This is a genomic window from Lutimonas saemankumensis (genome assembly GCF_020171465.1).
Classification (GTDB): Bacteria; Bacteroidota; Bacteroidia; order Flavobacteriales; family Flavobacteriaceae; genus Lutimonas; species Lutimonas saemankumensis.
Genome location: NZ_JAIUZR010000006.1, coordinates 1 through 115,343, shown reverse-complemented (window position 1 = coordinate 115,343; position 115,343 = coordinate 1). Strand labels below are relative to the sequence as shown.

The window sequence follows — 115,343 nt, the reverse complement described above, 5'->3', positions numbered from 1 at the left end:
TCCAGTTAAATGTGGCCCCTACTTTATATTTGTCATCTCCTAAGGGCATAATGAAAACAGCAGATTTAACCACGTAATTCAATTCTAAATCAGGAGCGTGAATCGTGATCAACTCACCTTTGGTCCCTGTCAAAGGTAAATTGTTAAAAAAAGGGTTTTTCTTTATTCCGTTTCCTTCGCAAAAAACAATTCTTCCGGCTTTTACTTCCCCATACTCCAAATGATCCTCCCAGGTAATGATCCTTTCATATCGAAATTGTTCTAATCTCAGCAGATTTTTCGATGCTAATTTGTCTCTGTACGCATTTAATAATTCTTTTACCCTGATTCGGCCCGTATGCTTTAATCTCCCCGCCTTGAAAGGAGAAATAACATGTTTGGCTTCAACCTCTGCAAGTTCCGGATCCATGTACTCCTGCAGAACAGGCTTATCTGCAGCTATGAACCAGTTATTTTGCTCTTCAAAACTTTTGAAAGTTCTGTAAATCGGCAACTGTTCATCAAACAGGCCCGATAGCTTTTTTTCCAGAAACCCGTAAAACGGAATAGCGACCTCTAATTGTTCCTGTGCATTCCATACCGGAGTGAAGCGCTTCAGTATAACCGGATTATACATACCTCCGGCAACCTGTGACGAAGTCTGAGAATTATCCTCAAAAACCATATAGGTTTTACCTTGTGCCTCCAATTCTTCAGCAAAGGCCAAACCTGCCAATCCCAACCCTACAATGATATAATCTATCGGTTTATCCAAAAAAAATCAATTATTCTGTTTTTCAGGGATCAAAGATAATGCATTGATAAAGAAAGATGACAGAAAAAACCAAGGGCATTGAATCAATAAAAAAGCCCCTGCTTTTCAGCAGAGGCTTTTTCCTTATTAACTCAGTAATTAGTAATTCCACATATCGAGCTCCCTATCTCGAATGTCTTCTTTAAGTTTATCAGATTCTAAAACTTGAAAAAGTGAATTTCCCTTTATATATTCTGCTACATCTCTGTTGCCATAAATATTCTCTTCTCTGTAAATGATCGCGTTAAAGCGTCTCGCATTCAAAAGATGATCATATGATAACGGATAAGCTGAATTCTTTTGATTAAATACCTTCATATCATGTGTTGTGTATCGAGCTCCCGGATACCATACCCAGAACAATTCGATTAATTCATCTTGTGAACCTTCACTGTCAATGAAGTTTACATCCGGAGCAACTGGAGCAACACCAAGTAATCTGTATTTCAGCTCTCCTTGTCTTTTATCAAAATACCAGACTCCTTTGATCCTGAATCCTTCTATATCTCCCGCTGTAATATCTCTTCGGTCAACATATTCATCAGTTAACTCTTCACCTGCATTCAATCTTTCGATACCCGCGTCAGAGGTGTCAATTCTTGCCAATCGACCTGAAATATCCTTAAGAGTCAACTTATCTTCAAAATAGGAATCGTCATAGACATCAATGATTTCTCCGCTTTTGATCCCTCTCAACAAAGTATCATAAAGTGATCTTCTGGTAGAACTGATATTACTTGTATCTACAGGGTAATAGAAAGGCATGTTGATCTTCTCATTAAGGTCTACATATTCCCAGACCACCTTTGACCACAGGATGTCTCTATCATCAATATAACCGTATGGTAAGGGCCTGTCATTATCCGCAGCAAGCTGCTCTGGCGTTTTCATACCTACCTGTTCCGGGATCTGTGCGTTCAGCAAGTTAGCCTGAGCGCTCACTGATCCAACAGAAAGTAATCCTATTACTGCTATTATTAAACTTTTCAATTTCATAATTCTATATAGATTAGTTTGTAATTTCAACGTTTACCGGAGAAGCGTTCTTCAGGTAGTATCCCGAATTCCCCACTAATTTTTGCTTGATATCAAATATGATCACTACGTCACCTTTTCTGGCTTTGTTCAACACTCTTATCGCTGAAGAATCGAATTTGTTACCTTTAACAATTACGGTTGGTTGTCCTGGCACTTTGACACTAAACCCTGTTGTATTGATCTTAAGATCAAATACGAAATCTGGTAACATTGAACTTATTGTTGCCTTTTGTAATGTACTTTTAGGCATCTTGATCATACCGTACTCTCCTCTTACCGCAGCAACCGGAGCCGGAATATCTTTAATTCTAAACATCTGACTCGAAGAAATAGGTGTTCCGTCGGGTAATTTTGCACTAACGGTAATTTTCACCTCTCTACCTTTACCAGGAGCCATAACATATTTTCCAATACCTTTTACTTTTTTCAGACCCGGAGCTGTTGCTTTTACAGCGTTATCAGCTACACCAGGAACAGAAACTGTAATTGGATTCTGAACACCTCTGTATACTACGTTCATCTTATCTGCTGAAATTACGGCACTATTCGGCTTGGCAACAACGGCATAAGAGGTTTCAACCGGGATTTCAACGGGTTCCCCGTTTTCCATAAAGATGAATTTACCTTTGATCTCGTTTTCTCCTACGTTACCTGCAGGGAAGTCAAGGATCGCTCCACCATCTTTAATATTGGTGATTTCCTTTCCATTGATTACAACTTTTGTAGGTTTTAATGAACCATCATATCTTCCCAGAACGATCTTTCCTTGAAAATTCTCACCTTGTAACGTTGCAGGGTTATTTGGGATCAAAATCGCCTGATAATTATTCATTGACACATCACTGGCCATCTGACCTTGTAACATTGATCCTAATACCTCTGATTCAGTAGTTTTGATATCCGCCTGAATCTGAGTCATTTTAGTGATAGAAGCAACCAGAGGAAATCCTTTGTAGTTAAAGTCTAACCAAAATCTCTCTTTGCCTTCTCTGTTTGTTACTTTATCAGTAGAAAACCTTGCTTCCACATCCGTCTTCATTCCTTCTCCTCCCTCTCCGATTACGGCGGAAATCTCAGTTCTGTAGTTATTCATTCTGTCAAGGAACTCCTGTCCGGCTTCTCTGTATTCACCGTCGTTCCCTTTGAAGAACTTCTCATCCAGAAACTTCCCGGAATCCATTGTCTGATAATCAGTAGGATCATCAACCGTGGCCTTCATTTCTTCTTTAATACCTTCCAAGTAGGAGTAGTAACTTTCAGACAGCTCTTTTATCTTATCTGCTTTCTCCTTTTCATCGGCATACTTTTCAGATTGTTCTACCGCTTTAAGAGCGAGATCCTCGTAAGATCTTTTATTCCTGACTGTCGCTGCGTCATTTGCCGCAACCAGCTTGTTGTCCATTAGTCCAAAGGCTTGCAAAACTTCTTTTGACATATTCATTGCCAACATAGCGATGAAAATCAAATACATCAAATTAATCATTTTTTGCCTTGGAGATTGCTTTCCTGATGCCATTCTAATTAGTTTTTATAGGGTTAATAATTGAGTTTGTTAAATAATTATAACTCTATGAATTTCTATTTGACATGGCTGATAGCATACCTCCGTAAACACCATTTAATGATGAAAGGTTTGTAGCCAGAGATTCCATTTGTTCTTTTAAACGCTCTGCGTTATCTAAAGTTTCCTGGTTCAATGAAGCCTGACGTTCAGCATTTTCTTTCTGGATGATATACATACTATTCAAAGATTCTAATTCGATGGCAGCTACAGATAATTGCTCTGCATATCTGTTCGATGCCGCGATGGAATCCGTTGCCGGCTTAATACCTTCTGCCGCACCTGCAAAACTGCTGATACTGTCAGATAATCTTCCTATTTTTTCTGCATCAAGATTAGCTTCCTGCAATAAGTCGTCCAACTTTTGAGATAATAATCCCTGAGCATCATTTGCTTCTTCTTTATCTTTTGCGTCTCCTCCTGCCAATTCAGGATATACATTCGTCCAGTCTAAATCTTCTTCTACAGGTTCAAATGCAGATAATGCAAATACTGCTGCTTCAACGATCATCCCAATGGTCAACATTTCTGTTCCTCCCGGGAAGTGAGCAATTTTAAAAAGTGCTCCTAAAATTACTACTGCTGCTCCCAGGCCATAGGCCATGTTGAACATTTTCTTTTTTGCTTTAGATTGTGCCATAATTCTTGATTTTTAATTATTATTGATTAAGCTATTTTATTATTCGTTTTTATTAAATTCTTATTTATTTTTCTCGGTCATTTTTGTTCCCATGTAATCCTGAACAGTTCTGAATCCGATGTAACTTCTTGCTGAATCACCATATTCATAATCTCTGGTTCCAACTTCAAGGAAATAAGCCACGTCCTTCCAGGAACCTCCTCGTATCACTTTTCTTTGGTTTGTATCATCCACTACATTTGGGTTGATTGTAGATCCTAAGTAATAAGAAGATGGGTTATAAGCCGTATCGGTCCACTCCGAAACATTTCCTGCCATGTTGTAAAGACCGTAGTCATTGGCATTGTATGATCTTGCTTCAACTGTATACAAGGCTCCGTCGGCTGCATAATTACCTCTTTCAGGTTTAAAGTTTGCAAGGAAACATCCTCTGTCAGTAATTGTGTATGGTCCTCCCCAAGGGTATTTAGCATATTCCAATCCTCCTCGTGCCGCGTACTCCCATTCTGCTTCTGTAGGCAATCTGAAACTTGGCTCTCTGCCTGTTCCTTTTTTCTTACCAGCCAGGTAATCGTTTCTTTTTTGTGTTCTGAAGTTACAAAAAGCCTTCGCCTGACTCCAGCTTACTCCAACTACCGGATATTCATTATAGGCCTGGTGCCAGAAGTAATCCTGATGCATTGGATCATTATAAGAGTAGTTAAAATCTTTTACCCAAACTGCTGTATCCGGATAAACGGCTACTTCAATTTTCTTAAGAAAATCTTTTGAACTTCCATTTCTCTTTGCAGCACTTGCTCTGTCAAAAGTCTGGTAAACATATTTAAGTTTTCTCGTATCAATTTTTCTTTTTCTCTCAACAGATTCGTCTATAGGAAGATAAAGACTATCCATGGCCTCAGCATAGTATTGATCCGGGAACTCATTGGTGTTCCAAACCAGTTCCACGTCCCAGTTCAGGTAACGTCCTTCTGTTGGAGAGTTAATATCTCCCAAACTTCCATAGTTATCCATCATATACTGATAGTAGGCATTGTCCGTACTATCCTGCTCTTTAAATGCATACTTAGAAATTCCGCTCACATCACCTTTACGCTGCTCAACAGGAGCTCCGCCACCTATTGCAGCCTCCTCGGCCAAAATAGCAAGTTTTGTTCTCAGGATAGAATCTCTAACTCTGAAAACAAATTCACGGTATTCACTGTTGGTGATCTCTGTGTCGTCCATATAATATGGTCTGACGGTAACGGTTCTGGAAGGGGCGCTAAAAGCACCGGCTACATCCTCATCACCTTTACCCATGGTAAACGCACCACCGGGTATAAGCACCATTCCAAATGGCTTTTCTGGAAAAAATTTCTTATTTGCCGAAACGCCCACTAACTGACCTCTGTCATTACCAGATTTACAACTGATAAGGAAACCAAAGACACTTACTAGTAGGATTAGGGATAACTTTTTCATAATTTTTACTTTTCTAACAAGATGTTATTGTTACATTAAAACTTATTGATACAACTTTTAAATCGGTGTGTTGATTAAAAATAATCACAAAAATTCCACACAAAATCTATTCTTTTGTTCCCTAAGAACGTTAAAAAACCTAGTTTAGTGTGTACTAATTCAATTTTCTAAAGGTTTTTAACCATCTTTCCGGAATTATCTGATTATTCGCTGTTAAATAATCATGATAAGTACATGGTATTAACGTGGATTTATCCGAATTATTATGGCTGTAATGAATCTCCATCCACCATCTCTCACTTTTATCACTTTTGTAGAAATTGATCGTTTCGTTTTCAACCAAAACGATATATTTTTTATAGTTCTTTACTGACTCCAGGGGATATTCATTAATCCTGAGATTTACTCCCTCTATAAAGTACCAAACCATCTGGGCGATGAGATGTGCCGTATTTTCACGTTGGTCAAATTTGGGATTGAATTCGTAGATTCCAAAGGAAGACACCTTGTTACTTATACCTGCATATCTGCTAATAGCACAGATCTGATCTCCAAAAAATCCATTAGGTACCCCATTATTATTTGCCGGGGCATCACTAATCCTAACGGCTCCAAGATCAATACTTACGATATCAGCATCCCTGAGAACGGGTTCAACCGAAGTAATATCATTTGTTACCTGGCCCAATCTGTAGGCGTCAAAATACAACTTGTCCATCAGATCTATTTCTTCCTGAGAATTGAAAAAGGTCTGAAAACCGATATTGCTGAAATTAAACATATTGTTAGGCTTATCCATAACAATATAATGAAGGTAATTATGCGAATTCAGTTTAGGGGTCATTTCGCCAAGATCAAATCTGTTATCCACAGATACAATGTTAACAGGCTTATTCAACCTGTCATAGGCCCGATAACAGGCATACGTAATATCCTGGCTTCCTCCAATTATTACCGGAATAATATTTCTTTCAAGCAATTCGCCAATTATTTCCTGAATGACAAAATACGAATCGCCAATCTCCTTGCCTTTCGGAATATTTCCAAGGTCCGCAATTTTCATGTGCCAGTTTCCCGGAAACATCTGATAAATGAATTTTCGGATAATATCAAGTCCTTTTCCGGTTCCAATATTATCTACAGCGCCTCGTGCCTCAGTTACGCCAAGAATGGCTATATTGATATCTTCCAGCTCAGGGAGTCCGTCCTGCTTAGAATGTATTTTAATATTTTTTCCCAGCGACAGATCTGATTGAAGTGCAGTGTGGGCAACTGCTTTTTCTTCCACGGGTAAAAGAAGCTCCAGACTCATATGATATTGTTAAAGATGAAATCGCCGCAATGTAATTAAATTTCCATTTCCTTGCGATTAGTGTTTACAAAAAATAAAAAGTCCTTTCAATTATTCAATTAAAAGGACTTCGAATTATGAATCATTACTACTATTTCTTCTTTGCTGTTCTCTTTTTGCGAGCCGTTTTTTTGGGTGCCTGTTTCTCAATAATTTCCTTCACTTCATCCAAGGTAAGCGCTTGAGCATCAACTGTCTTTGGTAATTCAATTTTTATCTTACCTTTTAATACATTATGCCTTCCCCATCTCGCTTTTTCAACACGGATTCCTTCTTCTTCCCAGTTATGAACAACCTTCTCAATTTCCTTCTGCTTTTTGGCTTCAATGAGCTCAACGATATCTGAATAGGACAAATTTTCAAAATCATATTTCCTGTTCACATTGATAAACATGCCGTTCCACTTTATAAAAGGTCCAAATCTGCCAACTCCTTTCTGGACAGGCAGGCTTTCATATTCAGCGATCGGGGCATCTGCCTGACGTTTTTCTTCGATGAGTTCAATGGCTCTGTCAAGTGACACTGACAAAGGATTATCATCTTTGGCCAGTGACACAAATGATTTACCGAATCTAACATAAGGGCCAAACCGGCCATTGGCAACGACTACCTCTTCACCTTCATAATCACCTAAGGCCTTTGGCAACCTGAACAAATCCATCGCTTCCTCAAAAGTAATCGTACCTAATGTCTGCTCTCCCTGCAAACTTGCAAATTTGGGTTTTTCATCATCGGTGGCCTCCCCTATCTGTACCATGGCTCCAAATCTTCCCAGGCGAGCATAAACATTTTTACCTGACTCCGGATCCACTCCCAAAAGTCGTTCACCCTTGGCACGATCCGCATTTTCTGAAACATCTTCCACTGAATCGTGAAAAGTGGTGTAGAAATCCTTGATCATCTGGGTCCAGTTTTCTTTACCATCAGCGATCTCATCAAACTCCTTCTCAACATCAGCCGTAAAACTGAACTCCATAATCGAAGAAAAATTCTCGACCAAAAAATCATTAACAATCTTTCCAATATCCGTGGGAACCATTTTCCCTTTATCTGCTCCTACCTTTTCAATAAGCGTCTTTGCACTGATCTCTTCGTTTGAAAGCGTCAGCTCGGTATAGCTTCTGTCTTTTCCTTCTACCGTTCCTTTTATCACATATTCTCTTCTTTGAATCGTTGAGATGGTAGGGGCATAAGTAGATGGCCTCCCTATTCCCAATTCCTCCAGCTTTCTTACAAGAGATGCCTCCGTATACCTGTACGGAGCTTTCGTATATCTTTCGGTTGCATTAATATAGGTATTCTCCAAAATTTCATTAACAGCCAGTTTTGGCAACATTCCGGCCTGATCTTCCTCCTCTGAATCATTTCCTTCGAGATACACCTTGAGAAAACCTTCAAAGGTTATCACTTCACCATTTGCCGTAAAAACTTCCTCATTCTTGTCATTGGCAATTCGTACATTGGTTCGTTCAAGTCTGGCATCGCTCATCTGAGAGGCAAGGGTACGTTTCCAGATTAGTTCGTATAATCTTGCCTGATCACTTTCCACCGATACAGTTTTTGAACTCATATTGGTTGGCCTTATGGCTTCGTGCGCCTCTTGAGCGCCTTTTGATTTCGTTGTAAAATCACGAGGACTGCTGAATGATTCTCCATAGGATGCAACTATTTCTTCCTGAGCAGCCTTCTTGGCATCATCTGACAGGTTTACACTGTCTGTTCTCATATAAGTAATCAAACCGGCCTCATATAATCTTTGGGCCACAACCATTGTCTTGGCCACCGGAAAATATAATTTTCTGGAGGCTTCCTGTTGCAGGGTTGAGGTGGTAAACGGTGCCGCCGGAGATTTTTTTGCCGGCTTGGTTGAAAGGTCATCTATTATAAACAAAGCACCTTTACAAGACTCCAGGAACAATTCTGCTTTTTCTCTTGTTTTAAAATTCTTGGGAAGTTTTGCCTTAAACTTTTTACCATTCTTATTGATGAATTCTCCGACTACCCGATAAGAAGCTTCGGGGATAAAATTTTCAATTTCTCTTTCTCTTTCAACAATGAGCCTGACAGCAACAGACTGAACGCGTCCTGCAGAAAGACCTCCCTTTACTTTTTTCCATAAAACCGGTGAAAGCTCATATCCTACTAATCTGTCAAGAACTCTTCTGGCCTGCTGAGCATTCACAAGATTATAATTGATGCTTCTAGGATTCTCTATAGCCTTAAGAATCGCTTTTTTGGTTATCTCATGAAACACAATTCGCTTTGTATTTTCATCTTTTAGTTTCAGCTGCTCATACAAATGCCAGGCAATAGCTTCCCCTTCACGGTCCTCATCACTGGCCAACCAGACCGTATCAGCCTTTTTAGCTAAAGATTTCAATTTTTTGACAACTGCCTTTTTATCTGCAGAAACCGTATAATTCGGTTTAAAATCCCCGTCAACATTAACACCAAGCTCCTTGGATGGCAGATCCGCAATATGGCCAAAACTGGATTCTACCACATAATCCTTTCCTAAAAATCTTTCAATGGTTTTGGCTTTGGCAGGTGACTCTACTATGACTAAATTCTTCGACATTATTATCTTTTTTTATGATGGATTCAGGATAAATCGAAAGCTTAATGATTTCTCCTAAACCGCCCATTTCGAGATTGCAAAAGTATATAGAAAATTTTAAATCAGAATTTTTCTGTTCAAAAATCAGGTTTTTAAGGAGTCTTTTTGATTCAGGAGAAACGCATTTTTTCTGTCAAAATGTCATAAAAACAAAAATTGATTGTATCTTTGCAAACCCCAAAAAAAATGAAAATGGGAAGTGAAAAAATAATTGAGGAAAAAAAACAGGGACAGGCTCTGGTAACTGAAAATAAAGAGGGAAACAAGAAAAAACTCTTTATTGAAAGTTACGGATGCCAGATGAATTTGAACGACAGCGAGATCGTTGCTTCGATTCTTGCCGAAGAAGGTTTTAACACTACTCCATTACTTGAAGAAGCTGACCTGGTGCTCGTAAATACCTGTTCGATTAGAGAAAAAGCGGAGCAAACGATTCGCAAGAGGCTTCAGAAGTACAATCGGGTGCGACGCATTAATCCGGACATGAAGATCGGCGTGCTGGGCTGTATGGCAGAAAGACTTAAAACCAAATTCCTGGAGGAAGAAAAAATGGTTGATCTTGTGGTTGGGCCAGACGCTTACAGAGACCTTCCTAACCTCGTAAAAGAGATAGAAAGTGGCAAAGATGCCATCAATGTTATTTTATCAAAAGAAGAAACTTACGGGGATGTAACTCCTGTCCGGTTGAATTCCAATGGAGTTTCGGCCTTTATCTCAATTACAAGAGGATGTGACAATATGTGTACGTTCTGTGTGGTTCCGTTTACCAGGGGCCGGGAAAGGAGCCGGGATCCTAAGAGTATTTTGAGTGAGGCACGTGATCTATGGGAAAAAGGTTACAAAGAAATTACCTTATTGGGCCAGAATGTGGATTCCTACCTGTGGTACGGGGGAGGATTAAAAAAAGATTTTAAAAAAGCCTCGGAAATCGCTCAGGCCACAGCCATTGATTTTGCAAAACTTTTGGAAATGGTTGCCCTGGAAGTCCCTAAAATGAGAATTCGATTTGCCACCTCAAATCCTCAGGACATGAGTATCGATGTTTTGCACAGTATGGCAAAATATGACAACATCTGTAAATATATTCATTTACCGGTTCAGACCGGAAGTACAAGGATGCTTGAAAGGATGAACAGGCAGCATACCAGAGAAGAATATATCGAACTCATTGATAATATCAATCGGATCATTCCGGATTGTGCCATTTCCCAGGATATGATTGCCGGTTTTTCCGGCGAAACCGAAGAGGACCATAAGGATACCCTTTCCCTGATGGAATATGTCAAATATGACTTTGGATTCATGTTTGCTTATTCTGAACGCCCCGGCACGCCTGCTGCAAAAAAAATGGAAGATGATGTACCTTTAGAAGTTAAAAAAAGAAGATTATCCGAAATTATCAACCTGCAGCAAAAACACGGTCTTTACAGAATGGAACAGTTCGTCGGGAAGACCGTTGAAATTTTAATTGAAGGTGATTCGAAAAAGTCTTCAGCGCACTGGATGGGTAGAAATACTCAAAATGCAGTTGCTGTTTTTCCAAAAGGAGATGAAAAAATTGGAGACCTGGTAATGGTAAGAATCGATGACTGTACCTCTGCTACTTTGATTGGAACGAGGGTATCATAAGAATGAACAGGCTATTCTGACACTGTAAGTCTGGAGGAAATGCCTTTAAATAGATTGTTTTGGACTCATTACAAAGTATTAAACAACGTTTTGGAATCATTGGTAACAACAACCTGTTAAACCTGGCTTTGCAAAAAGCCATGCGTGTTGCACCAACCGATATTTCTGTTCTGGTAACGGGAGAAAGCGGGGTGGGTAAAGAAGTCATCCCTAAAATTATTCACAGCCTTTCGCATAGAAAGCATGCTAAATATATTGCCGTAAACTGTGGTGCCATCCCTGAAGGGACCATTGACAGCGAACTCTTTGGCCATGAAAAAGGGTCCTTTACAGGAGCTTCACAAACACGAAGCGGTTATTTTGAGGTCGCCGACGGAGGAACCATCTTTCTTGATGAGGTAGGTGAACTTCCGTTAACAACACAAGTGAGGTTACTCAGGGTTCTTGAAAACGGAGAATTTCTTAAGGTTGGTTCCTCAAAAGTTCAAAAGACCGATGTCAGGATCGTGGCCGCCACCAATCTCAATATGTCTGAAGCTATTCAAAAAGGAAAATTCAGAGAGGATTTGTATTATCGTTTGAGTACCGTTGAAATTTTTCTACCCCCATTGCGTAACAGACCTGATGATATTCATCTCTTGTTTCGAAAATTTGCGGCCGACTTCGCCCAAAAATACAAAATGCCGACCATTCGGCTGGATGATGAGGCTATTGAAGCTTTGGTATCCAATCAGTGGAAAGGTAATATCAGGCAACTAAGAAACCTTACGGAACAGATTTCTGTTATTGAACAGAACAGAAATATTACAGGGCCTATATTGCGATCCTACCTACCCGATTATAATCAGAACCTTCCCGCACTGGTATCAGATCGTAAACAGGAAAGTGATTTTGCCAATGAGAGAGAAATATTGTACAAGATACTTTTTGACATGAGAAATGATATTACAGATCTCAAAAAACTGACCAAGGAATTACTAAATGAAGATCCTTCTCGGCCGGAAAAAAGTACTCAGGTTCTGATTGATAAAATTTACGGTAAAAGTACGCCCGAAAATGAGGCTCCTACACTGGAAATTATCTCAGGTGAACAAAGAGATTCCTTTGAGCCCAATCCTGAAGTTGTTTCCTTTGATGATGCAGAAACCGTTGAAGAAACTGTATCTCTTCAGGAAAAGGAAGTTGAAATGATTAAACAGGCCCTGGAAAGAAACAAAGGAAAAAGAAAACTGGCTGCAAAGGAATTGGGAATTTCAGAGCGTACACTTTACAGAAAAATAAACCAATATAATTTGTGATTTCGGTGCTTAAATTGTTTATTTGCTATACAAGCAGTTTTTGTATCCTCAAGTCCGGTTTTTGGAACTCATTCTAATAGATCATGAAAAAAATTCTTTTGGTTTTCTCCTTTCTGTTTCTGTTTATTCCTGCGGGTTGCGGAAGCTATTCATTTACAGGTGGAAGTACAGGTGATGCCGAAACCATACAAATTGATTTTTTTCCAAATACTGCTGTTTTGGTTGAGCCTACATTGAGCCAGCGATTTACCGTTGCGCTTCAGGACCTGTTTTTAAGACAAACCAACCTTAAATTGACTGATTCAGGTGGTGATCTTCATTTTGAAGGAGAAATAACTCAATACAGAATCATTCCAATTGCGGCAACCGCAGAACAAACAGCCGCTCAAAACCGTTTGACCATTGCAGTGAGGGTCAGGTTCTATAATCGTTTAAACGAGGAGGATGATTTTGAACAGACATTTTCATTCTACAGTGACTATGACGGAAGTTTGCAACTTACAGGAGGTGTTTTGGATAATGCATATGAAGAGATCTTTGAAAGAATAACCCAGGACATTTTCAATGCGGCCGTTGCTAAATGGTAACTATATGAACCTGATTGAATTCAATAAAATATTAACTAACCCTCATGGAATCCGCAAAGATCAAATTGCTGGACTACAGCAGATTATTGATGAATATCCTTATTTCCAGGTTGCTCATTACCTTCATTTAAATGGTTTAAAAAACCGCCGTAGTTTTAAATACAATGATTTTCTCAAAAAAACGGCTGCTTACACAACCGACAGGGCGCTTCTTTTTGATAATATTACAAAAGACGACCTTGATATTCATGCCGCTCCGGCAGATCTGAAGGAGTCAATGGAGAGTGCTGTGGAAACTTCCCCTGAACCCAAAGCCGAACCCACTAAAGCAGAGGTGTTTACTGCTGAGTCTGAAAAGAGTCCCGAAGAAACACTTGGGGTTGGAAAACCATTGGAATTTAAGAAAGATGAGTCTTATTCATTTCGTGAGTGGCTTCAGTTAAGCAAGTTTGAACCCATTGACAGAGGAAATGAGAATCATCTTTTAAAAAGGGATGCTGTTTCATATGCTGAAAAGGATCTGAAAAATACGGATCAAAGGCAGTTAATAGATAAATTTATTGCAAGCAACCCTAAAATAAGTCCTTCATTATCTGATAGTTTCTCTGACGCTTCTTTAGATAGTGCCCAAGAGAATGAGCATCTGATGACAGAGACTCTGGCACATGTTTATGTGGAGCAGAAAAAGTATGAAAAAGCAATCACGGCTTTTACTGTTTTAAGTTTGAAATATCCGGAAAAAAGTAGTTTCTTTGCATCCCAAATTGAAGCAGTCAAAAAATTACAAGAAAAATAGCATAGATTATGTCGTACTTTTTATTTTTAATATTGATTATTATCGTTTCCGTGTTGCTGATTCTGGTGATCATGGTACAGAACCCTAAAGGAGGTGGTCTTTCTTCATCGTTTGGAGGAGGAGGTACTCAAAACCTTGGAGGCGTGCAGAATACAACGAATTTTTTAGATAAAAGCACCTGGGCTTTAGCGATTGCACTATTTGTTCTTATTCTTTTATCAAATTTTGCCATTCCACGCAGTGAGGTAGACCTTAGATCTGAAACTGAAGATATCATAAACAACCGTGAGGTTTTGGATGCTCCTGAGACATTAGATACTGACAAAGTAATTGACAGCAGCAACTAAAATCGAATAAAAAAAGATGAATAATGCCAGCGTAATGACACGTTGGCATTTTTTTTTCCTATTTGTCAGTTTTTCAACAATGGCAATGTTTTTGTATCTCTTGTGGAAAATATTAATAACCTAAATTTTTATATAATGAGTAAATTAACAATTAAACCTCTAGCAGATAGGGTTCTCGTTGAACCATTGGCCGCAGAAACCAAAACAGCTTCAGGTATTTATATTCCTGATTCAGCCAAGGAAAAACCACAGCAAGGAAAAGTAGTTGCAGTTGGTAACGGAACAAAAGATGAACCGCTGACGGTTAAAATTGGTGACACTGTCTTGTATGGTAAATTCGCTGGTACGGAATTGAAATTAGAAGGTACCGATTATCTTATTATGAGAGAAAGTGACATTTTCGCTATTCTATAATCCTAATTAAAAACCAATAACTAAACATATAAAAAATGGCAAAAGATATAATTTTTGATATTGAGTCTCGCGATGGATTGAAGCGCGGGGTTGACGCATTGGCCAATGCGGTGAAAGTAACTTTGGGTCCAAAAGGAAGAAACGTTGTAATTGGAAAAGCATTTGGAGGGCCTCAGATCACGAAAGACGGGGTTACCGTAGCCAAGGAGATCGAACTTGAAGATGCCCTGGAAAATATGGGTGCTCAAATGGTAAAAGAAGTAGCTTCAAAAACCAACGATCTTGCAGGTGATGGAACAACTACCGCAACTGTTTTGGCACAGGCCATTGTTAAGGAAGGTCTTAAAAATGTTGCTGCCGGTGCAAATCCTCTTGATTTAAAACACGGTATTGATAAAGCAGTAGAAACCATCATCGAGGAACTTCGCAACCAGTCACAATTAGTGGGTAGCAAACTTGATAAAATCAAACAGGTAGCTTCGATTTCTGCCAATAACGATGAATCTGTTGGAGAATTGATTTCTGAAGCCTTCAACAAGGTTGGAAAAGAAGGTGTGATCACTGTTGAAGAGGCAAAAGGAACTGAAACACATGTGGATATCGTGGAAGGTATGCAATTTGACAGAGGATATTTATCTCCTTATTTTGTTACGGATTCTGAAAAAATGATCTCAGATCTTGAATCTCCGTACATACTTTTATACGATAAAAAAATCTCAACAATGAAGGATCTTTTACCGGTTCTTGAACCCGTAGCTCAATCTGGGAAACCATTGTTGATCATCGCAGAAGATATCGACGGGGAAGCTTTAGCAACTTTAGTGGTGAACAAGTTAAGAGGATCTCTTAAAATTGCTGCGGTAAAAGCTCCAGGTTTTGGAGACAGAAGAAAAGCAATGCTTGAGGATATCGCTATTCTTACCGGAGGTACCGTTGTTGCGGAAGAAAGAGGATTTACTTTGGAAAATGCAACCATGGATATGTTGGGAACTGCAGAAAGAGTAACAATCGATAAAGACAATACTACTGTTGTTAATGGTGCAGGAGACTCTGAAACCATTAAAGGACGAGTAAGCCAGATCAAATCACAGATTGAAACAACTACCTCTGATTATGATAAGGAAAAACTTCAGGAGCGTCTTGCTAAGTTAGCTGGTGGAGTTGCTGTATTGTATGTGGGTGCGGCGAGCGAAGTTGAGATGAAAGAAAAGAAAGATCGCGTTGATGATGCACTTCATGCTACAAGAGCAGCCGTTGAAGAAGGAATCATTGCCGGTGGTGGTGTTGCTTTGGTAAGAGCAAAAAGCACTCTTGAAAGCCTTGATACTGAAAATCAGGATGAGGAAACAGGTGTTAAAATTGTGGCAAGAGCTATTGAGGAACCATTACGTCAGATTGCTGAAAATGCTGGAAACGAAGGCTCTGTAATTGTTTCTAAAGTTCTTGAAGGAAAAGACGATTTCGGATTCAATGCCAAAACTGAAGAATTTGTCCATATGCACAAAGCTGGAATCATTGATCCAACTAAAGTAACAAGAATCGCCTTGGAAAATGCAGCTTCTGTTGCCGGAATGATTCTGACTACGGAATGTGCATTAGTGGATATCAAAGAAGATGCTCCGGCTCCTGCAATGCCTCCAATGGGAGGTGGAATGCCTGGCATGATGTAATTTGAAACAAACTTTCCTACAGACTTTAGAAAAGTTTTTAATGATTACAAATTTTGACAAGTAAAAAACACCTGGTCCTATCGGACCAGGTGTTTTTTCATTTTCTGTTATTTCTTTTTTTAAAAAATTTATTTGTCAATTTTGACACCTTTGGTCCTCTCGTTTGGTGAATCATTTGATCCGTCAAAGGAAAGTTGCCCCGTCAGCAGCTCAAAAAACATTTTAAAATCAGATCGGAGGCTCCAAAGCGGATACTTAAAAGTAGCCGGTTTGTTCCTCTCGAAAAAGTAATGCCCTACCCACGCAAATCCGTATCCCGTAACAGGAACTAGAATCCAAAGCATTGGACTGTTGGAAAAAAGGGCCAAAAACACAAGAACAAAAACCAGAAATGTTCCAATAAAATGCAAAGTTCGACAGGTCTTATTGCTGTGCTCTTTTAAATAAAATTTATAAAATTCCTTGTAACTTTTTATTCTTTCCATAAATTAACAAATTGCTCTGATTAAAAAATCCTTAACGGGACCCGATTTAGCATCCAGATCCAGGATTGTTTCAAGTAGGTCTTCACTCAGAATGGTTTCTGGAGGCAAATATTTATAGTAATACCACTGCTTGTTCATTATTAATGGCTGAGAATCTGCCGCTTCCTGAAGATCCTTTGGGATTCGCTTACTTTTTTCTCCATGAATTTCCCCAAAATTATTCCTAAAGTTTTGCTCCGACAAAAGAGATTGAAGTTCCCTGGAGTGTTCTTTAAAAAAGGAGCGTACCTTCAGGGTCTGTTTGGGGTCCGGCATATAAATTCCTCCATAAAAAGCGAATCTTTCCGGTCCGAGTTCTAAATATATACCGGGATAATTCTTGTTCTTTCTACCTTCCTTAGAAATGATTGCCGAATTTTGAAGTTTATATGGGGTTTTGTCTTTAGAAAACCGGATATCTCTATTAATTCTGAATATGGCATCCTTAGCCAAAATATCTATAGACGAATCCCTTTTCGCCAGTTCATCAATCAATAACGTTATGAATTCTTTAAATGGGTCTCTGACCACAGTTTCATATCTTTTGCGGTTCGCGTCGAACCAATCTTTATGGTTATTCGCTGCCAGTTCTTTAAAGAATTCCAGATAATCCGAAGTGAAAAAAGGCATAATAAAAATTTTGACGCCTTTAAAATACAAAAAAAAAGAGGACTTAATTCCGTTGAACCACAAGACTTAAACTTTAAAATGATTTCGAAGTCATGTAAATGATTTTTTTTTATAAATTGAATACCCGAATCAATAATTTTTTTCAAAACCAATCCATACAGCATATCAATGAGATTTTTTATGACATTTTTCGTTCTGTTTTCCTTTACGATAACTCATGGCCAAAAAGCATGCACTGTAAAAAATATGAGTCCCGATAAGGAATTCAATTACGAGGCAAAGTATGGAAAACTGGATGTTTCATGGTATCCTGAATGGCTGGACCATACCGATGGAAAGAAAACTATACCAGGCCCTTTGAAGTTACAACCAAAATGGGAACATCCTTATATGAAGAAAGGATATACCGCAGCCATGCATGAAGGCCCCAGGTCTTCTGATGTATCAAACCGTCCTGGCCCAACACTAACAAACCCAAGAGTCCAGTATTTTCATGTCAAACAAAAAGGTGGCGATTTTTCCGGAATGTGCCCTACATTTGCCTTTATTAATGATAGCACTATGGCCACGCTTTCATTTGGAAGAGCCAATACGACTTTGCTGCTATTGGATATCAAGGATACCATTAAAGTACTTGACTATTTACCCGTTCCGGGACGAGGAAGCTCAGCTTTTGAACTCGCTGGCAAAAAAGGCAGAGGGAAAATTTTTAGCAATACCGCGGGTGGTGCCTATTCTTATATATCTAATAAGAACAGGATTTATATTCCAGGTGCCAACAACAATATTTTAAGGGTTACTGTAAAAGACCGCAGACTAGTCAAGGAAGTAGAATCAATCAATTTAAAACCTCAGATCGAGGCAGGTAACCTTGTAGAGCCTCATTTGTCTCAAAAAGACAGATTAAACCAGCTTACTGCATTAATGCCTGATGTGAATGGAAACATTTGGTTCACCTCCAGGCAAGGGGTCGTGGGACTGATTCACAGAAATGATAAAACAAAAGACGGATGCCCTAAGGTATATTCAACCTTTATTGGTTACTATCAACTGGCTGAAAAGATTAAAAAGCACTATCCTGAATCTTTAAGTGAGGTAGAAAAATTGATGCCCTATATGCATAAAGACAGCATTAGTCCAGAGGCCAGAGGAAAATTAAGAAAAGCCTTGAAAATAGACAAGGACACTCATGAAGAAATTCAAAATTCATTTTCGGTAGGCAAAGACGGCGTTTATATCGTTTCCAATATAGCCTTGTACAAATTAAGATTCAATGACCAGAAGAAGGAAATTGAACTGGACCCGGAATGGGCTGAATCTTATAAAGACGGAGATCTGGTATATGACAATGATATGATCAAAAGACCAGGACATCTCAATGCCGGTAGCGGAACAACACCTACCCTTATGGATGATCGGTTTGTCGGTATATGTGACAATGCGGAGGGAAAAATAAATTTACTGATATTTCGCCAGGATAACGGTAAACTAGTGAGCAAACTCCCTCTTTTCGGTGATGATGGAAGTGCCGTTGAAAATTCTGCCGTGGCCTATGAGGATACCTATATCGTTGCCAATACTTATGGATATTCCGATCCTTTCAAAGTCAATCCGACACCGGGTGGAATCATGCGTTTTGATCTGAACAGGGAAACCGGAAGGTTTGAACAAGTTGAAGGTTGGCCCGCAAGTGGAGTTTATGACTGTAAGACCGCAACTCCAAAACTTTCAACAAGAACGGGGATGCTTTATGTTTATAACAGAGAAGATGAAAAAAACAAAAAGGAACATCGTGACTGGCAGGTTACCGGAATTGACTTTAAAACAGGGTTGCGTGTCTTAAAATCAAAACTTTATTTTGAGAAAGGAACCTTTAAAGACAATATCAACTTGTTTATGAAAGCGGGGTCATTGGGAAACAAACATTATGATCGAAAGGTCTTCAATAATATTTGGGGTACATTTACTTTTGGCCCTCAAAATAGTTTTTACCTCGGTACATACAGAGGTTTTATAAGGGTATCTTCAGATTAACCCTTTATTGCTCTCTGATGGCTTTGCGAATTTCCTTCGCTTTTTCAGTGGCTTTCACGTTTCTTTCTATAACATGTCCCGGCCTGCTCCATTTATGTTCTTCTGCCTCCACCAATGATTTTCTGATCTTAAATTTACCCGTATTATCTTTTTTCTTCTCTGTTGGTGTTAAACCAAGTGTTTCGAACATTTGAGCATCCTTGTCTTCCCCGGGATTTGGAGTTGTCAGTAGCTTTTCACCGGCAAAAATTGATGAGGCTCCTGCCATAAAACACAGTGCCTGGCCTTCTGAACTCATTTCAGTTCTACCAGCCGACAATCTCACCGTCGTCTTTGGCATTACAATTCGGGTAGTTGCTATCATTCGCACCACATCATAAACGGGTACAACCTTTTGTTCCTCTAAAGGAGTCCCTTCTACTGCTACCAAAGCATTGATCGGAACTGATTCGGGCTGCGGATCGAGTTTTGAAAGGCTTAACAACATTCCGGCACGGTCCTCCACACTTTCACCCATACCAATAATTCCCCCGGAACAAACCTTTAAAGCACTTTTTCTGACATTGTCAAGGGTTTGTAAACGATCTTCATAGCCCCTCGTTGAGATTACTTCCTTGTAATATTCTTCTGAGGTATCCAGATTATGATTATAATAATGTAATCCGGCCTCAGCCAAACGCGTTGCCTGACTTTCTGTAACCATACCCAGAGTACAGCAAACCTCCATATTCAGGTCACTGATTCCTCTTACCATTTTCAGAACACTTTCAAAATCTTCTCCTTCTTTGACATTTCGCCAGGCTGCCCCCATACAAACTCTTGAAGATCCACTGTCCTTGGCCCTTTTTGCCAGATTTATAACAGTTTCATAAGGGAGAAGATCGTTTTTCTCAATCTGAGTATGATAACGAGCCGCCTGCGGGCAATATCCACAATCCTCAGGACAACCACCTGTTTTAATTGAGATAAGCGTGCTGACCTGAATTTTGGAAGGATCATGATTCTCTCTATGCACCGTAGCGGCATCATAGACCAGCTGCATAAGCGGCCTGTTATATATTTCTATAATCTCTTCTTTGGAATATGTCTTCATGGATAGATTTTTAAAAGCTCAAAAATAAGGAAACCTGATGTATTAATCTAAAGAAAGTAAAACACTAACCGCATTTCCCCCAAATCCCACTGCATTTATCAATACATTTCTGATCTGATTCGGCTTGGATTTAAAACTCTCAAAAGGCAATCCAACAAAATCCTGATTCTTCATCATAAGTATGGCCATTTCAAGGCTCATACCTCCAGAAGCTCCAAGGGAATGGCCAATTATCCATTTGTTGGAAGTCAGAGCAGGATGATCTGAACCAAAGACTTTGACGATAGCATTATACTCGGAACTATCTCCCTTAATGGTCCCGGGCGCATGCATAACGATTACATCCACCTCGGACAGGTCCTTATCTTTTAGCGCCATTTTCATCGAACGCTGGAAACAGTCAGCATCAGTGGAAATGGAAATATTGTGTTTAAGAGGTTCAGTGGCATATCCAATTCCTGAAATATAGGCAAGCCTGTTTGGGTTTTCGCCTTTTTCCAGGCAAAACACCGCGGCTGCCTCACCAAGGACCATGGTATTAGATTGCTTATCCATATCCAGGCTCCTGCAGGGAAATTCTTCCGAGGCTTTGGCATATATTTTAAGGGCCCTCATCTGAGCCAGTGTAAAAGCTGTGTTTGAGGCTTCACTTCCTCCTGCTATAAAGAACTCGCTCATACCGCTGTTGATCCAGGCGATCCCGTTCAAAACTCCGTGTAAGGCCGTAGAACAAGCTATCGAATGACTGATGACCGGCCCCTGGCTATGCAAGTCGTGCCCGACCCATGAGGAAATATTTCCCAAGGTTGTGGTTGGTGAGCTTAAGGTGTTTACCCTTCCTTTATCACTTTTTAAAAATTCCTCATGATACTTTTCAAAAAGACCAGTTGCACCTCTTGAAGAACCAATATTTACTCCAAATTCTTTATGGCCCCAGTTGACCTTTTCATAAGCCCTTCTCGAGCAATAAATGGCCATAAGTACGGAAGCATCAAGATCTTTATAATTCTTTATTTTCTTTAATTCATGAATCTCTTCCCACAGATCCTCTCTTATCCCGCTGACCAGAGCAGAAAACTTTTCAAAATTTACATTTCGGATTAATGAATTACCCTTTTTATAATGTTGCCATACTTGTTCTTCATCTCTTCCCAGGGCCGAAATCGAGGCCATGGATACAATAGATATCCTCTCTCTCATATCAGACTATTTCCAGGCATTTTTCCATTACCTCATATATTTTGTCAAGTTCCTGATCCGAAATAACATAGGGAGGCAAGGTATAAATAGTATTTCCCAAAGGCCTTAGAAAAACACCATTTCCCATAAAAAAATTATACAATTCATCTCTTAAAGCTCCGTATCGATCCATTTTCACATCGATATCCATTGCCAGTATTACCCCGGTTACCCTGGTAGCGGAAACCTTTTCATGTCCGTCAATCCTTCTTTCAAACTCCAGATGACGTTCATTAATCCTCTGAATGGATTCCTGTATTTGATCAGAGACAAGAAGATCTATTCCTGCCAAGGCTGCTGTACAGGCAAGTGGATTTGCAGAATAGGTATGCCCGTGAAAAAATCCTTTACTGATCTTATCATCGTAGAAGGCATTGTAAACCTTTTCCGAACAGACAGTAAGTGCCATGGGGGCCACTCCCGCGGTCAGCGATTTGGAAAGACACATAATATCCGGTTGAATGTCAAGAAAGTCTGAAGCAAAATTTCGTCCTGTTTTACCAAATCCAGTCATAACCTCATCAGCAATCATCAATACATCAGCTTTTACTGCCATATCCAGAAGTGCCTCCAGGTGCTCCTCATGATACATGTTCATGGAAGCCGCCCCCTGAACAAGAGGTTCATAAATAAATGCTGCTACCTCTCCGGTATCGAGTAAAGCCTGAAAATCATGCAAAACACTTGTGATGTTATGTGCATCCGGTACGGCAATTCTGTCCACACTCAATAAAAATTCCTCGAACGGGCCATTGTAAACAGAGAGCCCTGAAACCGACATGGCGCCAAAAGTATCTCCGTGAAAGGCATTATCAAGCGCAACCACTCGTTGCTTTTTCCTGCCTTTGTTAAAATGGTATTGTAAAGACATTTTTATGGCCACATCCACAGAAGTTGAACCGTTATCCGAAAAAAAGACCTTTGACATTTTTGAAGGTAAAATATTCATTAGTTTCTCCGATAAGGCTATGGCAGGCGGATGTGTAAAACCACTAAACACAACCTGATCCAAGATATCTAGCTGCTCCTTAACCCTGGAAATTATATCCGGATGACTATGACCGTACATACAGGTATACCAGCTTGATATTCCATCTATATATTTATTTCCTTCTTCGTCATATAGCCAAACTCCTTTCGCCTTGACGATAGGAAGGTGGTCCGGATGCAGCTTATGTTGGGTTAAAGGATGCCAAAGGTGCTTCCTGTCCCTCTGTCTAAAATTCATTATATGGTTTCAAGTCTTGACTTAAACAAATTTGCATATCTCTTTATCACAGTTTTATTGAGGACATTTTCCTCATTAATCCTGCCTATAACTTCTACTTTACCAATTTCCCGGATAATTTCCTCCGTAGTTGGATGCTCATTCCCATTGAAAATAATTCCCGATATCGTTAACCCCCTTCTTCTTAATTCATTAATACTCAGTAATGTGTGATTTATACTACCCAAATAATGACGGCTTACAAGAATGATCTTATATTCTTTTTTGATCAGATCCATGATAGTATCCTTATGGTTCAATGGTACCAGCAGCCCTCCGGCTCCTTCGATAACAAGGCGATTTGCTGTTTTAGGTTCTACTATCTTATCAACCTTGATCTCCACCTGATCAATTTCGGCTGCGGCATGAGGGCTCATAGGAGTTTTAAGGGCATAGGAATGATCATGGGCTTTGGATTTTGAATTTGAGATCAGATCCATTACGCTGTCCGTGTCGGTATGTTGCAGTTCCCCGGCCTGAACCGGTTTCCAGTAATCTGCCTCCAGTGCCTCTGTAACAACAGCAGATACAACTGTTTTACCTACATCAGTTCCAATTCCTGTGATAAAGTATTTATTCATGAGATACTCCAAAAATTCTACACAAAAGTACTCAATAAAAAAAGAACTTCCTGAATTTCATCGGTAGTATTGTAGCTGTGAATGCAGAACCTTATGCGTTCCTCTCCAAGAGGAACTGTAGGGTATAATATGGGTTTTGCATCATATCCCTTGTTGGCTAATCTGGAAGAAATTTCCTTCACTTTTTCGGGGGATCCGAATACAGCACTCTGTATAGGGCCCTCACTTTCTATAAAATAATCCTCAAGTTTAAAACGGATCATATTCTCTTTAAAACAGGATATATTCTTATGAAGCTTTGATCGAGCTTTACTTGTGGGCAGAAATAAAAGCGCATTTTTCACCGATAAGACAGTGTGTGGAGATGGTGCAGTGGTATAAATGAAGGAACGTGAAAAATTTATAAGATATTCCTTAAGCAAAGAAGATCCTGCTATCATCGCACCGTGACAGCCCAAAGCCTTTCCAAAGGTGTGTATCCGGGCAAAAACCAGGGATTCCAACTGTTTTTGAACTACGATACCTTCGCCATTTGGGCCAAAAACTCCTGTAGAATGCGCTTCATCCACAACGAGTTTAAAATTCAGTTCAACAGAGAGGTCTACCAGCTTTTCAATCGGGGCAAAATCACCATCCATGGAATAAACTGATTCTACTATGACATAATCTTCTCCCACACTTGGCGTAGCTTTCAATTTTTTTCTTAAATCCTCAATATCATTATGTTTAAACCTGAAAGATTTTGCATTTGATAAGGTAATGCCATCGCGAATAGAAGCATGTGAATATTCATCATAAAAAATCCGATCCCCACGCTGTGGTACCGAAGAGAGCAATCCCAAATTGGCGTCATAGCCCGAATTAAAAATCAAAACGGACTCGGCTTTAAAAAAGGATGCCAGATCCTTTTCAAGTAAAGTATGAATTTCGAAGTTTCCGGTCAATAATCGCGACCCCGTGCTTCCGTTGAGATGTTTAATCTGTTTTAAATCTGTTTCGGACTTCAAAGCGATGGATTTCTCCATGGAAAACCCGATATAATCATTTGAAGAAAAATCAATCAACCCCTTCGGTTCACCTAACTTCCTGAGCGTATTTCCAAGTTCTCGATCCTTTAATTTACTTTTAAGCTTTGAGGGAAAATTCATAGCGCTAAAATAAAAAAAACGGAGATAACTCCGTTTTTAATTCAATTTTTAAGCCTGTCCTGTTGGACCAAAATTCATTGGAATAGGTGGCTGCTCGTAATCTTTGATCTCTCCATTCTTTGACTCAAACCGCTTGACATTATCGGCAAGCGCTTTGGCAAGTCTTTTGGCATGCTGAGGCGTAAGAATGATCCTGGACTTCACTTTGGATTTGGGAGAGCCAGGCATCACGTTAATAAAGTCAATGACAAACTCGGAGATGGAATGGTTTATTATAGCAAGATTTGCATAAGTTCCATCAGCCGTCTTTTCATCAATTTCAATATTGAGCTGATTCTGATTCTGTTTCGCTTCCTGTGACATAATGCACTATTTAAAAAAAAAGGCACGAAACTTCGTGCCTTTTACTATTAATTTTCTTCTATTTCCTCTTTGGCACCAACGATAATATGATCGTATTCTCTCATTCCTGTTCCAGCAGGAATTCGCTTTCCGACAATCACATTTTCTTTTAATCCTTCAAGGTAATCTTCCTTACCACTAACAGCAGCTTCATTCAATACTTTCGTCGTTTCCTGGAAAGATGCGGCTGAAATAAATGATTTGGTTTGAAGTGACGCTCTTGTGATTCCCTGAAGAATTGGTTCCGCCGTAGCAGGAACTGCATCACGAGCAATCAGCAAGTTCTTGTCATTTCTTCTCAATATAGAATTCTCATCCCTTAAAGCTCTGGCAGATACAATCTGGCCTGCTTTCATATTGGTTGAGTCTCCTGCATCTTCAATGACCTTAAGTCCGTAAATATTATCATTCACTTCCATAAAATCATTTTTGTGCACCAATTGATTTTCAAGGAATATGGTATCACCAGAATCAATCACTTTTACTTTACGCATCATCTGTCTTACAACAACTTCAAAATGCTTGTCATTGATCTTTACTCCCTGAAGTCGGTACACTTCCTGAATTTCATTCACCAAATACTCCTGAACCTTGGCCGGCCCCATAATATTTAAAATGTCTGTTGGAGTTGTAGCACCGTCAGATAAAGGCATACCCGCCTTAACAAAATCATTTTCCTGAACCAGGATCTGATTTGACAATTTCACCAGGTATTTCTTAATATCTCCCAATTTGGATTCAACGATAATCTCTCTGTTACCTCTCTTGATTTTTCCAAATGAGATCACCCCGTCAATCTCTGAAACAACTGCAGGGTTAGATGGATTCCTCGCCTCGAACAATTCCGTAACTCGAGGAAGACCTCCTGTGATATCCCCGGCCTTTCCTGACTTACGAGGTATTTTGACCAAAATTTGCCCCGGCTCTATTTTTTGACCTTCTTCGATCAATAAATGTGCCCCGACAGGTAGTGAATAAGACCTTAAAGTCTCTCCTTTCGTGGTCTGAACGTGTAAGGTTGGAATAACTCTTTTCTTCTTGGAATCTGAAATTACTTTTTCCTTAAATCCAGTCTGTTCATCCATTTCAACCTGGTAGGTAACTCCTTCGATCAGATCTTCAAATACAGCTTTACCACCAAATTCAGAAACAATTACACCATTATATGGATCCCACTGGCAAATTACATCACCTTTTTTCACTTGTTTCTTACCGCTCACAAAAATATGAGAACCGTAAGGAATATTATTTGTACTCAATACAATTCCTGAGTTCTTATCTAAAATTTTGAATTCAGAAGTTCTTGAAATAACAATTTTAACAGCATTTCCTTCACTGTCCACACCATCTACAGTCTTCAGATCATCAATCACCAATTCTCCGGTGTGATTCGCTACCAAACGGCTATCTTCAGAAATGTTTCCGGCAATACCACCCACGTGGAAGGTTCTCAACGTTAACTGAGTACCCGGTTCACCAATCGACTGTGCTGCAACAACACCAACGGCTTCACCTCTTTGAACCATTTTATTACTTGAAAGACTCACTCCGTAACACTTGGTACAAATTCCTTTTTTCGCCTCACAGGTTAGTGCAGAACGAACCTCAATTGAATCCAATTCGGCATCTTCAACCTTTTTCACAGATTCTTCATCAAATAGTCCACCTGCCTCAATGATCAATTCGTCCGTTCTTGGATCGTATACATCATGCAAGGAAACCCTACCAAAGATGCGTTCAGAAAGTGTTTCAACAATTTCATCATTGTTCTTAAGCGGTTTTACTTCCAATCCTCTTAAGGTGCCACAATCTTCCTCATTGATAATCACATCCTGAGCAACATCCACAAGTCTTCTGGTCAAGTAACCCGCATCAGCAGTTTTTAAAGCCGTATCCGCAAGTCCCTTTCTCGCACCGTGTGTTGAGATAAAGTATTCAAGAATCGAAAGACCTTCTTTAAAGTTCGAAAGAATCGGGTTTTCAATAATTTCTCCACCACCTGCAGTAGATTTTTTCGGCTTAGCCATCAATCCACGCATACCGGTCAACTGTCTGATCTGCTCTTTGGATCCCCTTGCTCCGGAGTCAAGCATCATATATACCGAGTTAAATCCTTGCTGGTCTTCCCTTAACCTTTTCATTGAAAGCTCTGTCAACCTGTTGTTGGTAGAACCCCAGATATCAATTACCTGGTTGTATCTTTCCTTGTTGGTCAACATACCCATATTATAACTGGCCATGATAGAATCAACCTGCTTGTTTGCATCGTTGATCATCGTGTGTTTCTCTTCCGGAATAATAATATCCCCTAAACTGAAAGACAATCCTCCCTGGAAGGCAAATTTGTATCCCATGTTCTTGATATTATCAAGGAATTTACCCGTTGTAGGAACATCAGTTACTTTCAGTATGTCACCAATAATATCTCTTAAAGACCTTTTGGTCAGTACCTCATTGATAAACCCGGCCTCTTCAGGTACTACTTCATTAAACAAGACCCTACCCACTGTAGTTTTGATAATCTTGTTTACCAATTCACCATGCTCATCAAAATCCTTTTCTCTAACCTTGATACTGGCATTAAGATCTACTTTTTTCTCGTTGAAAGCAATTTTAACTTCCTCTAAAGAATAAAATGTAGTTCCTTCACCTTTTACTTTATGGTCAGGTGTAGATAATCTTTCTTTGGTCATATAGTAAAGACCCAATACCATATCCTGAGAAGGTACCGTAATCGGGGAACCATTCGCAGGGTTCAAAATATTGTGAGAAGCCAGCATTAACAACTGAGCTTCTAAGATTGCTTCCTGTCCCAGCGGAAGGTGCACCGCCATCTGGTCACCATCAAAATCCGCGTTAAATGCCGTACATACCAACGGGTGTAACTGAATTGCCTTACCTTCGATCAGTTTTGGCTGGAAGGCCTGAATACCCAGTCTGTGCAAAGTAGGGGCCCTGTTCAATAAAACGGGATGTCCTTTCAATACATTTTCCAGGATGTCCCAAACCACTGGTTCTCTTTTATCTATGATTTTCTTGGCAGATTTTACGGTCTTGACAATACCTCTTTCGATCAGTTTTCTGATGACAAAAGGCTTGTACAATTCCGCAGCCATATCTTTCGGCAATCCACATTCATATAATCTCAATTCCGGTCCAACGACAATTACAGAACGTGCAGAATAGTCAACACGTTTACCTAACAGGTTTTGTCTGAATCGACCTTGCTTCCCTTTAAGCGAATCTGAAAGAGACTTCAAAGGTCTGTTTGATTCTGTTTTAACAGCAGAAGATTTTCTGGTGTTATCGAATAATGAATCCACAGATTCCTGCAACATACGCTTCTCATTTCTCAAGATCACCTCTGGTGCCTTGATCTCCATCAATCGTTTCAATCGATTGTTACGAATGATTACCCTTCTGTACAGATCATTCAAATCAGAAGTTGCAAAACGCCCTCCATCCAAAGGAACCAAAGGCCTCAATTCTGGTGGGATAACGGGAACAACCTTCATGATCATCCATTCGGGCTTATTCTCTTTTCTTGAATTTGCATCTCTAAAAGCCTCAACAACATTCAATCTTTTCAAAGCTTCCATTTTACGTTGCTTTGAAGTTTCAGTGTTTGCCTTATGTCTCAATTCGTATGATAAACTGTCAAGGTCAATTCTTGCAAGAAGTTCGATCAAACACTCAGCACCCATTTTGGCGATGAATTTATCAGGATCGTTGTCATCAAGGTATTGATTTTCCTGAGGCAATGTTTCAAGAATATTCAAATATTCTTCCTCCGTAAGGAAATCCATTTTCTGCAATGGCTCTCCCTCTTCATTCTTGGCAATACCCGGCTGGATCACTACGTAACGCTCATAGTAGATGATCATGTCAAGCTTTTTCGATGGAAGACCCAACAGGTATCCCATTTTATTAGGCAATGATCTAAAGTACCAGATATGTGCTACCGGAACAACAAGATTAATATGTCCAACACGGTCCCTACGAACTTTCTTTTCAGTTACTTCAACACCACATCGATCACAAATGATCCCTTTATATCGAATTCTTTTATATTTCCCGCAGGCACATTCATAATCTTTGATAGGTCCAAAGATCCTCTCACAAAACAATCCGTCTCTTTCTGGTTTGTGCGTACGATAATTAATGGTCTCAGGTTTCAAAACCTCTCCTTTTGATTTCTCAAGGATGGTTTCCGGGGAAGCCAGACCAATGGTAATTTTATTGAATTTTTTTACAGTGTATTTTTCTCTTTGTCTTGCCATGGTAATGGATAGAATTAAATGTAAAAATTATATTGTAGTTCCACCTGAACGTAAAGTCAGGTGGAACCTGGATTGTTATTATTCTTCTAACTTAAGGTCAAGTCCCAGTCCTTTCAATTCATGCATCAATACATTGAAAGACTCTGGCAAGCCTGGTTCAGGCATTCTGTCTCCCTTAACAATCGCCTCATAAGTCTTGGCTCTACCAAGTACATCATCCGATTTAACAGTTAGGATTTCCCTTAAAGTAGATGAAGCTCCATAAGCTTCAAGTGCCCATACCTCCATTTCACCGAAACGCTGACCACCAAACTGAGCTTTACCACCCAATGGCTGTTGTGTAATCAATGAATAAGGTCCAATTGAACGAGCGTGCATTTTGTCTTCAATCATGTGGCCCAGTTTGATAATGTAAATTACCCCAACTGTAGCCGGCTGATCAAATCTTTCACCGGTTCCTCCGTCATACAGATAGGTATGTCCAAAATCAGGAATACCTGCTTTTCTGGTCAACTCTGTGATTTCATCAATATTGGCTCCGTCAAAAATAGGAGTAGCATACTTCTCACCAAGATTCTGACCGGCCCAACCTAAAACGGTCTCATAGATCTGTCCAATATTCATCCTTGATGGTACACCCAGCGGATTCAATACGATATCTACAGGAGTTCCGTCTTCCAAGAAAGGCATATCTTCCTGTCTGACAATTCTTGCTACAATACCTTTGTTACCATGACGACCCGCCATTTTATCACCCACCTTCAATTTACGTTTCTTAGCAACATAAATCTTGGCCAGCTTGATAATACCTTTTGGCAACTCATCTCCAACCGTTACAGCAAATTTCTTTCTTCTTAAGGATCCCTGAAGATCACTTAACTTGATCTTATAGTTGTGGATCAACCTGTTCACCAGGTCATTCAGATCTTTATCAGTCGTCCAGACACCTTTGGTCAAATGCTCAAAATCAGTTACTGAATTCAACATTTTTAAAGTGAATTTCTTCCCTTTTGGAAGAATTTCTTCCCCAAGGTCATTTTGAACTCCCTGAGAAGTTTTACCATTGATCAAACCAAACAGCTTGTCAAGTAAAATATTTCTAAGTTTGTCATATTCCACAGAGAACTCAACTTCAAGGCTGTTCACTTCCTCTTTGTCTTTTACTCTCTTGGCCTTATCCTTTATAGCTCTTTGGAATAATTTTTTATCGATGACTACTCCTCGAAGAGATGGTGAAGCTTTTAACGAAGCGTCTTTAACATCACCTGCATTATCTCCGAAAATAGCTCTTAATAATTTTTCTTCAGGAGTTGGATCAGATTCACCTTTTGGAGTAATCTTCCCGATAAGAATATCTCCAGGCTTGATCTCTGCACCGATACGGATCATACCGTTCTCGTCAAGATCTTTCGTAGCTTCTTCACTGACATTTGGAATATCGGCAGTCAATTCTTCAGCCCCCAATTTAGTGTCCCTTACATCCAGTGCATATTCATCAATATGGATCGATGTAAAAATATCTTCTCGAACTACTTTTTCTGAGATTACGATCGCATCCTCAAAGTTGTAACCTTTCCAAGGCATAAAGGCCACTTTCATATTTCTTCCAAGTGCAAGCTCTCCTTTTTCGGTGGCATATCCTTCACAAAGAACCTGTCCTTTAACAACCTTATCTCCTCGACTTACAATCGGGTGCAGGTTGATTGAAGTTCCCTGGTTTGTTTTACGGAACTTGATCAGCTCATAGGTTTTAACATCCGAATCAAAGCTCACGATTCGATCATTCTCAGTACGTTCGTATCTGATTTCTACTCTATCTGAATCAACATAAATTACTTCACCTGATCCTTCTGCATTGATAAGGATCCTTGAATCTTCAGCGACTCTTCTTTCAAGTCCCGTTCCCACAATTGGAGACTCAGGCCTCATAAGCGGCACTGCCTGACGCATCATGTTGGATCCCATCAAAGCCCTGTTCGCATCATCGTGTTCAAGGAATGGAATCAATGAAGCCGAAATCGAAGATATCTGGTTTGGTGAAACATCCATGTAGTTCACTTCGTTTACCGGGACTACCGGGAAATCACCATCCTCTCTGGCAACAACCTTCTCAAGAACAATCTCACCCTTATCATTTAGTTCAAGATTCGACTGGGCAATTTTTCTTCCTTCCTCTTCTTCGGCACTCAGATAGATTGGTTTTTCAGTAACGTCAACTTTACCTTCATTTACATTTCTGTAAGGAGTTTCAATGAATCCAAGATTGTTAACCTTCGCGTAAACAGCAAGTGAAGAGATCAAACCAATGTTTGGTCCTTCAGGCGTTTCAATCGGGCATAGCCTTCCGTAATGAGTAAAGTGAACGTCACGAACCTCAAAACCTGCTCTTTCCCGAGAAAGACCACCAGGTCCTAAAGCTGATAATCTTCTTTTATGGGTAATCTCCGCCAATGGATTGGTCTGATCCATAAACTGAGATAACTGGTTGGTTCCAAAGAAGGAATTGATAACGGATGACAAGGTTTTTGCATTGATCAGATCAATAGGCGTAAACACCTCGTTATCACGAACATTCATTCTTTCACGAATTGTTCTTGCCATCCTTGAAAGTCCCACACCAAACTGTCCTGCCAACTGCTCTCCAACAGTTCTTACACGACGATTCGATAAATGGTCGATATCATCTACCTCTGCCTTTGAATTGACCAAATTGATCAAATTCTTAACGATAGTAATAATATCTTCTTTTGTTAATACTTTTTCCTCTATGTCAACATCAAGCCCTAATTTCTTATTCATTCTGTAACGACCAACTTCTCCAAGATTGTATCGCTGTTCAGAAAAGAACAGTTTATTGATGATTCCTTTTGCCGTTTCATAATCTGGCGGTTCAGCATTACGCAACTGACGATAAATATGTTCAACAGCCTCTTTTTCAGAGTTTGTTGGATCTTTTTGCAAGGTGTTATGAATAATGGCATAATCACCAGCTTCATTGTCTAATTTATGTAACAAGATCGTTTTGGCACCTGATTCGATAATCTCCTCTACATGCTCTTTTTCAAGAATGGTATCCCTGTCCAGAATGATCTCGTTTCTTTCGATGGAAACTACCTCACCTGTATCTTCATCCACAAAATCTTCAAACCATGTTTTAAGCACCCTAGCGGCTAGTTTTCTGCCAAGTACTTTTTTCAGTCCGCTTTTTGAAACTTTGATTTCTTCTGCAAGATCAAAGATCTCCAGTATATCCTTATCACGTTCAAATCCAATAGCTCTGAATAAGGTAGTTACCGGTAATTTTTTCTTTCTGTCAATATAGGCGAACATCACCTGATTGATATCTGTTGCAAATTCTATCCAGGATCCTTTAAAAGGAATTACTCTGGCTGAATACAATTTGGTTCCATTCGCGTGGAAAGATTGTCCGAAGAAAACACCAGGTGAACGGTGCAACTGCGAAACGACAACTCTTTCTGCTCCGTTAATTACGAAGGTTCCACTATGTGTCATATACGGAATCACTCCCAGGTACACATCCTGAACAATAGTTTCAAAATCTTCGTGTTCCGGATCAGTACAATATAATTTTAAACGAGCTTTAAGAGGCACACTATAGGTCAAACCTCTCTCAATACATTCTTGAATGGAATATCTTGGCGGATCTACAAAGTAATCCAGGAATTCTAAAACAAAATTATTTCTTGTGTCGGTAATTGGGAAGTTTTCCATGAAGGTTTTGTATAAACCTTCGTCACTCCTTTCATCAGATTTGGTCTCTAATTGAAAAAAATCCTGGAAAGATTTAATCTGAATATCCAGGAAATCAGGATATTCGGTAATCAATTTAGCTGATGCAAAGTTTACTCTTTGGGTTTTTTGTTTCGTTGCCAATGGAGAAAAATTTAAATTTAAATTATAAGAACGAATATATATGCAAAATGGTTTAGGTCTAAGTGGTTTTACCCCAAAGACCTAAACCTCAAATGTTTAGCGGATGATCTGCTTACTTAAGCTCAACCTCAGCTCCAGCTTCTTCTAAAGACTTTTTAAGACCTTCTGCCTCATCTTTAGCGATACCTTCCTTGATAGGTGCTGGGGCACTATCAACGATTCCTTTAGCTTCTTTCAAGCCTAAACCAGTTAATTCTTTAACCAATTTAACTACAGCCAATTTAGATCCACCTGCAGCTTTAAGGATAACATCAAATTCTGATTTCTCCTCAGCAGCAGCTTCACCACCACCTGCAGGACCTGCTACTGCTACTGCAGCGGCTGCCGGCTCAATACCATATTCTTCTTTTAAAATATTTGCCAATTCATTAACTTCTTTTACTGTTAAGTTAACCAATTGTTCTGCGAAATCTTTTAACTCTGCCATTTTTCTACTGTTTAAATTTTATTATTTAGTTTATTAGTGTGTTATTCTTTTTCTGATAAAGTCTGAAGTATACCGTGAATTTTACCACCACCTGACTGAAGTGCCGAAACAACATTCTTAGCAGGCGATTGCAACAATCCGATAATATCTCCAATCAATTCTTCTTTAGACTTGATGTTAACAAGGTTTTCAAGTTGATCGTCACCAACATAGACAGCCTCTTCAACATAGGCTCCTTTCAAAATTGGTCGGTCCTTGCCTTTACGGAAAGCCTTGATCACCTTAGCCGGAGCATTTCCGGTCTCTGCCAACATTAAAGATGTATTACCTTTCAATACTTCAGGTAATTCTCCAAAATCTTTATCACTGGTCTCCATCGCTTTTGAAAGCAATGTGTTTTTCACTACAGCCAGCTTTACGTTCGCTTTAAAACATGCTCTACGTAAATCAGACGTATCTGAAGCATTCAATCCTGAGATATCAGCCAAATAGATTACTGGGTTATCAGCTAACTTGCCAGTTAAATCTTGTATTACTTGCGATTTTTCTTCTCTAGTCATAATTCAAAAATTTACGGCATTAAACTGTTTTAGTGTCTATTTCAACTCCAGGGCTCATCGTACTCGACAAGAAAATACTCTTGATATATGTACCCTTAACAGTTGATGGCTTCAATTTTACAAGGGTTCTGATCAATTCATTTGCATTTTCGGCAATTTTATCAGCTTCAAATGAAACCTTTCCGATTGATGCATGAACAATTCCAGTTTTATCCACTTTAAAATCAATTTTACCACCTTTTACGTCTTTGACTGCTTTTGCAACATCCATGGTAACGGTACCGGTCTTTGGGTTTGGCATTAAACCTCTCGGGCCTAATATTCTACCTAAAGGACCTAATTTACCCATTACACTAGGCATGGTCACAATAACATCAACATCTGTCCATCCTCCTTTAATTTTCTGAAGGTATTCATCCAATCCTACGTAATCTGCTCCTGCTTCCTTAGCTTCAGCCTCTTTATCAGGAGTTACCAATGCTAAAACTTTAACATCTTTACCTGTACCATTTGGAAGGGTTACGACACCTCTAACCATTTGGTTTGCTTTACGCGGATCCACACCCAAACGCACTGCAAGGTCAACACTTGCATTAAAATTTACGTTTGTAATTTCCTTAACCAGAGAGGAAGCCGCCAATACATCATGTGATACATTCGCGTCAACTTTAGCTCTAGCTTCTTTTTGCTTCTTTGTTAGTCTTGCCATTTTCTTACGCTGTTTTAACCGGAGCCGTTCCTTTTACACGAATTCCCATAGATCTAGCTGTTCCTGCAATCATCAACATAGCCGATTCAACCTGAAATGCATTCAAATCCTGCATTTTGTCTTCAGCGATTGTTCTTATTTGATCCCAGGTTACACTAGCTACTCTCTTACGGTTAGGTTCTCCAGAACCCTTTTTCACTTTAGCTGCCTCTAACAATTGAACTGCTGCTGGCGGAGTTTTAACAACAAAATCAAAAGATTTATCCTTGTAAACATTAATTACAACCGGTAAAACTTTTCCTGCTTTGTCCTGAGTTCTTGCATTAAACTGCTTACAGAACTCCATGATGTTAACTCCGGCGGCACCCAAGGCTGGTCCTACTGGTGGTGACGGATTAGCCGCACCTCCTCGAACCTGCAATTTTACTACCTTACTAACTTCTTTTGCCATCGTTTTAACTTTAATTAATAAAATACATCAAGTGGAAGCTAATGTATTTACATAATACCCGTAACATTTATGAAATTTTTTCAACTTGCATATAGTTAAGTTCCAGTGGTGTTTTACGACCAAAGATCTTTACCATAACTTCAAGTTTACGCTTTTCCTCATTTATTTTTTCGATGGTACCATCAAAACCATTGAATGGCCCGTCGATCACTTTTACTGTCTCGCCAATAATAAAAGGTATTGCAACATTTTCGTTCTGTACAGCAAGATCATCCACCGTACCTAACATCCTGTTGACTTCTGATTTTCTCAATGGAACCGGATCTCCTCCTTTGGTTTCTCCAAGGAAACCAATCACACCCGTTACAGATTTGATCACGTGTGGGACTTCTCCGCTTAAATTCGCCTCAACCATAATATATCCAGGAAAGTAAACCTTTTCTTTATGGTATTTCTTACCATTTCTGATCTGGATCACTTTTTCCGTAGGAACCAATACCTGGCTGACAAAATCAGATAGACCCAAACGAGCAATTTCATTCTCGATATAGGTTTTTACCTTATTTTCCTGCCCGCCGATAGCCCTAACAGCATACCATTTCATTACAGTAGAATCAGACATATTCATGTATTAATTAAAAATATTGAAAAAATTTTCCAAGCCCATTTGAAAGAACTTGTCTACCAGGAATACAGCAATGGCAAATATCACAGTGAACACTGCCACCAATACGGTATTCTTTTGAGCTTCGTTTCTTGGCATCCATGAAACGTTATTCTGCAGCTCCTCAAATGATTCCTTGATGTAATTTACTATACCCATTATTATCCTTTTTACGCACGGGTGGAGAGGCTCGAACTCCCGACACCTGGTTTTGGAGACCAGTGCTCTACCAACTGAGCTACACCCGTATGGATAGAAAACAACGTATTCGCATACATTGTTCGTCCCCCTTGTTTATAGTAAGTTTCTCCGAAGAAAAACATACTTTTTAAAAAGAATACAAGGCGCTTCCGTAAAGAAGCACCTGATATTCTAATCTTTTATTTCAACTGAATATGATTATGATTAATCAAGAATTTCAGTTACCTGACCAGCTCCAACTGTTCTACCACCTTCACGGATAGCGAATCGAAGACCGATGTTCAAGGCAATTGGCTGAATCAAATCAACTGTAATAGTCAAGTTGTCACCAGGCATTACCATTTCAACACCATCAGGTAAGTTAATAGTTCCTGTTACGTCTGTAGTTCTTACGTAGAACTGAGGACGATAGTTCTTGTGGAAAGGAGTGTGACGACCACCTTCTTCTTTCTTCAAGATATAAACCTCAGCTTTGAATTTAGCGTGTGGAGTAATTGAACCTGGCTTACAGATTACCATACCTCTTTTGATTTCGTTTTTATCGATACCTCTTAAAAGGATACCAACGTTATCTCCAGCCTCACCTCTGTCCAAAATCTTACGGAACATCTCTACACCAGTAATCGTAGAAGTCAATTTCTCAGCACCCATACCAATGATATCTACAGCATCACCTGTATTGGCAACTCCAAGTTCGATACGACCTGTAGCAACAGTACCACGACCTGTAATTGAGAATACATCTTCAACAGGCATCAAGAAATCTTTATCAACGTCTCTCTTAGGAATTTCAATCCAGCTATCAACAGCATCCATCAATTCAACAACTGTATCAACCCATTTTGCTTCACCGTTAAGTGCCCCAAGAGCTGAACCTTGAATTACAGGACCATTATCTCCGTCATACTCGTAAAAAGAAAGAAGATCTCTAACTTCCATCTCAACCAATTCTAATAATTCCTCATCGTCAACCATGTCCACTTTGTTCATGAATACAACAATTCTAGGAATACCTACCTGACGTCCTAAAAGGATGTGTTCTCTAGTTTGTGGCATTGGACCATCAGTAGCAGCAACAACCAAGATAGCACCGTCCATCTGAGCAGCACCAGTTACCATGTTCTTAACGTAATCCGCGTGACCTGGACAGTCAACGTGTGCATAGTGACGGTTAGCAGTAGCATATTCTACGTGCGCTGTGTTAATTGTTATACCTCTTTCTTTTTCTTCAGGAGCGTTATCGATCTGATCGAAATCCTTTACTTCAGAAAGTCCTTTATCTGCCAACACTTTTGTAATGGCAGCAGTCAAAGTAGTTTTACCGTGGTCAACGTGTCCAATAGTTCCAATATTTAAATGGGGCTTTGAACGATCAAAAGTTTCTTTTGCCATGATTGTTAAATTTTAATCTTAGTTATATATATATTCGTGTTTAATTCTAAATTTGAAGCATCTTCATTGAGCCAATGACGGGATTTGAACCCGTGACCTCTTCCTTACCAAGGAAACGCTCTACCCCTGAGCTACACCGGCTTGTTTATGTTTAAAAACCGGACTCCTTTTATTGTATCTGTGCTCAAGTACAAAATCACCTGGAACAGGTTTTATTTATTCCAACTTCATATAATGAGTTGAAAAATAGAGCGGGAGACCGGGCTCGAACCGGCGACAATCAGCTTGGAAGGCTGAAGCTCTACCAACTGAGCTACTCCCGCTTAAATTTTTTACCTTAAACAATCTTGTGGGGAGAGCAGGATTCGAACCTGCGAAGGTTTCCCAACAGAGTTACAGTCTGTCCTCGTTGGCCGCTTGAGTATCTCCCCTCAATATTTTTCTATTTTTTTCAAAGACCTGAGCCGATGGAGGGACTCGAACCCACGACCTGCTGATTACAAATCAGCTGCTCTAGCCAGCTGAGCTACATCGGCTTTTTTACTTTAAAATTCCTTCTAATTCCAATCAAAAACAATTTGAATTATCAGGAATCCTATATAAAAAAACAAACCGCTTTTTCTAACGGTTTGCAAATGTAAAAAGTTTTATTAGTTCTGCAAAACTTTTTGACTATATTTTTAAAATAATTTATGCTCTTAATTTCTCTTTTCTTTTAACTAATTGTCTCTTAACAGAATCAACTCCTAAACTAACCGCTTCCTCAAATGTCTTTGATTGTTTTTTGGCAACCACATCCACCCCGGGAAGGTTGATTCTTATATCCACGATTTTATTTTCTTTTTCACTTGTGCTTTGAACTTTGAGATAGACCTCTGCATCAATAATATGATCGTGGAATTTCTCCAGGTTATTAACTTTCTTTTCGATGTAATTGGTTAAATCATTACTGATGTTAAAATTTACAGACTGAACAGATACTTTCATAAGTTAATAGTTTTTATTGCTCCTTGGATGAGCTTGATTATACATCACTTTCAAATCCTTCAGATTACTATGCGTGTACACCTGGGTGGAAGCGAGGCTGGAGTGTCCAAGCAATTCCTTAACGGAATTCAAATCAGCGCCTTCGCTTAACAGCAGTGTTGCAAATGAATGTCGAACAATATGAGGGCTCTTTTTAATTTTTACGGATACCCTGCCAAAATAATTGTTTACAATTCTGTACACAAGGGTTGGATAAATTTCTTCGCCTTTTTTAGTCAGAAAAAAAGAATCAGATTTTACCTCCAAACCTTCTCTTAGCACTCTGTATTTCTTTATAGTGTTCCTTACTGAATTCAATAACGGCAACTGTCTTTCTTTATTTCTCTTACCAACAACTTTAACAAGATTTTGAGACAAATCAATTGATCCTTCTTTTAGGCCTATCAACTCCGCTCTTCTCATACCCGTTGTATATAAGAGTTCAATAATCAACTTATCCCTTACCTGTTCAAAACCTTCAGCATGTTCAAAAAAGTCAAGGACCTCATTGATCTCATTTTCAGAAAACGGAAGATTCACTCTTTTTTCTACTTTTAGAGACTGATGCTTCCGTAGAGGATGTTCTTCAATCTGTTTTGATTTCAAAAGGTAATTAAAATAGGATCTCAATGAACTTACTTTCCGGTTTATTGATCTGTTTGAAATACCAACTTCAACCAGCGATACGATCCAACTTCGAATTAAGGAATAAGAAACCTCAGAAATTTCATTTAATTGAAACTCTTTGGTGCAGAACTCTTGAAAAGAGATCAGGTCTTTTTTATATGCCGTAATTGTATATGGAGAATATTTTCTTTCGCAATCCAGATAAGTTATAAAATGAGATATACTCAAAATGATTCTTCTGTTATCAAATACCGATTCAGTTACATTCTTACTACTGAACTTTCAACACTACTTTCAAAAATACAAAAATTAGAAGTAAATCTTAAACTTTTAACAAAAAAAAGTCCCGAAAATCGGGACACTTAGAATTATTTTTTAAAGGAATTAACCTTTCTCTTCTGAAGTTCTGATAGCCTGAACATACTGAGCTTTTTGAATTTGTTTACGTCTTACCACAGAAGGCTTTGTAAACTCTTTTCTTTCTCTCAACGTCTTCATAGTTTTCGTTCTATCAAATTTCCTCTTAAAACGTTTTAACGCTCTGTCTATATTTTCACCATCCTTAACAGGAATAATTAACATAGTGGGGCACCTCCTTTCATCTGTTCCTTTTAAAATTATTTTTTGGGCTGCAAATATACAAAGAAATTGTATTAAAAATATTTATTATATTTATTTTTTATTCTTTCCCCCAAAATGAAATCAACCCTCAAGAACCTTTTCATACTTCTCGTTTGCCTGTTTTTCTTATTAGTGGGCTTTTATCTCTGGGCTTCTTCACCAAACTTAAGTAGTTTGACCTATAATGAAACAGGAGGCTATGAATATACAGGAACCCAACCTAACGATACCATTCATAGTATCATGACATACAATATTGGGTATTTAAGCGGCATGACCAATAATCTTCCTGTTGAGAAACCAAAATCTCTATTTGATCAAAACTTGAACAAAGTCATCTATGAACTCAAAAAAAGTGATGCTGATATTGTATGTTTTCAGGAAATCGATTTTGATTCTAAGCGTTCTTACTATATCGATCAGCAACATGAAATTGCAAAACTTGGTTACCCGTATTTTGGAAAAAATATCAACTGGGACAAAAAATATGTTCCCTTTCCCTACTATCCTTTTTCCATGCATTTTGGAAAAATCCTTTCCGGGCAATCGGTTTTAAGTAAATTCCCGATTCTTGAACAAGAACGTATAGAGCTCAAACGCAACCAAAACAATCCTTTTTATTATGACAGCTTTTATCTTGACAGGCTGGCTCAGTTGACCAAGGTGAAAATTGAAGGCAGAACAGTAGTGCTGATCAACGTACACCTCGAGGCTTTTGACAGTACCACAAGAAAGGACCAGTTTTATCAGATCAAAAACATCTATCTTAAATACGCTAAAAAATACCCAACCATTTTACTCGGAGATTTTAACAGCGATATCAATTATGAAGATGCCGGGATCAACATTATTCTTAAAATTCAAAATATAGGATGCGCCTCCTTTGACCCTGAAAATTTTGAAAACACCTATAATTCGGAGGCCCCTTCAGAAAGGCTTGACTATATATTTTACAACAAGGATTTTATTGAAGAAATTGATGCTATGGTTCTATCAAGATTTGAAACCGCTTCCGATCACTTACCTTTACTGATGAAATTTAAATTTAAAAACCAACAATATGCAAGTATTAGACAACAACCGAACCCTTGATGCAAAAGAATGGGCCCTGACCATTTTCATTTCCTCTCTACCGATAATAGGAGTCATTATGTTACTGGTATGGGCATTTACAGAAGAAACCAATATTCATAAAAAAAACTGGGCGAAAGGAACTTTGATACTTTGGATCATTGGATTCATAATCGCATTTGCATTTTTATTTCTTTTTGGAGGTATCGCTATCCTTAGTAAAATGTTTAATTAACGATTCAAAGTCTTTGTTAAAAGGGAATCAAGATTTTTCCTTTTTCCCAAAGAGTCTTTTAAACCAGGATTTTCTTTTCTCTTTTTTGGCCTGTCGTTTTGCTTTCTTGGAGGCTTTTTCAAAAGTGGTATTGCGGTCTTTGAAAAGATCGTCAAAAAACTTTTCAAAATCAGAATCGTCTATGTGATCAACGCAGGATATGGATTCAAGATACACTTCAGAAACCTCTAAATCCTTGAGGTACTTTGATTTTGTATTTGCATTTCTTTGAGACTTTTGCAAAGTCTTGGCCACGATCGGGAGTGCCAAAGTACTTCCTGCCCCATCAGAACCTTTGTTGAAATGGATCAATGGATATGTGGCACCTACCCTGCTGGCAATGACCAGATCATTGTTATATGCCAGGAACCATGCATCACCGTAGTCCTGTGACGTTCCTGTTTTACCCGCAAGGGAGCTTCTTACTCCATAAATGTTGGCCATGGATTTTCCGGTACCTTCATAAACAGCTTTTTCCAGCATGGCAGACATCATTCCACTGGTTGATTCCTGCAGCACCCTCTCTTGATCCATCGAACGGGGTCTTTGATAAAGCACTTTGCCCTGAGCATTTTTGATCCTATCAATAAAAACGGGCTTTACCTTTCTGCCTCCATTAGAAAACGCGGCATATGCAATAGTCATTTCATACAAACTGGCGCTGTTTGTACCCAAAGCCACAGAAGGTTTTTCCTGAAGTTCCTGTGAGAACCCAAGATTGGTCCAGGTTTCATTCAAACGCTCATATCCAACCTGAAAAAACAAATTCACCGTGGGAATATTCATCGATCTCGATAAGGAAGCGGCAATTGAGTATTTGCCACCTTGAGAACGGTCATAATTCCTCGGTTGCCAGTTATCAAAATCTTGAAGTATAAGTTCATCATTGTCCAAATACTGACAAGGCAGGGCACCTGCTTCAAGCGCGGAAGCATAAAGAATGGGTTTAAACGCTGATGCCGTCTGTCTTTGGGCAAATATCTGATCATAGGGATGGGTTCTGAAATCTATTCCACCTACCCAGGCTTTAACCGTACCACTCTTTGGGTTCATTGCCAGAAGCCCGGCATGTAACAGGGTAAGATTCAATGATATGCTGTCTCTGACTGAAATTGAATCGGAAGTAAATCCATCCCAGGTAAAAATCTCTCTCTTCTTCTTGATGTCTGCTTTATTCTCCAGATTCAGTCGGCTCAGTTCCTTTTCAACAAGAACCTCCAGCATTCTGCGATCAGTTCCCTTTGCGTATTGACGATTCAGTCTATTTTGCATCCGCCCCAGATGCGATGAAAATGCCTGAAGTGCATATTGCTGAAGATCATAATCCAAGGTGGTTTCAATAATAAGCCCACTCTTGTGAAGATCATATTTTGTTTCGGAGGTTGTGTTAATATTCTCGATTATGTGCTGTGCTTCCTTCTTGACCTGAACCAGGAAATAGTTTGCCGGACCTTCTGATTCAAGGTTTGCATAATCAAGTTTTAGGGGTAACTGCTGTAATCTATCTGCTCTATCTTCCTTCAGGTAGCCGTATTTCTGCATTTGTTCAAGCACCACATTTCTTCTTTGCAGCGCATGTTCCGGGTACAGTCTCGGATTGTAATATGTATTGGCCTTTAGCATACCAACAAGAACAGCAGATTCCTCCGTTTGTAAATCTTCAACATTCTTATTGAAGTATCTGTGTGAGGCCGCTTCAATTCCAAGGACATTTTCTCCAAAGGGAACCGTATTGAGATACAATGTCAAAATATCTTCCTTTGAATAAATACTTTCAAGTCGAGAAGCCAGAATAATCTCTTTGGTTTTGTTCACGGGCATCGAAAGGAAACCATAATTCTTTCTTCCAAACATATTCTTTGCCAGCTGCTGGGTAATGGTGCTTCCTCCACCCGAATTTTTTTGCTGAAGTATAACAGACTTGATCAGGACTCTGAACAAACTCCTGCCATCCACCCCTTCATGTTCAAAGTAACGCGCATCTTCTGTGGCGATCAATGCCTCAATTAGTTCTTTGGGAAACTGGTCAAACTCAACGTTGGTTCTGTTCTCTGCGAAAAACTTCCCAATGAGCTTACCTTGATCGGAAACAACCAGAGAAGCTGATTCGTTCTTAAATTCCTTAAGCTCTCCAATTGAATATACCTTCCCAAATACTCCCAAATAAACAAAACCAATAAACAATCCAAGTATCAAAACTCCGATCAGAAACAGTTTTGTCAAAAAAATCAACAGCTTTTTTCTCATAACATTTTTAGGAGGGGAGGACTAGATTTAACCAAGAATATTTACTTGATTGAAGAAGGCTATTTTTAATTTCTCATTACTACCAGGGTGGCTATATAACCTGTAAGTATATTCCATTCTTTATCTGCAAGAAGGATGCCATTTTCATCCAAAACCTTGAATTCAGCCGTATTCGGCCCTGAGGACCCTTGATTCAGGGCCTCAATATCAATTCGGTTGAATCCTTCTTTCAAATTAACATTTATCGTATAATAACCTGCTCTAAGGGTAATACTTCTTCTAACAACCTCTTCATTCACATAGAGCTTTACGCGGTCTCCGTCAACGTAACTATGGTCACGACAAATAATTTTTATGGATTTCGAACTGGTTTCAAGCTTCCCAAGCTCCAATGAGGTCTGGAATTTTTTTACACTAACGTCCTGGCCATTCCAGTATTGAGAAACCAAGACGTCTTTTTCTCGTTGATTGAAATCACTCAGGCTTCGCCTTCTTTTCTCGGGAACCACACTATGTGTCGGGAATTTTTCCGCAATCTCTTTGATGGTTCCAAAAACAGTTACCGTTTCGGCAGTTATATCCCTGGATTCCGCATCCTCAGGTACATACTCCATTGAGTTCTTATTTTCAGGCTCATACTGAAATACATCTGTTTCCTGCGCATTGTTATTGTCTATCTGTGCAATTGACAACAAGGGAAGGCAAAACAGAAAAACGAATATGGTGACCTTTTCCAACAACTGTAAGTTTTAATATTTTTTTCGGCGCGCAAATTACAAATTCTAACCTACTTTTTTATTAAAACTTTATTAAAACTTAAGCTTACAGTGAGTTCCGGACGCTTAGCGATTATAATTTCTCTGTATTTTTTTAATAGCGTTCTCTATGGATTTATCAGGCTCGATAACATTGAGTTCACCCCAGAATTCCGGATCTGAAAAACCTGAGGTTTCATCCGTAAGAATGACATTCCTTTTCATCCTGTCCCTGTTTCTAACTGAAATGTCCTGAGTATTCGGTTTCCAATCCGTGACGGCCATCTCAATGGCAACATTATACACCGAGTTAAATAATTTTTTATCCCATTTGATTTTAAAGCTAAGCTCGATCCTGCTATAACTAAAATGCCATTTTCCACCTGTTTCCTTATAGTCAATAATGTATTTGGTTTCCATTGGAATCACATCAGCGTTTGGTGGTTTTCTTCTTACGAAGAACTTTTTGGCCTTTTCCAGGTTTCTCAGGTTTAAACTGAAAACAGATTTCACCAAAGCGTAGGATTCTGTATCAACATACAATTTCCCCTCGTAAAATGGCTCTACGATGGAAGGGCGTTGAACAAAATCAATCACAAAGACATTTCTGTTGTCCAGACTGATTATTTTATCAAAGGAAAACTTATAGATCTCAAACATATCACCAGTAAAAAACAAATCACTGTTTCTCATCATATCCATGCTGAGATTGTTATAGGGACCTCCCTGAAGTTTGATCACAAGCGTGTCTATTTTTCTGTAATCGGTACTTTTTCTTGATTTTTCAAGTTCGGCGTAATCTCCTTGTGTTCCTCTCTGGCTCTTGTACACATCTACGACAGCCTCGGACAATGAGGCATACGTTCTTCTTTTCTTGATAGATTCACGATAAAACGCTTTTACAATAACCGGATCCTGATAGGAATTGGTTTTCCTTTGTTCAATAACTTTTTTAATGACTTTTACCGGTTCAACCTCCACCAAATTCACATCCGGAAGCTTCTCAAAAGATTCTTCCATACTTATTTTCATAACCTCCTGACCGAAGTTACTCAACGGGATCACTTTATTGTTATAACCCAGATAACTGATGATAACGCTTTCATTTTTCAAATTGTCCGGAACCTTTAACAAAAAGCCCCCTTCAAGATTTGAAATCGTTGAAATATTTGAATTACTGACAGTAATCGAAGCGTATTCCAGTGATTTTTTAGTCTTCCCATCCATAATGATTCCTTTGTATTCTCCATAACCCGGAGAACCCGTATCCTGGGCGATCAAATCGTGATGAGAAACCAGAAAAATCGCAAGGCATATAAAACTTGAAAATAATGCGGCAACATTATTACTTAACTTGTTATTTATCAATGTCATGACAAAATATTTTAGGCTTTAATTCAACTATTGAAATTACTGAATATAGTTAACATAGAAAAGAATTTTAACTTAATTATAACGTATTGAAAAAGGCCCGGTTCGATTAACTAATCTTGTGGATGATAGGATTAAATGCCTTGGAAGCAATAAGTACTTTATCCCCAACCTTAAGTTCTGCAGCTTCCTGGTCATTGGCAATGACCTTTACAAGGTCTTTCCCGATAAGAACCGTTACAATAACAATAAAATCCTGACGGACCATGTTGATGACTTCTCCCGTGAACTGAAACTTTGCATTAACTCTGTCACTGGTAAATAAATCTGCGGGAACTCCTTTATTGATAACCTTGCCGTTATCAAGCTGAACCATGAAATCAGACAACCTGATGATTTCAGAAACATCGTGACTAATTAATACGGTGGTTAAATTGAATTCCCTGTGCAATTCAAGGATATAATTTTGCAATCGGGATCTCATTTCTTGATCAAGGGCAGACAGAGGCTCGTCAAGCAACAATAGTTTTGGGCGACTCACCAGGGCTCGGGCCAGGGCAACCCTTTGCTTCTGACCTCCTGATAAAGCATGAGGCTTTCTATTTCTCAATTGTCCCAGATCAACAATCTCCACCAGTTTATTCACCATAGTTTCGGATTGTCCTTTTCGCAGTCCGTACCGTAAATTTTCTTCAACCGTCATGTTGGGAAAAAGAGCGTATTCCTGAAACACAAATCCGATTTCCCTTTTTTGAGGGGAAAGAGAAATTCCATTCTCTGTATCCAGCCATATATTGTCGGCATAACTTATCTTTCCCTTATCCGGAGTAAGCAATCCCGCAAGAAGCATTAACAAAGTACTTTTTCCCGCACCTGACTTTCCATAAATCGTCATTAGGCTTCCTTCCTCCAGCTTTAAATTCACATCGAGTTTCATCTCACCATCGGGCGATTGCAATAATTTCTCTAGACTGAATTCAATCATTAGACTTAAATTTAGAAAAATAGCCTCCATTAACCAGAAAGACGAAAAGCAAAATAACAAAGGTAATTGCAAATAAAACCAGTGAATAGGTATTGGCAGTGGCATAATTCATGCTTTCAACCTCATCGTAAATGGCAATCGAAGCCACTTTTGTTTTCCCCGCCAGATTTCCTCCAATCATCAAGACAACACCAAATTCTCCTATAGTATGGGCAAAAGCCAGGATAACTCCTGTTAAAATTGAAGGTTTGATGTTTGGTAATAACACCCTGATCAAGGTTTTGAACCTGGATTTACCCATAATAAATGAGGCATGCTTGAGGGAAGGTGATAAATTGGAAAAACCGGCCTGTATCGGGTGGACCATAAAAGGCAAACTGTAAATCATGGAGCCCAGTACCAGTCCCTCAAAAGAAAACACGAGTCTTAAGCCCAACCATTCATCCAGCCAGGTACCAAAGGCATTTGACGGGCTAAAAGCTAGAAGCATATAAAAACCAATTACAGTGGGTGGCAGGACCAGCGGCATGCTAACCAGAGTCTCAGCAAAAGGTTTGATCTTTGATCTGGTATAAGCCAGCCAGTAGGCCAATGGCACTGAGATAAGAAGCAGTAATAAGGTTGTTATCAAGGCCAGCTTAAATGTGATTACCAAGGGGTTCCAATCAATCATTTTGCAAGTATCAATTCATTGGTTTTTATCATAGCCGTCAACTCCATATTATTCTTGATGTTCAACTGCTCAACAGCATTTGAAGTAATAATGGAAGTAATACGGCCAACTTCAGTTTCTATGGAAACTTTACTTAATAAAGTATCCGATTCAATATTGCAAACTCTTCCTTTGAGTTTGTTTCTTAGACTAATCCCCCTCATATCTCCAACCCCTAATATCACTTCGGTTTCTTTGAAAATGACTTTAACTTCATTACCCACCTGGAGATAGTCTGCCGTATCCGGGGTGTCTATAAGGATCGAAGAAAAGATTTCAGATCCTACATGCACCCTCACTATGGAAAGATCTCCATTTACATTAATGTTGGCTATTTTACCTGAGAGTATATTCACTTTAGTTCTGTACGGTATCCAAACTTATGCAAAATTACTTTTCCTTCATCAGAAAGAAGAAAATCTTTGAATTTATTTGCATCCTCCATGAATTGATTTCTAACTTTTAAAATGACCATTCCCTGAGCAATCGGATCGTAAAGGCTCTCATCAATTTCGACCCATGTTCCTACATCCTTCATTTTGTTTGAAAGAACAACTGACTTTGAAGTAAATCCTAAATCTGCTGCTCCTGAGATAATAAATTGATTTGTCTGCCCGATGCTTTCTCCAAAAACAAGTTTTTCCCGGAGCTGATCCTGTAAATTAAGACCATTGATCACATTCATGGCCGCGACACCATAAGGCGCAGTCCTGGGATTTCCCAGGGCCACGAATTCCAGATGTCCCGAACTTAGAACGCCAAGGTCAAGTGTAATATCCTTCTTAACGGACCACAAAACCAGATTCCCATAGGCATAGGTAATAGGCTTAGAAAGCGTGAATCCCTCTTTAAACAATTCTGAGGGATATTTCATATCCGCAGAAAGAAAAAGATCAAAGGGGGCACCCTCCATGATCTGAGCCGTGAGTTTTCCACTGGAACTCATTACAATCTGACATTCCGTTCCCGTTTTCTCTGAAAAATTCTCAACGAGTTCCTCAATAACGAACTGGAGATTTGCTGCAGCAGCTATTGTAAAAACCTGTTTGCTTTCAGTTTTGCATGAAGCCAAAAGAATTACAATGAACAAGGAAACAGAACTCGCATGTTTTTTAATCATAGGCCCATAAACAATTTTAGCCTCAAGCTTCTTCGGGTGACATGAATTTGTAAACCAAACCGGCTATGACAGCACCGATTATTGGAGCTGCCCAAAACAACCATAATTGACCCAGAGCCCAATCTCCTACAAATAGTGCCTGGCTTGTACTTCGTGCCGGATTGACCGAAGTATTTGTAACGGGAATACTGATCAGGTGAATCAATGTAAGTGCGAGTCCGATTGCCAACCCTCCAAATCCTTTTGGAGCCTTGGAATGTGTTGCCCCTAAAATGACAATCAAAAACATAAAGGTCATGACAATTTCTGTTACAAGGGCAGCGGTCATGCCATATCCATCTGGTGAATGCTCTCCAAAACCATTTGCGGCGAAACCACTTCCTACAAGATCAAAACCTTCTTTACCGCTTGCAATCAAATACAAGATCCCTGCACCTGCAATTCCTCCAAGTACCTGAGCAATAATATAAGGTATAAGGTCCTTTTTATCGAATCGTCCCCCCATCCAAAGGCCAATGGAAACTGCCGGGTTCAGGTGACAACCGGAAATATGCCCTATGGCATAGGCCATGGTTAAAACCGTTAGTCCAAAAGCTAAAGAGACTCCTACAAATCCAATTCCAAGTTCCGGATAACCAGCTGCAAGAACAGCGCTACCACATCCACCAAGCACCAGCCAAAGGGTACCGATAAATTCTGCTAATAATTTTTTCATTTTTAAAAAGTTTGGTTAATGATTCGTTGCGATCCTGAAAACTCCTCGAAAATGAAGAAATTTCGGGGATCGATTGACACTAAAGTAAACAATTTTTAATTAATAATAATTTCATTTTTTGATTCAATTGATGTCCGTCATCAATTTTAGGTCGATAAACCACAGACTTAATCCTTCTGCCGAAAAGCCTTTGTCGAATTTAATAATTTGACTAATATTATACCCTGAAATCCCCCGGCATAGAATTAATTTTTCATTTCATAATTTTCTTCTATGAGGATAATAAAATTCATTGTTTTTTTCACGCTCCTGGGCTGTGAAACTGATATAAACAAAGAAGCCCTGGAAGCCCTGGAAATTCACTGGGAAGTAGTCAGTAATCTGGAAAAAGAGGGATGTCATGCAAGGTTTACATTTATCAATAAATCCAATAGTGAGCTCATGGGCAGCAGCTGGACCCTCTACTTTAACCAGGCCAATGTCATGCCTCGCAAAGAGAAAAACAACCTGGGTGAGGTGACTCATATCAATGGAGATTGGTTTAAATTCTCCCCAAATTCAGAAGACTTTATTCTGCACCCCAAAGACACCCTTCATATTGACTATTTTTATCAGGATGCCCTGATAAAAAACACAGACGTTCCTCTGGGGCCTTATTTTGTTGTTGATGAGGGTCAGACCAGTGAAAGAATTTTTGAGGCTGAAAATTTTAAGGTCATAGAATTCTCCAGGCCAGAGCAAATCCACAGGTCCAGGAATGATTTTGTACCCATACCGGAAAGTGAAAATCTGTATTCTGAGAACGAGATTATCTCTGAATTAAAATCGAATGAATTTAGTAAGATCATCCCGAGCCCATACGATACGGAAAGGTCAGAGGGCACACTGGAACTGAAGAAGCTAGTGAGGATATGGGGCGACAAAGAATTCAACAGTGAATTGAATTATCTTCAAAATGCGTTGACAGATCGATTTGAGGTATCAAGCGAAATTAAAAAGGAAGCTGAGGCAGACATACGTTTGATCAGATCAGAACTCCAGAACACATCAGCGAGTGATGAGGGTTATGAATTATCAATTGACAGCGAGGGAATCAGGATAAAAGCACAAACCAAGGCTGGTGCCTTTTATGCTATCCAGAGTTTACTTGCACTTCCAAATCAATCTCCTGTAAGTAAAGGAGAGATCTCACTGCCTCATGTAAAAATAGAGGACCATCCAAGGTTTGGTTACAGGGGATTTCAACTTGATGTTGGGCGAAACTTTCAAAGTAAGGAAACCGTTAAGAAACTGATCGATATCCTTGCCACTTACAAGATCAATACCTTTCTTTTTTATTTCACTGAAGATGAAGGATGGAGGCTGGAAATAGAAGGGCTTCCTGAGCTTACGGAAGTAGGTGCACAGCGACAGCATGCATCCATGAATGAAGCCGCATTACATCCATCTTACGGTTCGGGGCCTTTTGCTTATAAAGAGGGTAGTCATGGATCAGGGTTTTATACCAAAGAAGAATTTATCGAAATTTTGAAATATGCCCATGAAAGGCATATCAAGGTTATTCCTGAAGTAAATCTTCCTGGTCACGCCCGCGCGGCGATCAAATCCATGGAAAAACGCTATGAAAAATACATGGAACTGGGAGATGAGCAGGAAGCAAATCGATACAGGCTCATAGACCCTGATGACAGATCTGTGTACTCATCTGCCCAAAGTTTCAAAGATAACGTTGCCTGTGTTTGCCGAGAATCCGTGTATCGTTTTTACGAAAAAGTGGTTGATGTGATCGTGGGTTACTATAAGGAGGCTGAAGTCCCCTTAGAATATTTTCATGTTGGTGGTGATGAGGTGCCGGTTGGACCCTGGACGAAATCTCCAATTTGTGATGATCTTCTTAAAGGAATGGAGGGAATGGATGCCGAAAACCTTCACACTTATTTTTTCAATCGTGTTGTTGAAATGTTGCAAGAAAGGAATTTAACCATCGCCGGATGGGAAGAAACCGTTCTTCAGAATCAGGAGGGCGAGAAAGTTGTAAACAAAGATTTTTCCGGAGGTCAGGTAGTTCCTTACATATGGAACAACCTTTGGGGCGCTCAGGATCTTGGATATAAACTGGCCAACGCAGGTTATCCGGTAGTCTTATGTCCTGTTACCAATTTCTATTTTGACCTTGCCTACGACAAACACCCTGAAGAACCAGGCTTGTATTGGGCTGGTTTCGTCAATACGAGGAATGCTTATGAATATGCCCCTTATAATGTGTTCCATACCACAACAAGAGATGATTCCTACTATACGCCTATCGATCAGGAAGAATCGTTCAAAAATATGGAACGGCTGACAAAAAAAGGAGAAAAAAACATTCTTGGAATTCAGGCTCAACTTTGGAGTGAGACGTTAAAAGGTTCCTCTATGCTTGAATATTATTTACTTCCCAAGCTTCTTGGATTTGCAGAATCAGCTTGGGCCAGGGAACGAGATTGGGAGTCTATTGAAGACAAAAAATTACGAGACAAAAAAATACAGGAAGGCTGGAATCAGATGGCAAATACCATTGGGAAGACTGAAATGAAAAGATTAAATTCATTATTTGGCGGATTTAATTATCGCATACCTCCTCCCGGAGCAAAGGTCCAAAATGGTTTTTTATTTGCGAATTCTGCCTATCCAGGTTTGGAGATTCGATATACCACGGACGGTTCTGAGCCAGGGCCGGATTCAGCACTGTACAGTGAACCCTTAAAAATCAATCAAATACCTGTCAAACTCAGGGCCTTTAATTCAGAAGGACGAGGAAGTCGGACGAGCCAACCTAAAAACACCAATTTAAATCTTGCACCATGAGCACTTTTGATTCAAACAAGCGACTTATTTCTTTAGACATGCTTCGAGGGCTTACCATAGCTCTTATGATCGTCGTAAATGACCCAGGGTCCTGGGAACATATTTACTGGCCCCTCGCCCACGCCGAATGGCATGGAATCACGATAACGGATTTCGTGTATCCATTCTTTCTGTTTATCGTGGGGGTATCTATTGTTTTATCCTCTTACAAACAACTTGATGCCGGAGCGGACAAGAAGAAAATGAGAAAAAAAATATGGATCCGGTCCATTAAAATTTTCGCACTGGGAATACTTTTAAACCTTTTTCCTGATTTCAATTTCGCCGAATTAAGAATTCCCGGAGTACTTCAGCGAATCGCCATCGTTTATTTGGTATGCGCTCATATATTCCTGGCCGTGAATTGGAAAACTCAATTAAAAATAGCGGTAGCTGCTCTTGTCGGTTACTGGCTTGCGATGATGTTGATTCCAGTTCCAGGATTAGGAGCAGGTGTTCTTGAACCGGGGAAAAACCTTGCAGCCTGGATCGACAGTATTGTTATACCTTTGAGAATGTGGCAGGGAACCTGGGATCCGGAAGGACTCTTAAGTACAATTCCCGCCATTGTAACGGGGATGACCGGGATGTTTGCCGGGCAATTGCTGAAACAGGATATGGAAATTGAAAAAAAATTAAATTATCTTTTCCTGATCGGTTTGCTATGTGTAGTTGGAGGATACCTATGGGATCTGTTCTTCCCGATCAATAAAAATCTCTGGACCAGCTCATACGTACTCTTTACTTCGGGCTGGGCCTTTATGGCATTAGCAGCCTGTATTTTACTGGTAGATGTCATGGGATATGACAAATCTGCTAAATTTGGTGTTATCTATGGAAGTAATGCCATTACGGTTTATGTTTTTGCCGGAATGTTTCCATGGCTTTTAAACGATATTATGGGAGTGAGAGGATTTTTTTATAACGGATTGGTCAATGCGGGAATGGTTCCTGAATTGGCATCATTTCTCTGGTCGATCGTATATACCTTGATTTGCTTTATCCCGGCATATATTCTATACAAAAAGAAGATTTTTATTAAAGTTTAGTATTGTGAACAAATCGAAAGAATTTCATTCGATCATCAGTGAGATGTTGTCCAGGATCATGGAGACACAGCTTCCCATGATCCAGAATTTAGGAAAGCTCATAGCAGAAAAAACATTAGACGGATCTATTCTATTCGGATTCGGAACAGGGCACTCCCATGTGATTGCTGAGGAATTATATATCCGTGCTGGTGGCCTTTTTACCGCCAAAGGAATCCTTGAACCTGAATTCATGTTACACGGAACCAAATGGAAAAGCACCGCTTTGGAGCGCATTGAGGGAATCTCTAAATCGATTTTGACCTTAAACGGGGTAAGGCCAAAAGATGTGATTATCATCATATCCAATTCAGGAAGGAATCCGGTTCCCATTGAAATGGCTATCGAAGCGAAAAAAGAGGGGCTCCTGGTCATATGCATTACAAACATAGCCCATAGCAAATCCATTAAATCGAGGCACAAAAGCGGAAAAAAATTGTTTGAAGTATCTGATTATATCATAGACAATTGCGGTTTTCCCGGGGATGCCGCAATGAGTATGGAAGGGGAACCCTACACCTTTGGGGCCACCTCGACCATTACAGGAGCCTATATCATTCAGCTCCTTGTTTCAGAGATCATCGTCAATATAAAAAAGATGGGGGGAACTCCTCCTGTTTTACTGAGCTCAAACCTGGATAAAAGTGATGCCTACAATGAGGCCCTACTCAAGGAATACTTTGATAAGTTTCCGGAACTGGAATGGCTGCTAAAATAATGAGCGGCCAAAAAATAGCCTTCAAATAGCTTGGGGATACCATGAAATTTTTGTATTTTAAAGGGTTGATTTTAAGTGTTTTCATTAACCAAAAAATGCATTCCTATGAACCCGATCAATCTTATTCTCGTATTTGTTGCAATTTTTATTTTGGCCGGTATTCGTATTGTCTATGAATACAAGAGAGCCGTTAAATTCAGATTCGGAAAATATGTTTCACTTTTACAGCCTGGATTCAGATGGATTATCCCTGTTGTAGAACGCATTCAACTTGTTGACATCCGGGTGATTACCATTAATATACAGAAACAGGAGGTAATGACACAGGACAATGTTCCCTGCCATATCAATGGCGTATTGTTCTTTAAAATTGATGATGCCACAAAAGCGATCCTTGAAGTTGAAGACTATGTTTTTGCCATTTCTCAAATGGCTCAGGCAACCCTTAGGGATGTATGTGGTAAAGTGGAGCTGGACACCATTCTGTCTAAAAGGGAAGAAATAGGAAAAAATATCAAAGAAATTGTAGAACTGGAAACAGAAGTCTGGGGTATCTCAATACAAGATGTCAAAATAAAAGATATCGAACTGCCGGAAAATATGAAGCGATCCATGGCCAATCAGGCCGAAGCTGAAAGATCAAGACGAGCCAGAATTATTCTTGCGGAGGCAGAGAAACAGGCAGCAGATAAATTACTTCAGGCGGGTAAGGTAATTGATGAGTCACCCTCAGCGATCAAGCTCAGGTTGTATCAGACCTTATCGAACATAGCAAGTGAAAAGAATTCCACGATTGTATTCCCGTTCCCGGAAGAAGTATTACCCGCTAAGAAAAGGAAAGAATGAATTGATTCCTAAATGCGTGTAAAATATGAAGGAGGCAATTTCCAAAGATTAGGATATGCTTTTTTTGTATCTTAAACGCTTAATCCTATCCAATGATTCAATCCTATAAAAAGAACCCTCAGATCGACGATCATTACCATTCTATTCTGATCGGATCCGGTATGGGCAGCTTATCGGCTGCAGCCATACTTGCAAAAGAAGGACACAAGGTCCTGGTACTCGAACGTCACTACACAGCTGGTGGGTATACTCATATTTTTAAACGAAAAGGCTTTGAATGGGATGTCGGAATTCACTATATCGGCGATATGCAGCGTCCAAAAAGCGCCATGAAAAAATTATTTGACTATGTTACCAATGGTCAACTGAAATGGGCTGACATGGGGGAGGTTTATGACCGAATTATTATCGGGGATCGTTCCTATGATCTGGTAAAGGGATTGAAAAATTTCAAAGAAAAACTAATCAGTTATTTCCCGGAGGAAGAACAAGCCATTGATAAATACATCAATCTTGTTTTTAGCGCCAACAAAACTGCGGGAAAATTTTACATGAATAAGGCCCTGCCTCCTTTTATCTCAAAACTCACTTATAAATGGATGTCCAATCCATTTTTTAAATACGCAGATCGAACGACTTATGAGGTCATCAGCAGTCTTACAAAAAACGAGGAACTGATCAAGGTTCTGACGGGACAATACGGCGACTATGGATTACCACCTAAACAGAGCAGTTTTTTTATGCATGCCACAGTAGCCAAACACTATTTTGGTGGAGGGAGTTTTCCCGTTGGCGGATCATCTCAGATTGTCAAAACGATTGACCCTGTTATAGAAAAAGCCGGAGGAACTATCATTATCAATGCGGAAGTTAAAAACGTTCATATCATAAATAACAAGGCCATTGGCGTGGAAATGACGGATGGACGAATAATTAACTCAGACCACGTCATTAGCGGGGCAGGCCTTCAAACAACCTATGAAAAGTTACTTCCCGAAGAGATCATCATACAACACAAACTGGATGATCAGGTCAATAAGGTCAATCCTTCTGCCTCACACGCCTGTTTGTACATCGGGCTTGAAGGCAGCCCCGAGGAGTTGAAGCTACCTAAAACCAATCTCTGGATTTATCCCGAAAGCACAGATCACGATACTTCAGTAAAAAATTACCTGGAGAACATTGATTCTGAATTTCCGGTAGTCTATGTTTCCTTCCCAGCTGCAAAGGATCCGGACTGGATCAACAGATATCCCGGAAAAAGCACCATTGACATTATCACCCTGCTGCCCTATGATATTTTTAAAGCATGGGAGGGTTCCAAATGGATGAAACGAGACGAGGCTTATAAGGAACTGAAGGAAAAAATTTCAAAAAGACTTCTTGAAAAATTATACGAACAACTACCCCAGGTAAAAGGAAAAATCGTTCATTATGAATTAAGCAGTCCTCTTACGACGCAACATTTCATGAATTACAGCAAGGGCGAGATCTATGGATTAGATCACAGTCCTGGCAGATTCCGACAAAAGTTTCTTGTCCCAAGAACCCCGGTGAAAAATTTTTACCTGACAGGTCAGGATATAGTGACTGCAGGGGTTGGTGGAGCTCTTTTTTCAGGCTTGTTAACAGTATCTGCCCTGACAGGGAAAAACTTTATGAAAAAAATTATTTAACCCTGCTTTCAAGATCTTTCCTGTTTATGATCAGCAATCTTTCAATGGGTTCTCCATTTCTGAATGACTGTACCCTAAGCTTTAAATTTCCTGCCGGAATTTGAAAAGGGCCTTCATATTTTTGACCGAAACTAACAGGGTATGTGTTGTCAATGGTATAATACATATCGATATCTGAGAAATAATTTTTAAGCTCACACATCAGTTTACTACCCTCTTTGTAAACATGGACTTCCGGCTCATAAAGAGTTCTGGCCGCGCTGATGTTTTTGGCGTCAAATCGATCCAGGTGAGCGCTGGTACGTTCCAGGAAATTATCCCAGTCTTTGTTTGATTTATTGCTCCAAAGCGATTCTGATAAAGCCAGTGCCCTCGGATAGGTCATATAAAAAGCGAAGGAAAGCGAAGGGATATCTTCGGTCCATAAATTCCCCTGCCCGCCAAGGATCAGATCAGGGTCAAGGACCAGCTCCGGAACCGGATCAAAGCTATATGATTTTTCAAGGGAAAGATCTGCATATATTTTATTTTCAACACTGTAATCTCCCTGAGTATAATCAAGATAAGCAAATGTTGTAGGTGTCATTACTACTTCGTGGCCCATACCTGCAGCTTCGATTCCTCCTTTCATCCCTCTCCAGCTCATCACCGCGGCACCTTCAGCCAAGCCACCTTCAAGAATTTCATCCCATCCAATCATCTTTTTACCTTTACTGCTGATGATCTTCTCAACTCTTTTTACAAAATAGCTCTGTAATTCATCGCCGTTATTGATATTATTCTTTGCCATAAAATCTTTTACCTTGGCATCCTCTTCCCAGAAGCCGTGATAACATTCATCGCCTCCCATATGGATATATTCTCCCGGGAACAGATTAGCAATTTCTTCAAAAATCATATCCAAAAAGGCATAAACAGCAGGGTCTGCCGGATTCAGGGTATTCTCAACAAGCATTTTAAATTTGCCATTACCATACCAATCTACAAATTTTGATCCCGGGTTCACATGTTTAAACTCCTTACGCGTTGAATACTGTGGATAGGCAGCAAGAAGGGCCATACTGTGTCCGGGAACATCAATTTCAGGAACTATTGTGATGTTCCTCGCAGCGGCATAGGCAATAATATCTTTTACCTCTTCCTGAGTGTAAAAACCTCCATAAGTGGTTTTCTCGCTTTTCTTGGGAGCTGCCCTCTCAGAACCAAAACGACCATGTCTTTCCACGCGCCAGGCTCCTACCTCTGTTAATTTGGGAAAGGTCTTGATTTCAATTCTCCACCCCTGATCATCGGTAAGGTGCCAGTGAAAAACATTGAACTTGAATTCCGCCATCTGATCCAGATAAGCCTTAACCTCATCAACCGTAAAGAAATGTCGGCTTACATCTAGCATCAGGCCCCTCCAGCCAAATCTTGGAGCATCTTCTATTACACATGTTTTGATTGTAATTGGAAGCAGATCACCTTCTTTTGAAGTCTCCCTTTTTACGGGTAAAAGCTGTTTTATGGTCTGCAGTCCGTTAAACGTACCTGCCACAGTATTTGCAGTAAGCAGCATACCTGTATCTTCAACCACCAGCTGATACCCCTCCGTTCCAAGCGTATCCAGAACTGTATCATTCAAACCAATCTTCAGTGTTTTGCCAGCTTCACTTTGGCCAACTGAAAATTCAATTCCCGAATTTTTCATCTGAGAAGCAAACAAAGTGACCTGCTCTTTCAAACTTTCATTTTCTGTCATTAAAATGATTTCCAGCCCATTATCAATAACCAGTTCACCTTCTGTTAATTCATATGATCTGGGAACCGGGATAATCGAGTGTTGTGCATAAATCGCTCCGCTCATTAAGAAAAGCGTCATTAAGTAAATCGCAGCTATTTTCTTCATTTTCAAAATTTAATAATGGGTTTTGTTTTAAGTCGGAAAATTACTCGAATTCAGGGAATAATCATTAAGAATTAACAAAAAAATACAGGACATGGAGCCCTGTATTTTTTTCACTCTAATCTAACTTAAAACCTAATCAATTTATTTTTACTTAAAAGTTTATTCTTTGTTCCAGCAATTTTTTATCGTTATTCTTGTCCTGTCATGGTCAAGGCATTTTCAATGGACTCGGTATAGGTGAGCCCATGGCCAAATTCATATAAAGGATCTTTTGAATCATAGGGAACATCTTCTTTTTGATTTTTAACGGCCTCCCAGGATGAAGGCAATTCAAAAGGCAGTTTCCCTTCAGGAACCTTGACACCAAAGAGCAAATCAGTCAACACCTCGTCAGAAGTTCCGAATTCAGCCAATAAGGCTTCAGACTCCTGCGCAATTTCAGTAAGAATCGCCGCTCTTTCCAAATTCACTACTACAATGGATGGCTTTTGAGCAATCAGCCCCAAAATTTTCTTTTTCTCTTCTTCACTATAATATAAGCGCCCCTGATGAAAGTAACTTTCAAGAAAATAGTCATCCCTTACATCAAAAGGGGTTTTGATCCTTGTCAATATCACATCCGCATCTTTTGGGTCAGCAACTAATTGGCCAAATCCATTTAAAGATTCAGGGATCATCATCCCCTCGGCATAGATTTTTGTTCCCATCTTCAAGGGAAGCAAATCATTATTCTTCAACAAAACCGTGGACTTTGCCATTGCTTCTCTTCCTTTGCTCCTAAACTCATCATTGCCTGCAATTTCCAAAGCCTCAAGTTCATCAACATAAGGATCGTCAAATAGTCCCAATCTAAATTTATCCTTCATGATCCTTTTGACTGATTCGTCGATTCTTGACTCCTCTAACTGCCCGGATTCAACGAGTTCAATGATCAGTTCCGGGCTATTTTCACCTCCAAACTGGTCACAACCTGCATCAATGACCTTTTTGGTTCTTTCCAAAGGTGTTAAATCTTCCACTCCCCAGGCACGGGCGTCCCCTACTTTTGATCCGGAAATTATATTCCAATCTGTGCATATAACACCGTCAAACCCATACTTCTCTCTTAAGAGTTTGGTAATAATTGTCTTATTGAAAGCAAAAGCTACGTTTTCATCCGTTTGATCAATCGGTATTCCATAATAAGGCATGATCTGTGCCGTTCTGGCCGGAAACGCACCTTTTTCGAAGGGGATCAAATGGTAGTCAAAATTGTTCCCGGGATAAACCTGATTTTTACCATAGGGAAAGTGAGCATCCTCACCATCCTCCTGCGGTCCTCCTCCTGAAAAATGTTTGGTCATACAAGCCACCGATGACGTTCCAAGCGAATCACCCTGAAACCCTAACACATAGGCTTTGGTTATCATAGCGGATAATTCAGCGTCTTCTCCAAAAGTACCATTTGACCTGCCCCATCTTGGCTCAGTAGCCAAATCGGCCATGGGATGCAGAGCAAGTCTTATACCCGTAGCCAGGTATTCCTGTCTGGCAATGTCTCCAAACTCCCTAACCAATACGGTATCCCTTGTGGCCGCCAGACCCAGTGAAGTAGGCCATTGTGAAAAGGCCGGCGTACTTAACGCCGCTCCCGGATTATGCTGAGCCCCGTGCCTCGGATCTGAGGCAATGGTTACAGGAATTCCCAGTCTTGTCCTTTCAGCAATCCCCTGAATATTATTATTATATCTGGCCAGAATATTTGCAGGATGACCCTGCAAAATATTGAAACTGTTCATCTTTCTGTTCACAAGCATCTCAGAATTAGAAGGCATCATAAAAGTCAGCATGTAATCCATTTTATTCTTGGAATAGAAAGGCTTATCAATGGGTCCTCCGTCAGGAGTCATTCCAATCATTGTGATAAACATGCTACCGGCCTTTTCCTCAAGTGTCATCAGTTCAACCAAATTATCCACCCTTTCCTGAATCGATAGCCTTGAATCTTCGTATTTATCCAATTTGCCGTTTTTGTTCAAATCTCTAAAACGAAAACCTGACTCTTCCAAAACCTGAACCTCTTCTCCTAAAGCTGCATAATTCTTCTTGGCTTTTGAAGCCATTCTGCTATATCCCACAAGTCCGGAAACAACGAGAAGCACTATGAGTATTCCAACAATAATACCGGTTATTTTTAACGCTTTTTTCATTTATTGTGTTTTAACGACACAATATTACAAATAAATTTTATTGTGTACAAATGACACAATCTTTTTTTTATATATTTGTCTCATGCAGGAAAAAACCAAAAACTCTTTGATTCATTTTGATGTCAATAATTTCGTAAGCGGACAATCCGTCGACTGCGTCATCTTTGGTTTTGAAAACGGAGAACTTAAAATACTAGCCTTGAAATGGAAAGTCCCGGGAGAATTCTGGGCTCTTCCAGGAGGATTTGTTTTCAAAGATGAAGACCTTGATAAAGCGGCTATTCGTGTTCTTAAAGAAAGGACAGGAATCGATATTCCCTTCCTGGAACAATTTAAGACATTTGGAAAAGTTGATCGAAGAGATAATGACATTTTGGTTAAGAATCTAAAATCCATCGAGGTGAATAAAAAGATGGTGGACTGGTTTGGAAATCGATTTATTTCAACAGGTTACCTTTCCCTTGTCGATATAAGAAAGTGTTCACTGACTGCCGATCTGTCAAGTGAAGCGATTGAATGGTTTAACCTGGAGGATCTTCCGGATTTGATCTATGATCATAAAGAAATGGTGAAGACTGCCTTGAAATATGTTCAAAACCAGATCAATTACCTACCGATAGGTTTGAATCTTCTTCCTGAAAAATTTACCATGAAGGAACTTCAGATGTTATACGAATCTATCCTTGGCCGTAAACTTGACCGAGGAAATTTTCAACGAAAAATGCTGAAGCTGGAAATCTTTATCAGGCATGAAAAACAGCTTGAAGGGGGTGCCCATAAAGCGCCTTACCTCTATTCTTTTGACAAGGAAAAATATCAGGAACTGCTCGATAAAGCCATTGGCTTTGTTTCTTGATTGGAAAAGAAGCTTATCCCTCAATCCACAACATGTAAAGCTTGTCGGTTCAATTGAATCCTGGTTCGTTTAAATCATCGGCAAGAAGGTAATTGATTGGCTCTCCTGTCCTCTCTTAATATCAATACATATTGATCAATGGCTATGCTTGCCTGTTGTTCGTCATCTATATCTCGGTCATTTTCAATTAGTGTTGGATAAAGATTATTTACAGCGTCAAGATTCCTCCTGTCCTTTTCGGCAACAGCCTGAAGCCATAAGGCCGCCAGGCGATGATCTGAATTTCCGGATACCTCTCCGACTTTGAAAAGCGCAATCGATTTTTCATAATTACAACTCATAAGTTCAATATATCCTCTCAGATTATCTTCGCCAAATTCCTGAACCAGCTGATCCAGTTCATCTTGAGCCTGACGATCCATTCTTCCTCCTTGCAGCGCTCCGGAAAGTGCCCCAATTCCACCTCCAATTAAGGCCCCTTCGGCGGCATCCCCAATAAAATCACCTCCACCAAATACCGCCCCGGCTATGGCACCGATTAGGGCGCCTTGTCCGGCTCCCTGGCCAGCCATTCGTCCTTTGTTGGATTGAGCCATCACATTATTGGATAAACTTATTATTAAAAAAAATAAGATAATTGCACCTATTGTTTTATTGAAATTTTTCATTTTTTATGTTTTTAATTGATCTTAAAAGCTAAACTGTTCCCTTAGAATCCTTTCATTCAAGGACTGATTTTTATCAAAAAGAAGCTTCTTTCCATAATTTTTTTCCTGATATACCTTTACATATTCAATCTCATTTACCTCCCTTGAATCTGCAGCGGCAGATATAGGCCTTTTTTTAGGGTCCAGGTTGCGTATTACTATTTCAGCCGAATTGGGAAGTAATGCCCCCCTCCAGCGTCGTGGACGGAACGCGCTGACAGGAGTCAAGGCCAATAATTCAGAATGAAGAGGGATTACAGGGCCATGCGCTGATAAATTGTATGCCGTACTCCCGGCGGGTGTGGCTACTAAAAGTCCGTCACAAGCCAGCTTTTCCAGGGCCATATCTCCATTGATCTCAATACTTACATTGGCACTTTGGGCCGAATGACGAATTACCGAAACCTCATTATAGGCCATCATCTCTGTTTTTTCTCCATAAATGGTATAAGCTTCCATTACAATCGGATAAATCGTTTCAGAAATTGCCTTTTCAATCCTTTCAATCAGGTTTTCTTCAGAGTACTCATTTAACAGAAAGCCAAGGGTACCTCTGTTCATGGCAAAAATTGGCTTATTCAAGTCCGGGAATTCATGAAAAGTATGCAGCAAAAACCCGTCACCCCCAAGGGCAACCAATACATCAGCTTCTTCTTTACCTACCAAAGGATAGCGTTCCTTAATTCGATTAAAAGCCGTCAGAGAAGGTTCTGATCCCGAGTAAATACATGCTATTTTAGTCATTTTATTCTTTATTCAAGTTTTACATTAGGAAGGAAAAATGCCAGTACAATGCTAACCAGAACAAATATATTCAGCACATTTAAGGTTCCGTTCAAACCTTTAACCGCCGAATTATCAACAATGTTCTGGTATTCATCCCGGGTTTTCTCGGGCAGACTTTGAATAAATTCCTGTTCTTCCGCTTCCGTGATGGTCTGAAAAGTGTCCTCTAACTCCAACAGGATCTGATTTTCTTCCTCGGCAGTTAATTCAATGGATTCAACTCGTTTGTACTCCTTGGTCATGTTGGTGTAAACCCCTCCGAAAAGAATGGCACCGGCAAAAGCAATGGCAAATCCCTGTCCGATGATCTCTTTCATGGTTTCGGATAAACCAGAGGCTCCTCCTTCGTCTTCCGGTTTAATATTCATCATGGTGACCGTGGCAATCTGAGCCATAATAAGTCCGCAACCCACTCCGAAAATGAGCATTCCGGGCAATAAACTCATCGGGCCTATATCTACCCCAACGGACTCTTTTAAAACAAAAATACCAAGACATACAATGGCAAACCCTGCTATGACAATCCATTTGGGCAGGATTCTTTTTCCCAGCCCGGGTGTAAAAAATGAAAAAATGGCAACCCCTATTGAGGCAGGCAATGTTGCCAAGGCTGTATCAAAGGAATCAAAACCTGCGGCAGATTGAACAAAAACAGAGATTATAAATAAAATTGCAGCAATTAAAAAGTATAGAACTGACTGTATAATAGCACCCAGGGTAAAGGTCTTATCTTTTAAAATTGACCCGTCAAGCAGGGGCGACTGACCTTGTGCCATCAAACTTTTACCTCGTTTTAAAAATACGATCAACAGAACGATCGCAACGATGTACAAAATGGGCACAATCGAGAGTCCTCCCAGATTTAATGGGGTATCACCCAGGGAAAAGGGTCTTTTTTCCATCAGCCACCCGTATTGAGCAGCCATAGTAGTAGCAATCAAAAAGATTCCAAATGACAACAGACTGAGTAAAACGCTAACGACGTCAATTTTAATACTTTCGTCTTTCTTTGTTTCGGGCATTCTAAGCGCAAGAAATATCGTAATGATTCCAAAAAGCGGAGATAAAGCCAAAGCGATTCTCCAGCCCGTAAAATTGGCCATATAACCAACTAAAAGCGGTGCAAGAGCCGAAACCACAGACAGAACAGCTCCATAAATTCCAAAGGCCTTCGCCCTGTCTGAACCATTATAAAAATACATGATCAAAGCCACACTGGTTGGGATGACCAGAACCATTCCAATGGGCCAGATCAAGGCCCAGGCAATACTAAATATCGACGAATTAGGCGCAAGAACTACAATAGTTAAACCGATGGTATAAATAATGGTTCCAAGAATAAAAATCTTCTTTTTACCCAATTTATCTCCCAGCCTTCCAGCCGTTACCTGTAGAGAGCCGGCGATTAAGGATGCCGATACAATCACCAATTGTAATCCTGAAACGGACCATCCCAGATCTGTCACTATTGGCGAAATCAGCACATTGATACTGAATGAAGTAATATACATCATCACCATGGAAGCCACAATGGCGATCAATGGATTCCAGTTTGTTCTTTCTTGTTTCATGGCTGCTTAAATTTTAAGTGAAACACAAGGTTTGTCTATCTTTAAACTATATCATTTTCAATAATTTACTATTGAAGCCTTTCCGGGACAACGTGCCTGCTGAATACCTCATCCTGGGTCTCGGGTGTCTTGACCCATTCGCAGGTGTCTCCATTGACCAAAACCATTCCAGGTCTTGGAAGCGCATTGAAATTACAGGTGTAAGGCTCAATATAAGAACCTGTATTCAAGAAGGCGAGAATATCTCCTTTTTCCAGTTGAGGCATCTCAGTTTGTTCGGCCAGACAATCATAATTACAGGTTATTCCTACCACATCGACCTTGGTATCATATGGCTGATCAGCCTTATTACATGCAACCAGATCAAAAGGAGGAACCACATTTAGGCCACCAATGCTTAGAAAGGTTTCTGAGGTATCGGTTTCTGCCCATTGATAATCCATTCCATGAGCCGTTTCATGTTTCATGTTGTGCACCTTGAACAAATGAATACCACTTTCATTATACATCGCTCTGCCTGGCTCTATTTCCAAAATGATTCCTTTAGTTGAAAAGCCATGTTTGTTCATTTCATCTCTAAAAGTACCTGTAACAATTTTGGCAAAATCTTCAATATGAGGGGTTTCATAATCGGTTACCGCAACCCGGGTTTCCTTGTCCATGTCAGCAGGAAAACCTCCCCCGACACTTACAATTTCAGGCCTCCAGTCACCTTCAACACCATCATGTATCACCTTGATCATGTCTACAATTGAGGTTACCAAAGATTTCCAGAATACAGGCTTTTTACTGTGCCGTCCTGCATGTGTATGAACACCTTCCAGATGAACATTAGGCATGTTCGCAAATTTTGGCAACATCTCGATGACCTCAGATGTCGGAATACCGTATTTTACCGTTTGGGTCATATCTCGAATCAATCGCGCAGGGAAAAAATCAGATGGTTCATCTAAATCTTTCATATAGGGTTTAATTCTTAACAAGACCTTGGCAATTTTCCCTTGCCTCGCTCCTTCTTCCTGGCACATGTCCAGCTCATCCTTGTTATCCAAAATAATGGGTATACCCAATTCTACCGCCTTTTTAATGATCTCGGGGCCTTTGATAGAACCGTTTACGGCAATGTCTTCATAAGGTACGTTACCCCGTAAAGCTGTTTCCAATTCGCCCATTCCAAAGGTGTCACAACCGCAACCCTCTCTGGATAATACTCTTCTTATGGCAACAGTAGGATTGGCCTTAACCGCCGCCATTACCCTGATTCTACCTTCCGGATAATATTTTTGAAAACTGTCTTGAAAAGCCCTGTAATTTTCAACGAGTATTTTTTCGGATACAACAAACAAAGGTGTACCAAACTTTTCAGCTATTTCCACTGTATCCATTTCCTCAATAAACAATCTGCCATTACGGATACTCAAATTTGGGTTTAATTTTAAATCTTTCATTTTTTCTGATTTTAAGTGTTTGTATATTTTTTAAATATGTCGTCGTGTTTTACTGATTCTAAACATAATGATATTTACAGTTGGTATAAGTAGTACCATGGCTATGATCCAAACTTCCAAACTCACAAAAGCAAGCGGAACACAAATCAATGCCACAAGAGGATCTGCCAAAATTTCACGTTTTAAAGCCTTGATTCTGTTAATGTTAAATTTTTTTCTAATTAAATTATTTTGATAAGCGTAGTGTAAATTCCAGTAGGCAAAAACTCCCATAAGGCCCCAAACAGCCGTAAATAAAGCCCTGGACTCGGCATCTCTTGAAGTAAACTCTATATTCATTTCAAAGTACGGATAGAGACAAAGCAAAAAGAAATAGATAAACGTGATCAACAAATGATTACTGTCCGTATTTTTCAAACTATGATTGATCTCTGTAAATTTTAACCAATGAATCATGAGGATAAAAAACGCTGCCAGGTAGGGAAGAATGGGTTTATCCCAAAAACTTTGACTTACCAGTGAGTTTTTTCCATCAATAAATGCCACATCCATATCGTACATGATCAAAGCCATAACGGGTGTAGTCATACTTATTCCAAAAAGAATCATTGAAAAAAATTTCAAATAATCCAGAAAGAAGTGATAATCAACTATTTTATGTTCTTCTGACCTTTTCAATTTTCTATTTGCTTACCAGTTAATTCTTTGTCTGTCCGTAAAAAATCCTGCAGTCGGTCCGTCTAGATCCAGGGTTGCCAGCCATACCGATGTATCGGCACCTTCTGCTACGGTTTTTGGCCTTGCCTCATCTCCGTAATCAGGTAACTCATCCGTATTCATTGCGCTGTCAACCCATCCCGGACAACAGGAATTGACCTTAATGCCAAATGGTTCCAGTTCCTTGGCGAACAGTACCGTCATGGCCTGAACACCTATTTTTGAACTTTGATATCCGGCACAGATATCTTCCTTTAAAGGTGAATTCATATCCGAAAGCTGCTCCAGTTGCGCCACCTGAGTGGAGAGGTTTACGATTCTTCCTGCTTCTGATTTCTTTAGCAGGGGAATCAATTGACGTGTCAGGAGCATAGGACCCATATAATTGACCTCCATGATTCTTCGGAATTCTTCTTCCGACAGATCTGATAAATGTTTCCCCATATCAATCAGAATGGCAGCGTTATTCACCAAAACATCGAGCTTTCCGAAATTCGAATCTATAAAAGAGACCAAGGCATCGAAAGTTGATCCCTGAGCCAAATCAAGATAATGCGAAAAGGCCTCTATCCCTTCATTTTTTAATTGCCCCGCTTTTGATTGACAATCCTGAATGTCAGCCAAAATTACTTTAAAGCCCTTATGGCCCAACTGCCTTGCCGTTTCCAATCCTATACCTTGATAGGCCCCTGTTATTAAAGCTATTCTTTCCATGACTTATGCTATAAAAAAACAACCAAACCAAGTCTCATCGTATGATCTTCATCTTCAAAAACCCCACGATAAAAAAAGCTTGCCTGCAGTTTTGAACTTATCTTGTACTGGCCAAATAATTCCTGTATATACCTGTCTTGCCTCTCATCCCCAAAATTACTGGCTGTATAAACCGGTGTGACCTGCATAAAGAATTTTTCACTAAAAATGATCGGGGTGATAATTTGAAAAGACAATCCATTTTGATCTTTTTTTAGTTCCTCAGGGATCAGATCTGATGACGGTTTGGAGGTATACTGATACGATAATATTGGAAACATTTGAATCCAATCTGCGATCATTAATCCCACGGTAACTCCAGGTTGAATTAACCAGCTGCTGCTGCCCAAACCATGCTCATAATTACCGGTGGGCATAAAAATATCGATTGAAGGACCGAAGGCTCCAATAAACTTGTCATAATTCTTATAAGGCAAATAAAAATATCGGAGCCGGGCATCACCTAATCCAAACTTTCCTGACTTGTCATTGTACAAAAGCGGAAGTTCAGCTAGAAATAAATGGGATTCGCTGGGCGCAAACTGAATTTCACCCCTGTAGCCCATAATATCTCCCCCTGACTTTCGACTATTGTACTCCAATTGATTGATCAATTGCGTATAAAAATTAGTCGGTTTTGAAGGATCAATTTCTTCCTGCCCTTTTTCCTGAGCAATTAAATTTATTCCTGAAAAGACGAACAAGGCCGCAAATAATATATGCTTCAAAAGTTTCACGTGTATTATGTTTAATTCTAATTTTAACTTTTTAATATCTCTCTAACCATTCGTCTACGGCATGGTCTATTGAATTTAACCAAACCTGACGCGCAATTTCCTTTAATACAGGGGAACAGTCTGCTTCCTCTACAACCAGTCTGGATCCAAGTATTTTAAAACCTTCCGGCATTCTTTCGTAATTTGTGAGTTCACCCGCTTCAGGACTGTGTGCATCTCTATACACATAATAGGTTTTTCCAACCTGGCTAAAGCAGATCCGGGCCAGACACATGGGACAAGGCTCCTGAGAAGTAAACAAGGTGTAATTTCTCATTCCGGGTTTCTTGTCATCACACAGTCTGTCCTCCAGCTCATTAAGTAATACCATTTCGGCATGAAGGTCCAGTCGATGGTAAGGAGAATTTGCCTTGCTCATGTTCTCAGAGATCAGCTTATCGTGATGCAACAAACAACCTCCAACAGCCACACTTCCTGCTCTTCCTGCCCGTATCCCCTGTCTAATAGAAATGATCGATGGCCCGTCATGTTTGTATCCTTCCGGGTTCTTTTCATAAGCCTCCAGTTGTGATTCCAGTTCATCATAAGTGAATGCAGGTGCATCAAATGTTATTTTTGGTTTTTCCATAGTCTTTCTTAAATGAAATAAATTCAATTGCCGTGATTCTTCCTAATTGATCTTACCAGTCATCTGCAGGTAATACCACTGCATCAGGCATTCCAATATCATATCCGTCGTCTATGATGATCACTTCATCACCGTAGTAAGCTCCTCCCCAGACTCCGGGTCCGTGGTGATAATGATTGACACTTCTATAACTACTTCCGCTTGAAGACCCCGTACTTCCACAACTTCCAAGGAATAGTGTTCCTATCATCAACAGGCCTGCGATATATTTATTTAGATTTTTCATTTTTTTAATTTTAAAGTTTCCCAATCAATTTAAAGATCCCATTCCTGAACCATGAACGGAGCTCCTGAAGGTGTGGTGATCAATGCCACTTTATTCCCGGCAACGGTTGCTGGACCGATCAAAATCGACCCTCCCAGCTTTACTGCTTTGTCGGCAATTCCAGCCGCATCTTCTACTCTTAACACCGGAATCCAGATGGGTACCTCGTCTTTTACGGGAATCTTGGTTATCCCTCCAAACTCATAAGTATCTCCTTTCAGAATAAAATATTCACCCCCTCCATCATTCCCTAATGGTTTTGCTGTGATACTCAGAACATCAGCATAAAAGGACACTGCTGCCTTAGGGTCTGAGGTCCATAATTCTGCCCACATCCACTCCCCATTTCTGGGAGCACTTGCTTTTGGGTCACCCGAACTGTTTTCGAGCACTGAGAAAAATGCTCCCTGAGGATCCTCAACCAGTGCTACCGCGCCCCTGCCTGAAATTTCCATAGGTTCCGACAATACCTTACCTCCTTTACTTTTGATCTTTTTCGCTGTAGCAACTGCATCTTTAACGGATGCAGAGACCACCCAGTAGCTGGTTTTTGATCCTTTTAATAATTCCTGGTCCTCGATGATTCCTGATACAGGTTTTGTTCCTGATAAAGCCACATCATATGCTTCATGATTCTTAAAACTCCATCCCAATAGATTTGAAAAGAATTTTTTGCTCGCCTTGGCATCATTGGTAATCAAATCTATCCAAACGATTTCGCCTTTCCTCGAGGTTTCATTATCCAGCTTAGCTATCGGCATTGTCTGGCCAAGGGCACTTGAAAAAAATAATACCATTAATCCTAGCAAGAAACCTCTCTTCACTTTATTTATACTATTTGCATTCATAATTTTTGATTTTTAAATTGTTCCTGAGCATTCCACCCAAGGAGAACATTTCATTCTTATTCACCTAAATTCCCGGTGCCATTCCTCCATGCACAGGTAAAACAATTCCAGTGACATAACTCGCAGCCGGGCTTGCCAGATACACAATGGCATCTGCAATCTCGCCCGGTTCTGCAGGCCTTCCCATTGGGATACTCGCATTTTCTTCTTTGGCAGCCTGTTCGATGGATATTCCGGCTCCTTCCGCAATGGCGGCATAGGCCTGCTGTAGCATATCTGTGTTGATGGCCCCTGGGGCAACAACGTTGGCTCTGATCCCTTTAGGTGCATTCTCAATGGCTAAAACCTTTGTAGCACCCACTAAGGCATGTTTGGTGGCTACATAAGGATAAGGCATTCCAGCACTTGCCGCAATTCCTGCCGTAGAAGCCACATTGACAATGGCACCTCCGCCTGATTTTTCCATAGCTGCTACGGCTCCTTTACACATGGCCATGGCCCCTTTGACATTTACTGCATAATTGGCGTCCCAGGCTTTATCATCATTTTCATTTAAAATTGCAGAACCGAATCCCACTCCGGCATTATTCACTAATATATCCAGGGACCCATAAGTTTTGACCACATCGGCTATGGCTGCGTCAACCTCGGCCTGATTGGAAACATCAACCAATACCCCCATGGCATCCCCTCCGGCAGCTTTGATATCAGCCACATTTTGTTCCATGCCTTCCCTGGAACTGGAACGACCTGTCAATACCACCTTTGCGCCCATTGCGGCCAATTTTTCCGCAATGGCTCTTCCCAGTCCTTTTGTTTTTGTCGCTCCTGTAACCAAGGCAACTTTATTTTCAAGTATTTTCATTTTTCTCTTTATTATGGAGGCAGGAATGAACCTGCCTCCTGTTTATTTATCAACTATTCTATTTTTGTGCTTCCCAATCTGCCCTCAGGCTTTCTTCTGTCATACCATGACGACCCGCCTGAGTTTTAAAAAACGGCTCCCAGTGGCTATCCAGCACTTCAACGATCTCCTCGTTCTTCATTATGGATTGATACCCTCTGGCTCCTGGCATTCCCGGAGGACGTTGTCCAGGTCGTGCCTTAGAATCTTCTATGGCCTGGGCAAATCGGTCGGATTTTGCCAAGACGTCTCCTAAGGGCCCAAAATGAGAAGGATCTATACAAAGGAAATAACTTCCTCCTACCGAGGTCCCTTGTGCCTTCCCATCAACAATATCCCCAAGAGAGGGAACTTCAGGAGTTATGGTTCCACCAGGATTGATGATCCCGGATAATAATTCATTGAATAAATTCAGCATATATACCCTTGGCCCGGATAGTTGCTGAAAGGCGGATTGATTGTAAACACGACCATATCCTTCAATGGGCTCTGCATAAGGGGCAAGGTCATTTGACACCTCACCTGTTTCTGGGTCAATGACATAGTCTCCTTTTAGCTTGGTCCCCTGTAATACTGCCTGTGCCGTATCTGCATCGTACCATTCACATAATTTTGTGGACATCCAAACCGGAGGTTTTTCACCTGCCGGCCCTATGCCATCAAAAGGAGGGACAGATATTGTGTTGGACATTCCTCCAAGAGGTGAACACATTGGCACAGAATTATTTGAGGTCAATGCAACGCATCCGGCCTGTGATGCCAGCCAAGCGTAAGATCCGAATGATCCGGCGTCATTGTGATTGTGTCCAAAAACGATGGAAATACCATGTTTCTTTGCTTTTTCTATGGCGGTATTCGCCATTTTTGTCAGGGTCCAGTACCCGGATGATTTTTTTCCATCGATAGAGGCCCAGGTATCTCCTTCGGCTACGATGGTTGGTTCAGCCTTGATATCTAATAGTCCTTTTTGATGCATGATGTCAATGGCTTCATAAACACCCAATCCCTGATTTAATTTACCTTGTCGGATACCCAGCATCAAAGCATCTGCCACAGCATTACCATGTTCTTCTGACGCACCATTGGCCATCCATACTTTTTTTAATGCAAATCTTAAAAAGTCTGCGTTTGTCGATTTTGTTTTTCCGGGAGCTCCCATATCTTTATTTTTTTATGTTGTAATTTTACTTTTTTACTATTTTATTCCTGTTTATTCAGCAGCTAAGGTGTTATAGGCATCAATACTCATCCCTGCCGTAAATCCGCCGTCAACTCCAATGACCTGACCGTTAACAAAGTCACAATCTTTTGAAGCTAAAAAGTGAATCAAAGCGGCCACTTCTTCAGGTTCAGCGATTCTGCCTAGCGGCACCGCTTTTTTCTCCATTCTCAACTGAGGCTGCCCATCTTCTGTGTTCGCCATGGGCGTATTTACTGAGGTTGGCGCGATCACATTGGCTCTGATTCCTCTTGAACCCAGTTCTACTGCAGCCGTTTTGGTTATTCCAACTACTGCCCATTTAGAAGCAACATATGGAGCCAAATAAGCAACACCCTGGACTGCTGCTGCGGAAGCCACGTTGACAATTCTTCCGCCATCATTCATATGAGGTACACCAAACTTGATACCGTGAACCACTCCTTTGGTATTGATTCCAAAGTTCTTGTCAAAATTTTCAAGTTCCGTGTCCATTAAGGTGTCATATCCAAAATTGGCGCCGGCATTATTGACTATTATATCAATCTTGCCATAGGTTTTTACCGTAAACTCCATCATGTTTTGAACTGACTCCGGATTACCCACATCGCATTGAACGAATTTCGCTCCGATTTTATCTGCTATTTCTGTTCCGTCTTTTCGACCTGAAATCACAACTTTGGCACCTGCCTCAATAAATCTTTCAGCTGTTTTGAGCCCGATCCCGGAAGTCCCTCCGGTTACTACGGCTACCTGATCTGTTAATGAAAAAAAACTATTCATGATCTTTAATTTTTATACTTTAAAGTTTTCGTATTCTTACAAGGTTACATTTCCGAGTGCCATATCCCAAACCGTTGGATGATTCACTCCTCCATTTCTTCTTTTTACATCTGCCGCTAACCAGCAAAGGATTTTCCAGCTCAATCCGGCCGCGATATATCCAAAGGTACGTGCAGGATCATTTTGGGGTGCATATTCCACAACATCTGCTCCAACCAAATTGACCTTTCCACTCATTCTTACCAGTTTGAGCACATCATAGATCCAGTTGGCATCCAAACCAAAGGGTTCAACAGCAGAGCTTGCACTGTTAAAAACAGGATCCAGACAATCCAAATCAAGAGAGATATAGGTGGGACCATCTCCAACGACTTCGATGATCTGATCGGCCATTTCTCTGGGCGTCATAATTCTTGCCTCATCTGCAAAAACCACCTTGGTGCCAAAATTCTTGGCATGACCCCCTACAAGGCCCGTCATCCTTCCCCTGATCCCTATCTGTATCATTCGCTCAGGATCAACATTCCCTTTGGCGAAGTTTTGAGTAAACATATTTCCTGAATGATATGGATAAGGAAAATCTGCTTCGGTTACCAAATCATAGTGGGCATCAAAATGAATTACACTTAATGGGCCCCATAACTCTCCCAGCGTGGTTAAAGGAGCTACGGATACCGTATGATCTCCACCCCACATAAAAGGCACACATTGATTTTCAACTACAATCTTTCTGTAATGTTCCAGGGCATATTCCATTTCTCCAGACAAGTCAAACTGCCCGTAAGTGTCAATCGTTCCATAATCAATGATGTTTGCAAAATCAAAAGGAATGTCGAACTCCCCATTGATCCAGGGCTCTGTGGTTCCCATAAAGTTCTTGGAAAGCTCTCTCAAAACTTTTGGCCCGTATTTATGTGAAGCATTCATTGGTGCCGATTTTTCAAAAGGCATCCCGATTACTGCTATATCCGCTTCCTCCACATTTTGTGAGAATGGAGCCATAAATGCCCCCAGGTAATCTTTGTTGATATTGCTTAAGAACTCTATCCCTTTGCCATTACCCATTGTTTTCACTCTTTCAAAATGGGCCTTTAAATCAGGGTGCACTCCTTCTCTGCTCGTAGAGTTTTTCCAAAGATCCTGATACCTGTCTAATCTGTCCTGTGGAATTGGCGGGTACTTTTTAATTTGTTTTTTCATGATTTGATTTTTTGTCTATTTGTTAAACTGTTTTTTGAAACTTGTTAATCTCGATTTGTTCGAAAACTTCAATCGACCAATCCTGTGATAAATTCTTGATGGCTCCCACTACATATTCATAGCGGTCCCCCTCCATGCTTTTTTTAAGTAAATCGAGGTCTTCCCATCTTTCCAGATAAGAAAGAGAATTTAGGTTCTCAATGGATTGATAGATGGTCCTGGAAATACAACCTGAAGGCAATACTGATTGCTGTTCTGTTTCTAGTATATTGAGCAATTCTCTGTATTTGCTCCCTAATACTTTTATCGAAAAATGTAAGTTAAATTTTTTCATGCCTCACCCAGAGCCAAATACCGTGCCAAAGTGAAAAAATAGGTTATATCTATTTGATTTTTAGGTATTTATAATGTACATGAAAAATAATGTAGAATTCTATTTTTTCGTGAAATATCACCTTTTCGTGAAATATCACGACAAAAAAGAGTCAAAAAAGGAAAGATAAAAGGAATGAAAAATAAATTTTGAAGTAGTTCCTATTTTTGGGTTATACCTGTTCTGGATATCCCTAACTTTTTCATTTTTGATCGTAAGGTTGCTTCGTTGATATCGAGAACAGAGGAGGCACTTCCCTTACCTGAGATCTTCCATCCTGTTTCATTCAAAATACTGATTATATACTCACGTTCAACTTCAATAAGGGATTTATGTTCTTTCTGCTGAAGTTTTGGATTTTCCTTTAAAATGGCAGCATCAACAAATAATTTTTTTCTGTTCATGGAGGAGATCACACTTCGTTCAATCACATTTTTTAATTCACGAACATTACCGGGCCAGGAGTAGGCCTGCAATTTTTTGACGGTTGATACCGATACAGGTAATGGATCCACGTTTAATTTCTCACAGTAAGCTTCTAAAAAATGTTCCACCAATAATGGAATGTCTTCTATCCTGTTTCTAAGCGGAGGCACCGTTATTGGGAAAACAGACAAACGGTAATAAAGGTCTGATCTAAAGAAACCTTCTTCGGTAAATTCTTTAAGATTTCTGTTCGTTGCGGCTACTACCCTTACATCAACTCGCTTTAACTTTTCACTTCCCAGTGGGTTGAATTCAGAATTTTCCAAAACCCGCAGTAGTTTTGCCTGTAAATCAAGTGGTAACTCTCCAATTTCATCTAAAAATATGGTGCCGCCATCAGCGAGTTCAAATCTCCCTTTTCTCGCATTTATAGCCCCTGTAAACGCACCTTTAACATGTCCAAAGAGTTCACTCTCGATCAAATCCTTGGGTAAAGCTCCACAATTTACCTTCACATAAGGCTGGTCAAATCGATTGCTTCTGTCATGTATCGATCGTGCGACCAACTCCTTTCCCACTCCGGTTTCTCCTTCAATGAGCACAGAGGTATCTGTTTTCGCCACTTCATCAATACTACGAAAAACATACTTCATCGTTACGCTTTCACCTATCATGTCGTGGTCTATTCGTGAAGCCTGCTGTAAATTCTTTCTTAAATAGGTATTCTCTTCTTCTAACTTTGAACGAAGTTTGATCAATTCCTTATTCGCCTCAATAATAAGGCTATGATTTTTCTCTTTCTCAGTGATATCCGAGCCAATAGTCAAAATCTCCTTAACATCTCCTTCAAGATCGACAATAGGAACATTTGACCAACTAACAATCTTTCTATTAGCCTCTTTGTCCAAAATTTCGAAATCAACTTTCAATTCATCTTTGTCATTAATGATTTTAAAAAACTGTTTATCCAATTTGTCATGATTCTTTTCTGAGACCATTAACTTCTTAAAACTTTTGTTTAAAACTTCCTTTTCTTTATAGCCAGAGAATTTATAGAAAAATGGGTTTGCGTAAATTATATTGCCTTTCGGGTCTACCGCTATTACTATAAGACCGACACTTTGTATAAGTGAATTAAAGTTCTGCTGGATGTTTTTAAGACTGCTTTCAAAATAACTCCCCTTCCTCAATTCCATGAATATATCCAGATTCAACAACAATAATACTGGCAGCATAAAATACTCTGTTAAATAAACTCCATTGATCACTCCTATGTCAATCAACACATCATAAACATTTGACATCAGATAAACCGCCGCAATCAAAGTAAATATTGTTTTTCTTTCATTAGAGTTCTTTCCTGTAGCCAGATAAATCTGATAAATTAGAAATGCTGTGAACAAAAGATAGGACAGGATCACAACAGGAAAGTAATAAGGATTTATTTCCCCTATTAATAAATAATAATCTTGATTAAGTACTACTATTCTTTCCAGTCCTGAAATACTTTGGTATATCAGGCTATTAGGAAATATTAAGTTTAAAATAATTAGAAATCCCGTAAAACCAAGTAGAACATTTAAAAAAAGTCTCTTTTTAGGTGCATTCAATTCCTGCAGAATGGCAAATAAAAACATCATTTGAATCAGGTAGAAGCTTATGTGATAAGGGAGAATTTTACCGATAAATTCTAACGATTCACTGGAATGCAACTGGACAGAGAAATAGAGATAGCAAGAGGCAACAAAACCTAAAAGACCCATTAATAAATTTACAGGACTCTTTTTGCTAAAAAAATAAAACAGCAGCTGGCCAATAGAAAAGGCCATATAAATACCTATGATAAAATAAGTAATGGATTGATACACTCGAAAATACCTTTTAATGATTCGTACTAAATAAACAAAAATAACAAATGTTTATCTAAAGATTTCCGATGTGCTAAAAACTTTAAATGCCAGTAGGTTTGGGATGCTCCTTTGTTAAAGTCAAATCCATTTGTCATTCATTTTATAATCCCGCAGACATACCACCAGCAACAGGTAATGCAATACCTGTAATATATTTTGATTGGTCACTTGACAAAAAAACTACAGCATCAGCCACCTCAGCAGGATCTCCATATTTTCCCAACGGAACCAACATACTCAACTCTTTTATTGCCGTATCCCGATCAACATTATGGTCTTTCATAAATCCTGATACCTCAATATCTGACATAGCCGTATCTATCATTCCCGGACATACACAATTTATTCGAATGGAATGACTTCCATATTCGGCCGCCAAATGTTTTGTTAGGCCCACAACGGCAAATTTCGAAGCTCCATAACCAGAAAATTGAGCCAAACCTGCTAATCCTGCAGTCGATGCATTATTTACTATGACCCCGGCACCTTGTGCAATCATATGGGGTAACACTGCCTTGATAAGTTTTACCATACCAAAAACATGAACATCAAAAGCCAAACGCCAATCTGATTCATCGAGATTTAGAAAATCACCGACACCAGCAGGAACTCCCGCATTATTGAACAAAATATCAATTCGACCATATTGGGCAATAACCTGATCAACTAAATTCTTTATATCATCATCATTTGTTACATCCAATCCAATTCCAAAGGCCCTTCCACCATCTCTTATAATCTGGTCAACCACCTCCTGAACCGGGCCAATATCCTTATTCTTTAATTTATCTGTTACGACCACAGTAGCACCTTCGGACCCCATTTTTAAAGCTGTGGCTCTCCCCATACCTCTATCACTTGCCGCTCCAGTGATAATAACAATTTTTCCCTCCAGCAAGCTCATTTTAATTTTTCCAAATTTTTTCTCTTAGTAAATCATCCATAGTCAATTCTATGCTCTTCCTTAAAATCAAAATCGATTGATCAATAGCCGTTTTATCAAAGGTCAAAGGAGGCGACAAAACGATTAAGGCACCAATTGGCCTAACGATAAGACCCATTTTTCTAGCGTGGTGATAAACACGCTTTGCAATACCAATTTCAGGTTCAAAAGCAAATTTTGTCGTTTTATATGCTACTAATTCCAAACTCAACATATAGTGACTCCCCCTCACATCGCCTACAATATCCAGATCAGACAAGGTCTTGAGCTGTTGTTCAAAATATGGGCCCCATTTTTGAACATGTTGACAAAACTCATCTCTTTCCAATATTTCAATATTCTTGAGACCAACTTCACAACATAAAGGATGACCTGAATATGTAAAACCATGAGAGAAATAGGGATTTTCCTTTTTGGGACGGCTTATCACCTCATAAATTTCATCGGAAATTACCGTTGCTCCAAGGGGTACATACCCCGATGAAAGTCCTTTGGCCATTACAATTACATCTGGACGGATACCAAACATTTCTTCTGAGGTGACCATATGCCCCAGTCTTCCAAAGGCAGTAACAACTTCGTCAGAAATATAAAAAATGTCATATTTTTTGCACAATTCATAAGTTCTTTTATGATATCCCTTGGGAGGCACAATTACACCTCCAGCTCCCATAATGGGTTCCGCGATAAAGCAGGCAATATTCTCTGCACCTTCAATAAGAATATAATTCTCCATTTCATCGATAAGAAAATCACAGAATTCAGTTTCTGAAAGCTCATTCTGATTTCTGTAAGCATATGGAGCCGTCAGATAATGTATCATGTTCATTGGAAGGTCGAAAGCCAAATGGGTCGAACTAATTCCCGTTAATGCATGCGCTAAATACGTACTTCCATGATAAGCCAAATCTCTTGAAATGATTTTTTTCTTATTAGGCTTTCCAATCAGGTTATAGTAATAATGAATCATTTTTATGGCAGTATCATTAGCCATGGATCCTCCTGTTCCAAAAAATACATGATTCAGATCTTGCGGACATAAACTAGCAATTTTAGCTCCTAAATCAGCAGCAGGAATCGAGCCTGCATCTTCAAATGTGTTGTAATAAGCTAATTTTCTCGACTGATCAGCCATAGCTTCTGATATTTCTTCATTACCATGTCCTATATTTACACACCACAATCCAGCTATACCATCAATATATTCCTTTCCGTACATATCATAAATATGATGGTCCTTTCCCTTTTCATAAATTACAGATCCCTCTTTTTTGAAATTATTAAAATTAGTATAAGGATGAATTACATGATTTTTATCCTTTGTCCAGATTTCCGTCTCCTTTGTTTTCAATTGTTTCTCCATTTGAATCAATATTTATTTTGTTAAGTAAAACTTCAGCTTTTTTTTGCTTGTTATTCCAGTATCCTTTCCAGTAATTGATTACTCACCCCAGCGGTCCATCCCCCATCTACAATAAGAGCCTGCCCATTGATGTATCGTGCAGCCTCACTCGCCAAAAAATGAAATACTCCAACCAAATCATCAGTTTCGGCTACACGAGAAATAGGAGACAATAAGTTGCTCATAAGTTCTGCATAGGCAGCATCATCTGATTCAGCCATCATTGGTGTTTTTGTATTTGAAGGACACACAGCATTCACCCTGATTCGCTGATCGGCAAGTTCTATGGCCGCCGTTTTCGTCAAGCTGATCACTGCAGCCTTACTTGCAGCATAAGGCTCCATTCCCGCAACTTTTGTAAAGGCTGCCTGAGAGGCCGTATTAATAATACAAGCTCCTTGATTCATATATCTTGGCCCGTACTTGAGCCCATACATCACCCCCAATACATTGATGTCGAACACTTTTGACCATTTAACAGTATCTCCCTCTTCTAAAACTCCAGACAGAAGAGAAATTCCGGCATTATTTATCAAAACATCTATCTTTCCAATTTTATTGAAAGCGGATTCAAAACCAACTCTAACTGATGATTCCTTTGAAACATCCATAAATACATAAGTTGCCCCAATACTTTCTGCTAATTTCTCGCAGTTTTTTATATCAGCTAAGATTACTTTAGCTCCTTCGTTGATAAAATTCTTGACCAATGCCAATCCTATACCACTCCCTCCTCCTGTAACCAAAATATTCCTGTTTTGTAAAGAAAAATATTCCATAACTACATTGATTTCTTTTTGAAAGATGCATAAACAAATGACGTACAGGCTATTGAAAAAATCAAGGTTGTAACGACGGCAACTAGACTGTAACCCCCATAATGATAGAATATTGAAAGCGCGAAAGGCCCTAAAGCAAATCCAATAGAATACATTGGCATCACCATCACCATGGCCTTGCCAGTTTGATCACTCTCAGCCAATATGCCTGTAGCATAGGGTAATATCATATTGATCGCAAAACTACCGATGATGAGTGCGGCCACAAACATTACAGGTGACGGTTGAGATGATATGAAAATCCCAAAAACAATTAACCCGGCAGCACTAATAATAATTGGAACCATTCTTCCGTATTTATTGGCGACCATTATCGGTATCAACAGGCCTATTATGGCAGCTACTAAAGAAATAAAAAGAGCGTCGGCAATAAAGTCTTGAGAAAACCCTTGATCCTTACCTATACGTTCTGAAAAGGCCCATAAACCTCCATAACCAATGAACATAATCAATATACCTGCCAATCCGATTGATGACTTATGGCTGAGTCCAATTAATTTACCACTACCCTTCTCAATGATTTTATTAACTGGCAGAAATGAGATCACCAAGGGTACAGCTATTAGAGCCATCAGTATTTGCAATCCAAATATGACAGCAACCGAACTCACTTTCGATAATAAAGGGATCAATTCTACACTGAGTGCACCAACGACCAATGTAAGTATCAAATACATCGCAAAATTCCTCTCGGTTTCCTCTGAATCATTCAATACGACCAAAGCCAATGCAATAGCGATGCCCTCACCAATGCCTGTGATAAATCTAATCATCAACAATGATGTAAAATCATCCTGAAAGATAGAAAGAGAATTTCCAGCCATGATAAGCATTAAACCGATCAGAGCAACCTTCTTCCAATTAAATTTCCTGATCCAGAAAAAAGAAGAAATAGACGCAATGGCTGAGCCCACCAGATCGGATGATGCAAACTGTCCCTCCTGGACAGGAGTTAAAGACATGGACTCAGATACAATTCCCACCATCTGAGGAAGAAGATAAATCAATAACAACCCCGCATTTCCAAGAAAATAGCATGACCATAAATTTGCTTTTGTCATTTTTGATTTGTTTTTATTTTCTAAGCTCTCGTTTTAAAATCTTTCCTGTCGCACTTAAAGGCATTTCAGAGATAAATTCGACTATTCTGGGGTACTTGTAAAGAGCAATTCTGGTTTTAGTCCATTTAATTATCTCTTCTTCCGAAACACATTTCTCGTCATTAAGAACAATGAATGCCTTTATTTCTTCTCCCATTTTCTCATCTGGCACTCCTATAACGGCCACAAGTGAAACACATTCGTGCTGCATAATAACCTCTTCCACCTCCCTTGGATAAACATTAAGTCCTCCTCTTAAGATCATATCCTTGGTACGGTCAACTATATAATAAAACCCCTCTTCATCCTGAACAGCGACATCCCCTGAATGCATCCATCCGTTTTTAAGGGCTTCAGCCGAAGCAGAAGGCATTTTATAATACCCTTTCATCACATTGTGTCCCTTAAATAAGAGTTGACCTTTCTCACCCGGTGAAACAGGATTTCCAAGATCATTAACAAGTTTTACCTGCACGCCCCAAACCGGTTTCCCTATTGAACCTGCCTTTCTTTTTTGGCCTGGGTGATTAAAGCTGACTACCGGAGATCCCTCTGACATCCCATATCCTTCGTAAATTGAAACTTGAAATTTCGATTCAAAATCATTTAATAATTGAACCGGTAATGATGCTCCTCCAGAGATACAGAATTTGAGATTTCTGCTAATTTTTTCATAATCAATTAAACCGACATCATCTATGTGATTCAAAAGTGCCCAATACATGGTTGGAACACCTGCAAAGATGGTGACTTTCTCCATTTGCATTCTTTCAAGGACCAAGCCCGGATCAAATCTTGGCAACACTACGTTACTGATACCATGCATGATACTGGCATTCATCAAACAGGTTTGTCCAAAAATATGGAACATGGGTAATACCGTCATGGTAATATCATCCTGATCAAACTGAAAAAGATGTCTGCACAAATCCGCATTCCAGGCCAAATTAGAATGAGTTAGTTCGGCCCCTTTAGGTTTACCTGTGGTACCCGATGTATATATGATTACAGCCGTATCCTCTGCTCCAACCGGAACCAAATCAAACGACTTTGATTCTGGCTCGATAAAAGCCTCAAACGATTTTGCCAATGGGAAATGTTCTCTTTCATCCATCTCATTAGGCATGATGATAATTTCTTTGCAGGAAGAAACTTCTCGAAAAGCCGCATATCCTTCAGCACCTATCGGAAGTATATCCCATCCCTCATGACAAAAATAAAAAGAGGCCTCTGCATCCTTCAAATGATAAATTATCTCATCCCTTTTAAGCAAAACACTCAAAGGAACCACAACACCTCCTGCTTTTAAAATACCATAATAAATAGCCGGAAAAAAGTATGAATTCGGACAGCTCAGAGCAACCTTATCATTCGCCTTGATACCGGCATTTATTAAAGCATTTGCCACTTGATTGGAAAGACAATTTAGTTCTCCAAAAGACAATTCCTTAAACTCGCCAATAATAGCTGGCTTGTCAGCATATCTTTTAGCCGAATCTTCTAAACAAATGGATAAATTAAACATTATGCACAATTAAAAAAAGTTCGCTCTAAAATCAAGACCCATGGTTCTTGCCTGGTTCAAGGAAACAAAATCTCCGATCAGCCCCTGAAATCCATGCCCGAAATAGACCTGATCTGAAAGGTTTTTCCCCCATAATCCAATGTTATATCGTCCATCTTTTAAACTGTATCCAACTCTTGCATTGATTAAGGTTACTGCCTTTCTGGAAATTGTTTCTGTATTAAAAATATCGTTATATGATTTAGCGGAATGGTTGAAATCAACACGCATAGAAAGCCTGCTGCCATTGTCAAAAGTTGTTCCATACTGAGGGGAGATGCTAAATGTATAACCTGGAGCCTTGGACAGCTCATTACCGCTTAAATCAATGTCTCCAAATAAGAACTCATCATATTTCATTTGTTGTACCCCACCGTTTACATCAATCTGGAAACCTTTCGCCAGAATGGCACTGAACTCTAATTCACCTCCATAACCAGAAGATTTTTCCGCATTGGCTATGACATTTGTGAGGCCCGCAAATAATAATTCTTGCTTATCCTTATAGTCAATATAATAGGCCGCTACATTTAAACGGATCTTAGTGGTAAGTGATGACTTGAAACCAATCTCAAAGCTATTGATAAACTCTGGCTTGTATAAAACATTGTCCTCCGTAGGTTCAAAACTATCTGTTTCTAAATAAGTTGATACTGCAAAATTATAACCCGTTCCTTTAAACCCTCTGGAAAACTTTCCATATAAAAGATTCTTTTCATTAACCTGATATGACAAACCAATATCACCCGTAAATATATTATCAGTGTTATCAAAAGTTTTTTGCTCATAGGGAGTTCCCAATAACCATACAATTGGAAACCCAACAGCATCAATCGCATCCTGACTCTCAACCGTTTCCTGAAGTGTCTTGAAAGTTTTTGATTCTGAAGTGAACCTCAATCCCACGTTCAAGGATAATCTATCGGTAAATTTATACCCTAAAGATCCAAATGCCGCAAAACTATTGTTGGAAATACTGCTATTATTAGAAACAGATTCTGTATAACCGGGTATAAACAGGTCATCTACCCCGAGATCCGGGCCAAGTAAGGGTGGCAAAAATTCCTGGGTTACCCCGATATCATTTCCTTTAATGTTTTCATTAACATAATATAAACCCGTGACATAATTCAATTTGAGGTCTCGAGGTGAATTCAATCTTATTTCTTGTGAAAACGTTCCGAATTCCTGGCTTCTGTCAAGATATACTGCCGGAATCGCGGAGGCTTCAACATCCTGAATTGATTGATCCTCAGAACTTGAATACGCTGTTATCGAAGTTAATGTATTGTTCCCTATATCGGCAACCACTTTTCCGGATAAGCCAAACTGGCTCCTTTCAAAGGTAAAAGGTTCACTAAATGATGCCTCCCTGTTTTCATAATCATCCGGGGCAAATAAAATTGGGTCAAATGCCTGAAGATCCTCAGAGCTTAAATATGAAAATGATGCTTCAGCAGAATTATCTTTCGCATAATACCCTTCAAAAGTGATATCAACGTGGTCACTTGGCTTAACTAACAGAGAAGCCCTCAGCCCATAAAATTTCGTTTCATTTACCTTATCAATCTCAGGATCAATATGCTTTACAAAACTTCCATGTCTTTGATTATAAGCTCCTGAAATTCGGAGTGCAACCTTATCTTTAGACAACTCGATATTGGCCATAGCCTTCGCACTGAAAAAATCAAAATTACCGCCGGAAACTTCTACGGCTCCACTGTTAAACATGCCTGGCTGGGCCGATATAATGTTAACCACACCACCTACAGTATTTTTGCCGAACAAAGTTCCCTGAGGTCCTCTTAAAACTTCTATTCGTTCCACATCCATGATTAAGGAGTTAAATCCATAAGCTCTTGATTGATATACATCATTTATATACATACCAACAGCTTGCTCTAATCCAACCCCGTCGAAATTAGTTGAAAGCCCCCTGATAGATATATTGGTCAGCGAAGGCCCGTACGAATCTGTAATTACATTAGGAACCGCGGTTAAAGCTTCAACAGAGGTATTAACCGTCCTTTCTTCCAAATCCTTTCTTCCTACAACTGTGGCGGATACATTCACTTTTTGCAAATTTTCCTCGACCCTGTTTGCCGTAACCACGACATCTTTAAGCGTTAATCCGTCTGGAGAAATACCAATGGTGATTCCACTTGATTCTTGTCCTTTTTTAATCTCACTCTCCGACAAAACATAGGTTTCATAGCCTAAAAAGCTAATTTCAATTTTAGAATCGGCGTTTTCAATATTCAATGTAAATTCACCATTAAATCCTGTCGCCACTCCATTATCCGTTCCTATCTCCAGCACCGTGGCACCTGGTACCGGATCTCTAGTTTCAATATCAATAACATACCCTTTAATAGTCTGCGCGGATATGTTTTGAGTCATCACTGAAACAACCACCACAATGAGTATTAATTTAATTTGATTTAAGTTCATCATTTAAAATTCTTAGTTATTAGTCGTATTTTTTCATAATTGAACCGCTAAATTATAAATTTTTTATTTATAACCTAATATTTTGTATTTTTTTTATTTTTAATGTACTTTTGTGAAAATTTTTTATTTATGAATTTATCCCATCCTCAATTAGATCAAATCGATATTCAAATACTTACTCATCTTCAAAAAGATGGGCGAAAATCTTTTACAGATATATCCCATGAAATGAATGTATCGGTGGGTATGATCAGAAACAGGTATCAAAAATTAGTGGAAAATAAAGTATTACACATTATTGGCTGGACAGATCCGGTCAAAGCAGGATTAAATGCTTATGCCAGAATCAATATAAAAGTCAGACCAACTGATATCATCCAAGAGGTCGTGGAAGAGCTTACAAAAATTCAGGAGGTAAGTTTCCTGGCCCTCACCTCCGGTAATTATGACATCGAGATCAATATGACTTGTATTAATAATAAACACCTGCTCGATACCATGAATCAAAAAATTCACTCTATCAATGGGATTTTCGAAACAAATACCACGATGTATCTGGATGTTAGAAAATGGGCATCTCAAGATGTAAGTACAGATTTCAGCCACCTTGAAGTAAAAAACCAAGGAAAAGAAATAAATAAAAAAAAGTGATTAAATGATAGGGATCAACGAAGACAGGCTTTGGAAAAGGCTTATGGAAATGAGTCAGGTTGGAGGCACTGCCAATGGAGGTGTATGCAGAGTAACTCTGACGGAAGAAGATAAACAAGGACGGGATTTGTTTATTGAATGGTGCAAACAGGCAGGCTGTAGCATCGAAATAGATCAAATGGGTAATATTTTTGCCAAAAGAGCAGGCAAGGATAATTCATTGCTACCTGTTATGGTGGGAAGTCATTTGGACAGTCAACCCACAGGGGGAAAATATGATGGGGTACTGGGTGTTTTAGCAGGCCTTGAAGTTATAGAAACTCTAAATGACTTAGAAATTATCACTGAACATCCTATTGAACTTGTTTCATGGACCAATGAGGAAGGAGCAAGGTTTTCTCCGGCAATGATATCTTCTGGCGTGTTTGCCAAAGAGTTCAGTTTAGAATACGCATATTCAAGAAAGGATAAAGATGGTTTGTTGCTGGGTCAAGAGCTTGAAAAAATCGGATATAAAGGTAGTGTCCCGGTTGGAAACAGGCCTTACAAAGCCACTTTTGAACTACATATTGAGCAAGGGCCTATTTTAGAAGCCGAGCAAAAATCTGTTGGGATAGTTACAGGAGTTCAAGGAATTCGATGGTATGATCTGACTTTTCAAGGTCAGGAAACACATGCAGGTCCTTCACCAATGGGTTACCGAAAAGACCCGGTTAAAGAAATGCTTCCCTTATTGACCAGGATTTACGATTTCGAAGAAGAGTTTGGAAAACATGCACGAATTACGATTGGGAATCTAGTTGCCAGCCCGGGTGTTAGAAATACTGTACCAGGGGAACTTAATGTCACACTTGACTTAAGGCATCCGGATACGGATACTTTGACAGCCATGGATCTTGCCTTGAAAAAACTCATATCAAATTTTAACAAAACCAAAAAAGTTCAAGTCGAATTGGATCAAATTTGGTACTCAGAACCGATTCGTTTTGATGACAAATGTGTGTCGGCGGTTCGTGATGCCGTCGCCAAACTTGACTACCCTGCTATGGAACTGGTTAGCGGTGCTGGTCATGATTCTGTATATATTTCTAAAGTTTCTCCAACAAGTATGATTTTCATTCCATGCGAAAAAGGATTGAGCCATAATGAAAAGGAAAACATTGAAAAGAAAGATGCCTTTCAAGGTACAAATGTCCTGTTGCATGCTGTTTTAGAACTTGCCCGCGAATAAAAATCATCCATTTTGTATCATTAAATCAATAATCATGAAAGAATTAACAAAGACAATGGGTTTAAACGATTGCACTATTGACTTTTTAGATAATCCTGCTAAAATGCTCATAAATGGAGAATGGGTTTCGGCTCAAAGCGGAGAAACCTTTAAAACCATTAATCCTGCAGATGGAAGTTTTTTAAACGAGATACCTCTGGCCGGTAATGCAGACGTTAATACGGCTGTAAACGCAGCAAAAAAATCCTTCGAAACTGTTTGGAATAATACGACTACACCGGCAGATCGAGCCTCTCTACTTTGGAAGCTGGCAGATCTGATGGAAAGAGATAAGCAAATCTTAATGGAACTTGAGACGCTTGACAATGGCAAACCCTTAGAAAAAGCAAGATACGACGTGGATTCTGCTATCAATCATTTTAGATATTATGCAGGTTGGGCCACCAAAATTGAAGGTAACACATTACCTGTTGGAAACGATAGCATAGCCTATACTAAAAGAGAACCACTGGGTGTTACCGGCTTAATAGTTCCATGGAACTTCCCGTTGATGATTGCTGCCTGGAAATTGGCTCCTGCTTTAGCTTGTGGTAATTGCTGCGTTTTAAAGCCTGCGGAGCAAACATCCTTAAGCGCCCTTTACTTGGGCAAACTCATTGAGGAAGCCGGATTTCCCAATGGGGTGGTGAATATCGTAACAGGCCCCGGGCTACCTACAGGTCAGGCAATTTCTTCACATATGAATATTGACAAAGTTAGTTTTACCGGATCCACCAAAGTTGGCCGCCAAATCATGGAGGCCGCTGCGCATAGCAATTTAAAAAAAGTGAGTCTGGAACTAGGCGGTAAATCACCCAACATCATTTTTGAAGATGCCAACTTAGACCATGTATTTGAGAGTATTGTTTGGTCTAGTTTTTATAATACCGGTCAGGAATGCACTTTGGGTTCAAGAATTTATGTTCAGAGAAGTATCTACCAAAAGGTAGTTGATATCCTAAAAACAAAGGCTGATTCATTGAAAATTAATAAGGGAATGTTAAATCCAGACCTGGGACCAATGATCAGTGAGTCTCAACTTCAAACCGTTTTAAAATATATTGACATAGGCATCAATGAAGGCGCCGAACTCATTACTGGTGGTAAAAGAATACAAGGCGAATTAGGAAATGGTTACTTTATAGAGCCCACTATTTTTGCTCATCAAAATGACCAGTTACAGATTGTACAGGAAGAAATTTTTGGACCTGTCGTGGTGATTTCCTCATTTGATACTTTTGACGAGGTGGTTGCCAGAGCCAATGATTCAATCTATGGACTAGCGGCCGCTGTTTGGACCAATGATATTTCTAAGGCTCATCGATTTGCAAACAAAGTTCAATCTGGTACAGTTTGGATCAATGGATATGACATGTTCGATCCGTCAGTCCCTTTTGGAGGCTTTAAACAAAGTGGTATAGGAAAAGAAATGGGAAAAAGCGCAATTGAGTTATATACCAAGGAAAAAACGGTATGGATTGGGCTTAAAGATTAATAATTAATATTAAAAATGAATAAAACTATAAATTCCGGAAGAGACTACTTATCACCGGTCTGGACAAATCTTACTGAAATTACTCCCGTAAAAGGAGAAGGAATTTACCTATATGACGAAGCTGGTCAGTGTTATATGGATTTTACTTCCGGTATTGGAGTAACTAATACAGGCCATAGTCATCCATACATTGTAAAAGAAGTTCAAAAACAGGCCGAATCACTTTTATTTGCGCAAATGAATTGTGTGATCAACCACAGAAGTTCAGAACTTGCCGAAAAATTAAATAGTTTAACGCCTGAACACCTCAACAGATTCTTCTTTTCAAATAGTGGAGCTGAAGCCACCGAAAGCAGTGTAAAACTGGCAAAAGCAGCAACAGGCAGAAGTAACATCATCGTATTTCAGGGTAGTTTTCATGGCAGAACCCATTTAGCCATGGCCATGACTACGTCTAAAACGATTTACAGACAGAAATATCATCCTTTACCTTCCGGAATTTTTGTGGCACCTTTCCCCAATGCATTTTACTACGGCTGGGATGAAGACAGTACTGTTGATTTTTGCATCAAAGAACTCGATCTGCTGTTAAAAGGCCAGACGTCACCGGATGAGACCGCTGCAATTATTATTGAACCGGTTCTGGGAGAAGGAGGCTATGTGCCTGCTCCAAAACGGTTTTTACAGCATTTGAGAAAAATATGTGATCAATATGGGATCATGCTTATTATAGATGAGGTGCAGAGCGGTTTTGGAAGAACAGGTAAATTGTTCAGTTTTGAGCATAGTGAAGTGAAACCAGATATCCTGGTTATGGCTAAAGGTCTGGGAAGTGGCTTACCGATCTCTGCCATAGCATCGAATGAGACACTGATGAATAAATGGATACCAGGTACGCATGGTGGAACCTATGGGGGTGGCAGCACCCTCCCAACCGCAGCAGCATGCGCCACAATTGACGTACTATTGAATGAACATTTGATTGAAAATGCCTCTGCAAGAGGAGTTCAGCTAGTTGAAGGGCTAAAAAATTTACAGGAAAAATTTCCATTTATGGGAGATATTCGAGGGCAGGGACTTATGATCGGAACTGAGTTTATCAATCCTGACAGGAGCCCTAACCCTGAAGTCGCAAGCAATATCATAAGTCATTGCCTGGAGCAAAATCTTATTTTAATGGGTTGCGGCACTTACAAAAATGTCATTCGCTGGATACCACCTCTTGTAGTGACCGAATCTGAAATCAATAAAAGCCTGCGAATTTTTGAAAAGGCCTTAGAACTGGTTTAATAAAAAATCGTGACTTATGAAACTTAGAAATCGATCCTTACTTAAAAATCAATCCTATATTAATGGGAACTTTACAGATGCTTCCTCAGGAAAAACCTTTTCAGTTGTCAACCCTTATGATGGAAGCCTTATCACTCAAGTATCCAATTGCGACCGAGCCGATACGAAAAAAGCGATTTTGGCGGCACAATATGCCCTGGATGGCTGGAAAAAATTAACCGGGATTGAAAGAGGCCTTATTTTGAGAAGATGGTATGAATTACAAATAGAACATCTTGAAGATTTGGCCATACTGTTAACTGCTGAACAAGGCAAGCCAATTATAGAGTCTCGTGGAGAGATTCTTTACGGCGCCTCTTTTGTTGAATGGTTTGCTGAAGAAGCAAAAAGAGTCTATGGCGATATTATTCCTGCACATCAGCAAGACATAAGAATCAGTGTAATAAAACAACCCGTGGGTGTAGTGGCGGCAATAACACCTTGGAATTTTCCCAACGCCATGATTACCAGAAAAGCAGCCCCGGCACTTGCCGCAGGATGTACCATGGTATTAAAGGCCCCAAAACTTACCCCACTATCGGCTCTTGCATTGGCTGTTCTCGGAGAACAAGCAGGTATTCCGCCAGGTGTATTCAATGTCATTACAAGTGATAATGCAAGTGAAATTGGAAATGAATTAACCGAGAATCCCATCGTTAGAAAACTTTCTTTCACCGGTTCGACACCGGTGGGTAAACATCTTATTAAAAAATGCGCGGATACTGTAAAAAAAGTATCGATGGAATTGGGTGGAAATGCCCCTTTTATCGTTTTCAATGATGCTGATCTTGATAAAGCTGTTGAAGGGGTGATTAACTCTAAATTCAGAAATGCCGGGCAAACCTGTGTTTGCAGTAATAGAATATTTGTACAAGAAGAGGTTTATGATGTGTTTAATTCTAAACTGGCAGCAATGATAATGAAGTTGCGCTTAGGAAATGGTTTGGATGAACAAGTAAACATTGGTCCTTTAGTTGAAGAGAAAGCCGTTAAATTTGTAGAAGACCTTGTAGCGGATGCCAAGCGACATGGCGCTCAAATTTTGACAGGTGGAAATCGATTTAATTACCAAAAAGACTCTTTGATCTTTGAACCAACACTCTTGACAGATGCTACCCAGAATATGAGGATCTTTAGAGAGGAAATATTTGGCCCTGTTGCACCAATCTATAAATTCAGAAATGAAGAGGAAGTAATCAAAATGGCCAATGATACGCCTTACGGCCTGGCATGTTATTTTTATGGAAAAGATTTCGCTCAGATAACACGTGTTTCAGAAGCTTTAGAATATGGAATGGTCGGAATTAACACAGGAAAAATATCTACTACTCTTGCACCATTTGGAGGAATAAAAGAAAGCGGGTTTGGCAGAGAAGGCTCCAAATATGGAATTGACGAATATCTGGAAATCAAATATCTATGCTTTGGCGATATAAACTAAAGAATTATGGCCTCCTCTTATGAATAATTAGTAAAACGAGAGGAGGCTATAATTCTTGAGTTCAATTCACTATTTCATGAAATTTGTAACCTCGAATTCATCCTTGAGCAATTGATCGGCACTTGAGCTGGGCCCCATATACAATTCATATTCCATCTCTTCAACCTTCCATTCCTTTGCTTCCGGATCATACCAGGCCAGATCCTCAATCTTAACTTCAAACGGAACTACTTTGGTCTCTAAGGGTTGAAGTTTTATTTTATCAAAGCCTCTTAACAATTTTACAGGTCGATCAATTTGAGAATTTTTAAAGCCTACATATAACTGAACTATTTCTTCTCCTGCCATATCTCCTGTATTGGTTACCTCAATACTTGCTTTCAAGGTATCATCCGTTGTTAACGCTGAATTTTCAATAGTCAAATTATTATAAGCGTAACTGGTATAGCTCAATCCGTAACCGAAGGGGTAGGCTACCTCAATATTATTCTTGTCAAACAGGGTATAACCATGATAGTAACCATATTCAATTTTAAGCGTGTAAGGATTAAAGTAAGGGTAGTCAGAATCATTTTTGGCAATGGAGAAAGGTAATTTTCCACTTGGATTGACTTTTCCATACAAGACATTTGCCAGTGCCGTCCCTCCTTCCATACCGCTGTACCATGCAAACACTATTGACGGCACTTTGGATTCCCAGGCATTCATATTGATGGCGCTTCCTCCAACGTAAACAACTACCACCTTCTTATTAACCGAAGACACAGCCTCTATAAGAGCTTCGTCTTCAGGTAATAAGCGCAAACTTTCTCTGTCACCGCCAATTCCTTTTTCACCCAGTAATCTTCCGGCTTCAGCAGATTTTTCCATATCATCTTTCATATTGATATACTCCCCTTCATTCTCAAAAGTATATCCCACTACAAGGATCACCTGATCCGATTGCTTGGCCTTTTCTGCTGCAAGCTGAGTGTCGGGGCCATCATATAATTCAATCTCATTTCCTATTTCCTCATTCAAGGATCTGATCCCTTCATACGGGGTTGTTATATTCAAAGATGTTGAGTTACTGCTGCCATGATCTCCGGTGTTCTCTGCATTGGCAAGCCGTCCTAAAACTAAAACCTTTTGTCCGGATTCAGAAGGTAACGGAAGTAAGTTATCATTCTTGATAAGGACCATGCTCTTCTCGGCAGCGACTCTTGCCAGAGTTACATGCGATTCTTTTTCTATTTCCTCATAGCTATAGGTTTCCTGATCGTCGCTAAAGGCATATTTAAGCCTTGTTTCAAGGGTTCGGGTTACAATCTTGTCTATATCTGCCTCGCTGATTTCTCCATTTTCTATTCCTTCTTCAAGAATATTGTATTTGTATACTTGCTGATAGGGCATTTCGACATCCAGCCCCGCTTTTACGCTGCCGATTCCGTCATAGGTTCCTTTAAACCAATCTGAGGTTACAAATCCTTTAAAACCCCATTCGTCTCGTAAGATATCGTTTAAAAGATATTTATTATTTGCCAGATACTCTCCTCTCACCTTATTGTAAGCACTCATGATGGAAGCCGGTTTCCCAACCTGTATGGTTTTCTTAAAATGAGGAAGATAAACTTCTCTTAACGTTCTTTCATCAAGTTCAACATCAACCACGAACCTTGAATTATCCAGGCTGTTCAGGGCAAAGTGTTTTGGGCAGGCCATTACATTGTGCTTCTCTATTCCCTTCACCGCAGCCACACCGAATTCACCGAGTAACCAAGGGTCCTCCCCATAGGTTTCCTGGGCCCTGCCCCAAGCAGGATGACGCAACAAATTGATACAGGGTGTCGCAGCGTAATTTACTCTATTGGCTCGCATTTCAATGGCAATCACTTCATGAATTCTTTCTTCCAGATCCACGTCCCAACTAGCTCCGCGGGCCATTCCCACAGGAAATGTGGTCACACTATTAACTTTGTGGTCCATCACCCTGGCACCCCTGGGGCCGTCTGATAAAACCCAGGGTGGAATATGTAATCTTTTGTTCTCACCAACATAAACATGCGGAAACCTGTTCTTCATCAAAAAGCCAATCGCCAATTTTGGGACCTGATACATTTTCTCCCCGTACATCTGATCGATCTTTTCCCTGAGATCCATTTTTGCAACCAGCTCTTCTGCCAGAATCGCATAACCCGCCTCGTTCTCAGGTTCGGGCAGAAGCTCCTTATCGGCCTGTAATTCGTACATGTTATAATTGACACTTTTGTAATAGATACCCGCACCAAAAATTACAAGCAATACTAAAATCACACCTAATACTTTCAATATTTTTATGGCAATTTTTTTCATGTTCTTATTTATTGTGTTATAATGACACAATATTACGGCAAAAGAAGAAAATAACCAAGTGAAATCGTATAAAATACGGTGAGAATAAGCTTATGATTTTTGTCCCAAGGGTTACATCAGGCTTTTTTCCATAATGTAGTCATCCATCACGAAACCATTACCTATATCCTGTACCACTTCACCCCTCTTTTCAAAGCCTATTCGCTGATAGGCACTGATCGAATTTTGATTGAATCGATTAACGGTTAATCGAACCGAGTTGCAACCTTTCCCTCTTGCAGTCTGGAATATATGATTCATAGCCAGTTTTCCAAATCCTTTTCCCCGCTCATTCTTTAATAGATATATTTTGCTCAGGAACAAGGTATCTTGTCTTTGTTCATATGCCAGGTAACCGATAGAATTCTTATTCTTTTTTATCGTGATATAGGTGTATCCTTTTTCAATCTGTTCCCTCATACTTTTGGCCGATTGGAATTTCTCCAGCATGTAATCTACCTGTTCCTTACCAATTATTGGGGTATAATGCTCATACCAGATCACTTCTGCCATTCTTTCGATTATTTCGAGGTCCTTATTTTTGATTACTGATTTAAATTTTATCATACCCAGTGCCTATTTGAGTGTCCAGCCACCATCGACCATGATGATTTCTCCCGTGATAAGCGATGCCGCCTGTGAAGCGAGAAAAACTACTACGGATGAAACCTCTTCGGGTTTTCCAATTCTACCTAAAGGAATTCTCTCAATAACACTTTGCCTGAAATCCGGATCTTTTAACCAGGGCTCGGTTCCTGGTGTCTTAATAAAGGTTGGTGCCACCGCATTAACATGGATATTGTATTTGGCCCACTCCGATGCCAGATTTTTTGTCATATGATTGACAGCAGCTTTACTCATACAATATACAGCTTCCTGATCCAGGGCTATCGACCCGGCCTGAGAGCTCATGTTGATTATTTTTCCTCCTCCCTGCTTTATCATCTGCCTGGCCACCATCTGAGAAGTAAAAAACATGGCCTTTACATTAAGATTCATCGTAAGGTCATAATCAGATTCTGTAACATCTATGGCATCATTCGCCGGAGCGACACCCACATTATTGACCAAAATATCGATACTCCCAAACTGATTAACCACGGTATCAACGGCACTCCTGATTTCATCTAAAGAGGACATATCCATCTGGACCCTTAGAACCTGTCTGCCCATTTGACGAATCTCATGTTCCAAATCCTCAGCATCAGAAGAATTCCTGAGACCCAAGACTATATCAGCACCCGCACTCGCTAAGGCCAGTGCACAGGCCTTGCCCAGTCCTCTTGCCGACCCTGTGACCAGGGCAACTTTTCCTCCCAGATTAATTTCAAACTGATTATTTTTATTCATATTTTGCTCATTAAGAAGAGTTAAACTATCGGTTATTTAAAGCAGAATAAAATTCGGACAATTTTGCAAAATATCAGTATCAAAATTCACTAAAATAAAATTATCTTCAAAAAAAAAAGTAAATTAGCCTATAATTTTTTTATGCTAAATACGGTTATCTGATATCTGAAAAATATAGTTTTGGATTTAGTCATTTACTTTAGAATAATGGCTCAATCCGTTTAATCTGAACAATTGATCAATTTGTAAAACCTTTAATACGGACCGATCATGAAAAGAATTATCGTAGATTACAAAAAACTTGACCATAGTATATTGGAGCTTTTGGTAAATAAATTTCCAAACGGATATGACGATCTGGATATCGTTACCTTTAGAAATGCAAATTATGAGCTCATAGAGGCCGTTGAGGTAAGAACGGAGGACACCATTTATCTTGTAAAGATCAGCAAACACGTGGCAGACAGCATGGAAAAATTTGGGGTCAATTCAGAAATTGAAGAAGAAAGCGAAGCAGAAAAGGAAGAGGATGACAAGATCCTGTCAAGTAGCCGTGAAGATGACGACGAATAAAACCACAGCTCAATAAATATAAAATCCGGTCCATTCGATTGAATAGACCGGATTCTTTTTTAGATCACAACCTCACTTATTTGAACGATGGGTTGGATATTAGTGAAATTTGGAACATCACCCATAATTTTTTCTGCATTGGGTCCAAACGAATTCTGAAAGGATTCCAAACTCTCAAAATACAGATTTCCAATTGCCTCAAACTCAGGGGCCGAACCGGGAGCAGATCCTAAAAGCCCTTGTTCCACGGTCGCCCCCAGCACTGAATTACCCAGTAGTTTTGCAACCATCCCAACATGATCCTTGGAATAATATTGCATATCAAAATGTTTTCCATTTGCTTTGGGATAAAGTACGCTTACTTTTATCGAGCCTTTTTTCATCGCTTTATATTTATCATTCAACTTTATTTCAATCAATCCCTTTTAATTCTGCATCAGACTCGCACTGTAATAGGCATTTTCACCAACGATCTTTCCATCATCATCAAAATCATGAATCAAAAATAAAGGCATAACAATTTTTTTATCATCTGACTTTCTGGTCATTCTTACCTTCCACCAGGATTGTACAACTTTAGCATTTCCCAGTCCGTAATTCAGATAATCCGGATAACCTTGTACGTCAATACTTGTAATATCATAGGCCTCCATCATTTTTTGCATTCCTTCACGATCCTGTTCAAGTGTCATGGCCTCTGTTCCAACGGGCATATGAATATTTCTGAATCGTGCATCATCATGATAATAACTATAGAATTTTTCCATATCCTTATTTTCAAGGGCCGCCATCATTCGCCTTACGCTGTTGATATAATCGTGATGATTGTAAATTGTTCCATTCTTTCGGGCCACAAAGCTTTCATTCAGCTCTCGCCAAACCGTTCGATCACTGTAATCAATAATTGTTTGAATTTTATTATCGGCATTTACAACATAAAGCCTGTGAACCGGCATATCGATTTTTACTCCCGTACTGTTATGCACTCCTTTTAAATGGTTCCAGGTTTGCACCCATACTACATCTTTTTGATTTTCATCTTTATATTCTATCGCATCCGGATAAGCACCACTTGTTCTTTCCAGGCTTAAGTAAGAGACATTTTCTTTCCACCATTTTGCATTTTTTCCAGCACCTTCTTTTGTTCCTGGTTTGGCATCTTTGTTTGAATTGGTCCCGTTCCAGTATTTGTAATCGTCAGCAAGGAAACTCATTACTTTGTCTGAATCACCGGCAACAAAAGCCTTGTTTAAATTTTCCACGACGTCAATGGCAGGGTGTTCTGAATAAATTGTTCCATTCTTTTTTTTCTGAGCATGTACCATTACGGTTAGTAACATGAGCAACATTAATGTTAATCTTTTCATTTTTATAGGATTTAGTCAATTGTTAATATTTCTTGTAATTAAAGAACTGACATTAAACCAAAAGAAACAATTCGTATAGGACCAGAATAGCCTAATAGTGTCCGAAGGGAGCTATTTTTTTTTCAAAAGAGAAAGGGGTTTTTATAAAACCTGACCAGAAATATGGCAACATTTCATATACTTTATCCATCTAAATATCATTTTCAGGAATTTGACTGGGATGAATAACCTTTCCTTTGTAAATCGTATCACATTTAGCAAGGCCTATATTTCGAAAAAAATTGGTCACCGGCCCAAAAAAAGTCTTGAGAATTTTCACTTTGCCATATTCCGGACCAGAGGCTTTACCATAGATTTTTTGCCCTATCAATTCACATCCTCTTTTGTCAAGAACATTGATCTTAAAATCCAGGCTATCAGTTTGAATCGAATACCATCCTTCAGTTGCCACAAGATTATTTTTGGTACTCATGGCCACATCTCCTGTTGTCAGCATCCCTTTCCTTAGATTCCAGTCCGCGAGAAAATGTGCAACATCGGTAGAATCTCCAGCCTTCATAAAAGCCAGGCTCGCAAAGTCCGAACCCTTGGTTACCGCAAGTCCCGCCGGCCCCGCAAACATGACAGCACCAGCATCCGCAAGATTAAACTCCTGACTACGCTTAAATTTATCTATGAGTTTATCCAGATCGATCCCATATACTTTTAAATCTCTGCCTTCTATAGAAAAATCTGCAGTGAGCGCCTCAAAAAACGGAGCAGGATTATCCGGGTTCCAACTGAGACTTGAATGAAACTCACCCACACCCATCAATTTAATTCGTTTCTCATTTTCCAACGTATCTTTTTTTTCAACAAATAAGGTCGAAAGGTCGACTCCCGGTTCATGAGAAGAAAGCTCAAGGACCATTAGTGGATCATCATTGTAGCGATAATCATACATCAAGCTGTATTTTTCATCTTCCATTTGAACCTTTGCATCGGTTAACAAAACTCGTCTGTCATTTAACTCAACGATGTAATCGGAAGTAAGGACAAGAGGAATTTCATTGATGTAGAGTTGATCAATAAAAGGAAGATTCATGGGTAACGTTTGAATTGATGCCCTTCCCGTGATCAAATCATTCTCTAATTGAAAATTCCCAGTGATTTCATGACTTTCAAAGGGTATCAGCAGATCCTTTTGCCCATCAATGATCTCGACCTTCATATCTTCAATAAGAATATTGGGAATCTTAATAAAAAGACCGGAAACCTCACCAGGCTCATCCTTATCTTCCAATTGACCATTATCTTCAACTGGAGTAAATCCCTGTGAAATGACCATTTCACCCAGACTGTCCTTCTCTATGCGTAGCAAGCCTCCCTGAATAAATAAATCTTCGATCAGGATCTGATTGGATAATACCTTACTCAGGTCTGCTTTAAAAACTGCCCTCTCAACCTCCAATATTGACCTATTAGGTGAAATCGTATCTGGTCTGATCGGAGCATCAAATCTGAGATTTCGTAAGGTAACTTTCAAATTTGGGTAGGACCACAGGGATCCAAGATCGATGTCTTCAACAGAAAAATCTCCTTTCAATTCCTTATTTACCTGAGATAACAGTTCCTTGCTGATTTCATTCTTTCTGTTATTCAAATAAATAAAAAAACCCAAACTGAGCAGCAACAATACACTAATTAATAGAATGACGCCTCGAAGCAAGACTTTGAATATTCCTTTTTTACCGGATGTGGCTTTCATCAATTTCTGGTTTCTTTTACCTGGATCTATAATCTGCATAAATCAAAGTTAACCAAAATCTCATTCCGTTAGGTTCCGGATAAATCAAATATCATTTTAAGCACTTGCAATTAAAGAAATTAAATATGAAGCTTCAGGGTGGATTCAACCCAATATTCAAAATCGCCAAGTTCCTTGAACTCCTTCTTGAAAGCATCGATGTCTTTCATTACAATAAAATTGTTTTTATTCATGTAAGAGAACATTTTGAACAAATCCTTTCCCATAAATAAATAAGTAAATATTCCCGGTAGCTTTTGATAGGTGACAGGTTTATTTAAGACCTTGGATATTGCTTCTGCCTGTTCCATTGCAGATTTCTGGTCTGTCACCAAATTTAGGGTCTGTCCCTTATATTTTGAGATAGTAGTGATTATGCGCGCCGCTACCTTACCAATATCTTCTGTACTGATCAGTTGTTGAATCGTGTTCTTATTCAAGGGCAAAACTAACTTCCCTTTCTTTAATCGCTTGAGAACCTCCTGATTCAAAAGATTTTCCATAAAAGAGGCTGGTCTTAGGGTGGTATAATCCAATTGACTGTTCTTAATGTAATTTTCAACGATATACTTACTTTCAAAATGAGGAATACCGGTATTCAAATCGGCTCCAAGAACGGAGGAATATACCAAATGCGGAACGTGATATTCTTTTATCAAGTCCACCAGTCTTTGGGCTTGCTCAATTTCCTTCTTTGCGCCCTGCTCGAACCCCTGCACCAAAAAAAAGATATCAATATCGGAAAGCGTCTCCTTGAACGAGTCGTGATTATCGAGATCTCCTTCAACGATTTCCACGCCCTGAGCAACTAAATTCTTTGCCCTTACAGACCCTGAATCCCTGGTCAAACCGACAATTCTAATATCTGTTTCAGAAAGATGTTTTGCCAATGCTCCTCCCTGATTGCCCGTAATACCCGTAATAAATACACTTTTACTATCTTCCATATCTTATTAACTTTAGAGCCAAATCAAACCTTAGTTTTGGCTTACCTTAAATTTCAGTGATTTTTGATTCTTATAAAATACAAATAGGACGAACTCATGTGTATTATGTCCGAGAGGTGTCAATTAGTTTTCAAAAGAAATAAAAAAAGGGGGCAAAAGCTGCCCCCTGTTCTGATTTTCTATTAGACTATGATTTTAATTGAGAAACTCAACAAACAAGCCTTCATCATTCTTACTCACTTTTGCCAGTTTATTTTTAGTCAAACCTTTAATGGTCTTATCCCATTTTTTATTAGACAATCCGGACTGTGCCTTAAGGTCAGATAATTCAATCTTTTCAGCTTGTTGAAGCATCTTTAAAACCGATTTTTCATCTTCATTTAATTCAACGGATGGAACTTTTTGTTCCGGCTTCATTTGTGGGAAGAACAATACTTCCTGAATAGAAGCATTATTGGTAAGGAACATGACCAGCCTGTCAATACCAATTCCAATACCTGAAGTTGGAGGCATACCGTATTCGAGGGCCCTTACAAAGTCCATATCAATGAACATAGCCTCATCATCACCTTTTTCAGATAAATTCAATTGATCCTGAAATCTTTCCAATTGGTCAATGGGGTCATTTAACTCAGAGTAAGCATTGGCCAGCTCCTTGCCATTGACCAGCAATTCAAACCTTTCCGTTAAGTCCGGGTTATCCCTGTGCTCTTTACATAAGGGGCTCATCTCTTTTGGATAGTCAATAATGAAGGTTGGCTGAACATAGTGGTGCTCGCATTTTTCACCAAAAAGTTCGTCAATAAGCTTTCCTTTCCCCATAGTCTCATCAACTTCAATTCCAAGTTCTCGACATACTTTTCTCAATTCTTCCTCATCCATACCGGCAACATCATAACCTGTGTGCTCCTTAATAGCCGATAATATGGGTACTCTTGCATAGGGTGCCTTAAAATCTATCCTATGCTCTCCAACCTGAACTTCAGAAGATCCGTTGGCATCTACGGCAACCTTTTCAAGCAATTCTTCGGTCATTTCCATCATCCAGTTGTAGTCCTTATAGGCTACATAAAGCTCCATTACCGTGAATTCCGGGTTATGTGTGCGGTCCATTCCTTCGTTTCTGAAATCTTTAGCAAATTCATAAACAGCATCAAAACCTCCTACGATCAATCTTTTCAGATAAAGTTCGTTGGCGATTCTCATGTACAAAGGAATATCCAGGGCGTTGTGATGCGTAATGAAAGGGCGTGCGGCCGCTCCTCCCGGAATGGGCTGCAGGATTGGGGTTTCTACCTCCAGATATCCTCGATCATTGAAAAATTCACGCATCGAATTCGTGATCTTCGTCCTTTTTATAAAAGTCTCCTTAACATGATCATTCACCATTAAATCCACATACCTTTGACGATACCTCATTTCAGCATCGCTAAAGGCATCATGGGTTTTACCGTCTGCATCAACCTTAACGATTGGCATGGGTTTTAAGGCCTTTGACAAAACCGTAAGCTCCTTGACCAAAACAGATTTTTCACCAACCTGGGTTTTAAAAACCTCTCCCCTGATTCCTATGATATCTCCAATATCAAGAAGTTTTTTAAACACCTGATTATACATTGATTTATCCTCACCACTACAAATCTCATCCCGGTTGATATAGATCTGCATCCTTGCTGAAGCGTCTTTTAATTCGGCAAATGAAGCCTTTCCCATGATTCTTCTGCTCATAATTCTACCTGCAAGAATAACTTCTTTTCCTTCCAGAGTTTCAAAATTATCAACGACCTCCTGAACGGAAGCAGTAGTTTTAAATTGTGCGGCAGGATAGGGGTTAATACCCAGTTCTCTCAACTTCTGCAGGGATTCCCTGCGTACTATTTCCTGTTCTGATAACTGCATTTTTGAAAGATTTTTGAAAAATAGGTCGCAAAGATACGTGGATTGAACGATATATTGTAACGAAAACCTAATTTCAACGTCATGTAATAAAAATAAATTAACGAATTTTGCAATCTCAAATCATTATTTAAGATGAGTATCTGGAGAGTCCTTTTATCCATTTTATTTCCTCCCCTGGCTGTTCTTGACAAAGGCTGTGGCAGTGTTGTAATCGTTTTTATACTGACGTTGTGTGCGTGGATACCCGGGGTAATAGGCGCTCTGATCATCTTAAATAATCCTAAATACAGCTGATGAATCAGGTTGTTTTTAAAGACCTCGGCATAAAAGACTATAAAGAGGCATGGGATTTTCAAAATGAACTGTTCCAGGGAATCATAGATATCAAACTAGCCAACAGGGGCCGGGATATTGAGCAGGAAACCCCTAATTATTTTTTATTTACAGAGCATCCGCCGGTCTATACATTGGGGAAAAGCGGAGATCTTTCCAATTTGCTTCTCAACCAGCAACAGCTTGAGCAAAAAGGCATCTCATTTTTTAAGTCAAACCGAGGTGGTGACATTACCTTTCACGGCCCCCAGCAAATCGTGGGATATCCCATATTAAATCTTGAATCCTTCAAACCGGATATCAGATGGTATATGAGAAGTCTGGAGGAAGTGATTATCCGTACCATAGCCCATTATGGCCTTACAGGGGTTCGAAGTGATGGTGAAACCGGAGTGTGGCTCGATGTTGGAACTCCTTTCGCCAGAAAGATCTGTGCCCTGGGTGTTCGGACATCAAGATGGGTAACCATGCATGGTTTTGCACTCAATGTCAATACCAATCTTGGTTATTTTGATCATATAATCCCCTGTGGAATCAGAGGTAAAGCCGTAACCTCAATAGAAGCGGAACTCAACAGAAAAATTCCCCTGGAAGAGGTTAAAAGCCTGATCCTGGAAAATTTTGAGGTTGTATTTGAAGCGGAATTAACTTCGGAAAGTAAAACGCAATAAATGGCTTTGTTCCAAAAAAATTAACTGGTCTCTTCGTTAAAATAAACCTTGTAATATTTCATTTTCTTTTCTTCGTCGTAACCCAGTTCCAAATATTCAGAAGATGCATCAGGAGCCTCCACATCCATTTTTATCTGGATGTTGGTATCGAGTTTGATCTCTGTTTTTAATTTCTGTTTTTGCTTTTTTACCACAGCTTCCGAAATATGAAACTGGTTTCTTACCAACACCTCTCTATCGGTTTCAAATAATCTCTTGTAATCATCAAATAGATCCTTCTGTTCTTCCTTCTCAAAAACTTCTTCCTTAAAATCATGAATATTCAGCGTATCATTTTCTTTTAAATAATCTACGGTTTTGGCAAGAAAGTGACTTTGCTCCTGTGTACTGTAATCAGTCCTTAACACCTCATCCGAAAAATCTTTACACATTTCAATGTAGGATTGCGTATGATTATTCTTGTCATCGGCATATTTTACATTCAAAAAGTTCTTGATCCAGTACTGTGCATCATAATTATTGTTGTCAACACTGAGGACCACCATTCCTTCATCGTCCTGATAATTCACGATTAAACATCCTTTGTCAATTTTTTTTGTACTTATCCCCTTTTGAACTACAACATCAAAACTGTTTCCTTCCTGAAAGGTCTGAAAGAAATTTGTCTTGTTCTCAATTTTGAATATGCCAAGGGCTGTTGTCTGTACCTCATTGAACTCGATATCTTCGAAAAGAGCAACGATGACGTCTCCTGTTTTGATCTGAGCTGAATTCGACTGTTCAAACAAATGCAGCAATATATTCTTTGAACCCTCTACAAAAAATTCCTCCTCTTTAAAAAGTCGCCGGGCGTAAGAATTGATCTCATTCAAATTAATATCCGCATGGTGATGAAAGCGAAAACTTTCAGTGAGATTAGTAAACGGCTTCAGCAAAAATGGCAGCATCAGGTTGTAACTATCTTCGTCGAATACAACAGGTTCCTCAGAAAAAACATTTCTGGTATCATTAAATTTATTCCCAATTTTATGAATGATAAATTTTGGAATACTGGCCTTGTTTCTTTTGATCATTGCGCTGAATTTTTGAAGATGCAATGATACGATTTTAACAGATAAAATTATTCAACTTTTACACCAATTTCCTTGCGCATCTGATCACCTTCCTTCTCCCATGCGCGTTTGTAAATAAAAAGGAGTCTGGCTTCACCTTTACTTCGCGCTCTAAAACTCCATATTTCAGTTCCACCGGCTCCGGTAGCTGCATTTTCGGGAATAACGTATTGAACGGAAACAGAATCAAGTATTGAATTTTTTAATCCCCTCTCCAGGAACCAGGAATATCCTGTGGTTCTGTTTGATTTCAATTTGATCTCAAAAGTTTCTCCCTGCTTAACTTTCATGGGTTCTTTCTGGCAAGAACATAATATCGGAATAATAACAATAAGAAAATAGACGAATTTCATAAGTCAAGTTTTAATTGTTCGGGCAATAATTTAAAGCTTTTGCGATGTAAAGGAGATGATCCGAATTCTCTGATAGCCTGTCTGTGCTCAGAGGTGGGATAACCTTTGTTTCTGTTCCAGTGGTACTCAGGATGATTTTGATGGGCCTTAAACATAAATTCATCACGATAGGTCTTGGCAAGAATAGAAGCAGCCGCAATATTTAAAAACTTCCCATCTCCCTTTACAATGGTCTTATGAGGGATATTTTTATAATTTTTGAACTTATTTCCGTCCACCACGATAAATTCGGGGACCAGACCGAGCCTGTCCAGAGAATTATGCATGGCCAGGATAGAGGCATTAAGAATGTTGATTTCATCAATTTGTCCCTGATCTACAAAAGCTACAGCATAGGCCAATGCCTCTTTTTCGATGATGGGCCTCAGAAATTCTCTTTTCTTTTCGCTTAGCTGTTTCGAGTCATTCAGCAAAGGATGATTAAAATCGGGAGGTAGAATCACTGCTCCCGCCACAACGGGTCCGGCAAGACATCCTCTTCCGGCTTCATCCGTACCCGCCTCAATTTCAAACGAAGAATATTTTAATGCCAACATAATCGAACTTCTATTCAAAAATAATAAAGGCCCTACAATTAGCATAAAATAATATGCTCAAATATTTTACCTTTGTCATCAATTAAATTTATCCATGTTAAGGAAACTTTCCATTTTAATTTTATTGTTGATCACTAGTGGCATCTGGGGCCAGATAAATGACGGAAATCTCAACACCCTTGACAACCGATATGTTGACGTTTACGGTGACACGGCTAAAATCTACGATAAAGAGGTCGAAGTGGAGTTAAGCGATAAAACCTATTATCATGATTATAAGGTCATTGATTATAAAATGGACACCACCTACATTGACACCACCCTTACCATGAAAAAGTATTACAAGTTCAATTTGGAACGCAAGGATGCGTTTGAACTTATGCCTTTTCATAACCCCGGACAGGCCTACAACAACCTGGCATATACATTTAAGGGAAATGAAACTTATCCCAAAATTGGTGCCCGTGCTCAACACTTTAATTATTTTGAAGTGGAAGACATCAAGTATTACAGCGTACCAACACCTTCTACAGAACTGATGTGGTCAACCGTACTTGAACAGGGCCATTTACTCGATGCCATGTTCACTTTTAACCTTTCAAGGCAGTTTAACGCTTCACTGAGTTTTAAAAGTATCCGGTCCCTGGGTAAATACAGGCATTCTTTGACGGATCACGGGGCGGCAAGGATCACCATGAGCTATCATACTAAAAACAAAAGGTATTTTGTACGTGGCCATCTCGTTGCCCAGGACCTGAACAATGATCAAAACGGGGGACTGACAGAAGAGTCACTGTTCTATTTTGAATCGAATGACCCGAATTTCTCGGACAGGGCAAGACTGGAGACAAATTTTACAGATGCTAAAAGCGTTATCAGAGGGAACAGGTATTATTTTGACCATTTCTATGTGTTATGGGATAAGAAAGACAGTTTAAAATCCATACCTTCTGATCTAAAAATAGGACATCAGTTTAATTTCGAAAGGAAACATTATGAATATGAACAAGGAAGCGCAAACAGCATGTTTGGCCCTGCTTTTTCCAGAGAGATAAATGATGATGCCAAATATTCCAAATTTTACAATGAAGCCTATCTGTCGTTAAACTCTCCTATTACGCTGGGTGAAGTAAGATTTAAAGTGAATAATTATGCTTACAACTACAGTTATAAAAGCGTCGTAATTACTCCGGAAGAGGTCATAGACTCAAAACTTGAAGGAAACAGTTTCGCCGTTGGTGGAGAATGGCATACCCGGTTTAAAAAATTCAATCTCGATGTTGATGCCTCACAGGTCATTTCGGGAAATCTTACCGGACATGCTTATTCGGCCATGGCCAGTTTTAAAACCGACAGCACTTTTCAGGTAAGGGCAAGAGCGTACAGCAACAATCGCTCCCCTAATTTCAACTTTTTGCTGAACCAAAGTGATTACAAATACTATAACTGGCAGAATGATTTTAAAAATGAAGAAATCAATGGAATCGACTTTGTTTTTGATTCTGAAAAGTGGATCTATGCTTCTGCTTATCTCACCAATATTGGCAACTATGCCTATTTTGCACAAAATGAAGACACAGGTCAGGTAGAGCCGAGACAATACGGAGAAAACATCAATTATTTTAAGATCAAATTGAGTAAAGAAATTCGCTTTGGTAAATTTGCGCTGGACAATCAGTTCATCTATCAGCAGGTTACCAGTGGTGAGGAGGTGCTCAGGGTGCCCGACTTTATAACCAGAAACACCTTGTATTACGCAAATCATATATTTAAGGGAAAGCCCATGTACCTTGAAACTGGAGTCAGCTTTAGTTATTTTAGTAAGTACCTCATGAACAGTTTCAATCCAGTACTCAATGAATTTTACCTGCAGAATGATAGAGAATATGGTGGCTTCCCACTTCTAGACTTTTTTATCAATTTCAGGGTAAAGACCATGAGGGTATTTTTTAAACTGGAACATTTTAATTCAGGTTTTACCGAGAACAATTATTATTCCGCACCTACCTATCCCTACCGGGATTTTGTGGTACGCCTGGGGTTGGTATGGAATTTCTTTATCTGATAATTCAAATGATCTAATTATCCGGTAGGGGCCTGTATATCATTATGCAAAAAGAACTTCAAATCCAGGTAAGTCCTGAAACGGCGCATAAGGACAATCTTCTTAAGGCGTTTGTCTCAAAAAAAATTGCTGTTCCCCAGGATCAGATTTCGGGTTTGGAGATTTTGAAAAGATCTATAGATGCCAGGCAAAAGTCGATAAAAATAAATTTGAAGATCCGGGTTTTTGTCAATGAAACTCCAGTCAAAGAAGCTATTGAACTCCCGTTGTATGATGATGTGAGCAAGGCTCAGGAGGTCCTGGTGATCGGAGCTGGTCCGGCTGGTTTGTTCGCTGCCTTAAAACTTATTGAAAAAGGTTTAAAACCCATAGTTCTTGAACGTGGCAAAAATGTCAGAGATCGTAGAAGAGATCTTGCCGCCATTACCAAGAATCATGTGGTCAATGAAGATTCAAATTACTGTTTTGGAGAAGGTGGAGCAGGCACCTATTCTGACGGGAAACTTTATACCCGATCTAAAAAACGCGGGGATGTCAACAAAATCCTGAAACTGCTGATTGCTCATGGCGCCCATGAAGATATTGCCATAAACGCCCACCCGCATATTGGAACCAACAAACTTCCAAAGATAATTCAGGCTATTCGTGAAACCATTATTCAGTATGGTGGAGAGATTCTTTTTAATTCAAGAGTCACAGATCTTCTGATAAAAAACAATGAAATTCAAGGGGTATCGACGCAGACAGGGGAGATCATTAAAGCTCAGAAAGTTATCTTGGCCACGGGCCATTCGGCAAGAGATATATTTGAATTGCTTCATCAAAAAGGAATCCTGATCGAGGCAAAACCCTTTGCCCTGGGTGTACGTGTGGAACACTCCCAGCAATTAATTGACCAGATTCAGTATCATTGTCAAACTCGTGGGGACTACCTTCCTCCTGCCCCGTACAGCCTGGTAAAACAGATCCATAACAGGGGTGTTTATTCATTTTGTATGTGCCCGGGAGGGGTTATCGCCCCTTGTGCCACGGCACCCGGAGAAGTAGTAACCAATGGCTGGTCGCCTAGTAAAAGGGATCAACCCACTTCCAATTCAGGTATCGTGGTTTCCCTTGACCTTAAAGACTTCGAGGCCTACAAAGATTTCGGGCCCTTGATGGGGGTTCAATTTCAAAAAGAGATCGAGCAAAGAGCCTGGCGACTTGCCGGAGAAACCCAAAAAGTTCCCGCACAGAGACTTGTGGATTTTACCAACGGTAAGCGATCAGTGGATATCCCAAAAACTTCTTATACCCCGGGAACAACCAGCACTGAAATGGGCAAGGTTCTTCCTCAATTTATATATAAGGCACTTCAGGATGGGTTCAAACGATTTGATCAGTCCATGAAGGGATATCTGACAAATGAAGCGGTTGTACATGCTCCGGAATCGAGAACTTCTTCACCGGTCAGAATTCCAAGAGATAAAAAAACCTTAGAACATGTTCAGATAAAGGGACTTTACCCCTGTGGTGAAGGCGCAGGTTATGCGGGTGGCATCATTTCGGCTGCTATAGATGGAGAAAAATGCGCGGAACAGGTCAAGCTATCGATTTCCTGACCGATATAATCTATTTTCTGACCAGTTGTCTGATCTTGATTTTAAAGGCTGCAAAGAAAAGTGTCATAAAGGGGCTCAACCAGTTAAAGATAGCATAAACAAAATAGTCTGCTACACTTACGCCCAATACCCCGGACTGATATGCTCCACAAGTATTCCAGGGAACCAATACAGAAGTAACTGTTCCTGAATCTTCCAGGGTCCTGCTTAAATTTTCAGGAGCCAGATCTCTGTCCTTATAAGCCTGTTTGAACATTTTACCCGGAACAACCAGAGCCAGATACTGATCAGATGCCGTAACGTTCAGGGCAAGGCAAGTTGCAACCGTACTGGCAAACAATCCAAATACCGTATGTGCCATTTTTAAAAGTGCTGCACTAATTGTGGAAAGTGCCCCAATGGCATCCATTACTCCTCCAAAAACCATGGCGCAAAGTATGAGCCATATTGTTCCCAGCATTCCGTACATTCCTCCTGAAGAGAACAAATCGTTTAATTCTGTATTGCTTGTTTCAACGGATGTATCAACGGTTATGGCATTCATAATACCCTGATAAGCCGCACGAAAATCCAGTTGCTCAGCTCCTGCCACATTCATAACGATATCCGGTTGAAAAAATATAGCGAAAATTCCTCCCAGTAAAGTTCCTGCCAGCAGGGCAATCAAGGGCTGTGTTCTTCTTATGATCAATAAAATAACCGCCAGGGGAACAATAAACAGCCAGCCACTAATCCGAAAGGACTCATCAATGGAAGCCAGAATTGAAGCGGTATCCGCAGTCCCTGAAGTTTCAAGAGTAAATCCGATAAGAATAAAAACAATAAGGGTAATCGATATTGTAGGTACGGTAGTATATGCCATATACCTTATATGTGTAAACAAATCAGTTCCCGCCATGGCAGGCGCGAGATTTGTTGTGTCCGAAAGGGGAGACATTTTGTCTCCAAAATACGCTCCGGATAATACGGCTCCCGCAGCCATTCCCAAAGGAATTCCCAGAGCTCCTCCTATACCAATCAAGGCAATTCCCACTGTAGCCGAAGTTGTCCATGAACTGCCTGTTGCGATAGAAATGACGGCACAAATCACCACCGTTGCCGGTAAAAAAACGGTGGGATTCAATAATTTTAATCCATAGTAGATCATTGTTGGAATAACTCCGCTGATCAGCCAGGTTCCCGCCAGGGCACCTACGAACAGCAGTATCAATATAGCACCGGTTGTGGATTTAATATTGTCAGCAACTTCTTCAATCATACGGCGATAGGTTACCTTGTTCAAAAATCCTACAATTGCCGCCACTGCCGCTCCAAGCAGCAGGATGAATTGATTGGATCCACTTAAAGCATCATCTCCATAAACAAAAACATTATAAGCGAGCATTCCAATAAGTGCAATCACAGGAACTAAAGCTTCATAAATATTGAGTTCTTTATTCCTAATTATCTGTTCATCCATATAAAATTCAATTGATTTTGTAATGTTACACAAAAACTTCGACTTTAAGAAATCAAGGAATTTTAATATTTTTATACATTAACCTCTTAATCAACACAAAATGAAAAAATCAACAACCTACTTTTTTATTGCGGTCGTAACCCTTGGTTTGGTGGCCTTTTCAAATCTTAAATCCAACGTAAATTCAGAATTCAAAAGCTCTTTTACGGAAACCCTGAAAAATGCAAAAGCTTACACGCTGGAAGTTGCAGAAAAAATGCCGGCATCGGATTATACGTTCAGACCCCATGATTCTGTTAGAACCTTTGGTGAACAGCTGGCCCATCTTTCTATGTCTTCTTCTTTACTGAACAAAATGTTTATCAAAGGAGAACAGGTAAATTTTGATCCGGCAGAAGGTGAAAAAATGATGAAAATGGTTGGAGCCTCAAAAGATGAAACAATCAAAGTGATCAATGAAAGTTTTGACGAAGTAATTGCGACCATTGAATCTATGAGCGAGGAAGACCTTCAGGCAACTTTTATCTTCGGGTTTGCACCAAATAAGCCCGAATTAACCAAGGAACAAGGCTTTCTATTCATACGAGATCACATCACGCATCATAGGGCACAGGCTATTACCTATTTAAGGATGAAAGATCATGATGCCCCTCAATACAGGCCTTTTTAATGAAGTACATCTACTTCCCAAAAACAATAACAAGAACCCGTTTCTAAATATGAAGCGGGTTTTTTTAACATTTTATCGCTCTGAATACCAGATAATTTGAACAAAATCTATTTTTTGTGTTTTTTTACGCAACCTCTTTCCTTTTGACGTATCTATTGTAAAAATCCCCCAAACTATGAAACTGGAATATTCTATATTGGAACATTTAAGTAATAACGACAATGGAAGGTTTGTCGATGTTACTTTTATTGAAGATGATTATGTTTCGATCGGTAATGCACTCAACGAATTACGGGGCAGAAACATGATCGTGATTGATGAAAACAGCAGCAGAGATTTTAAAGCTTTTGGAATCGGAAATGACAGGAAAAAATCTTTGAAAGCTAAAATCAAAATGAATGGAAGAATTTATTACCATTCGTTAAAAAGTAAAGTTGATAAGAAAGATTCTCAGGACAAAAATGAGAATAGATGGAGTTTGAGTTACTTTTTTTAACAATTAAAGTTTAAGTATGACATAACATTTACTCAAGGTTAATCTTAGGATTATAGATCGGGGTTTGATTTATCAGACCCTTTTTTTGTGCTTTAAATTCTGCTTTATGAACCCTTTCATAGCTTCTTTTTATTGGGCATAAATAAAAGAAACATGTTATATTAGATGCTTAAATCATTGATTTGTTAAAAGAATAATGTCAAATAATTATCAATCACAATTCCATGTGATTTCAATTGGATAAAATTAGTACAGCCTATACCTTATGGTAAGGTACCAATGGGTCACGACATCCTCATAACTGGAGTATTGTTGATGAACAAGAACTGGTACAATGGTTTTCAAACCTTTTAAATGAATAATAAGCTTTTAAATATTTCAAAAACACTTATGAAAAGACGCGCTTCGGATTCAATAATCCTCCTGGTTTTTATTTTCTATTCCGTCATCATCTGGTCGCAAAATTCTTCTTACGGACTGGATACCTCAATTCCATATTACAGTAAAACTCGTCAGAACCAAGATTCTTATTTAAAAGAGCGATGCGTCCTTGATATTTACTATCCTGAACATCTGGATTCTTTTGCTACCATTGTATGGTTTCATGGAGGAAGTTTAAAAGCTGGTGAAAAGGAAATTCCGGAGGCCCTTAAGAATCAAAACCTTGCCGTTGTAGGCGTAAATTACCGTTTGTATCCCAAAGTTAAAGCACCGGGTTATATCGAAGATGCGGCCGCAGCGGTGGCCTGGGTATTAAAAAATATTGAGAACTATGGTGGAGATAAGAATTCTATTTTTGTTTCGGGTCATTCCGCCGGAGGATATCTGGCAAGTATGGTTGGTTTGGATAAATCTTACCTGGCTAAATATGACATCGATGCGAATCAGATAGCAGGGCTTATCCCTTTCAGTGGCCATACCATAACCCATTTTACGGTAAGAGAAGAAAGAGGAATCGATGGTACCCAACCCCTTATTGATGAATTGGCTCCCCTGTATCATGTGAGAGCGGATGCACCTCCTCTGCTCATGATAACCGGGGACAGAGAAAAAGAACTATTGGGTCGGTACGAGGAAAACGCCTATATGATGAGAATGATGAAAGTTGCCGGGCATAAGGATACCCGGGTCATGGAGCTGGATGGCTATGGTCATGGAATGACCTTTCCGGCGTTTCCGTTATTAATTGATGAAGTTAGACGTATAATGGAGGAAAAGAACTAAATTTAGACCTGACTTTTAATTCAGGAAATTCCTATAGACTAATGAAAAATAATCTAATAATTCCGGCACTTTTGATTGGGGCAGGCCTGATGATCTCGGGATATTTCATCGGGAATATGCATCAAAAAGGTATTCAGCAGAACCGTTATGTACAGGTAAAAGGGCTTTCTGAGAGAGAAGTTCAGGCGGATCTTGCCGTTTGGCCCATCAATACAATTTTGACAGGAAATGATCTAAAATCCTTAAAAACCAAAATAGAAACTCAGAACAAAGCTGTATATCAGTTCTTTATTGACCAGGGATTTACCGATGAGGAGCTCACCAAGGGTATGACCAATATAACGGATGCAAAGAGCAATATTTACAACACTAACCCTTCTGTTGGATTCCGCTATCTGGCAAAATCAGAATTTACGGTTCGGACCAATGATATTAAAAAATTACAAAAAGCTTTAGCAGAATCTTTAAACCTGATGTCTTCTGGAATCGTCCTTGGTTCAAAAAACGAATGGCGACCGATTGAATACATTTTTACGGGCTTAAATGATTTAAAACCTTCAATGATCGAAGAGGCAACGACCAATGCGAGACAAGTAGCAGAGAAATTTGCAAGAGATTCCAATTCTCAGGTTGGGCCAATAAAAATGGCCCGACAAGGCCAATTCTCTATTAATGACAGGGATCAGAACACACCAGAGATCAAGATCATCAGAGTCGTTTCCACCATTGATTTTCAACTTATCAATTAAATCTGTTATGGCCGCATTTGTACTTGTAGAAATTGACATCCACGACAAAGAACTTTATAAATCATATACCCTTTTGACTCCAGCAACCATAGCCGCCTATGACGGAAAATTTGTGGTGCGCGGGGGTGAAATATCAGTTTTAGAAGGAGAGTGGAACCCGGAGAGAATTGTACTTCTCGAATTTCCAAGCGTGGAAAAGGCAAATGAATGGTGGCATTCTGAAGCTTATGAAAAAGTCAGAAAAATAAGGCAAAAAGCAGCAACAACAAAAATGATCGTATTGAAAGGAGTTTCTGATCAATACGATTAAGTTTCACTTTATTAAAACCTTAAAGATGATTAATCAAAAAATGTATCAGGTCGATGCTTTTACTGATCACTTATTTGGAGGGAATCCAGCAGCAGTATGTGTTTTAGATGAATGGTTTGAGGAAAAGCTCATGCAGCAGATTGCTGCTGAAAACAACCTTTCCGAAACTGCGTTTGTTGTAAAAAAAGATAACTTCTACGAGATCAGATGGTTCACACCTGTTGCCGAAGTGGCACTTTGTGGCCATGCCACCCTGGCCTCGGCACATGTTTTATTTGAGTATTATGAACATCCCTCTAATACCATAAATTTTGTTTCTCTATATAGCGGCGAGCTGTCTGTATCCATGGAGAATGATCTTTTGACTCTTGATTTTCCAAAGGATATATTTGATGAAATCGATCCTCCTGAATCCATTGTCAAAGCCTTTAATAAAAGCCCCATAGCTGTATACAAAGGTAAAACCGATTATCTGTTACTTTTTGAAGAACAAAAAGATGTGGAACAATGCCGTCCTAATTTTCATATATTGAAAGAATCAGAGGCAAGAGGTGTAATCATTACTGCAAAAGGTAAAAGTGTTGATTTTGTTTCCAGATTTTTTGCACCAGGATGTGGTGTGGATGAAGATCCCGTTACAGGGTCCGCTCATACAACGCTAACTCCGTTTTGGAGTGAGAGGCTTGGGAAAACGAAATTAAGCGCTGAACAAATTTCGTCCCGGGGTGGAAAACTGATTTGCGAGCTTCTGGGAGATCGTGTAAAAATCTCCGGGAAAGCCATAACCTATTTAATAGGCCAGATTTTTCTTTAAAACTCCTGATGTCTGTGACCATTAAATTGCCTCCTTCATTAACCCTTGAAGAATAACAAATTTTATGATAACAATACCCGTAATGCAAATTGATGTGATCATAATATTGATTTTAATAATTTCACTAATTCATTCTCACTATACAAATGTATTTTAAGCACTTCTTAATCGTTACGACACACCCTGTCCGATATTTATTTGTAATTTTAGAGCCCTAAAGCAAATTCACTAAATGCTCAAAGAAGAGGCCGATAAATCTTTTTCCAACCCTGTAAAACCATATCAGGATTATGGGAATTTTATCCGCGATAAATTTGGTGAAAGAGTACAGAAAATCTCAATAAATGTTGGATTCAGCTGCCCTAACAGAGATGGATCCAAAGGAACCGGAGGATGCACCTACTGCAACAACCAGAGCTTTAGACCGGATTATTGTGATCCTCGGAACGCTATTGAAGAACAATTGCAAAAAGGAATAGATTTCTTCACCCAAAAAAGAAATATCGGGAAATTTCTGGCCTATTTTCAATCCTATACCAATACTTATGCAGAACTTGACCTGATCAAAGAACTTTACCTAAAAGCTCTAAAACATGAAGGGGTCATAGGCCTGGTTATCGGAACCCGACCAGACTGTATTAGTGAGGAGCTCATAGAATTCCTTTCAGAACTCTCAAAAAATTACTTTATCTGCCTTGAATTAGGTGTTGAATCAACCTTGGACCGAACCTTGGAGGAGGTGAATCGGTGCCATACTTTTGCCGACACGCAAAGGGCTTATGCAATGGCACATAACAAAGGGATCTTTTTAGGTGCCCATTTGATTCTTGGCTTGCCCGGAGAGAGCAGGTATGAAATGTTGCAGCATGCCGTAGAACTTTCAAAACTACCTATTGATTTTCTTAAAATACACCAGCTGCAGGTTGTCAAACATACCTTAATTGCACAACAATACAAAAACCATCCTGAACAGTTCAATTTATTCAATGTTCAAGACTATCTGGATCTTGTTACAGAATTCATTTGCCTTTTAAGGCCCGAAATTGTAATTGAACGGTTCATCAGTGAGTCCCCTCCTGATCTGCTCATAGCACCCAAATGGGGATTCAAAAATTTTCAGATGATCAATTTAATCCATAAGAAATTAACGGCTGAAAACCTGTGGCAAGGTAAATTCTACAAGGATTACTGCCGTGATCCCTTTTAAGACCTCTTCTGCAACTAAAATCCCAAGGTGCTGACGCACCGGGATTACTGCCGTGATCCCTTTTAAGACCTCTTCTGCAACTAAAATCCCAAGGTGCTGACGCACCGGGATTACTGCCGTGATCCCTTTTAAGACCTCTTCTGCAACTAAAATCCCAAGG

The 115,343-nt window shown here is 39.5% G+C and carries 105 protein-coding genes and 5 tRNA genes (1 of these 110 running past the window's edge); 33 read left to right on the top strand and 77 right to left on the bottom strand.

What is annotated here, in order from left to right; all coding sequences use genetic code 11:
- The 7 genes from LCM02_RS14780 to topA all read right to left on the bottom strand — a co-directional run.
- On the bottom strand, positions 1–754 hold the 5' portion of the coding sequence (locus tag LCM02_RS14780; RefSeq protein WP_224931694.1) for an NAD(P)/FAD-dependent oxidoreductase. It extends 302 nt beyond the left edge of the window; only the first 754 of its 1,056 coding nucleotides appear in the window; it begins with the start codon at positions 752–754; its stop codon lies off the left edge, out of view.
- Between the two features lie 138 nt (positions 755–892).
- On the bottom strand, positions 893–1,789 hold the full coding sequence (porN, locus tag LCM02_RS14775; protein ID WP_224931692.1) for a type IX secretion system ring subunit PorN/GldN: 897 nt from the start codon (positions 1,787–1,789) through the stop codon (positions 893–895).
- Between the two features lie 13 nt (positions 1,790–1,802).
- Positions 1,803–3,347 (bottom strand): type IX secretion system motor protein PorM/GldM, encoded by a 1,545-nt coding sequence (gene porM / locus LCM02_RS14770; RefSeq protein WP_224931690.1) that lies wholly within the window; start codon positions 3,345–3,347, stop codon positions 1,803–1,805.
- Between the two features lie 52 nt (positions 3,348–3,399).
- Entirely contained in the window at positions 3,400–4,032 is a 633-nt protein-coding gene (porL, locus tag LCM02_RS14765; protein WP_224931688.1) for a type IX secretion system motor protein PorL/GldL, read from the bottom strand.
- 60 nt (positions 4,033–4,092) lie between these two features.
- Positions 4,093–5,496, bottom strand: coding sequence for a T9SS ring complex lipoprotein PorK/GldK (gene porK, locus LCM02_RS14760; protein WP_224931686.1), 1,404 nt, complete (start codon positions 5,494–5,496; stop codon positions 4,093–4,095).
- Between the two features lie 154 nt (positions 5,497–5,650).
- Positions 5,651–6,808: a formimidoylglutamase gene (locus LCM02_RS14755; protein ID WP_224931684.1), complete on the bottom strand. Its 1,158-nt coding sequence runs from the start codon at positions 6,806–6,808 to the stop codon at positions 5,651–5,653.
- 130 nt (positions 6,809–6,938) lie between these two features.
- Entirely contained in the window at positions 6,939–9,425 is a 2,487-nt protein-coding gene (gene topA, locus LCM02_RS14750) for a type I DNA topoisomerase (RefSeq protein WP_224931682.1), read from the bottom strand.
- Between the two features lie 231 nt (positions 9,426–9,656).
- Here topA and miaB point away from each other — a divergent pair, with 231 nt between their 5' ends.
- The 7 genes from miaB (at position 9,657) to groL (ending at position 16,205) form a co-directional block, all read left to right on the top strand.
- Positions 9,657–11,093 carry a tRNA (N6-isopentenyl adenosine(37)-C2)-methylthiotransferase MiaB gene (miaB, locus tag LCM02_RS14745; protein WP_224931680.1) on the top strand — a complete coding sequence of 479 codons (1,437 nt, stop codon included), beginning with the start codon at positions 9,657–9,659 and terminating at the stop codon, positions 11,091–11,093.
- Between the two features lie 59 nt (positions 11,094–11,152).
- The gene (locus tag LCM02_RS14740; RefSeq protein WP_224931678.1) at positions 11,153–12,391 is read left to right on the top strand and encodes a sigma 54-interacting transcriptional regulator; all 1,239 of its coding nucleotides are present in this window, start codon (positions 11,153–11,155) and stop codon (positions 12,389–12,391) included.
- Between the two features lie 83 nt (positions 12,392–12,474).
- Positions 12,475–12,978, top strand: coding sequence for an LptE family protein (locus tag LCM02_RS14735; RefSeq protein ID WP_224931676.1), 504 nt, complete (start codon positions 12,475–12,477; stop codon positions 12,976–12,978).
- 4 nt (positions 12,979–12,982) lie between these two features.
- A complete protein-coding gene (locus tag LCM02_RS14730) occupies positions 12,983–13,774 on the top strand; it encodes a hypothetical protein (RefSeq protein ID WP_224931674.1) in 792 nt (263 codons plus the stop codon).
- An 8-nt stretch (positions 13,775–13,782) separates the two neighbouring features.
- A complete protein-coding gene (secG, locus tag LCM02_RS14725; RefSeq protein ID WP_224931672.1) occupies positions 13,783–14,121 on the top strand; it encodes a preprotein translocase subunit SecG in 339 nt (112 codons plus the stop codon).
- A 135-nt stretch (positions 14,122–14,256) separates the two neighbouring features.
- On the top strand, positions 14,257–14,535 hold the full coding sequence (locus LCM02_RS14720) for a co-chaperone GroES (RefSeq protein WP_224931670.1): 279 nt from the start codon (positions 14,257–14,259) through the stop codon (positions 14,533–14,535).
- Positions 14,536–14,570: 35 nt separating this feature from the next.
- Complete coding sequence (gene groL / locus LCM02_RS14715) at positions 14,571–16,205, top strand: chaperonin GroEL (protein ID WP_224931668.1); 1,635 nt, start codon at positions 14,571–14,573, stop codon at positions 16,203–16,205.
- 128 nt (positions 16,206–16,333) lie between these two features.
- Here the strand turns inward: groL and LCM02_RS14710 are convergent, their stop codons facing one another.
- Positions 16,334–16,690: a DUF962 domain-containing protein gene (locus LCM02_RS14710; protein WP_224931666.1), complete on the bottom strand. Its 357-nt coding sequence runs from the start codon at positions 16,688–16,690 to the stop codon at positions 16,334–16,336.
- A gap of 3 nt (positions 16,691–16,693) precedes the next feature.
- The gene (locus LCM02_RS14705; RefSeq protein ID WP_224931664.1) at positions 16,694–17,359 is read right to left on the bottom strand and encodes a DUF2461 domain-containing protein; all 666 of its coding nucleotides are present in this window, start codon (positions 17,357–17,359) and stop codon (positions 16,694–16,696) included.
- A 246-nt stretch (positions 17,360–17,605) separates the two neighbouring features.
- Between LCM02_RS14705 and LCM02_RS14700 the strand changes: the two genes are divergently transcribed.
- Positions 17,606–19,393 (top strand): hypothetical protein, encoded by a 1,788-nt coding sequence (locus LCM02_RS14700; RefSeq protein WP_224931661.1) that lies wholly within the window; start codon positions 17,606–17,608, stop codon positions 19,391–19,393.
- Between the two features lie 4 nt (positions 19,394–19,397).
- Here the strand turns inward: LCM02_RS14700 and bioB are convergent, their stop codons facing one another.
- From bioB to rpsU, 23 genes are all read right to left on the bottom strand, one after another.
- Complete coding sequence (gene bioB, locus LCM02_RS14695) at positions 19,398–20,486, bottom strand: biotin synthase BioB (RefSeq protein WP_224931659.1); 1,089 nt, start codon at positions 20,484–20,486, stop codon at positions 19,398–19,400.
- Positions 20,487–20,528: 42 nt separating this feature from the next.
- Entirely contained in the window at positions 20,529–21,686 is a 1,158-nt protein-coding gene (locus tag LCM02_RS14690; protein ID WP_224931657.1) for a beta-ketoacyl synthase N-terminal-like domain-containing protein, read from the bottom strand.
- Between the two features lies 1 nt (position 21,687).
- Entirely contained in the window at positions 21,688–22,953 is a 1,266-nt protein-coding gene (bioA, locus tag LCM02_RS14685; RefSeq protein WP_224931655.1) for an adenosylmethionine--8-amino-7-oxononanoate transaminase, read from the bottom strand.
- Positions 22,953–23,573: a dethiobiotin synthase gene (gene bioD, locus LCM02_RS14680; protein ID WP_224931653.1), complete on the bottom strand. Its 621-nt coding sequence runs from the start codon at positions 23,571–23,573 to the stop codon at positions 22,953–22,955. The genes bioA and bioD overlap by 1 nt, the downstream gene beginning before the upstream one ends.
- A 17-nt stretch (positions 23,574–23,590) precedes the next feature.
- Complete coding sequence (locus tag LCM02_RS14675; protein WP_224931651.1) at positions 23,591–24,721, bottom strand: aminotransferase class I/II-fold pyridoxal phosphate-dependent enzyme; 1,131 nt, start codon at positions 24,719–24,721, stop codon at positions 23,591–23,593.
- Between the two features lie 48 nt (positions 24,722–24,769).
- On the bottom strand, positions 24,770–25,084 hold the full coding sequence (locus LCM02_RS14670; protein WP_224931648.1) for a DUF3467 domain-containing protein: 315 nt from the start codon (positions 25,082–25,084) through the stop codon (positions 24,770–24,772).
- A 47-nt stretch (positions 25,085–25,131) separates the two neighbouring features.
- The gene (gene rpoC / locus LCM02_RS14665; protein ID WP_224931646.1) at positions 25,132–29,403 is read right to left on the bottom strand and encodes a DNA-directed RNA polymerase subunit beta'; all 4,272 of its coding nucleotides are present in this window, start codon (positions 29,401–29,403) and stop codon (positions 25,132–25,134) included.
- Between the two features lie 78 nt (positions 29,404–29,481).
- On the bottom strand, positions 29,482–33,297 hold the full coding sequence (rpoB, locus tag LCM02_RS14660; RefSeq protein WP_224931644.1) for a DNA-directed RNA polymerase subunit beta: 3,816 nt from the start codon (positions 33,295–33,297) through the stop codon (positions 29,482–29,484).
- A 112-nt stretch (positions 33,298–33,409) separates the two neighbouring features.
- Positions 33,410–33,784 carry a 50S ribosomal protein L7/L12 gene (gene rplL, locus LCM02_RS14655; protein WP_224931642.1) on the bottom strand — a complete coding sequence of 125 codons (375 nt, stop codon included), beginning with the start codon at positions 33,782–33,784 and terminating at the stop codon, positions 33,410–33,412.
- 41 nt (positions 33,785–33,825) lie between these two features.
- A complete protein-coding gene (gene rplJ, locus LCM02_RS14650; RefSeq protein ID WP_224931640.1) occupies positions 33,826–34,344 on the bottom strand; it encodes a 50S ribosomal protein L10 in 519 nt (172 codons plus the stop codon).
- A gap of 19 nt (positions 34,345–34,363) precedes the next feature.
- Complete coding sequence (gene rplA / locus LCM02_RS14645; RefSeq protein WP_224931638.1) at positions 34,364–35,053, bottom strand: 50S ribosomal protein L1; 690 nt, start codon at positions 35,051–35,053, stop codon at positions 34,364–34,366.
- Positions 35,054–35,057: 4 nt separating this feature from the next.
- Complete coding sequence (gene rplK, locus LCM02_RS14640) at positions 35,058–35,504, bottom strand: 50S ribosomal protein L11 (RefSeq protein WP_224931635.1); 447 nt, start codon at positions 35,502–35,504, stop codon at positions 35,058–35,060.
- Between the two features lie 67 nt (positions 35,505–35,571).
- Positions 35,572–36,126, bottom strand: coding sequence for a transcription termination/antitermination protein NusG (gene nusG / locus LCM02_RS14635; protein WP_224931633.1), 555 nt, complete (start codon positions 36,124–36,126; stop codon positions 35,572–35,574).
- Positions 36,127–36,135: 9 nt separating this feature from the next.
- A complete protein-coding gene (gene secE / locus LCM02_RS14630) occupies positions 36,136–36,327 on the bottom strand; it encodes a preprotein translocase subunit SecE (protein WP_224931631.1) in 192 nt (63 codons plus the stop codon).
- A gap of 16 nt (positions 36,328–36,343) precedes the next feature.
- Positions 36,344–36,416, bottom strand: a tRNA-Trp gene (locus LCM02_RS14625).
- Positions 36,417–36,573: 157 nt separating this feature from the next.
- Complete coding sequence (gene tuf, locus LCM02_RS14620; protein ID WP_224931629.1) at positions 36,574–37,761, bottom strand: elongation factor Tu; 1,188 nt, start codon at positions 37,759–37,761, stop codon at positions 36,574–36,576.
- A 69-nt stretch (positions 37,762–37,830) separates the two neighbouring features.
- A tRNA-Thr gene (locus LCM02_RS14615) sits at positions 37,831–37,902 on the bottom strand.
- Positions 37,903–38,011: 109 nt separating this feature from the next.
- Positions 38,012–38,084, bottom strand: a tRNA-Gly gene (locus LCM02_RS14610).
- Positions 38,085–38,111: 27 nt separating this feature from the next.
- Positions 38,112–38,192: transfer RNA gene (locus LCM02_RS14605), tRNA-Tyr, on the bottom strand.
- 31 nt (positions 38,193–38,223) lie between these two features.
- Positions 38,224–38,297, bottom strand: a tRNA-Thr gene (locus LCM02_RS14600).
- Between the two features lie 154 nt (positions 38,298–38,451).
- Positions 38,452–38,748: a ribosome hibernation-promoting factor, HPF/YfiA family gene (hpf, locus tag LCM02_RS14595; RefSeq protein WP_224931627.1), complete on the bottom strand. Its 297-nt coding sequence runs from the start codon at positions 38,746–38,748 to the stop codon at positions 38,452–38,454.
- Between the two features lie 3 nt (positions 38,749–38,751).
- Positions 38,752–39,642, bottom strand: a complete 891-nt coding sequence (locus LCM02_RS14590; RefSeq protein ID WP_224931625.1) for a tyrosine-type recombinase/integrase — start codon at positions 39,640–39,642, stop codon at positions 38,752–38,754.
- Between the two features lie 156 nt (positions 39,643–39,798).
- Complete coding sequence (rpsU, locus tag LCM02_RS14585; protein WP_224931623.1) at positions 39,799–39,996, bottom strand: 30S ribosomal protein S21; 198 nt, start codon at positions 39,994–39,996, stop codon at positions 39,799–39,801.
- A 114-nt stretch (positions 39,997–40,110) separates the two neighbouring features.
- On the opposite strand from rpsU, the gene LCM02_RS14580 reads away from it, so the two are divergent.
- Together LCM02_RS14580 and LCM02_RS14575 are read left to right on the top strand one after the other, a co-directional pair.
- Positions 40,111–41,127: an endonuclease/exonuclease/phosphatase family protein gene (locus LCM02_RS14580; protein WP_224931621.1), complete on the top strand. Its 1,017-nt coding sequence runs from the start codon at positions 40,111–40,113 to the stop codon at positions 41,125–41,127.
- Positions 41,096–41,341, top strand: coding sequence for a hypothetical protein (locus LCM02_RS14575; protein ID WP_224931619.1), 246 nt, complete (start codon positions 41,096–41,098; stop codon positions 41,339–41,341). Before LCM02_RS14580 ends, LCM02_RS14575 begins: the two co-directional genes overlap by 32 nt.
- 27 nt (positions 41,342–41,368) lie before the next feature.
- On the opposite strand, the gene LCM02_RS14570 is transcribed toward LCM02_RS14575, so the two are convergent.
- The 8 genes from LCM02_RS14570 to aqpZ form a co-directional block, all read right to left on the bottom strand.
- The gene (locus tag LCM02_RS14570; protein WP_224931617.1) at positions 41,369–43,627 is read right to left on the bottom strand and encodes a transglycosylase domain-containing protein; all 2,259 of its coding nucleotides are present in this window, start codon (positions 43,625–43,627) and stop codon (positions 41,369–41,371) included.
- 65 nt (positions 43,628–43,692) lie between these two features.
- A complete protein-coding gene (locus LCM02_RS14565; protein WP_224931615.1) occupies positions 43,693–44,364 on the bottom strand; it encodes a hypothetical protein in 672 nt (223 codons plus the stop codon).
- Between the two features lie 105 nt (positions 44,365–44,469).
- Entirely contained in the window at positions 44,470–45,756 is a 1,287-nt protein-coding gene (locus LCM02_RS14560) for a carboxypeptidase-like regulatory domain-containing protein (RefSeq protein WP_224931613.1), read from the bottom strand.
- Positions 45,757–45,862: 106 nt separating this feature from the next.
- A complete protein-coding gene (locus LCM02_RS14555) occupies positions 45,863–46,738 on the bottom strand; it encodes an ATP-binding cassette domain-containing protein (RefSeq protein ID WP_224931610.1) in 876 nt (291 codons plus the stop codon).
- Complete coding sequence (gene modB, locus LCM02_RS14550; RefSeq protein WP_224931608.1) at positions 46,731–47,411, bottom strand: molybdate ABC transporter permease subunit; 681 nt, start codon at positions 47,409–47,411, stop codon at positions 46,731–46,733. Before modB ends, LCM02_RS14555 begins: the two co-directional genes overlap by 8 nt.
- On the bottom strand, positions 47,408–47,806 hold the full coding sequence (locus LCM02_RS15965; RefSeq protein WP_224931606.1) for a TOBE domain-containing protein: 399 nt from the start codon (positions 47,804–47,806) through the stop codon (positions 47,408–47,410). The genes modB and LCM02_RS15965 overlap by 4 nt, the downstream gene beginning before the upstream one ends.
- Positions 47,803–48,570, bottom strand: a complete 768-nt coding sequence (modA, locus tag LCM02_RS14540; protein ID WP_224931604.1) for a molybdate ABC transporter substrate-binding protein — start codon at positions 48,568–48,570, stop codon at positions 47,803–47,805. Before modA ends, LCM02_RS15965 begins: the two co-directional genes overlap by 4 nt.
- 22 nt (positions 48,571–48,592) lie before the next feature.
- Complete coding sequence (aqpZ, locus tag LCM02_RS14535) at positions 48,593–49,285, bottom strand: aquaporin Z (RefSeq protein WP_224931602.1); 693 nt, start codon at positions 49,283–49,285, stop codon at positions 48,593–48,595.
- Between the two features lie 273 nt (positions 49,286–49,558).
- Here aqpZ and LCM02_RS14530 point away from each other — a divergent pair, with 273 nt between their 5' ends.
- The 5 genes from LCM02_RS14530 (at position 49,559) to LCM02_RS14510 (ending at position 56,499) form a co-directional block, all read left to right on the top strand.
- On the top strand, positions 49,559–52,132 hold the full coding sequence (locus tag LCM02_RS14530; RefSeq protein ID WP_224931599.1) for a family 20 glycosylhydrolase: 2,574 nt from the start codon (positions 49,559–49,561) through the stop codon (positions 52,130–52,132).
- The gene (locus LCM02_RS14525; RefSeq protein ID WP_224931597.1) at positions 52,129–53,220 is read left to right on the top strand and encodes an acyltransferase family protein; all 1,092 of its coding nucleotides are present in this window, start codon (positions 52,129–52,131) and stop codon (positions 53,218–53,220) included. Before LCM02_RS14530 ends, LCM02_RS14525 begins: the two co-directional genes overlap by 4 nt.
- A gap of 4 nt (positions 53,221–53,224) precedes the next feature.
- A complete protein-coding gene (locus LCM02_RS14520) occupies positions 53,225–53,977 on the top strand; it encodes an SIS domain-containing protein (protein ID WP_224931595.1) in 753 nt (250 codons plus the stop codon).
- A gap of 105 nt (positions 53,978–54,082) precedes the next feature.
- Entirely contained in the window at positions 54,083–54,823 is a 741-nt protein-coding gene (locus tag LCM02_RS14515) for a slipin family protein (RefSeq protein ID WP_224931593.1), read from the top strand.
- Between the two features lie 92 nt (positions 54,824–54,915).
- On the top strand, positions 54,916–56,499 hold the full coding sequence (locus tag LCM02_RS14510; RefSeq protein WP_224931591.1) for a phytoene desaturase family protein: 1,584 nt from the start codon (positions 54,916–54,918) through the stop codon (positions 56,497–56,499).
- On the opposite strand, the gene LCM02_RS14505 is transcribed toward LCM02_RS14510, so the two are convergent.
- Complete coding sequence (locus LCM02_RS14505) at positions 56,492–58,387, bottom strand: beta-N-acetylhexosaminidase (RefSeq protein ID WP_224931589.1); 1,896 nt, start codon at positions 58,385–58,387, stop codon at positions 56,492–56,494. The genes LCM02_RS14510 and LCM02_RS14505 overlap by 8 nt on opposite strands.
- Before the next feature lie 188 nt (positions 58,388–58,575).
- Positions 58,576–60,576 (bottom strand): glycoside hydrolase family 3 protein, encoded by a 2,001-nt coding sequence (locus LCM02_RS14500; RefSeq protein ID WP_224931587.1) that lies wholly within the window; start codon positions 60,574–60,576, stop codon positions 58,576–58,578.
- Positions 60,577–60,658: 82 nt separating this feature from the next.
- Here LCM02_RS14500 and LCM02_RS14495 point away from each other — a divergent pair, with 82 nt between their 5' ends.
- Positions 60,659–61,432 carry an NUDIX hydrolase gene (locus LCM02_RS14495; protein WP_224931585.1) on the top strand — a complete coding sequence of 258 codons (774 nt, stop codon included), beginning with the start codon at positions 60,659–60,661 and terminating at the stop codon, positions 61,430–61,432.
- A gap of 74 nt (positions 61,433–61,506) precedes the next feature.
- Here the strand turns inward: LCM02_RS14495 and LCM02_RS14490 are convergent, their stop codons facing one another.
- The 22 genes from LCM02_RS14490 to LCM02_RS14385 all read right to left on the bottom strand — a co-directional run bounded on the left by LCM02_RS14490 (position 61,507) and on the right by LCM02_RS14385 (position 85,048).
- Positions 61,507–62,100, bottom strand: coding sequence for a glycine zipper domain-containing protein (locus LCM02_RS14490; RefSeq protein WP_224931582.1), 594 nt, complete (start codon positions 62,098–62,100; stop codon positions 61,507–61,509).
- A 21-nt stretch (positions 62,101–62,121) separates the two neighbouring features.
- Entirely contained in the window at positions 62,122–62,883 is a 762-nt protein-coding gene (locus LCM02_RS14485) for an NAD kinase (protein WP_224931580.1), read from the bottom strand.
- An 8-nt stretch (positions 62,884–62,891) separates the two neighbouring features.
- Entirely contained in the window at positions 62,892–64,496 is a 1,605-nt protein-coding gene (locus LCM02_RS14480) for an MFS transporter (protein WP_224931578.1), read from the bottom strand.
- Between the two features lie 68 nt (positions 64,497–64,564).
- Positions 64,565–65,944, bottom strand: coding sequence for a diaminopimelate decarboxylase family protein (locus tag LCM02_RS14475; RefSeq protein WP_224931576.1), 1,380 nt, complete (start codon positions 65,942–65,944; stop codon positions 64,565–64,567).
- Between the two features lie 30 nt (positions 65,945–65,974).
- Complete coding sequence (locus LCM02_RS14470; RefSeq protein WP_262902534.1) at positions 65,975–66,568, bottom strand: TMEM175 family protein; 594 nt, start codon at positions 66,566–66,568, stop codon at positions 65,975–65,977.
- 66 nt (positions 66,569–66,634) lie between these two features.
- A complete protein-coding gene (locus LCM02_RS14465) occupies positions 66,635–67,375 on the bottom strand; it encodes an SDR family NAD(P)-dependent oxidoreductase (RefSeq protein ID WP_224931572.1) in 741 nt (246 codons plus the stop codon).
- A gap of 8 nt (positions 67,376–67,383) precedes the next feature.
- Positions 67,384–68,151: a hypothetical protein gene (locus tag LCM02_RS14460; RefSeq protein ID WP_224931570.1), complete on the bottom strand. Its 768-nt coding sequence runs from the start codon at positions 68,149–68,151 to the stop codon at positions 67,384–67,386.
- 31 nt (positions 68,152–68,182) lie between these two features.
- Positions 68,183–68,779, bottom strand: a complete 597-nt coding sequence (locus tag LCM02_RS14455; RefSeq protein WP_224931568.1) for a cytidine/deoxycytidylate deaminase family protein — start codon at positions 68,777–68,779, stop codon at positions 68,183–68,185.
- Positions 68,780–68,831: 52 nt separating this feature from the next.
- Positions 68,832–69,065 carry a hypothetical protein gene (locus LCM02_RS14450; RefSeq protein WP_224931566.1) on the bottom strand — a complete coding sequence of 78 codons (234 nt, stop codon included), beginning with the start codon at positions 69,063–69,065 and terminating at the stop codon, positions 68,832–68,834.
- 29 nt (positions 69,066–69,094) lie between these two features.
- Positions 69,095–69,952 (bottom strand): VOC family protein, encoded by an 858-nt coding sequence (locus LCM02_RS14445; RefSeq protein WP_224931564.1) that lies wholly within the window; start codon positions 69,950–69,952, stop codon positions 69,095–69,097.
- A 64-nt stretch (positions 69,953–70,016) separates the two neighbouring features.
- The gene (locus LCM02_RS14440; RefSeq protein ID WP_224931562.1) at positions 70,017–70,817 is read right to left on the bottom strand and encodes an SDR family NAD(P)-dependent oxidoreductase; all 801 of its coding nucleotides are present in this window, start codon (positions 70,815–70,817) and stop codon (positions 70,017–70,019) included.
- A 58-nt stretch (positions 70,818–70,875) separates the two neighbouring features.
- The gene (locus LCM02_RS14435; protein ID WP_224931559.1) at positions 70,876–72,015 is read right to left on the bottom strand and encodes an Ldh family oxidoreductase; all 1,140 of its coding nucleotides are present in this window, start codon (positions 72,013–72,015) and stop codon (positions 70,876–70,878) included.
- Positions 72,016–72,066: 51 nt separating this feature from the next.
- Positions 72,067–72,837, bottom strand: a complete 771-nt coding sequence (locus tag LCM02_RS14430) for an SDR family NAD(P)-dependent oxidoreductase (RefSeq protein ID WP_224931558.1) — start codon at positions 72,835–72,837, stop codon at positions 72,067–72,069.
- Between the two features lie 36 nt (positions 72,838–72,873).
- On the bottom strand, positions 72,874–74,037 hold the full coding sequence (locus LCM02_RS14425; protein WP_224931556.1) for an arginase family protein: 1,164 nt from the start codon (positions 74,035–74,037) through the stop codon (positions 72,874–72,876).
- A 22-nt stretch (positions 74,038–74,059) separates the two neighbouring features.
- Positions 74,060–74,371, bottom strand: a complete 312-nt coding sequence (locus LCM02_RS14420; protein WP_224931554.1) for a hypothetical protein — start codon at positions 74,369–74,371, stop codon at positions 74,060–74,062.
- Between the two features lie 200 nt (positions 74,372–74,571).
- A complete protein-coding gene (locus tag LCM02_RS16025) occupies positions 74,572–76,704 on the bottom strand; it encodes a sigma-54 interaction domain-containing protein (RefSeq protein WP_224931552.1) in 2,133 nt (710 codons plus the stop codon).
- A gap of 142 nt (positions 76,705–76,846) precedes the next feature.
- Positions 76,847–77,650 carry an SDR family NAD(P)-dependent oxidoreductase gene (locus tag LCM02_RS14410; protein WP_224931550.1) on the bottom strand — a complete coding sequence of 268 codons (804 nt, stop codon included), beginning with the start codon at positions 77,648–77,650 and terminating at the stop codon, positions 76,847–76,849.
- Between the two features lies 1 nt (position 77,651).
- Positions 77,652–79,052, bottom strand: a complete 1,401-nt coding sequence (locus LCM02_RS14405; RefSeq protein ID WP_224931548.1) for an aminotransferase — start codon at positions 79,050–79,052, stop codon at positions 77,652–77,654.
- Positions 79,053–79,102: 50 nt separating this feature from the next.
- The gene (locus tag LCM02_RS14400) at positions 79,103–79,870 is read right to left on the bottom strand and encodes an SDR family NAD(P)-dependent oxidoreductase (protein WP_224931546.1); all 768 of its coding nucleotides are present in this window, start codon (positions 79,868–79,870) and stop codon (positions 79,103–79,105) included.
- A 2-nt stretch (positions 79,871–79,872) separates the two neighbouring features.
- The gene (locus tag LCM02_RS14395; RefSeq protein WP_224931544.1) at positions 79,873–80,991 is read right to left on the bottom strand and encodes an MFS transporter; all 1,119 of its coding nucleotides are present in this window, start codon (positions 80,989–80,991) and stop codon (positions 79,873–79,875) included.
- Between the two features lie 13 nt (positions 80,992–81,004).
- Complete coding sequence (locus LCM02_RS14390) at positions 81,005–82,555, bottom strand: long-chain-fatty-acid--CoA ligase (protein ID WP_224931542.1); 1,551 nt, start codon at positions 82,553–82,555, stop codon at positions 81,005–81,007.
- Positions 82,556–82,564: 9 nt separating this feature from the next.
- Positions 82,565–85,048, bottom strand: coding sequence for a TonB-dependent receptor (locus tag LCM02_RS14385; RefSeq protein ID WP_224931540.1), 2,484 nt, complete (start codon positions 85,046–85,048; stop codon positions 82,565–82,567).
- 126 nt (positions 85,049–85,174) lie between these two features.
- Between LCM02_RS14385 and LCM02_RS14380 the strand changes: the two genes are divergently transcribed.
- The 5 genes from LCM02_RS14380 to LCM02_RS14360 are packed head-to-tail and all read left to right on the top strand — an operon-like array spanning position 85,175 to position 91,231.
- Positions 85,175–85,696, top strand: a complete 522-nt coding sequence (locus LCM02_RS14380; protein ID WP_224931538.1) for an Lrp/AsnC family transcriptional regulator — start codon at positions 85,175–85,177, stop codon at positions 85,694–85,696.
- A 4-nt stretch (positions 85,697–85,700) separates the two neighbouring features.
- Positions 85,701–86,927 carry a Zn-dependent hydrolase gene (locus LCM02_RS14375; RefSeq protein WP_224931536.1) on the top strand — a complete coding sequence of 409 codons (1,227 nt, stop codon included), beginning with the start codon at positions 85,701–85,703 and terminating at the stop codon, positions 86,925–86,927.
- A gap of 34 nt (positions 86,928–86,961) precedes the next feature.
- Positions 86,962–88,461 carry an aldehyde dehydrogenase family protein gene (locus LCM02_RS14370; protein ID WP_224931534.1) on the top strand — a complete coding sequence of 500 codons (1,500 nt, stop codon included), beginning with the start codon at positions 86,962–86,964 and terminating at the stop codon, positions 88,459–88,461.
- Between the two features lie 15 nt (positions 88,462–88,476).
- Positions 88,477–89,751, top strand: a complete 1,275-nt coding sequence (locus LCM02_RS14365) for an aspartate aminotransferase family protein (protein WP_224931532.1) — start codon at positions 88,477–88,479, stop codon at positions 89,749–89,751.
- Positions 89,752–89,767: 16 nt separating this feature from the next.
- Positions 89,768–91,231: an NAD-dependent succinate-semialdehyde dehydrogenase gene (locus tag LCM02_RS14360; protein WP_224931530.1), complete on the top strand. Its 1,464-nt coding sequence runs from the start codon at positions 89,768–89,770 to the stop codon at positions 91,229–91,231.
- Between the two features lie 69 nt (positions 91,232–91,300).
- Here LCM02_RS14360 and LCM02_RS14355 read toward each other — a convergent pair whose 3' ends face one another.
- The 3 genes from LCM02_RS14355 to LCM02_RS14345 form a co-directional block, all read right to left on the bottom strand.
- Positions 91,301–93,562: a beta-glucosidase family protein gene (locus tag LCM02_RS14355; protein ID WP_224931527.1), complete on the bottom strand. Its 2,262-nt coding sequence runs from the start codon at positions 93,560–93,562 to the stop codon at positions 91,301–91,303.
- Between the two features lie 111 nt (positions 93,563–93,673).
- Positions 93,674–94,168 carry a GNAT family N-acetyltransferase gene (locus LCM02_RS14350; protein WP_224931525.1) on the bottom strand — a complete coding sequence of 165 codons (495 nt, stop codon included), beginning with the start codon at positions 94,166–94,168 and terminating at the stop codon, positions 93,674–93,676.
- Positions 94,169–94,177: 9 nt separating this feature from the next.
- Positions 94,178–94,951, bottom strand: coding sequence for an SDR family NAD(P)-dependent oxidoreductase (locus LCM02_RS14345; RefSeq protein WP_224931524.1), 774 nt, complete (start codon positions 94,949–94,951; stop codon positions 94,178–94,180).
- A 270-nt stretch (positions 94,952–95,221) separates the two neighbouring features.
- On the opposite strand from LCM02_RS14345, the gene LCM02_RS14340 reads away from it, so the two are divergent.
- Positions 95,222–95,524, top strand: a complete 303-nt coding sequence (locus LCM02_RS14340) for a hypothetical protein (RefSeq protein ID WP_224931522.1) — start codon at positions 95,222–95,224, stop codon at positions 95,522–95,524.
- A 59-nt stretch (positions 95,525–95,583) separates the two neighbouring features.
- Here LCM02_RS14340 and LCM02_RS14335 read toward each other — a convergent pair whose 3' ends face one another.
- The 5 genes from LCM02_RS14335 to lysS all read right to left on the bottom strand — a co-directional run bounded on the left by LCM02_RS14335 (position 95,584) and on the right by lysS (position 101,523).
- The gene (locus LCM02_RS14335) at positions 95,584–95,907 is read right to left on the bottom strand and encodes an EthD family reductase (protein WP_224931518.1); all 324 of its coding nucleotides are present in this window, start codon (positions 95,905–95,907) and stop codon (positions 95,584–95,586) included.
- Positions 95,908–95,949: 42 nt separating this feature from the next.
- A complete protein-coding gene (locus tag LCM02_RS14330) occupies positions 95,950–96,891 on the bottom strand; it encodes a nuclear transport factor 2 family protein (protein WP_224931516.1) in 942 nt (313 codons plus the stop codon).
- A gap of 190 nt (positions 96,892–97,081) precedes the next feature.
- Positions 97,082–98,677, bottom strand: coding sequence for an AsmA family protein (locus tag LCM02_RS14325; RefSeq protein WP_224931514.1), 1,596 nt, complete (start codon positions 98,675–98,677; stop codon positions 97,082–97,084).
- Positions 98,678–98,757: 80 nt separating this feature from the next.
- Positions 98,758–99,624, bottom strand: a complete 867-nt coding sequence (locus tag LCM02_RS14320) for an NmrA/HSCARG family protein (protein ID WP_224931512.1) — start codon at positions 99,622–99,624, stop codon at positions 98,758–98,760.
- A 195-nt stretch (positions 99,625–99,819) separates the two neighbouring features.
- Complete coding sequence (lysS, locus tag LCM02_RS14315; RefSeq protein WP_224931510.1) at positions 99,820–101,523, bottom strand: lysine--tRNA ligase; 1,704 nt, start codon at positions 101,521–101,523, stop codon at positions 99,820–99,822.
- Between the two features lie 132 nt (positions 101,524–101,655).
- Here lysS and LCM02_RS14310 point away from each other — a divergent pair, with 132 nt between their 5' ends.
- Together LCM02_RS14310 and lipB are read left to right on the top strand one after the other, a co-directional pair.
- Positions 101,656–101,817 carry a YqaE/Pmp3 family membrane protein gene (locus LCM02_RS14310; protein WP_224931508.1) on the top strand — a complete coding sequence of 54 codons (162 nt, stop codon included), beginning with the start codon at positions 101,656–101,658 and terminating at the stop codon, positions 101,815–101,817.
- Complete coding sequence (lipB, locus tag LCM02_RS14305) at positions 101,817–102,527, top strand: lipoyl(octanoyl) transferase LipB (protein WP_394369947.1); 711 nt, start codon at positions 101,817–101,819, stop codon at positions 102,525–102,527. Before LCM02_RS14310 ends, lipB begins: the two co-directional genes overlap by 1 nt.
- 20 nt (positions 102,528–102,547) lie before the next feature.
- On the opposite strand, the gene LCM02_RS14300 is transcribed toward lipB, so the two are convergent.
- Genes LCM02_RS14300 through LCM02_RS14290 form a run of 3 tightly spaced genes read right to left on the bottom strand, consistent with a single transcriptional unit; the run spans position 102,548 to position 104,588 of the window.
- Positions 102,548–103,600 carry a nucleoid-associated protein gene (locus LCM02_RS14300; RefSeq protein WP_224931506.1) on the bottom strand — a complete coding sequence of 351 codons (1,053 nt, stop codon included), beginning with the start codon at positions 103,598–103,600 and terminating at the stop codon, positions 102,548–102,550.
- A gap of 47 nt (positions 103,601–103,647) precedes the next feature.
- Positions 103,648–103,992 (bottom strand): protease inhibitor I42 family protein, encoded by a 345-nt coding sequence (locus tag LCM02_RS14295; RefSeq protein ID WP_224931504.1) that lies wholly within the window; start codon positions 103,990–103,992, stop codon positions 103,648–103,650.
- Positions 103,989–104,588, bottom strand: a complete 600-nt coding sequence (locus LCM02_RS14290; protein WP_224931502.1) for a ribonuclease HII — start codon at positions 104,586–104,588, stop codon at positions 103,989–103,991. The genes LCM02_RS14295 and LCM02_RS14290 overlap by 4 nt, the downstream gene beginning before the upstream one ends.
- A 94-nt stretch (positions 104,589–104,682) precedes the next feature.
- Here LCM02_RS14290 and LCM02_RS14285 point away from each other — a divergent pair, with 94 nt between their 5' ends.
- Complete coding sequence (locus tag LCM02_RS14285) at positions 104,683–106,653, top strand: putative porin (RefSeq protein ID WP_224931500.1); 1,971 nt, start codon at positions 104,683–104,685, stop codon at positions 106,651–106,653.
- Between the two features lie 44 nt (positions 106,654–106,697).
- Entirely contained in the window at positions 106,698–108,254 is a 1,557-nt protein-coding gene (locus LCM02_RS14280; RefSeq protein WP_224931498.1) for an NAD(P)/FAD-dependent oxidoreductase, read from the top strand.
- 10 nt (positions 108,255–108,264) lie between these two features.
- On the opposite strand, the gene nhaC is transcribed toward LCM02_RS14280, so the two are convergent.
- Positions 108,265–109,713, bottom strand: coding sequence for a Na+/H+ antiporter NhaC (gene nhaC, locus LCM02_RS14275; protein ID WP_224931496.1), 1,449 nt, complete (start codon positions 109,711–109,713; stop codon positions 108,265–108,267).
- Between the two features lie 100 nt (positions 109,714–109,813).
- Here nhaC and LCM02_RS14270 point away from each other — a divergent pair, with 100 nt between their 5' ends.
- The 7 genes from LCM02_RS14270 (at position 109,814) to LCM02_RS14240 (ending at position 115,183) form a co-directional block, all read left to right on the top strand.
- Positions 109,814–110,383 carry a DinB family protein gene (locus LCM02_RS14270; protein WP_224931494.1) on the top strand — a complete coding sequence of 190 codons (570 nt, stop codon included), beginning with the start codon at positions 109,814–109,816 and terminating at the stop codon, positions 110,381–110,383.
- 175 nt (positions 110,384–110,558) lie between these two features.
- Positions 110,559–110,879, top strand: a complete 321-nt coding sequence (locus LCM02_RS14265) for a hypothetical protein (protein ID WP_224931492.1) — start codon at positions 110,559–110,561, stop codon at positions 110,877–110,879.
- A 354-nt stretch (positions 110,880–111,233) separates the two neighbouring features.
- Positions 111,234–112,103 carry an alpha/beta hydrolase gene (locus LCM02_RS14260; RefSeq protein WP_224931490.1) on the top strand — a complete coding sequence of 290 codons (870 nt, stop codon included), beginning with the start codon at positions 111,234–111,236 and terminating at the stop codon, positions 112,101–112,103.
- Between the two features lie 41 nt (positions 112,104–112,144).
- Positions 112,145–112,852 (top strand): SIMPL domain-containing protein, encoded by a 708-nt coding sequence (locus tag LCM02_RS14255; RefSeq protein WP_224931488.1) that lies wholly within the window; start codon positions 112,145–112,147, stop codon positions 112,850–112,852.
- A 7-nt stretch (positions 112,853–112,859) separates the two neighbouring features.
- Positions 112,860–113,162 carry a DUF1330 domain-containing protein gene (locus LCM02_RS14250; RefSeq protein ID WP_224931486.1) on the top strand — a complete coding sequence of 101 codons (303 nt, stop codon included), beginning with the start codon at positions 112,860–112,862 and terminating at the stop codon, positions 113,160–113,162.
- 25 nt (positions 113,163–113,187) lie between these two features.
- Complete coding sequence (locus LCM02_RS14245) at positions 113,188–113,976, top strand: PhzF family phenazine biosynthesis protein (protein ID WP_224931484.1); 789 nt, start codon at positions 113,188–113,190, stop codon at positions 113,974–113,976.
- A 232-nt stretch (positions 113,977–114,208) separates the two neighbouring features.
- Entirely contained in the window at positions 114,209–115,183 is a 975-nt protein-coding gene (locus tag LCM02_RS14240) for a TIGR01212 family radical SAM protein (protein ID WP_224931482.1), read from the top strand.
- Here the strand turns inward: LCM02_RS14240 and LCM02_RS14235 are convergent.
- Positions 115,121–115,343, bottom strand: a 223-nt coding sequence (locus LCM02_RS14235; protein WP_224931480.1) for a hypothetical protein, incomplete at its 5' end; no start/stop codon positions are given. The two genes, LCM02_RS14240 and LCM02_RS14235, sit on opposite strands and share 63 nt — an antisense overlap.

Excerpts from the sequence above, each read along its gene's own strand:
- porN (WP_224931692.1), bottom strand. The coding sequence starts at position 1,789 with ATGAAATTGAAAAGTTTAATAATAGCAGTAATAGGATTACTTTCTGTT.
- porM (WP_224931690.1), bottom strand. The coding sequence starts at position 3,347 with ATGGCATCAGGAAAGCAATCTCCAAGGCAAAAAATGATTAATTTGATG.
- porL (WP_224931688.1), bottom strand. The coding sequence starts at position 4,032 with ATGGCACAATCTAAAGCAAAAAAGAAAATGTTCAACATGGCCTATGGC.
- porK (WP_224931686.1), bottom strand. The coding sequence starts at position 5,496 with ATGAAAAAGTTATCCCTAATCCTACTAGTAAGTGTCTTTGGTTTCCTT.
- LCM02_RS14755 (WP_224931684.1), bottom strand. The coding sequence starts at position 6,808 with ATGAGTCTGGAGCTTCTTTTACCCGTGGAAGAAAAAGCAGTTGCCCAC.
- topA (WP_224931682.1), bottom strand. The coding sequence starts at position 9,425 with ATGTCGAAGAATTTAGTCATAGTAGAGTCACCTGCCAAAGCCAAAACC.
- miaB (WP_224931680.1), top strand. The coding sequence starts at position 9,657 with ATGGGAAGTGAAAAAATAATTGAGGAAAAAAAACAGGGACAGGCTCTG.
- LCM02_RS14735 (WP_224931676.1), top strand. The coding sequence starts at position 12,475 with ATGAAAAAAATTCTTTTGGTTTTCTCCTTTCTGTTTCTGTTTATTCCT.
- LCM02_RS14730 (WP_224931674.1), top strand. The coding sequence starts at position 12,983 with ATGAACCTGATTGAATTCAATAAAATATTAACTAACCCTCATGGAATC.
- secG (WP_224931672.1), top strand. The coding sequence starts at position 13,783 with ATGTCGTACTTTTTATTTTTAATATTGATTATTATCGTTTCCGTGTTG.
- LCM02_RS14720 (WP_224931670.1), top strand. The coding sequence starts at position 14,257 with ATGAGTAAATTAACAATTAAACCTCTAGCAGATAGGGTTCTCGTTGAA.
- groL (WP_224931668.1), top strand. The coding sequence starts at position 14,571 with ATGGCAAAAGATATAATTTTTGATATTGAGTCTCGCGATGGATTGAAG.
- LCM02_RS14710 (WP_224931666.1), bottom strand. The coding sequence starts at position 16,690 with ATGGAAAGAATAAAAAGTTACAAGGAATTTTATAAATTTTATTTAAAA.
- LCM02_RS14705 (WP_224931664.1), bottom strand. The coding sequence starts at position 17,359 with ATGCCTTTTTTCACTTCGGATTATCTGGAATTCTTTAAAGAACTGGCA.
- LCM02_RS14700 (WP_224931661.1), top strand. The coding sequence starts at position 17,606 with ATGAGTCCCGATAAGGAATTCAATTACGAGGCAAAGTATGGAAAACTG.
- bioB (WP_224931659.1), bottom strand. The coding sequence starts at position 20,486 with ATGAAGACATATTCCAAAGAAGAGATTATAGAAATATATAACAGGCCG.
- LCM02_RS14690 (WP_224931657.1), bottom strand. The coding sequence starts at position 21,686 with ATGAGAGAGAGGATATCTATTGTATCCATGGCCTCGATTTCGGCCCTG.
- bioA (WP_224931655.1), bottom strand. The coding sequence starts at position 22,953 with ATGAATTTTAGACAGAGGGACAGGAAGCACCTTTGGCATCCTTTAACC.
- bioD (WP_224931653.1), bottom strand. The coding sequence starts at position 23,573 with ATGAATAAATACTTTATCACAGGAATTGGAACTGATGTAGGTAAAACA.
- LCM02_RS14675 (WP_224931651.1), bottom strand. The coding sequence starts at position 24,721 with ATGAATTTTCCCTCAAAGCTTAAAAGTAAATTAAAGGATCGAGAACTT.
- LCM02_RS14670 (WP_224931648.1), bottom strand. The coding sequence starts at position 25,084 with ATGTCACAGGAAGCGAAACAGAATCAGAATCAGCTCAATATTGAAATT.
- rpoC (WP_224931646.1), bottom strand. The coding sequence starts at position 29,403 with ATGGCAAGACAAAGAGAAAAATACACTGTAAAAAAATTCAATAAAATT.
- rplL (WP_224931642.1), bottom strand. The coding sequence starts at position 33,784 with ATGGCAGAGTTAAAAGATTTCGCAGAACAATTGGTTAACTTAACAGTA.
- rplJ (WP_224931640.1), bottom strand. The coding sequence starts at position 34,344 with ATGACTAGAGAAGAAAAATCGCAAGTAATACAAGATTTAACTGGCAAG.
- rplA (WP_224931638.1), bottom strand. The coding sequence starts at position 35,053 with ATGGCAAGACTAACAAAGAAGCAAAAAGAAGCTAGAGCTAAAGTTGAC.
- rplK (WP_224931635.1), bottom strand. The coding sequence starts at position 35,504 with ATGGCAAAAGAAGTTAGTAAGGTAGTAAAATTGCAGGTTCGAGGAGGT.
- nusG (WP_224931633.1), bottom strand. The coding sequence starts at position 36,126 with ATGTCTGATTCTACTGTAATGAAATGGTATGCTGTTAGGGCTATCGGC.
- secE (WP_224931631.1), bottom strand. The coding sequence starts at position 36,327 with ATGGGTATAGTAAATTACATCAAGGAATCATTTGAGGAGCTGCAGAAT.
- tuf (WP_224931629.1), bottom strand. The coding sequence starts at position 37,761 with ATGGCAAAAGAAACTTTTGATCGTTCAAAGCCCCATTTAAATATTGGA.
- hpf (WP_224931627.1), bottom strand. The coding sequence starts at position 38,748 with ATGAAAGTATCTGTTCAGTCTGTAAATTTTAACATCAGTAATGATTTA.
- rpsU (WP_224931623.1), bottom strand. The coding sequence starts at position 39,996 with ATGTTAATTATTCCTGTTAAGGATGGTGAAAATATAGACAGAGCGTTA.
- LCM02_RS14580 (WP_224931621.1), top strand. The coding sequence starts at position 40,111 with ATGAAATCAACCCTCAAGAACCTTTTCATACTTCTCGTTTGCCTGTTT.
- LCM02_RS14575 (WP_224931619.1), top strand. The coding sequence starts at position 41,096 with ATGCAAGTATTAGACAACAACCGAACCCTTGATGCAAAAGAATGGGCC.
- LCM02_RS14570 (WP_224931617.1), bottom strand. The coding sequence starts at position 43,627 with ATGAGAAAAAAGCTGTTGATTTTTTTGACAAAACTGTTTCTGATCGGA.
- LCM02_RS14560 (WP_224931613.1), bottom strand. The coding sequence starts at position 45,756 with ATGACATTGATAAATAACAAGTTAAGTAATAATGTTGCCGCATTATTT.
- LCM02_RS14555 (WP_224931610.1), bottom strand. The coding sequence starts at position 46,738 with ATGATTGAATTCAGTCTAGAGAAATTATTGCAATCGCCCGATGGTGAG.
- modB (WP_224931608.1), bottom strand. The coding sequence starts at position 47,411 with ATGATTGATTGGAACCCCTTGGTAATCACATTTAAGCTGGCCTTGATA.
- modA (WP_224931604.1), bottom strand. The coding sequence starts at position 48,570 with ATGATTAAAAAACATGCGAGTTCTGTTTCCTTGTTCATTGTAATTCTT.
- aqpZ (WP_224931602.1), bottom strand. The coding sequence starts at position 49,285 with ATGAAAAAATTATTAGCAGAATTTATCGGTACCCTTTGGCTGGTGCTT.
- LCM02_RS14530 (WP_224931599.1), top strand. The coding sequence starts at position 49,559 with ATGAGGATAATAAAATTCATTGTTTTTTTCACGCTCCTGGGCTGTGAA.
- LCM02_RS14525 (WP_224931597.1), top strand. The coding sequence starts at position 52,129 with ATGAGCACTTTTGATTCAAACAAGCGACTTATTTCTTTAGACATGCTT.
- LCM02_RS14515 (WP_224931593.1), top strand. The coding sequence starts at position 54,083 with ATGAACCCGATCAATCTTATTCTCGTATTTGTTGCAATTTTTATTTTG.
- LCM02_RS14510 (WP_224931591.1), top strand. The coding sequence starts at position 54,916 with ATGATTCAATCCTATAAAAAGAACCCTCAGATCGACGATCATTACCAT.
- LCM02_RS14505 (WP_224931589.1), bottom strand. The coding sequence starts at position 58,387 with ATGAAGAAAATAGCTGCGATTTACTTAATGACGCTTTTCTTAATGAGC.
- LCM02_RS14500 (WP_224931587.1), bottom strand. The coding sequence starts at position 60,576 with ATGAAAAAAGCGTTAAAAATAACCGGTATTATTGTTGGAATACTCATA.
- LCM02_RS14495 (WP_224931585.1), top strand. The coding sequence starts at position 60,659 with ATGCAGGAAAAAACCAAAAACTCTTTGATTCATTTTGATGTCAATAAT.
- LCM02_RS14490 (WP_224931582.1), bottom strand. The coding sequence starts at position 62,100 with ATGAAAAATTTCAATAAAACAATAGGTGCAATTATCTTATTTTTTTTA.
- LCM02_RS14485 (WP_224931580.1), bottom strand. The coding sequence starts at position 62,883 with ATGACTAAAATAGCATGTATTTACTCGGGATCAGAACCTTCTCTGACG.
- LCM02_RS14480 (WP_224931578.1), bottom strand. The coding sequence starts at position 64,496 with ATGAAACAAGAAAGAACAAACTGGAATCCATTGATCGCCATTGTGGCT.
- LCM02_RS14475 (WP_224931576.1), bottom strand. The coding sequence starts at position 65,944 with ATGAAAGATTTAAAATTAAACCCAAATTTGAGTATCCGTAATGGCAGA.
- LCM02_RS14465 (WP_224931572.1), bottom strand. The coding sequence starts at position 67,375 with ATGGAAAGAATAGCTTTAATAACAGGGGCCTATCAAGGTATAGGATTG.
- LCM02_RS14455 (WP_224931568.1), bottom strand. The coding sequence starts at position 68,779 with ATGGAAAAACCAAAAATAACATTTGATGCACCTGCATTCACTTATGAT.
- LCM02_RS14450 (WP_224931566.1), bottom strand. The coding sequence starts at position 69,065 with ATGAAAAATCTAAATAAATATATCGCAGGCCTGTTGATGATAGGAACA.
- LCM02_RS14445 (WP_224931564.1), bottom strand. The coding sequence starts at position 69,952 with ATGAATGCAAATAGTATAAATAAAGTGAAGAGAGGTTTCTTGCTAGGA.
- LCM02_RS14440 (WP_224931562.1), bottom strand. The coding sequence starts at position 70,817 with ATGAAAATACTTGAAAATAAAGTTGCCTTGGTTACAGGAGCGACAAAA.
- LCM02_RS14435 (WP_224931559.1), bottom strand. The coding sequence starts at position 72,015 with ATGGGAGCTCCCGGAAAAACAAAATCGACAAACGCAGACTTTTTAAGA.
- LCM02_RS14430 (WP_224931558.1), bottom strand. The coding sequence starts at position 72,837 with ATGAATAGTTTTTTTTCATTAACAGATCAGGTAGCCGTAGTAACCGGA.
- LCM02_RS14425 (WP_224931556.1), bottom strand. The coding sequence starts at position 74,037 with ATGAAAAAACAAATTAAAAAGTACCCGCCAATTCCACAGGACAGATTA.
- LCM02_RS14420 (WP_224931554.1), bottom strand. The coding sequence starts at position 74,371 with ATGAAAAAATTTAACTTACATTTTTCGATAAAAGTATTAGGGAGCAAA.
- LCM02_RS14410 (WP_224931550.1), bottom strand. The coding sequence starts at position 77,650 with ATGAGCTTGCTGGAGGGAAAAATTGTTATTATCACTGGAGCGGCAAGT.
- LCM02_RS14405 (WP_224931548.1), bottom strand. The coding sequence starts at position 79,052 with ATGGAGAAACAATTGAAAACAAAGGAGACGGAAATCTGGACAAAGGAT.
- LCM02_RS14400 (WP_224931546.1), bottom strand. The coding sequence starts at position 79,870 with ATGGAATATTTTTCTTTACAAAACAGGAATATTTTGGTTACAGGAGGA.
- LCM02_RS14395 (WP_224931544.1), bottom strand. The coding sequence starts at position 80,991 with ATGACAAAAGCAAATTTATGGTCATGCTATTTTCTTGGAAATGCGGGG.
- LCM02_RS14390 (WP_224931542.1), bottom strand. The coding sequence starts at position 82,555 with ATGTTTAATTTATCCATTTGTTTAGAAGATTCGGCTAAAAGATATGCT.
- LCM02_RS14385 (WP_224931540.1), bottom strand. The coding sequence starts at position 85,048 with ATGATGAACTTAAATCAAATTAAATTAATACTCATTGTGGTGGTTGTT.
- LCM02_RS14380 (WP_224931538.1), top strand. The coding sequence starts at position 85,175 with ATGAATTTATCCCATCCTCAATTAGATCAAATCGATATTCAAATACTT.
- LCM02_RS14375 (WP_224931536.1), top strand. The coding sequence starts at position 85,701 with ATGATAGGGATCAACGAAGACAGGCTTTGGAAAAGGCTTATGGAAATG.
- LCM02_RS14370 (WP_224931534.1), top strand. The coding sequence starts at position 86,962 with ATGAAAGAATTAACAAAGACAATGGGTTTAAACGATTGCACTATTGAC.
- LCM02_RS14365 (WP_224931532.1), top strand. The coding sequence starts at position 88,477 with ATGAATAAAACTATAAATTCCGGAAGAGACTACTTATCACCGGTCTGG.
- LCM02_RS14360 (WP_224931530.1), top strand. The coding sequence starts at position 89,768 with ATGAAACTTAGAAATCGATCCTTACTTAAAAATCAATCCTATATTAAT.
- LCM02_RS14355 (WP_224931527.1), bottom strand. The coding sequence starts at position 93,562 with ATGAAAAAAATTGCCATAAAAATATTGAAAGTATTAGGTGTGATTTTA.
- LCM02_RS14350 (WP_224931525.1), bottom strand. The coding sequence starts at position 94,168 with ATGATAAAATTTAAATCAGTAATCAAAAATAAGGACCTCGAAATAATC.
- LCM02_RS14345 (WP_224931524.1), bottom strand. The coding sequence starts at position 94,951 with ATGAATAAAAATAATCAGTTTGAAATTAATCTGGGAGGAAAAGTTGCC.
- LCM02_RS14340 (WP_224931522.1), top strand. The coding sequence starts at position 95,222 with ATGAAAAGAATTATCGTAGATTACAAAAAACTTGACCATAGTATATTG.
- LCM02_RS14335 (WP_224931518.1), bottom strand. The coding sequence starts at position 95,907 with ATGAAAAAAGGCTCGATAAAAGTAAGCGTACTTTATCCCAAAGCAAAT.
- LCM02_RS14330 (WP_224931516.1), bottom strand. The coding sequence starts at position 96,891 with ATGAAAAGATTAACATTAATGTTGCTCATGTTACTAACCGTAATGGTA.
- LCM02_RS14325 (WP_224931514.1), bottom strand. The coding sequence starts at position 98,677 with ATGCAGATTATAGATCCAGGTAAAAGAAACCAGAAATTGATGAAAGCC.
- LCM02_RS14320 (WP_224931512.1), bottom strand. The coding sequence starts at position 99,624 with ATGGAAGATAGTAAAAGTGTATTTATTACGGGTATTACGGGCAATCAG.
- lysS (WP_224931510.1), bottom strand. The coding sequence starts at position 101,523 with ATGCAGTTATCAGAACAGGAAATAGTACGCAGGGAATCCCTGCAGAAG.
- LCM02_RS14310 (WP_224931508.1), top strand. The coding sequence starts at position 101,656 with ATGAGTATCTGGAGAGTCCTTTTATCCATTTTATTTCCTCCCCTGGCT.
- lipB (WP_394369947.1), top strand. The coding sequence starts at position 101,817 with ATGAATCAGGTTGTTTTTAAAGACCTCGGCATAAAAGACTATAAAGAG.
- LCM02_RS14300 (WP_224931506.1), bottom strand. The coding sequence starts at position 103,600 with ATGATCAAAAGAAACAAGGCCAGTATTCCAAAATTTATCATTCATAAA.
- LCM02_RS14295 (WP_224931504.1), bottom strand. The coding sequence starts at position 103,992 with ATGAAATTCGTCTATTTTCTTATTGTTATTATTCCGATATTATGTTCT.
- LCM02_RS14290 (WP_224931502.1), bottom strand. The coding sequence starts at position 104,588 with ATGTTGGCATTAAAATATTCTTCGTTTGAAATTGAGGCGGGTACGGAT.
- LCM02_RS14285 (WP_224931500.1), top strand. The coding sequence starts at position 104,683 with ATGTTAAGGAAACTTTCCATTTTAATTTTATTGTTGATCACTAGTGGC.
- LCM02_RS14280 (WP_224931498.1), top strand. The coding sequence starts at position 106,698 with ATGCAAAAAGAACTTCAAATCCAGGTAAGTCCTGAAACGGCGCATAAG.
- nhaC (WP_224931496.1), bottom strand. The coding sequence starts at position 109,713 with ATGGATGAACAGATAATTAGGAATAAAGAACTCAATATTTATGAAGCT.
- LCM02_RS14270 (WP_224931494.1), top strand. The coding sequence starts at position 109,814 with ATGAAAAAATCAACAACCTACTTTTTTATTGCGGTCGTAACCCTTGGT.
- LCM02_RS14265 (WP_224931492.1), top strand. The coding sequence starts at position 110,559 with ATGAAACTGGAATATTCTATATTGGAACATTTAAGTAATAACGACAAT.
- LCM02_RS14260 (WP_224931490.1), top strand. The coding sequence starts at position 111,234 with ATGAATAATAAGCTTTTAAATATTTCAAAAACACTTATGAAAAGACGC.
- LCM02_RS14255 (WP_224931488.1), top strand. The coding sequence starts at position 112,145 with ATGAAAAATAATCTAATAATTCCGGCACTTTTGATTGGGGCAGGCCTG.
- LCM02_RS14250 (WP_224931486.1), top strand. The coding sequence starts at position 112,860 with ATGGCCGCATTTGTACTTGTAGAAATTGACATCCACGACAAAGAACTT.
- LCM02_RS14245 (WP_224931484.1), top strand. The coding sequence starts at position 113,188 with ATGATTAATCAAAAAATGTATCAGGTCGATGCTTTTACTGATCACTTA.
- LCM02_RS14240 (WP_224931482.1), top strand. The coding sequence starts at position 114,209 with ATGCTCAAAGAAGAGGCCGATAAATCTTTTTCCAACCCTGTAAAACCA.